Source organism: Delftia sp. WY8 (genome assembly GCF_018437695.1).
Lineage (GTDB): Bacteria > Pseudomonadota > Gammaproteobacteria > Burkholderiales > Burkholderiaceae_C > Comamonas > Comamonas tsuruhatensis.
The window spans coordinates 2,051,862-2,162,506 of sequence record NZ_CP049795.1; the positions used below are offsets into that span (position 1 = coordinate 2,051,862).

Annotated in this window: 107 protein-coding genes and 1 pseudogene (1 of these 108 only partly in view); 61 read left to right on the plus strand and 47 right to left on the minus strand. The window is 68.1% G+C overall.

Going from position 1 to position 110,645, the window contains the following annotated elements; all coding sequences use genetic code 11:
* Positions 1-83, plus strand: the 3' portion of a protein-coding gene (gene radC / locus G4D77_RS09395) for a RadC family protein (RefSeq protein ID WP_154835330.1). 598 nt of this gene lie to the left of the window's left edge; 83 of the gene's 681 nt are visible here — the last part of the coding sequence; its start codon lies off the left edge, out of view; its stop codon occupies positions 81-83.
* A 62-nt stretch (positions 84-145) separates the two neighbouring features.
* Positions 146-805, plus strand: coding sequence for a Smr/MutS family protein (locus tag G4D77_RS09400; protein WP_154835332.1), 660 nt, complete (start codon positions 146-148; stop codon positions 803-805).
* 30 nt (positions 806-835) lie between these two features.
* Here the strand turns inward: G4D77_RS09400 and G4D77_RS09405 are convergent, their stop codons facing one another.
* Entirely contained in the window at positions 836-2,119 is a 1,284-nt protein-coding gene (locus G4D77_RS09405) for an MFS transporter (protein ID WP_017406746.1), read from the minus strand.
* A 36-nt stretch (positions 2,120-2,155) separates the two neighbouring features.
* The gene (locus G4D77_RS09410) at positions 2,156-2,641 is read right to left on the minus strand and encodes a MarR family winged helix-turn-helix transcriptional regulator (RefSeq protein WP_154835333.1); all 486 of its coding nucleotides are present in this window, start codon (positions 2,639-2,641) and stop codon (positions 2,156-2,158) included.
* 105 nt (positions 2,642-2,746) lie between these two features.
* Between G4D77_RS09410 and G4D77_RS09415 the strand changes: the two genes are divergently transcribed.
* Positions 2,747-3,355 carry a PaaI family thioesterase gene (locus G4D77_RS09415; RefSeq protein ID WP_017406748.1) on the plus strand — a complete coding sequence of 203 codons (609 nt, stop codon included), beginning with the start codon at positions 2,747-2,749 and terminating at the stop codon, positions 3,353-3,355.
* Between the two features lie 72 nt (positions 3,356-3,427).
* On the opposite strand, the gene G4D77_RS09420 is transcribed toward G4D77_RS09415, so the two are convergent.
* Positions 3,428-5,506 (minus strand): bifunctional 2',3'-cyclic-nucleotide 2'-phosphodiesterase/3'-nucleotidase, encoded by a 2,079-nt coding sequence (locus tag G4D77_RS09420; RefSeq protein ID WP_213757948.1) that lies wholly within the window; start codon positions 5,504-5,506, stop codon positions 3,428-3,430.
* Between the two features lie 310 nt (positions 5,507-5,816).
* Between G4D77_RS09420 and G4D77_RS09425 the strand changes: the two genes are divergently transcribed.
* Positions 5,817-6,077 carry a hypothetical protein gene (locus tag G4D77_RS09425; protein ID WP_154835335.1) on the plus strand — a complete coding sequence of 87 codons (261 nt, stop codon included), beginning with the start codon at positions 5,817-5,819 and terminating at the stop codon, positions 6,075-6,077.
* Between the two features lie 60 nt (positions 6,078-6,137).
* Here G4D77_RS09425 and G4D77_RS09430 read toward each other — a convergent pair whose 3' ends face one another.
* The 5 genes from G4D77_RS09430 to G4D77_RS09450 all read right to left on the minus strand — a co-directional run bounded on the left by G4D77_RS09430 (position 6,138) and on the right by G4D77_RS09450 (position 11,466).
* Positions 6,138-6,515: a hypothetical protein gene (locus G4D77_RS09430; RefSeq protein ID WP_012203822.1), complete on the minus strand. Its 378-nt coding sequence runs from the start codon at positions 6,513-6,515 to the stop codon at positions 6,138-6,140.
* 244 nt (positions 6,516-6,759) lie between these two features.
* Positions 6,760-7,650 (minus strand): LysR substrate-binding domain-containing protein, encoded by an 891-nt coding sequence (locus G4D77_RS09435; protein WP_154835337.1) that lies wholly within the window; start codon positions 7,648-7,650, stop codon positions 6,760-6,762.
* Between the two features lie 64 nt (positions 7,651-7,714).
* Complete coding sequence (locus G4D77_RS09440; RefSeq protein WP_227740831.1) at positions 7,715-8,044, minus strand: hypothetical protein; 330 nt, start codon at positions 8,042-8,044, stop codon at positions 7,715-7,717.
* Between the two features lie 614 nt (positions 8,045-8,658).
* Positions 8,659-9,846 carry an IS481 family transposase gene (locus G4D77_RS09445; RefSeq protein ID WP_198129293.1) on the minus strand — a complete coding sequence of 396 codons (1,188 nt, stop codon included), beginning with the start codon at positions 9,844-9,846 and terminating at the stop codon, positions 8,659-8,661.
* 231 nt (positions 9,847-10,077) lie between these two features.
* Positions 10,078-11,466, minus strand: coding sequence for a hypothetical protein (locus tag G4D77_RS09450; protein ID WP_154835341.1), 1,389 nt, complete (start codon positions 11,464-11,466; stop codon positions 10,078-10,080).
* 145 nt (positions 11,467-11,611) lie between these two features.
* Here G4D77_RS09450 and G4D77_RS09455 point away from each other — a divergent pair, with 145 nt between their 5' ends.
* Together G4D77_RS09455 and G4D77_RS09460 are read left to right on the plus strand one after the other, a co-directional pair.
* Positions 11,612-12,541 carry a LysR family transcriptional regulator gene (locus G4D77_RS09455; protein ID WP_154835343.1) on the plus strand — a complete coding sequence of 310 codons (930 nt, stop codon included), beginning with the start codon at positions 11,612-11,614 and terminating at the stop codon, positions 12,539-12,541.
* A gap of 3 nt (positions 12,542-12,544) precedes the next feature.
* The gene (locus G4D77_RS09460; RefSeq protein ID WP_070080619.1) at positions 12,545-13,474 is read left to right on the plus strand and encodes a tripartite tricarboxylate transporter substrate binding protein; all 930 of its coding nucleotides are present in this window, start codon (positions 12,545-12,547) and stop codon (positions 13,472-13,474) included.
* Positions 13,475-13,521: 47 nt separating this feature from the next.
* Here G4D77_RS09460 and G4D77_RS09465 read toward each other — a convergent pair whose 3' ends face one another.
* Positions 13,522-14,385 (minus strand): DMT family transporter, encoded by an 864-nt coding sequence (locus G4D77_RS09465; RefSeq protein ID WP_154835345.1) that lies wholly within the window; start codon positions 14,383-14,385, stop codon positions 13,522-13,524.
* Positions 14,386-14,508: 123 nt separating this feature from the next.
* On the opposite strand from G4D77_RS09465, the gene G4D77_RS09470 reads away from it, so the two are divergent.
* A complete protein-coding gene (locus G4D77_RS09470; protein ID WP_016450111.1) occupies positions 14,509-15,888 on the plus strand; it encodes an aminotransferase-like domain-containing protein in 1,380 nt (459 codons plus the stop codon).
* On the opposite strand, the gene G4D77_RS09475 is transcribed toward G4D77_RS09470, so the two are convergent.
* On the minus strand, positions 15,885-16,472 hold the full coding sequence (locus G4D77_RS09475) for a TetR/AcrR family transcriptional regulator (RefSeq protein ID WP_012203814.1): 588 nt from the start codon (positions 16,470-16,472) through the stop codon (positions 15,885-15,887). The two genes, G4D77_RS09470 and G4D77_RS09475, sit on opposite strands and share 4 nt — an antisense overlap.
* A 95-nt stretch (positions 16,473-16,567) precedes the next feature.
* Between G4D77_RS09475 and G4D77_RS09480 the strand changes: the two genes are divergently transcribed.
* The 5 genes from G4D77_RS09480 (at position 16,568) to G4D77_RS09500 (ending at position 24,157) form a co-directional block, all read left to right on the plus strand.
* Positions 16,568-17,764 carry an MFS transporter gene (locus tag G4D77_RS09480; protein WP_213757949.1) on the plus strand — a complete coding sequence of 399 codons (1,197 nt, stop codon included), beginning with the start codon at positions 16,568-16,570 and terminating at the stop codon, positions 17,762-17,764.
* Positions 17,765-17,932: 168 nt separating this feature from the next.
* The gene (locus tag G4D77_RS09485; protein WP_154835349.1) at positions 17,933-20,467 is read left to right on the plus strand and encodes a TonB-dependent siderophore receptor; all 2,535 of its coding nucleotides are present in this window, start codon (positions 17,933-17,935) and stop codon (positions 20,465-20,467) included.
* 85 nt (positions 20,468-20,552) lie between these two features.
* Positions 20,553-22,721, plus strand: coding sequence for a TonB-dependent receptor (locus G4D77_RS09490; RefSeq protein WP_154835351.1), 2,169 nt, complete (start codon positions 20,553-20,555; stop codon positions 22,719-22,721).
* A 99-nt stretch (positions 22,722-22,820) separates the two neighbouring features.
* Positions 22,821-23,963, plus strand: a complete 1,143-nt coding sequence (locus G4D77_RS09495; protein ID WP_154835352.1) for a PepSY-associated TM helix domain-containing protein — start codon at positions 22,821-22,823, stop codon at positions 23,961-23,963.
* The gene (locus G4D77_RS09500; protein ID WP_016450117.1) at positions 23,960-24,157 is read left to right on the plus strand and encodes a hypothetical protein; all 198 of its coding nucleotides are present in this window, start codon (positions 23,960-23,962) and stop codon (positions 24,155-24,157) included. Before G4D77_RS09495 ends, G4D77_RS09500 begins: the two co-directional genes overlap by 4 nt.
* A 24-nt stretch (positions 24,158-24,181) precedes the next feature.
* Here the strand turns inward: G4D77_RS09500 and G4D77_RS09505 are convergent, their stop codons facing one another.
* Complete coding sequence (locus G4D77_RS09505) at positions 24,182-25,006, minus strand: Hpt domain-containing response regulator (protein ID WP_154835354.1); 825 nt, start codon at positions 25,004-25,006, stop codon at positions 24,182-24,184.
* The gene (locus tag G4D77_RS09510) at positions 25,003-25,653 is read right to left on the minus strand and encodes a response regulator (protein WP_047326000.1); all 651 of its coding nucleotides are present in this window, start codon (positions 25,651-25,653) and stop codon (positions 25,003-25,005) included. Before G4D77_RS09510 ends, G4D77_RS09505 begins: the two co-directional genes overlap by 4 nt.
* Before the next feature lie 114 nt (positions 25,654-25,767).
* On the opposite strand from G4D77_RS09510, the gene G4D77_RS09515 reads away from it, so the two are divergent.
* The 11 genes from G4D77_RS09515 (at position 25,768) to G4D77_RS09565 (ending at position 37,888) form a co-directional block, all read left to right on the plus strand.
* Complete coding sequence (locus G4D77_RS09515; protein WP_017407052.1) at positions 25,768-26,139, plus strand: response regulator transcription factor; 372 nt, start codon at positions 25,768-25,770, stop codon at positions 26,137-26,139.
* Positions 26,139-26,309, plus strand: coding sequence for a hypothetical protein (locus G4D77_RS09520; RefSeq protein WP_016450121.1), 171 nt, complete (start codon positions 26,139-26,141; stop codon positions 26,307-26,309). The genes G4D77_RS09515 and G4D77_RS09520 overlap by 1 nt, the downstream gene beginning before the upstream one ends.
* Before the next feature lie 15 nt (positions 26,310-26,324).
* Complete coding sequence (locus G4D77_RS09525; protein WP_154835356.1) at positions 26,325-28,850, plus strand: sensor histidine kinase; 2,526 nt, start codon at positions 26,325-26,327, stop codon at positions 28,848-28,850.
* 146 nt (positions 28,851-28,996) lie between these two features.
* Positions 28,997-29,560, plus strand: coding sequence for an RNA polymerase sigma factor (locus G4D77_RS09530; RefSeq protein ID WP_016449015.1), 564 nt, complete (start codon positions 28,997-28,999; stop codon positions 29,558-29,560).
* Positions 29,557-30,633: a FecR family protein gene (locus G4D77_RS09535; protein ID WP_154835358.1), complete on the plus strand. Its 1,077-nt coding sequence runs from the start codon at positions 29,557-29,559 to the stop codon at positions 30,631-30,633. Before G4D77_RS09530 ends, G4D77_RS09535 begins: the two co-directional genes overlap by 4 nt.
* Positions 30,634-30,721: 88 nt before the next feature.
* On the plus strand, positions 30,722-33,103 hold the full coding sequence (locus G4D77_RS09540) for a TonB-dependent siderophore receptor (protein WP_154835360.1): 2,382 nt from the start codon (positions 30,722-30,724) through the stop codon (positions 33,101-33,103).
* Between the two features lie 184 nt (positions 33,104-33,287).
* On the plus strand, positions 33,288-34,475 hold the full coding sequence (locus G4D77_RS09545) for a muconate cycloisomerase family protein (RefSeq protein WP_126312541.1): 1,188 nt from the start codon (positions 33,288-33,290) through the stop codon (positions 34,473-34,475).
* 28 nt (positions 34,476-34,503) lie between these two features.
* Entirely contained in the window at positions 34,504-34,782 is a 279-nt protein-coding gene (catC, locus tag G4D77_RS09550; RefSeq protein ID WP_012203794.1) for a muconolactone Delta-isomerase, read from the plus strand.
* Positions 34,783-34,824: 42 nt separating this feature from the next.
* Positions 34,825-35,817 carry a tripartite tricarboxylate transporter substrate binding protein gene (locus tag G4D77_RS09555; RefSeq protein ID WP_154835362.1) on the plus strand — a complete coding sequence of 331 codons (993 nt, stop codon included), beginning with the start codon at positions 34,825-34,827 and terminating at the stop codon, positions 35,815-35,817.
* Between the two features lie 47 nt (positions 35,818-35,864).
* Entirely contained in the window at positions 35,865-36,779 is a 915-nt protein-coding gene (locus G4D77_RS09560; protein ID WP_154835364.1) for a dioxygenase family protein, read from the plus strand.
* Positions 36,780-36,892: 113 nt separating this feature from the next.
* On the plus strand, positions 36,893-37,888 hold the full coding sequence (locus G4D77_RS09565) for a Bug family tripartite tricarboxylate transporter substrate binding protein (protein ID WP_016449021.1): 996 nt from the start codon (positions 36,893-36,895) through the stop codon (positions 37,886-37,888).
* Positions 37,889-37,904: 16 nt separating this feature from the next.
* Here G4D77_RS09565 and G4D77_RS09570 read toward each other — a convergent pair whose 3' ends face one another.
* The gene (locus tag G4D77_RS09570; protein ID WP_016454176.1) at positions 37,905-38,861 is read right to left on the minus strand and encodes a DMT family transporter; all 957 of its coding nucleotides are present in this window, start codon (positions 38,859-38,861) and stop codon (positions 37,905-37,907) included.
* A 72-nt stretch (positions 38,862-38,933) separates the two neighbouring features.
* Here G4D77_RS09570 and G4D77_RS09575 point away from each other — a divergent pair, with 72 nt between their 5' ends.
* Positions 38,934-39,818 (plus strand): LysR family transcriptional regulator, encoded by an 885-nt coding sequence (locus tag G4D77_RS09575; RefSeq protein WP_213757950.1) that lies wholly within the window; start codon positions 38,934-38,936, stop codon positions 39,816-39,818.
* Here the strand turns inward: G4D77_RS09575 and G4D77_RS09580 are convergent.
* The 3 genes and pseudogenes from G4D77_RS09580 to G4D77_RS09590 all read right to left on the minus strand — a co-directional run bounded on the left by G4D77_RS09580 (position 39,815) and on the right by G4D77_RS09590 (position 45,204).
* Positions 39,815-40,057 carry a formate dehydrogenase subunit delta gene (locus G4D77_RS09580; protein ID WP_047217946.1) on the minus strand — a complete coding sequence of 81 codons (243 nt, stop codon included), beginning with the start codon at positions 40,055-40,057 and terminating at the stop codon, positions 39,815-39,817. The two genes, G4D77_RS09575 and G4D77_RS09580, sit on opposite strands and share 4 nt — an antisense overlap.
* A pseudogene (gene fdhF / locus G4D77_RS09585) lies at positions 40,057-42,993 on the minus strand (formate dehydrogenase subunit alpha). Before fdhF ends, G4D77_RS09580 begins: the two are co-directional and overlap by 1 nt.
* 12 nt (positions 42,994-43,005) lie before the next feature.
* On the minus strand, positions 43,006-45,204 hold the full coding sequence (locus G4D77_RS09590; protein WP_154835368.1) for a formate dehydrogenase subunit gamma: 2,199 nt from the start codon (positions 45,202-45,204) through the stop codon (positions 43,006-43,008).
* A 299-nt stretch (positions 45,205-45,503) separates the two neighbouring features.
* Here G4D77_RS09590 and G4D77_RS09595 point away from each other — a divergent pair, with 299 nt between their 5' ends.
* Entirely contained in the window at positions 45,504-45,947 is a 444-nt protein-coding gene (locus tag G4D77_RS09595) for a MarR family winged helix-turn-helix transcriptional regulator (RefSeq protein WP_016449026.1), read from the plus strand.
* 93 nt (positions 45,948-46,040) lie between these two features.
* On the opposite strand, the gene G4D77_RS09600 is transcribed toward G4D77_RS09595, so the two are convergent.
* From G4D77_RS09600 to G4D77_RS09615, 4 genes are all read right to left on the minus strand, one after another.
* Positions 46,041-47,357: an MFS transporter gene (locus tag G4D77_RS09600; protein ID WP_016454172.1), complete on the minus strand. Its 1,317-nt coding sequence runs from the start codon at positions 47,355-47,357 to the stop codon at positions 46,041-46,043.
* A gap of 353 nt (positions 47,358-47,710) precedes the next feature.
* Positions 47,711-50,710, minus strand: coding sequence for a cytochrome c (locus tag G4D77_RS09605; RefSeq protein WP_154835370.1), 3,000 nt, complete (start codon positions 50,708-50,710; stop codon positions 47,711-47,713).
* Positions 50,707-51,264 carry a (2Fe-2S)-binding protein gene (locus G4D77_RS09610; protein ID WP_046985986.1) on the minus strand — a complete coding sequence of 186 codons (558 nt, stop codon included), beginning with the start codon at positions 51,262-51,264 and terminating at the stop codon, positions 50,707-50,709. Before G4D77_RS09610 ends, G4D77_RS09605 begins: the two co-directional genes overlap by 4 nt.
* A 108-nt stretch (positions 51,265-51,372) precedes the next feature.
* A complete protein-coding gene (locus G4D77_RS09615) occupies positions 51,373-52,530 on the minus strand; it encodes an FAD-dependent monooxygenase (RefSeq protein ID WP_016449030.1) in 1,158 nt (385 codons plus the stop codon).
* Between the two features lie 323 nt (positions 52,531-52,853).
* Here G4D77_RS09615 and G4D77_RS09620 point away from each other — a divergent pair, with 323 nt between their 5' ends.
* From G4D77_RS09620 to G4D77_RS09640, 5 genes are all read left to right on the plus strand, one after another.
* A complete protein-coding gene (locus G4D77_RS09620; RefSeq protein ID WP_043824574.1) occupies positions 52,854-53,642 on the plus strand; it encodes a maleate cis-trans isomerase family protein in 789 nt (262 codons plus the stop codon).
* An 11-nt stretch (positions 53,643-53,653) separates the two neighbouring features.
* Positions 53,654-54,499, plus strand: a complete 846-nt coding sequence (locus G4D77_RS09625) for an alpha/beta fold hydrolase (RefSeq protein ID WP_074923075.1) — start codon at positions 53,654-53,656, stop codon at positions 54,497-54,499.
* Positions 54,500-54,549: 50 nt separating this feature from the next.
* Positions 54,550-55,635, plus strand: coding sequence for a 2,5-dihydroxypyridine 5,6-dioxygenase NicX family protein (locus G4D77_RS09630; protein WP_012203775.1), 1,086 nt, complete (start codon positions 54,550-54,552; stop codon positions 55,633-55,635).
* Positions 55,632-56,327 (plus strand): N-carbamoylsarcosine amidohydrolase, encoded by a 696-nt coding sequence (locus G4D77_RS09635; protein ID WP_012203774.1) that lies wholly within the window; start codon positions 55,632-55,634, stop codon positions 56,325-56,327. The genes G4D77_RS09630 and G4D77_RS09635 overlap by 4 nt, the downstream gene beginning before the upstream one ends.
* Before the next feature lie 107 nt (positions 56,328-56,434).
* Positions 56,435-58,759: a xanthine dehydrogenase family protein molybdopterin-binding subunit gene (locus G4D77_RS09640; RefSeq protein ID WP_154835374.1), complete on the plus strand. Its 2,325-nt coding sequence runs from the start codon at positions 56,435-56,437 to the stop codon at positions 58,757-58,759.
* Here the strand turns inward: G4D77_RS09640 and G4D77_RS09645 are convergent.
* Entirely contained in the window at positions 58,756-59,724 is a 969-nt protein-coding gene (locus G4D77_RS09645) for a LysR family transcriptional regulator (RefSeq protein WP_154835376.1), read from the minus strand. The two genes, G4D77_RS09640 and G4D77_RS09645, sit on opposite strands and share 4 nt — an antisense overlap.
* Before the next feature lie 19 nt (positions 59,725-59,743).
* Complete coding sequence (gene apbC, locus G4D77_RS09650; RefSeq protein WP_154835378.1) at positions 59,744-60,835, minus strand: iron-sulfur cluster carrier protein ApbC; 1,092 nt, start codon at positions 60,833-60,835, stop codon at positions 59,744-59,746.
* Positions 60,836-60,973: 138 nt separating this feature from the next.
* On the opposite strand from apbC, the gene G4D77_RS09655 reads away from it, so the two are divergent.
* The 4 genes from G4D77_RS09655 to G4D77_RS09670 all read left to right on the plus strand — a co-directional run bounded on the left by G4D77_RS09655 (position 60,974) and on the right by G4D77_RS09670 (position 65,331).
* A complete protein-coding gene (locus G4D77_RS09655) occupies positions 60,974-61,534 on the plus strand; it encodes a restriction endonuclease (RefSeq protein ID WP_034398227.1) in 561 nt (186 codons plus the stop codon).
* A 56-nt stretch (positions 61,535-61,590) separates the two neighbouring features.
* Positions 61,591-62,829 (plus strand): patatin-like phospholipase family protein, encoded by a 1,239-nt coding sequence (locus tag G4D77_RS09660; protein ID WP_016454164.1) that lies wholly within the window; start codon positions 61,591-61,593, stop codon positions 62,827-62,829.
* A gap of 138 nt (positions 62,830-62,967) precedes the next feature.
* The gene (gene metG / locus G4D77_RS09665) at positions 62,968-65,034 is read left to right on the plus strand and encodes a methionine--tRNA ligase (RefSeq protein WP_017404253.1); all 2,067 of its coding nucleotides are present in this window, start codon (positions 62,968-62,970) and stop codon (positions 65,032-65,034) included.
* Positions 65,035-65,046: 12 nt separating this feature from the next.
* Positions 65,047-65,331 carry a hypothetical protein gene (locus tag G4D77_RS09670; RefSeq protein WP_154835382.1) on the plus strand — a complete coding sequence of 95 codons (285 nt, stop codon included), beginning with the start codon at positions 65,047-65,049 and terminating at the stop codon, positions 65,329-65,331.
* Positions 65,332-65,333: 2 nt separating this feature from the next.
* On the opposite strand, the gene G4D77_RS09675 is transcribed toward G4D77_RS09670, so the two are convergent.
* The gene (locus G4D77_RS09675; RefSeq protein ID WP_016449041.1) at positions 65,334-65,984 is read right to left on the minus strand and encodes a YitT family protein; all 651 of its coding nucleotides are present in this window, start codon (positions 65,982-65,984) and stop codon (positions 65,334-65,336) included.
* 173 nt (positions 65,985-66,157) lie between these two features.
* A complete protein-coding gene (bamE, locus tag G4D77_RS09680; protein ID WP_154835384.1) occupies positions 66,158-66,655 on the minus strand; it encodes an outer membrane protein assembly factor BamE domain-containing protein in 498 nt (165 codons plus the stop codon).
* Positions 66,656-66,701: 46 nt separating this feature from the next.
* Between bamE and G4D77_RS09685 the strand changes: the two genes are divergently transcribed.
* The 10 genes from G4D77_RS09685 to G4D77_RS09730 all read left to right on the plus strand — a co-directional run bounded on the left by G4D77_RS09685 (position 66,702) and on the right by G4D77_RS09730 (position 73,758).
* Positions 66,702-66,905: a DUF3460 family protein gene (locus G4D77_RS09685; RefSeq protein WP_016449043.1), complete on the plus strand. Its 204-nt coding sequence runs from the start codon at positions 66,702-66,704 to the stop codon at positions 66,903-66,905.
* Positions 66,906-66,980: 75 nt separating this feature from the next.
* The gene (locus G4D77_RS09690) at positions 66,981-67,847 is read left to right on the plus strand and encodes a segregation and condensation protein A (protein WP_026062089.1); all 867 of its coding nucleotides are present in this window, start codon (positions 66,981-66,983) and stop codon (positions 67,845-67,847) included.
* Between the two features lie 59 nt (positions 67,848-67,906).
* The gene (gene queE, locus G4D77_RS09695) at positions 67,907-68,545 is read left to right on the plus strand and encodes a 7-carboxy-7-deazaguanine synthase (RefSeq protein ID WP_126312551.1); all 639 of its coding nucleotides are present in this window, start codon (positions 67,907-67,909) and stop codon (positions 68,543-68,545) included.
* Positions 68,546-68,553: 8 nt separating this feature from the next.
* Positions 68,554-68,919 (plus strand): 6-pyruvoyl trahydropterin synthase family protein, encoded by a 366-nt coding sequence (locus G4D77_RS09700; protein WP_016449046.1) that lies wholly within the window; start codon positions 68,554-68,556, stop codon positions 68,917-68,919.
* A 151-nt stretch (positions 68,920-69,070) separates the two neighbouring features.
* Positions 69,071-69,451 (plus strand): aspartate 1-decarboxylase, encoded by a 381-nt coding sequence (gene panD, locus G4D77_RS09705; RefSeq protein ID WP_016449047.1) that lies wholly within the window; start codon positions 69,071-69,073, stop codon positions 69,449-69,451.
* Positions 69,452-69,478: 27 nt separating this feature from the next.
* Positions 69,479-70,801 carry an adenosylmethionine--8-amino-7-oxononanoate transaminase gene (gene bioA, locus G4D77_RS09710; RefSeq protein ID WP_154835386.1) on the plus strand — a complete coding sequence of 441 codons (1,323 nt, stop codon included), beginning with the start codon at positions 69,479-69,481 and terminating at the stop codon, positions 70,799-70,801.
* Entirely contained in the window at positions 70,798-71,499 is a 702-nt protein-coding gene (gene bioD / locus G4D77_RS09715; RefSeq protein WP_043790591.1) for a dethiobiotin synthase, read from the plus strand. Before bioA ends, bioD begins: the two co-directional genes overlap by 4 nt.
* On the plus strand, positions 71,496-72,713 hold the full coding sequence (gene bioF, locus G4D77_RS09720) for an 8-amino-7-oxononanoate synthase (protein WP_154835388.1): 1,218 nt from the start codon (positions 71,496-71,498) through the stop codon (positions 72,711-72,713). Before bioD ends, bioF begins: the two co-directional genes overlap by 4 nt.
* 31 nt (positions 72,714-72,744) lie before the next feature.
* Positions 72,745-73,104 carry a 5-carboxymethyl-2-hydroxymuconate Delta-isomerase gene (locus G4D77_RS09725; protein WP_012203756.1) on the plus strand — a complete coding sequence of 120 codons (360 nt, stop codon included), beginning with the start codon at positions 72,745-72,747 and terminating at the stop codon, positions 73,102-73,104.
* Between the two features lie 15 nt (positions 73,105-73,119).
* Positions 73,120-73,758, plus strand: a complete 639-nt coding sequence (locus G4D77_RS09730) for a tRNA-uridine aminocarboxypropyltransferase (RefSeq protein ID WP_154835390.1) — start codon at positions 73,120-73,122, stop codon at positions 73,756-73,758.
* A gap of 48 nt (positions 73,759-73,806) precedes the next feature.
* On the opposite strand, the gene G4D77_RS09735 is transcribed toward G4D77_RS09730, so the two are convergent.
* From G4D77_RS09735 to G4D77_RS09755, 5 genes are all read right to left on the minus strand, one after another.
* Positions 73,807-74,790, minus strand: coding sequence for a Bug family tripartite tricarboxylate transporter substrate binding protein (locus tag G4D77_RS09735; protein WP_154835391.1), 984 nt, complete (start codon positions 74,788-74,790; stop codon positions 73,807-73,809).
* A gap of 138 nt (positions 74,791-74,928) precedes the next feature.
* The gene (locus G4D77_RS09740) at positions 74,929-75,564 is read right to left on the minus strand and encodes an aminotransferase class IV (RefSeq protein ID WP_154835393.1); all 636 of its coding nucleotides are present in this window, start codon (positions 75,562-75,564) and stop codon (positions 74,929-74,931) included.
* 14 nt (positions 75,565-75,578) lie between these two features.
* Positions 75,579-76,748, minus strand: a complete 1,170-nt coding sequence (pabB, locus tag G4D77_RS09745) for an aminodeoxychorismate synthase component I (protein ID WP_154835395.1) — start codon at positions 76,746-76,748, stop codon at positions 75,579-75,581.
* A gap of 189 nt (positions 76,749-76,937) precedes the next feature.
* Positions 76,938-77,249, minus strand: coding sequence for a DUF4148 domain-containing protein (locus G4D77_RS09750; protein ID WP_016449055.1), 312 nt, complete (start codon positions 77,247-77,249; stop codon positions 76,938-76,940).
* A 221-nt stretch (positions 77,250-77,470) separates the two neighbouring features.
* Positions 77,471-78,196 (minus strand): Crp/Fnr family transcriptional regulator, encoded by a 726-nt coding sequence (locus tag G4D77_RS09755; protein WP_046239504.1) that lies wholly within the window; start codon positions 78,194-78,196, stop codon positions 77,471-77,473.
* A gap of 165 nt (positions 78,197-78,361) precedes the next feature.
* On the opposite strand from G4D77_RS09755, the gene G4D77_RS09760 reads away from it, so the two are divergent.
* The 5 genes from G4D77_RS09760 (at position 78,362) to G4D77_RS09780 (ending at position 83,318) form a co-directional block, all read left to right on the plus strand.
* On the plus strand, positions 78,362-79,591 hold the full coding sequence (locus G4D77_RS09760) for an ATP-binding cassette domain-containing protein (RefSeq protein WP_154835397.1): 1,230 nt from the start codon (positions 78,362-78,364) through the stop codon (positions 79,589-79,591).
* 3 nt (positions 79,592-79,594) lie between these two features.
* Positions 79,595-81,157, plus strand: a complete 1,563-nt coding sequence (locus G4D77_RS09765) for a hypothetical protein (protein ID WP_154835399.1) — start codon at positions 79,595-79,597, stop codon at positions 81,155-81,157.
* A gap of 87 nt (positions 81,158-81,244) precedes the next feature.
* Positions 81,245-82,126 carry a 3-methyl-2-oxobutanoate hydroxymethyltransferase gene (gene panB, locus G4D77_RS09770; protein ID WP_012203749.1) on the plus strand — a complete coding sequence of 294 codons (882 nt, stop codon included), beginning with the start codon at positions 81,245-81,247 and terminating at the stop codon, positions 82,124-82,126.
* 82 nt (positions 82,127-82,208) lie between these two features.
* Positions 82,209-83,060 carry a pantoate--beta-alanine ligase gene (gene panC, locus G4D77_RS09775; protein WP_154835401.1) on the plus strand — a complete coding sequence of 284 codons (852 nt, stop codon included), beginning with the start codon at positions 82,209-82,211 and terminating at the stop codon, positions 83,058-83,060.
* Between the two features lie 45 nt (positions 83,061-83,105).
* Positions 83,106-83,318: a DUF3079 domain-containing protein gene (locus G4D77_RS09780; RefSeq protein ID WP_016454156.1), complete on the plus strand. Its 213-nt coding sequence runs from the start codon at positions 83,106-83,108 to the stop codon at positions 83,316-83,318.
* Positions 83,319-83,334: 16 nt separating this feature from the next.
* Here G4D77_RS09780 and G4D77_RS09785 read toward each other — a convergent pair whose 3' ends face one another.
* The gene (locus tag G4D77_RS09785; protein ID WP_213757951.1) at positions 83,335-84,264 is read right to left on the minus strand and encodes a LysR family transcriptional regulator; all 930 of its coding nucleotides are present in this window, start codon (positions 84,262-84,264) and stop codon (positions 83,335-83,337) included.
* Between the two features lie 102 nt (positions 84,265-84,366).
* Here G4D77_RS09785 and lysA point away from each other — a divergent pair, with 102 nt between their 5' ends.
* Positions 84,367-85,620: a diaminopimelate decarboxylase gene (lysA, locus tag G4D77_RS09790; protein ID WP_154835405.1), complete on the plus strand. Its 1,254-nt coding sequence runs from the start codon at positions 84,367-84,369 to the stop codon at positions 85,618-85,620.
* A 179-nt stretch (positions 85,621-85,799) separates the two neighbouring features.
* On the opposite strand, the gene G4D77_RS09795 is transcribed toward lysA, so the two are convergent.
* The 4 genes from G4D77_RS09795 to G4D77_RS09810 form a co-directional block, all read right to left on the minus strand.
* Complete coding sequence (locus tag G4D77_RS09795) at positions 85,800-86,810, minus strand: NAD(P)H-dependent glycerol-3-phosphate dehydrogenase (protein ID WP_016449063.1); 1,011 nt, start codon at positions 86,808-86,810, stop codon at positions 85,800-85,802.
* Between the two features lie 120 nt (positions 86,811-86,930).
* Positions 86,931-87,386: a protein-export chaperone SecB gene (secB, locus tag G4D77_RS09800; RefSeq protein ID WP_013803924.1), complete on the minus strand. Its 456-nt coding sequence runs from the start codon at positions 87,384-87,386 to the stop codon at positions 86,931-86,933.
* Between the two features lie 129 nt (positions 87,387-87,515).
* Entirely contained in the window at positions 87,516-87,773 is a 258-nt protein-coding gene (gene grxC / locus G4D77_RS09805) for a glutaredoxin 3 (protein WP_016449064.1), read from the minus strand.
* Between the two features lie 88 nt (positions 87,774-87,861).
* The gene (locus G4D77_RS09810; protein ID WP_016449065.1) at positions 87,862-88,269 is read right to left on the minus strand and encodes a rhodanese-like domain-containing protein; all 408 of its coding nucleotides are present in this window, start codon (positions 88,267-88,269) and stop codon (positions 87,862-87,864) included.
* Between the two features lie 98 nt (positions 88,270-88,367).
* Here G4D77_RS09810 and gpmA point away from each other — a divergent pair, with 98 nt between their 5' ends.
* From gpmA to G4D77_RS09830, 4 genes are all read left to right on the plus strand, one after another.
* Positions 88,368-89,111, plus strand: a complete 744-nt coding sequence (gene gpmA, locus G4D77_RS09815) for a 2,3-diphosphoglycerate-dependent phosphoglycerate mutase (RefSeq protein ID WP_016449066.1) — start codon at positions 88,368-88,370, stop codon at positions 89,109-89,111.
* A 121-nt stretch (positions 89,112-89,232) separates the two neighbouring features.
* A complete protein-coding gene (locus G4D77_RS09820) occupies positions 89,233-90,669 on the plus strand; it encodes a S41 family peptidase (RefSeq protein WP_016449067.1) in 1,437 nt (478 codons plus the stop codon).
* Positions 90,670-90,740: 71 nt separating this feature from the next.
* Positions 90,741-91,493: a HesA/MoeB/ThiF family protein gene (locus G4D77_RS09825; protein ID WP_043791138.1), complete on the plus strand. Its 753-nt coding sequence runs from the start codon at positions 90,741-90,743 to the stop codon at positions 91,491-91,493.
* Between the two features lie 119 nt (positions 91,494-91,612).
* Complete coding sequence (locus tag G4D77_RS09830) at positions 91,613-92,011, plus strand: response regulator (RefSeq protein WP_013803928.1); 399 nt, start codon at positions 91,613-91,615, stop codon at positions 92,009-92,011.
* Between the two features lie 89 nt (positions 92,012-92,100).
* On the opposite strand, the gene G4D77_RS09835 is transcribed toward G4D77_RS09830, so the two are convergent.
* On the minus strand, positions 92,101-92,733 hold the full coding sequence (locus G4D77_RS09835) for a response regulator (RefSeq protein ID WP_012203736.1): 633 nt from the start codon (positions 92,731-92,733) through the stop codon (positions 92,101-92,103).
* Between the two features lie 143 nt (positions 92,734-92,876).
* Here G4D77_RS09835 and G4D77_RS09840 point away from each other — a divergent pair, with 143 nt between their 5' ends.
* The 5 genes from G4D77_RS09840 to G4D77_RS09860 all read left to right on the plus strand — a co-directional run bounded on the left by G4D77_RS09840 (position 92,877) and on the right by G4D77_RS09860 (position 96,809).
* Positions 92,877-94,226, plus strand: coding sequence for a sensor histidine kinase (locus G4D77_RS09840; RefSeq protein WP_016449069.1), 1,350 nt, complete (start codon positions 92,877-92,879; stop codon positions 94,224-94,226).
* A 244-nt stretch (positions 94,227-94,470) separates the two neighbouring features.
* Positions 94,471-94,632 carry a DUF1328 domain-containing protein gene (locus G4D77_RS09845; protein WP_013803930.1) on the plus strand — a complete coding sequence of 54 codons (162 nt, stop codon included), beginning with the start codon at positions 94,471-94,473 and terminating at the stop codon, positions 94,630-94,632.
* 111 nt (positions 94,633-94,743) lie between these two features.
* Positions 94,744-95,133 carry a hypothetical protein gene (locus G4D77_RS09850; RefSeq protein WP_016449070.1) on the plus strand — a complete coding sequence of 130 codons (390 nt, stop codon included), beginning with the start codon at positions 94,744-94,746 and terminating at the stop codon, positions 95,131-95,133.
* 71 nt (positions 95,134-95,204) lie between these two features.
* On the plus strand, positions 95,205-95,525 hold the full coding sequence (locus G4D77_RS09855; protein ID WP_012203732.1) for a BON domain-containing protein: 321 nt from the start codon (positions 95,205-95,207) through the stop codon (positions 95,523-95,525).
* A 165-nt stretch (positions 95,526-95,690) separates the two neighbouring features.
* Positions 95,691-96,809: a zinc-binding metallopeptidase family protein gene (locus G4D77_RS09860; RefSeq protein WP_047217964.1), complete on the plus strand. Its 1,119-nt coding sequence runs from the start codon at positions 95,691-95,693 to the stop codon at positions 96,807-96,809.
* A 53-nt stretch (positions 96,810-96,862) separates the two neighbouring features.
* On the opposite strand, the gene coaD is transcribed toward G4D77_RS09860, so the two are convergent.
* The 4 genes from coaD to G4D77_RS09880 all read right to left on the minus strand — a co-directional run bounded on the left by coaD (position 96,863) and on the right by G4D77_RS09880 (position 101,064).
* Positions 96,863-97,363, minus strand: a complete 501-nt coding sequence (coaD, locus tag G4D77_RS09865; protein WP_016449072.1) for a pantetheine-phosphate adenylyltransferase — start codon at positions 97,361-97,363, stop codon at positions 96,863-96,865.
* Positions 97,364-97,493: 130 nt separating this feature from the next.
* Positions 97,494-98,201, minus strand: coding sequence for a 16S rRNA (guanine(966)-N(2))-methyltransferase RsmD (rsmD, locus tag G4D77_RS09870; protein ID WP_016449073.1), 708 nt, complete (start codon positions 98,199-98,201; stop codon positions 97,494-97,496).
* Positions 98,198-99,559 (minus strand): M16 family metallopeptidase, encoded by a 1,362-nt coding sequence (locus G4D77_RS09875; protein ID WP_046985885.1) that lies wholly within the window; start codon positions 99,557-99,559, stop codon positions 98,198-98,200. The genes rsmD and G4D77_RS09875 overlap by 4 nt, the downstream gene beginning before the upstream one ends.
* Positions 99,560-99,585: 26 nt before the next feature.
* Positions 99,586-101,064 (minus strand): M16 family metallopeptidase, encoded by a 1,479-nt coding sequence (locus G4D77_RS09880; protein WP_026062084.1) that lies wholly within the window; start codon positions 101,062-101,064, stop codon positions 99,586-99,588.
* Between the two features lie 28 nt (positions 101,065-101,092).
* On the opposite strand from G4D77_RS09880, the gene ftsY reads away from it, so the two are divergent.
* A complete protein-coding gene (gene ftsY / locus G4D77_RS09885; RefSeq protein ID WP_016449076.1) occupies positions 101,093-102,313 on the plus strand; it encodes a signal recognition particle-docking protein FtsY in 1,221 nt (406 codons plus the stop codon).
* Positions 102,314-102,567: 254 nt separating this feature from the next.
* Positions 102,568-103,557, plus strand: a complete 990-nt coding sequence (locus G4D77_RS09890; protein WP_154835407.1) for a Bug family tripartite tricarboxylate transporter substrate binding protein — start codon at positions 102,568-102,570, stop codon at positions 103,555-103,557.
* On the opposite strand, the gene cutA is transcribed toward G4D77_RS09890, so the two are convergent.
* The 8 genes from cutA to G4D77_RS09930 all read right to left on the minus strand — a co-directional run bounded on the left by cutA (position 103,544) and on the right by G4D77_RS09930 (position 110,532).
* Complete coding sequence (cutA, locus tag G4D77_RS09895; protein WP_154835409.1) at positions 103,544-103,942, minus strand: divalent-cation tolerance protein CutA; 399 nt, start codon at positions 103,940-103,942, stop codon at positions 103,544-103,546. The two genes, G4D77_RS09890 and cutA, sit on opposite strands and share 14 nt — an antisense overlap.
* Positions 103,943-103,994: 52 nt before the next feature.
* Positions 103,995-105,020, minus strand: coding sequence for a 2-dehydropantoate 2-reductase (locus tag G4D77_RS09900; protein ID WP_017404218.1), 1,026 nt, complete (start codon positions 105,018-105,020; stop codon positions 103,995-103,997).
* An 18-nt stretch (positions 105,021-105,038) separates the two neighbouring features.
* Positions 105,039-105,797: a class II aldolase/adducin family protein gene (locus tag G4D77_RS09905; RefSeq protein WP_016449082.1), complete on the minus strand. Its 759-nt coding sequence runs from the start codon at positions 105,795-105,797 to the stop codon at positions 105,039-105,041.
* A 67-nt stretch (positions 105,798-105,864) separates the two neighbouring features.
* The gene (locus G4D77_RS09910) at positions 105,865-106,410 is read right to left on the minus strand and encodes a MarR family winged helix-turn-helix transcriptional regulator (protein ID WP_016454136.1); all 546 of its coding nucleotides are present in this window, start codon (positions 106,408-106,410) and stop codon (positions 105,865-105,867) included.
* 150 nt (positions 106,411-106,560) lie between these two features.
* A complete protein-coding gene (locus tag G4D77_RS09915) occupies positions 106,561-107,796 on the minus strand; it encodes a dienelactone hydrolase family protein (RefSeq protein ID WP_016449084.1) in 1,236 nt (411 codons plus the stop codon).
* Positions 107,797-107,854: 58 nt separating this feature from the next.
* Complete coding sequence (locus G4D77_RS09920) at positions 107,855-108,382, minus strand: flavin reductase family protein (protein ID WP_154835411.1); 528 nt, start codon at positions 108,380-108,382, stop codon at positions 107,855-107,857.
* A 14-nt stretch (positions 108,383-108,396) separates the two neighbouring features.
* The gene (locus G4D77_RS09925; protein WP_154835413.1) at positions 108,397-109,704 is read right to left on the minus strand and encodes a styrene monooxygenase/indole monooxygenase family protein; all 1,308 of its coding nucleotides are present in this window, start codon (positions 109,702-109,704) and stop codon (positions 108,397-108,399) included.
* A 36-nt stretch (positions 109,705-109,740) separates the two neighbouring features.
* Positions 109,741-110,532 carry an SDR family oxidoreductase gene (locus tag G4D77_RS09930; RefSeq protein ID WP_012203717.1) on the minus strand — a complete coding sequence of 264 codons (792 nt, stop codon included), beginning with the start codon at positions 110,530-110,532 and terminating at the stop codon, positions 109,741-109,743.
* Positions 110,533-110,645 lie beyond the last annotated feature (113 nt).

Here is a 110,645-nt window from a genome sequence, read left to right on the forward strand (position 1 = left end):
GCCTGGTGGACATCCAGGTGCTGGACCATGTGATTGTCGCGCCGGGCGCCGCGCTGTCCATGGCGGGCCAGGGGATGCTGTAGGACCCCGGCTGGGCCCGCCATGGCCGCCGGGGTGCCGAAATTGCGGTACAACCGGCGTCACCATGACTTTGAAAGCCACCAGCCTGCAGGACCTCGCGCCAGTGCGCCGCGCACTGGCCGAAGCCGCCGCCCAAGAGGCCCTGCTCCAGCAGCAGCGCGCCGATGCGGCGCGCCGCCTCCTGGCCGAGCAAAAGCTGTTCGAAAACACCGTGGGCCCGGTGCATGCGCTCAAGTCCGCGCACGCCCGCCACCTCCATGCCCCCGAGCCCCCCGAGCCGCTGCCCCTGCAGCTGGAGCTGGACGAGCAGCGCGTGCTGCAGGAGGCCATGAGCGACGAGTTCGACGTCAGCACCCTGCTGGACACCGACGACCAGCTCAGCTTCCGGCGCCCCGGCATCGGCCTGGACGTGACGCACAAGCTGCGCGCCGGCCAGTGGAGCATCCAGCGCCAGCTGGACCTGCACGGCCTGCGCGTGGACGAGGCGCGCGAGGCGCTGGGCCAGTTCATCCGCCTGTCCCACCGCACCGGCATACGCTGCGTGCGCGTGGTGCACGGCAAGGGCCTGGGCTCGCCGGGCAAGACCCCCGTGCTCAAGGGCCGCGTGCTGCGCTGGCTGGTGCAGAAAAAGGAAGTGCTGGCCTTTGTGCAGGCCCGCCCGGCCGAAGGTGGCGCGGGCGCCCTGGTCGTCCTGCTGCAGCCGGGCAAGCGCCAGCTGTACTGAGGGCGTGGATGGCGTGAGCGGTGATGGGGCTCAGGCCGCGGCCACCGCCGCCGCCTTGCGCGCCCGCCCTATGACCAGCGCCATCACCGCAGCCACCAGGCAGGCCAGGCCGGCCGCATACAGCGCGGGCGTATAGGTCAGCAGCAGGGTGCGCGTCAGGCCTGCGCCCCAGGCAGCGGCGGCCGCGCCCAGCTGGTGGGCCGCGAAGATCCAGCCGAACACCAGCCCCACCTTCTGCGGCCCGAAATGCTGGGCCGTGAGCTTGACCGTGGGCGGCACCGTGGCGATCCAGTCCAGCCCGTAGAACATGGCGAACAGGCCCAGGCCGTAGAAGGTGAACTCCGAATGCGGCAGCCAGAACAGCGACAGGCCGCGCAGCCCGTAGTACCAGAACAGCAGCTTGCGGTTGTCGTAGCGGTCCGACAGCCAGCCCGACAGCACGGTGCCCACGAAGTCGAAGGCCCCCATCATGGCCAGCACCGACGCAGCGGGCACGGCGCCCATGCCGTTGTCGCCGCACAGCGAGATGAAGTGCGTCTGCACCAGGCCGTTGGTGGACAGGCCGCAGATGAAGAAGGTGCCCGCCAGCAGCCAGAAGGTGCGGTTGCGCGCGGCCTCGGCCAGCACCTTGAAGGGCGTGCCGAAGTTCATGGCCATGGCCGGTGGCGGCGGGGCCGAGGCATCGCCGCCAAAGGGCGCCAGGCCCAGGTCCGAAGGCCGGTCCCGCACGAACAGCAAAGCCAGCACGGCAATCAAGGCGCTGGCCACGAACACCGGCACCGTGGCCGAGCGCCAGCCCCAGTGCTCGATCATCCAGGCGGCCAGCGGCAGGAAGGCCAGCTGCCCCGTGGCCGCACTGGCCGTGAGCACGCCGATGACCAGGCCCCGCCGCGCCGCAAACCAGCGGTTGGCCACCACGGCGCCCAGCACCAGCGCCGTCAGGCCCGTGCCCATGCCCAGCAGCAGGCTCCACAGCAAAAACAGATGCCACAGCTGCGTGGCCTGCGTCACCATCGCCATGGCGCCGCCCACCAGGGCCAGGCCCATGCACATCACGGCACGCAGGCCGAAGCGCTCCATCATCACGGCCGCAAACGGCCCCAGCAGGCCGAACAGCGCAAAGCGCAGCGCCAGGCTGCTCGATATCTGCTCCGTACTCCAGCCGAACTCGCGCGACAGCGGCTGCAGCATGGCGCCCGGCAGACCCAGCGCCGCCGACATGGTCAGCATGGTGAGGAAAGTGATGGCCGCGACCAGCCAGCCGTAGTGGATGCCGCGCCGCTGCAGCCAGCGCGCCGTGGAGTTGGAGAGCATGGGAATCTCTTCGGGGGGTTGGGAATTCGGTAGGGCCTACGCCTGCGGGCCGTCTGCAGCGTTGCCATCGCCGCCATTGCCGCCATCGAGCAGCACCAGGCATTCGTCGATCAGCGCATGCAGGGCCGCCACGCGCTCAAGGCCCAGGCGGGCGTTGAGCTCGTTCTGTGCGGTCTTCCAGCTTTGCTTGGCCTCTTCGCGCTTGGCCTGGCCCGCGTCGGTGATGTGCACCAGGCGGCTGCGCTGGTCCTCGCCCTGGCCCATGGACACCCAGCCGGCGTCGATCAGCGGCTTGAGGTTGCGCGTCAGCGTCGAGGCGTCCATGCGCATGCGCCGCGCCAGGTCCGAGGGCCGCACCGGACTGGCGGCCAGCACATGGCTGAGCAGCGAGTACTGGGTGATGCGCAGCCCCGTCTCGTTCAGATGGGCGTCGTACACCTGGCCCACGCTGCGCATGAGCTGGCGCACGCGGTGGTTGGTGCAGCCCTGGGGCACGGCGAGGATGTCTGGATTCACTGGCATGGCGCAGATTATTGCATATACAACTGTTGTAGATACAATAATATCCACGCCGCCATCCCAAACAGCCTGGCGCCCGCATTTTTCCCAATGAAAGAGAGACATTCCATGGACACCCGCACCCACTCCCCGGAGCAGGCCGCCCACAGCCTCACCTCCAGCGCCACCACCGGTGCCATCTCCCCTGCCCTGCAAGCCTGGCTGGACGAGGAACAGGCGGTCACCCTCCGGCTGGACGCCGGCCCCGGCGCAGGCGTGTCGCGCCCCGACCAGGTCGCAGGCCGCAGCGGGCTGGAGCTGATGCAGGCCATGCTGCGCGGCGAACTGCCCTACCCGCCCATTGCACGCACGCTGGACTTCATGCTGATTTCCGTGGGCGAAGGCAGCGCCGTCTTCCAGGGCCGCCCCGGCGCCAACCACCTCAACCCCATGGGCACGGTGCACGGCGGCTGGTTCGCCACCTTGCTGGACTCGGCGCTGGGCTGCGCCGTCCACACCTGCATGCCGCCGGGCCGGGGCTACACCACGGCCGAGCTGGGCGTGAACCTGGTCAAGGCCCTGACCCCGCGCGTGCCGCGCGTGCGCGCCGAAGGCCGCGTGCTGCACTGCGGCCGCCAGCTGGCCACGGCCGAGGCGCGCCTGGTTGGCCCCGATGGCACGCTCTACGCCCACGCCACTACCACCTGCCTGGTCTTCGAGCTGCCGCCTGCGCGCTGAAGCCCGTTCGGCACAAGCAAAAAAGCCCCGTGCCAGATGCACGGGGCTTTTTTGTTGCTTGCCTGCCGGAACTTACTTCGACAGATCCAGGCGGTACTTGGACGTGCCCTTGCCTGAGCCGTCATCGGCGGCCACCAGCGAGATGTTGGCCAGGCCCGCCGCCTGCGCCACCGGCAGCGCGTTGGCGCCGGAGCTGAACACCACGTTGGCCGAGGTGGCCACCTTGGTGAAGCGCCAGCTCTTGGCCGCGCCATTGGCAACACGCGTGATGCTGCCGTTCTTGCGCACGTAGCCGATCACCACGTCGCGGTTGGCGTCCGGCGAGGCCCAGATGGCGCTGGAGCCGTCGAGCTTGGCGATGAAGCTCTTGCCGCTGGTGGCGCGGTAGTTGTTCGTGGCGATCACGAACTCCTGCGCCGGGTCGATGGCCTTGCCCAGGTACTGCAGGTTCCTGATGCGGCTGCCCACGGGCTGGGTCACGTCGATCTCGTACTGCACATCGGCCGTGGTGAACATGTCGAAGTTGTAGCCCGGGAAGGTGCTGATCAGTTGCTGCTCACCCGTCTTGGCCGGATCGATCTGGTTGAAGCGCTTGGCAGCGGCCTCCAGCCAGTCCTTGATGTCGGCGCCATTCACCTTCACCGCATACACGGTGTTGGGGTACAGGTACAGGTCGGCCGCGTTGTAGATGGCCAGCGGGCCCACGGCCACGTCGGTGTAGTCGGCGCCGCCCTGGAAGCCCGACTTGAACGGCGCGCTCACCGACAGCACGGGCAGCTGCGCGTACTGCGGCAGGCTGGCTTTCACATAGTCGGCCACATAGTCGCGCTGCGCCTGGTTGACGATCTGGATGGCGCCCGGGTCGCCCACATCGGCGAACAGCGTGCTCATGCGGAAATCCGTGCTGCCGATGGGCGTCTTCACGTACTGGATGGCGGCCTGGTGCTGGCTCTCGATCAGCGGCGCCACTGTCGGGTCCACGGCCACGTAGGTGGCCTTGCCTGCGGCGTCCTTGCCGGTCTGGATATTGCGCAGCTCGCTCTTGCCCGCGCTCTTGTCCACGCTCCACTGCTTGCCGTCCCACTTCAGCGCCAGCTGGATCACACCCAGCGCCTTGCCCCAGGAACTGGCCATCACCGACTGCACGCCGTTGATGGTGCCCGCCTTGTTGTCCACGCCCGCCTGCGTGAACGCCGGCGTGGCCGCCGCATCGGGGAACACGCTGTGCTGGTGGCCCATGACCATGGCGTCGATGCCGGCCACCTTGCTCAGGTGCAGGCCGGGGTTCTCCATCGTCGGCGAGTAGGCCGCGCCGTCCAGGCCGCCGTGCAGCATGGCCACCACCACATCGGCGCCCTTGGCGCGCATCTCGGGCAGGTACTTCTGGGCGGACTCCACGGCGCCTTCGGTGTAGAGCTTGCCCTCCAGATAGCGCTTGTCCCAGTTCATGATGCCCGGCGTGGTGAAGCCGATCACGCCGATCTTGATGGGCAGCTCCACCGCCTTGCCATCCTTGTCCTTGGCCGCGATCTTGCGCTCCAGAATCACGTAGGGCTGCACCAGCGGCTGCTTGGTCTTGCTGCTGTAGACGTTGGACAGCGCCATGGGAAAGCCATTGCCCGCGCACTTGAGCGCCTTGTCCACGCCGTCCACGTCCAGGCCGCCGCCCAGCACCTGGTTCAGGAAGGGCAGGCCGTAGTTGAACTCATGGTTGCCCAGCGTGCCCGCATCGAAGCCCAGCGCGCCCATGGCCTTGTACATGGACAGCTGCTGCGTGCAGGGGATCTTGGCCACCTCGGCCTCGTAGTCGGCCAGGGCCGTGCCCTGGATGGTGTCGCCGTTGTCCACCAGCAGCGTATTGGCAAACTCCTTGCGCGCCGCACGCACCAGCGTGGCCGTGCGCTCGAAGCCGTAGGAGGCATCCTCGGCCAACTTGAAATAGTCATAGCTGCGCACATTGAAGTGCAGATCCGTGGTCTCCAGCACGGCCAGCGTGGCCGTCGCGGGCTGGCTGGCCACCGGGGGCGTCGTGCTGTCGTTGCTGTCGCTGCCACCGCAGGCGGCCACCAGCGCGGCGCTGGCCAGGACGCTCAGCGCCAGGCGGCGGGACAGGAGCAGGGATTGCAATGTGGGGAGGTTGCTCAGCGGCATGTGGTTTTTGTGGGGGTGGTGAAGGGGGGGAGTTTGTTGGTGGGGGTTTACAGGGGTGTGACAGGTGGCGACCCGGCCTTCCCTTGCCATGCCAGGGTGCAGGCCCCAGGAAGCCAGACGAAGCCATGCGACCCGCAACGCGTGCGACGAACTTCCTGCCAAGGCCGGTGTTCGGCGGTGATGCCTGCACGGACAGGGCTGCTACATTTCTCCCATGCGTGTCCATCTCTTTGCCCTCGCTCTGATCGCAACCACCATGCAGGCCTGTGCGCTCCGTGCCGAGCCGCTGCCCCCTGAATGCGTGGATGCCATGCAGAAGATGGAAAAGCTGGGCGGCACTCTCAAAGCCAACGGCTCCATACCGGACGACTACATCAAGGCCCAGGAAAAGGACTACGCCACGCTCAAGGCCAACGCGCTCAAGGTGGATGCCACACAGCGGCCGGGCTTTTGCCGCTTCTATGGCAGAGGAGCCGAAAGGGTTCAGCAAATTCTGGATCGGGATAGCCGAGGGATGGACCAGGAAATCCGGGAGATGAAGGACAAGGGCTTTTTGAAGGGGCCCATGTAAAAAAAGCGGGCTCCACGATGGAGCCCGCTCGATCCGGCACGGCGATCTACCGCCAAGCCTTTACATCATCGATGCTTCGATCAGCGCGTTCTGGACATGCGTGCGATTGGCGGCCTTGGCCGTATTGACGCAGATCTTGTAGCGCGAAGAGCCGAGCAGGACGTCAATCCAGTCGGCCCCCGTCTTGGACACTTCCTCGCGGGCGGCGGCCAGCAGGGCCTTCCACGAACTGTACGTCGTGCCGTAGAAGATCGAGAACACCGCATCGATGCCAATCATCGCCTTGGAGCATTCACGGATCGATGTAAGCGCCACATCGACTTTTTCGATCACATCGTCATTGATGTTGTCGATGGTGTTCTGTGGGATGACGCCAACGCCCCAGATGGCGTTGATGACATTGACATAGTCTTGCTTTTCTTGAGTGGTTGCAGGCATGGACTTCCTTGAAATCGGAGGGTTGAGGGAGGCCACTGCGCAATGGACAATTTCCATTCTTCAGGAAACGGGCGACTTCCGAAATCGATGCTGGAAGTGCATGGCAATCACACAGAAACCACCGGTTCAAACCGCCCAAATGACAGTCGGCCCACACACTGAGCGACGGTGTTACGGCTCTGTTGCCGGGCGTTCACTCCGGTCCAAAGAGCCGGTGCCGCGCTCGACCCTCTGAGTTCTTGTTTCAGCGGCCCAGGCTGGTTCGCGTGGCGGGTGCCAGCTGCGCCGCGAACTCGCGTGCCGCTGCGCTGTAGCTCGCACCGCGACGCCACAGCAGGCCTGCCGTGCGGATGAGCTGGGGGGCGACCAGGTGGATGGCCACCATGTCCGTGGCCTGCTGGGCGGCGCGTTCGGGGACGATGGTGGCCATGTCGCCCCAGCGGCACAGCGCGATCAGCGATTCCACCGAGCCCATTTCCGCGCGCAGCAAGGGCGTGACGCCTGCGGTGCGCAGCCCGTCCTCGATCAGGCTGCGCGTGTAGAACGTGCGCGGCAGCAGGGCCAGGGGCACGCCGGCCAGCGACTTGACGGACAGCGTGCGGCGCCCGGCCAGCGGATGCGAGGGGTTGACCAGCAGCATCATGCGTTCGTCGAACAACGGCAGCGCGTCCAGCTCGGCGCGCTGGGGCGGGTGAAAGCTCACGCCCAGGTCCAGGCTGCCGTCCAGCAATCCCTGCTCCACGGGCGGGGCCAGCAGCTCGATCACCACCACGTTGACCTTGGGATAGGCACGCATGAAAGCCGCCACGGCCGGGGCGACCAGGGTGTTGAGGAAGGTGGGAATCACGCCGATGGTCAGCGTACCGGTCTGCAGCTCGCTGAGGTCGGCCAGCGCCATGCGCCCGGCCTCCACCTCATGCAGCGCGCGCTCCGCATAGTTGCGGAACACCACGCCGGCCTGCGACAGCTTCAGCCCCCGGCCAATGCGCTCGAACAGCGCCATGCCCAACTCCTCTTCCAGCTGGCGCAGCCCATGCGAGAGCGTGGACTGCGTGACATAGAGGTTCCTGGCCGACGTCGTCAGGTGCTCGGTCTTGGCGATATCGACAAAGTAGCGCAGCTGGCGCAGTTCCATGGGTGAAGGCAAGGGGGTGTTCGGCGGGCCAGTTTCTCACAGAGATACGGGCACGCTGCACAGTTCACTCGCCGTCGTCCTGGTCCACGAACTCCACCAGCTCCGGCAGCATCTCCAGCTGCTGGATGGCATCCTTGAGCCGCAGGCCGAAGCGTGATTCCGGCCGCCCGAAAGCGCCCTGCGCCAGCCGCAGCGCCGCCGTTGCCTTGATCCACTCCACCTCGAAGGCATAGCGGTCTGCGTGCTGCTGGACACTCATGCGCTTGATGTGCTCCAGCGCCAGCTCCACGGCGCAGTCCACATCGACTTCGCTGTCGTCCCTTTCGGGATCGTCGACCATCAGTTCAATCAACTGCTGCAGCGTGCTCTGCACCAGGCCCAGCGAGGCGTGCATTGCCTGCCGCCAAGTGGGAAGAAAAGGTGGTTGGGGAGAAGACGCCTGTGCGGCGGTGAGAGGGTGCATGTCTTGGTTCCTGTATGAATCAAGAGAACCACACGCCACCGTACGACGGGCAACGGGTGGACGGGATGTTCGTAACACGTATACAGACGTGCGGCCATCCTTGCGGGTAAGCCCATCCCGTCCAAAACCGTTGGAGACGGACGCGCGATGACGCATCTGCCCCATGAATCTGGACATGACAAAGCCCCCTTCAAGGTGGGGGCCGCACCTCTGTATTGGTGTTACGACACACCAAGCCTTTCGGCCTGCCGCAAGTTTAACGGCTGCGTATCAAAAAACCTGGCCGAGCGCAGCGAAGGCCCGAGCAAACTCCCCGTATGTCAGCGCCTGCGTCGGGCCGCCTGCGGGGTTGCAGTCCTGCCGAAGGACAGGACTGCTTCGTGATCTGACTCGCTGCGGTTGTCTGAGCGGAGTTCACGCAGTGAACGCAGCGAGTTCCGCAGCGAACCCCGCAGGTGGCCCGACGCAGGTTGCCCCGCAGCGAAGCGAAGGGGTCGCGGACATCCGGGTCGTGTACGTGTCAAGGACATGGGTAACAACTCAGCTCACAGACATGGGTAACACTTCAAGCTCACATAGTCGTTCTGGGGTCCTCGCACATCCTCTTCGTTGAAGCAGCCCAGTCGCACCGGCCCCAGATACACATCCCACTGGCCAGCGGCCACCTCCTGCATCCCGATCCACTGCCCCGCCAGCAGGTAGCCGATGTAGACCCGCAGCGCTCGCCAGTAAATCAAGCCGTTGTGGCTGACCCGAACTCTTTCCCAATGCTTCGGATACTCCAGCTCCGGTAGCTTTGAGAGGTATGGCCTGACCGAGTCGCTGTAGTGCTGGGCCGGCATGCTTTGCTGCAAGGCCTCATGCGGGCGCTGCTGGTTGTAGTGCTCCACAAAGGCATCGAGCTGCATCTGCAATGCCGCTTTGTCCGCCGCAGGCTCTTTGCCCAGGGCATGCTTGAGCGTGCGGTGCATCCGCTCGTGGCGACCGTTTTGCTGTGGCTTGCCCCTCTCGATGCGCTCCGGCCTGATGCCCAGCCTTATCCACCATATCGCCAGGCGTGACAGGCCCGCCACGCCAGTAGTCGCGAACGGCGGACCGTTGTCACTGCGTATGCGCTCGGGCAGTCCGTATTGCCGAAACACCTGTTCGAAGCTGCGTTTGGCATCCTCGTAGTTGGGGCTGTCGTAGACATGCACGGCCAGCAAATAACGGCTGGCGTGGTCCATGATGGTCAATGGATAGCACCAGTGACCATCGGCTGTCTTGAACTGGCCTTTGTAGTCTGCACTCCACACCCCATTGGGCTGCTTGCTCGTTCGCAAGGGCTGGGCCGTAGGCACCGAGCGTCTGCGTACACGCCTGCTGCAAACAAGCCCCTCAGCCTTCAGCACGTTGTAGATGGTGGTTTTGCTGGGTGTCTCCTGTGGGCCCCAACGCTGCAGGAGCAAAGCGTGCAGCTTCTTGGGCCCCATCTGTGACCTTTGCTGCGTGCGCAGCTCAATGATGGCCCGGCGCTGTGCATAGCTGATCGCCTGATTGTTCCCGTGGGGCCTGCGACTGCGTTCTTGCAATCCATCCATGCCCAGTTGGCGGTAACGCTCAACCCACTTGTAGGCCGTCTTGCGGCTGATGCCGTAGCGCCTGCACAGCTCGCTCAGCGGCACGCCACTGCGCAGGTGGTCGGCTATGAAGAGCAGTTTCTCGTCCATGGGTGCGCACTCCTTCCAGGGCATGGTGATCGCTCCTTGGCTGCTGTTGGCTCCAGCTGCCAAGCTTGGATCTGTTACCCATGTCCTTGTACTGATGTGTCACCTATGAGTGTGAGTCGTACCGTCGTCTTTCTTTGGCCTACGTTTCTTTGACGAATCAAAGAAAGGTAGGTCGGCTGCCGGGCCGAGACCCGGCCTCGAAAAACAACCACCCGGCAGGGTCAAAAACTAACCCGTTGCAGGGAAAAAACCAGCTCACTGCAAAGAAGGCCGCGCCCTCTCAGGCACCCGAGCCCCCAACGCAGCCGGCACATAAGCCGCATCAAAACTACACCCCACCCCAAACTTGGCCTCATTAGCAGAACAAGCAGCAGCAATCCCCGCCGCAGTCGGCTTCACCCCCGCCTCCACCCACTGCATCAACGCAGTCATCAAGGTGGGATAGGTCGCATCGCTGATATAGCTGTGCGTCCCCTGCCGCGTAAAGGTCTGCACCAGCCGGTCTCCACTGCCCCCTTGCTGCATCACCGCACGAAACCGCGCATCCAGCTCCACGAAGGCCGTGGGGTCGCTGATCCACTTGGCCGAGAGGACCGGCACGCCAATCTTGCCCACGGGGTCGGTGTCATCGGCGAACTTGCGGTAGGCCGCAGGGTCGGCGCGGTAGCGCAGCACGCCGGCATTGAGCGCGGCATCGTCGGCCGAGCCGGCATAGACCGCACCCTCGTTGCCGAAGGGGCTGGCGCCGCCCGTGCGCTTGGCCGAGATGTCCTGGAAGTGCATGGTGCCCCAGTTCATGTGCGACTGGATGGCGCTTTCGGGGATCTTGATGACCTTGGTGATGGTGTCGATCTTCGCCTGCTGCGCGGCCGTGCGCTGGGCCGCGGGCTTGTCCAGCGCCAGGCATTCGTTCACGCGCAGGGCCACGTCGGCCTGGCGCATCTTGGCGTCTGCGGGCAGGCCCAGGTTGAGCGCGTACTGCGGCTCATTGGGGCGCGGGTGGTTGGCGCACAGGTACTGGTAGACCACGCGCAGGTCGGTGCGGAAGTCATAGGCATGGGTGCCGCCGCCCAGCACGCCGCTGGTCAGCAGCACGCCGTCGTAGGGGCGCTCGCCCACGGTCTGCTCGTTGAACATTTCCGCGCCCTTGGCCGCCACGCCCGCACCCCAGGACTGGCCGTGCAGGATGGTCCGCTGCGGCTTGGCCACATGCTGGCGGAAGATGCCGCGCAGGCGCTCGGTGTCCTCGGCGGCGGCGCGCACTTCCACGCCGCCCTGGCGGTAGGTGGAGCCGGCCCAGGCGTAGCCTGCGCGCACCATGATGGACCAGCGCACCAGGTCTTCGGCCGCACGGTCGGCGGTGGGCGCGGCCAGGTCCGGGCCGCCGTGGGCGTGCAGCACCAGGGTGCCGTTCCACTGCGCGGGCTTGGCGATCAGGTAGTAGGCGCCCTTGGAGTCCTGCCCGGCCCAGCAGCTGACGCCTGCAGGAATCTCGGCAGGGCAGGCCGTGCTCTTGGGCGCGGTCTCGATGGAGGTGACCGGCCCGTGCAGCACGGCCGAGCCGCCGCCGCAGCCGGCCAGGGCGAGCGCGGCCAGCAGCGAGGCGCTGGCGGGACGCAGGGGGAAATACGCGGATGCTTGCATGTCTTGTCTCCTGTCTTGGCTTCTTGTTGGAAGTCACCTGCCGCGCCGCGGCAAGCGGTCGCATCAGTGACTGGATGGGATTCTGTAGAGGCTTGTCCAATATTTCAAAGATTTTTAGGATATCGGCTGGATACTTTTCACATATATGGAACTGCGCCATCTCCGTTACTTCCTGGCCGTGGCCGATACCGGCCACATCACGCGCGCGGCCGAGCTGCTGGGCATGCAGCAGCCGCCGCTGTCGCAGCAGATCCGCGCGCTGGAGGAGGAGCTGGGCATTGCCCTGTTCCGGCGCCACCCCAAGGGCGTGGACCTGACCGACGCGGGCCTGGAGCTGCAGGGCGAGGCCACGCGGCTGCTGGCCGACTTCACCGCCATGCGCGACCGCATGCAGGCCTTTGCGCGCGGCGAGCGCGGGCGCATCCATGTGGGCTTCACCAGCTCGGCGGCGGCCCATGCCTTTACGCCCGAGGTGCTGCGCCTGTGCCGTGGCCGCCATCCCGACATTGCGCTGGATGTGAGCGAGAACAATGCCGCCGAGATCACCGAGGCCGTGCAGGCCGGGCGCATGCACTGCGGCTTTCTGCGCGTGCCGGTGGCCCGGCCCGAAGGCCTGGTGTTCGAGACGCTGCTGCAGGAGCCCGCGCTGCTGGCCATTCCCGTGGACCACCGGCTGGCGCGCGATGCATCGCGGCCCGTGGCGCTCAGGCAGCTCGATGGCGAGCGCCTGATCCTTGTGCGGCGCACGGGCGCGCCGGGGCTGTACGCGAACCTGCTGGCGCTGTGCGCCCGGCACAGGGTGCAGGTGGAGGTGGCCGCCGAGGTGGAACGCATGATGACCAATGTGAACCTGGTGGCGGCAGGCGTGGGCCTGTCCATCGTGCCGGCCTCGGTGCGCGGCGCCCATCCCGAGGCCGTGGTCTACCGTGCCTTCGAGCCCGCCGTGCGGCTGAGCGCCCCGCTCACCCTGGTGCACCGCGAGGCCGGCACGGAAACCGGCGGCGCAGGACCTGCGGCCACCTTCATCGCCCTGGCGCGCGAGCTGGCGCAGCGCCACCAGGCGCCGGGCGGCTGAGGCATGCGGGCACCGCAAGGCACCGATACCGGCCGGCGCGCCCTGCTGGCGGCGGGCGCCTGCGCGCTGGCCTGGCCCGCCCAGGCATGGCCGGCCCGGCCCGCCTGGCCGGGCGCCAGCGTGCGGATCGTGGTGGCCTACCCCGCAGGCGGTGTCAGCGACATGGTGGCCCGCGCCCTGGCCGAGCAACTGGCGCAGCAATGGGGCACGGCCGTGATCGTGGACAACCGCCCCGGCGCCAGCGGCACCGTGGCGCTGGAGCTGCTGGCGCGCAGCGCGCCCGACGGCCGCACCCTGGTCTTTGCCGCCGCCACCGCCGTGGGCCTGGCCGCAGCCTCCGTGACCCCCGTGGCCGGCGTGATGCGCACGCCCATGCTGCTGGTGGGCACGCCGGCGCTGAAGGCCGCAGATTTCGAGGGCATGCTGGCCGAGGCGCGCGGCATGCCCGGCGGCATACGCTGGGCCACCACGGGCGAGGGCACGACGGGCCACGCCGTGCTGCAGCGCATAGAGCAGGCCACGCGCATTCCCATCGTGCATGTGCCCTACAAGGGCGGGGGCCAGCAGCTCAACGATGCGCTGGCCGGGCATTTCGAGCTGCTGTCCACCAATGTGGCGCCGCTGCAGCTGCAGGCGCTGCGCGCGGGCCGCCTCAAAGCCCTGGCCGTGGGCGCGCCGCAGCGGCTGGCAGCCCTGCCCGATGTGCCCACGCTGGCGCAGCTGGGCCATGCGCAGGCCAACCTGGATTCGCTGTTCGGCCTGTTCGCGCCGCCGCAGATGGCGCCAGCGCTGGCCCAGCGCATCAACGCCGCGGTGGCCCAGGCGCTGCGCGCGCCGGCCATCCGCAGCCGGCTGGAGGCGGCCAGCAACCAGCCGTTCGAGGGTTCGGCCGCAGAGTTCGCGCAGCAGGTGATGCGCGAGGCCGGGCGCTGACCGCCCCTCCGCCCTGCCCCGCCCCCCCCGCACCACGCCCGCCGGGCTCAGCGCGCGTACTTCTTGGCCCCGGCCACACAGACCACGGCGGCCATGGTGACCAGCACCATGCCCCAGCTCACCTGCTCGTGCAGCAGCATGGCCGCCAGGCCCAGGCCCATGAAGGGCTGCAGCAGCTGGATCTGGCCCACGGCCGCAATGCCGCCCTGGGCCAGGCCCCGGTACCAGAACACGAAGCCGATGAGCATGCTGAACAGCGAGACATAGGCCAGGCCCAGCCATGCGGGCCGGCCCACATCGGCCAGCGATGCCGGCATGCTGATCAGGGCGGCCGGCAGCATGACGGGCAGGGCCAGCACCAGCGACCAGCTGATGACCTGCCAGCCGCCCAGCGTGCGCGACAGGCGCGCGCCCTCGGCATAGCCCAGGCCGCAGACGATGATGGCAGCCAGCATGAGCAGGTCGCCGCGCAGCGAGCCCCCGGCCCCGCCCACGGCCGCATAGCCGGCCACGAAGGCCGCGCCCGCCAGCGAGAACAGCCAGAACGCCGGGCGCGGGCGCTCGCCGCCGCGCAGCACGGCGAACACGGCCGTGGACAGGGGCAGCAGGCCCACGAAGACGATGGAATGCGCCGAGGTGACGTACTGCAGCGCCAGCGCGGTCAGCAGCGGAAAGCCCACCACGCCGCCCAGCGCGCTCAGCGCCAGCGAAGGCATGTCGGCACGCGCGGGCCGGGGCTGGCGCAGCGCCAGCAGCATGGCCAGGGCCAGCAATGCCGCGATGCTGGCGCGCGCACAGGTCAGAAAGGTGGGGTCCAGGTCGGCGACCGCCACGCGGGTGGCCGGCAGCGATCCCGCAAAGATCGCCACGCCGATGAATCCGTTGATCCACCCGCTGCTTGTCTTGTCCATCAAAAAGCTCCTTGGTTTGCAGCAGGCAGTGGGCCATTGCACGGCCGGATCTTCCATAGACAGTCCAATACAATTCAAAAGAACTGTTATGCACACAAATCCACTACAGAAGAGAGAGCAGCCATGCGCAGCGGCACACGCATCCAGGCGGTGATGGAGGACATCCAGTCGCGCATTGCCGCGCGCACCTATCTGCCCGGCACGCGCCTGCCCTCGGTGCGCGCGCAGGCGCAGGCCATGCAGGTGTCGGTGTCCACGGTGGTGGAGGCCTATGAGCGGCTGGCGGCCGAGGGGGTGATCGCCTCGCGCCCGGGCTCGGGCTTTTATGTGGCGGGGCCGGTGGCGCCGCTGGCGCTGGGCGGTATCGGGCCGCGCGTGGACAGGGAGGTCGACCCCCTGTGGCTGGCCCGCCAGTCGCTGCAGGCAGATGCCCACGCGCTCAAGCCGGGCTGCGGCTGGCTGCCGCCTTCATGGCTGTACGAGGAAGGCGTGCGCCGCGCGCTGCGCTCCCTGGCGCGCTCGGGCACGCTGGAGCTGACGGAGTACGCAACGCCGCTGGGCCACCCGGCACTGCGCCGCCTGCTGGCGCGGCGCATGGCCGCCATGGGGCTGGAGACCTCGCCCGAGCAGATCCTGCTGACGGAGTCGGGCACGCACTCCATCGACCTGGTCTGCCGTTTCCTGCTGGAGCCCGGCGATACGGTGCTGATCGACGACCCCTGCTATTTCAATTTCCATGCGCTGCTCAAGGCGCACCGCGTGCAGGCCGTGAGCGTGCCCTACACGCCGCAGGGGCCCGACGTGGCACGGTTCGCCGACGCGCTGCAGGCGCATTCGCCACGCCTGTACATCACCAATTCGGCCATCCACAACCCGACGGGCGCCACGCTGTCGCCACTGGTGGCGCACCGCATCCTGAAGCTGGCCGACAGCTCGGACCTGGTGATCGTGGAGGACGACATCTTCTGCGACCTGGAGACCCATGCGGCGCCCCGGCTGGCGGCCTTCGACGGCCTGTCGCGCGTGATCCAGATCGGCAGCTTCTCCAAGACCGTGTCGGCCTCGCTGCGCTGCGGCTTCATCGCGGCGCGGCCCGACTGGACGCAGGACCTGGCGGACCTGAAGATCGCCACCAACTTCGGCGGCGGGCGCATGGCCGCCGACATCGTGCTGCGCACGCTGACCGACAGCGGCTACCGCAGGCACATGGAGTCCGTGCGGCTGCGGCTGGCGCAGGAGATGGAACGCACGGCCGCGCGGCTGCAGGCCCTGGGCATGAAGCCCTGGCTGGTGCCGCAGGCCGGCATGTTCCTGTGGTGCCAGTTGCCCGGGGGCATGGATGCCACGGCGCTTGCGCGCACCTGCCTGGAAGACGGCGTGGTGCTGGCGCCCGGCAATGCCTTCAGCCAGTCGCAGAGCGCGGGCGACTTCCTGCGCTTCAATGTGGCGCAGTGCTCGGATGCGCGGATCTTCGAGGTGCTGGCGCGGGCGCTGAAGGGCTAGGCCGTTTCAGCCTGCAGCAGGCCGCGCACCCGTGCCTGCACGTGTTCCAGGGACGGCGGCAGGTCGAACAGCACGCGGTAGACGATGGGTGCGGCCAGCGCGTCGATCAGGGTGTCCGCAGCTGGCATCGCCTCGCCACGCCGCGCTGCGCGCTCGCCGATCTGCGCCAGTTGCCCGCGCAGGATTTCCACGCAGGCGCAGGGCGTGTGCTCGTTGCCCGCTGCGGCGGCCATGTCGCGCAGCATGGTTCGGCCCAGGGGCGAGGCCGATTCCTCCAGGAACTGCTCGGCCCAGGCCAGCAGGTCGCCCTCCAGCGTGCCCGTGTCCAGCGGCGGCGCCGTGGGCCGGATGATTTCCACGGCCACATCGGCCAGCAACTGCTGTATGTCGCCCCAGCGCCGGTAGAGGGTGGACGGCGTCACGCCCGCCTGGGCGGCGATGAGCGGAAAGCTCAATTCCTCGCGCGGCATGGTTTCCAGCAGGCCCTTGACGGTCTGGTAGACCGTGGCCTGGATGCGCGCGCTACGTCCGCCGGGACGGGCGGGACCGCCTGTTTTGGAAAGGGATGGGACTTGCGTGCTCATGGTTATTAAAGCTAAAAATTTGCGTTAGCAGCGCACAAGCGCAGAATTCGCTAACGCAAAAACTTTGCATTAATTGTGCAGCAGGGCTCTTAACCATGTCGGTACTGCAACCATCCAACTCCACTCCCGCTGCCCGGCCCGGCCGCAGCCTGGCCGTCCTGGCCTTCGGCCTGGGCAGCTTCTTCGCCGCCTCCAGCGCGCCCACGCCGCTGTACCGGCTCTACCAGCAGGACTGGGGCTTTTCCTCCGGCATGCTGACCCTGGTCTTCGCGGTCTATGCGCTGAGCCTGCTGCTGGCCCTGCTCACCACGGGCGCGCTGTCGGACCACCTGGGCCGCAAGCCCGTGATCCTGGCGGCGCTGGTGCTGGAGATCGTCTCGCTGGCGGTGTTCGCCCGCGCGGGCGACGTGCAGACCCTGGTGCTGGCGCGCGTGCTGCAGGGCTTTGCCACCGGCATGGCCAGTGCGGCCATGGGTGCGGCGCTGCTGGACCTGCACCGCGAGCGCGGCACGCTGGTGAGCACCATGGCGCCCATGGTCGGCATGGCGGCGGGCATTGTCGTGGCGGGCGAGTTCGCGCAGCTGTGGCGCCAGCAACTGGGCCTGGTGTTCTGGCTCATGGCGCTGATCTTCGTGGCCGTGGCCGCCGCCATGGCCGTGCTGCCCGAGACGGGCGCGCGCCGCCCCGGCGCACTGGCCGCCATGCGCCCGCGCGTGCGTATTCCGGGCCAGGCCCGTGCCGACTTCATGCGCGTGCTGCCCATGAGCATCACGGTGTGGGCGCTGGGGGGCTTTTACCTGTCGCTGGGCCCGTCGATGATCCGCTCGGTCACGGGCTCGGAGGTCGCCGCCAGCTTTGCCGTGTGCATCAACACGCTGAGCGCCGCCGCCGCCATCTGGACGCTGCGCAGCCGCGCGCCGCGCGCCATGCTGCAGTTCGGCGGCAGCGGCCTGCTGGCCGGGGTGGCCCTGCTGCTGGTCGGCGCCCATCTGCAAAGCCTGCCCCTGGTGCTGGGCGCCTCGATGGTGGCGGGCGCGGGCTTCGGCGTGGGCTTCCAGGGCGCGCTGCGCAGCGTGATCCCGCTGGCCGAGCCGCACGAGCGCGGCGCCCTGATCTCGGCCATCTACATCGCAAGCTACCTGGCGTTCAGCGTGCCGGCCATCGCGGCGGGCATGGCCGCCGCGCGCTTCGGCCTGTTGCCGGTCACCTATGCCTATGGCCTGATGCTGATGCTGTTCGCGGGCCTGGCGCTGGCGGGGACGCGCCAGCCCAGGCCGGTGGTGGTGTCCTGAGGCATTGATCAAAAATAAAACCATAGTAACCCAGCCTTATTCCACCTGGTGATCAACGGAAAGTAACGGAGAAAATCTCAGCGGCGGCGCAAAAAAAGTCCAGCCGAACTTGCAGGATCGGCAGGGCTTGTTCGGCATACGGGGAGTCACACCACTTTTCCCAGCCCCATGCCCCGCACCCACCTCCACCAGCCCCAGGACGGCCTTGCAGCCGAACGGGGCTGGCCTGCGTCCATGGGGATGGCTGGGGTGGCAGCGGTGCTGGGCGTGGCGATGCTGGTTGCCACGGCAACGGACTGCGTCCATGCGGCGCCGTCCGCCCAGGCCGCCCAAGCCGCCCAAGCCGGCCAGCGCAGCTTTTCGATTGCGGCCGGCCCGCTCACGCATGTGATCGCGCAGTACGCCAACCAGGCTGGCGTTGCGCTGTCGTTTGATGCCGCGCAGCTGGGCCGGCTGCAGTCCCCGGGGCTGCAGGGCAGCTATGGCGTGGAAGACGGTTTTGCCAGGCTGCTGCAGGGCACGGCGCTGCAGGCCGTGCGCGAGTCCAGCGGCGTCTATACGCTGCGGCCGCTGCCAGCGGCGGTCTCGGGCACGGGCGGGCAGACGCTGGGCACGGTCACGGTCCGGGCCACGGCGCCGGCCAGTGCCACGACCGAGGCATCGGACAGCTACGCGGCCAGCCTGGTCACGGGCTACAAGGGGCTTCAGTCGGTGCGCGATATCCCGCAGCCCGTGACCGTGCTCACGCGCCAGTGGCTGGACGAGCAGGCCCTGCCCGACCTGCATGCCGTGCTGCAGCACACGCCGGGCGTGACGGTGGAGTACATCGACAGCGAGCGCATCGCCTATTACTCGCGCGGCTACCAGATCGATTCGCTTCAGGTGGACGGGCTCAATGTGAACCAGGTGGCCTCGGCCTCCACCTTCATCCAGCCCGATACGGCCATGCTGGACCGCGTGGAGGTGCTGCGCGGCGCCACGGGCCTGCTGCGTGGCGCGGGCTCGCCCTCGGCCATGGTGAACATGGTGCGCAAGCGGCCCACGGCGCAATGGCAGGGATCGGCGGCGCTGACGCTGGGTTCCTGGGACCGCCAGCGCATGGAGGCCGACCTGTCCGGCCCTCTGAACGCAGCCGGCACGCTGCGCGGCCGGCTGGTGGCGCTGGCGGACGACAAGGCATCGTTCCAGACCGCGCGCAAGGAAAAGCGCCTGGGCCTGTACGGCGTGCTGGAGGCGGACCTGGGGCCGCGCACCACGCTCACGGCCGGCCTGCAGCACACGGACCTGCAAGCCACGGGCTCCTGGGGCGGCCTGCCCGCCGCCGCCGACGGCAGCCAGCTCGGCCTGCCGCGCAGCACCTACCTGGGCACGCCCTGGAATACCTGGGACCGCCACAACCAGCAGGCCTTTGCCGAGCTGGAGCACCGGCTGGACAGCGGCTGGCAACTGAAGGCCCAGGCGGCGCACACGCGCTTTCGGTCGGACGGGTTCAAGCAGACTTCGTTTTCCAGGGCCAGCGACAGCAATCCCTACCTGTTCGACGTGAGCACCTCCATCTATGGCGGCGACGGCAGCACGCAGAACGCGCTGAGCCTGCTGGCCAGCGGCCCCTTCGAGGCCCTGGGCCGCAGGCACGAGCTGTCGCTGGGCGCCGACCTGCAGCGCATCCGCAGCACGGGCGCCACGGGCTACTGGGGCGTGAGCCCGCTGCGCAATGTGGACATCCGCGGCTGGAATCCGTACACCAGCTACCCCGAGCCCTTCTACAGCGAGGGCAACGGCAACGCCTATTCATCGCCCGTGTCCCACATCCACCAGTACGGCGGATTCGCGCGGGCCCGGCTGTCGCTGACCGACTCGCTCACCGCCATTGCCGGTGCGCGCCTGAGCTGGTGGAGCTATCTCGAACCCGGCAATGCCCAAAGCGGCTACAGCGTGCGCCGCGAGCTGACGCCCTATGCGGGCCTGGTGCATGCGCTGTCGGACACGCTCGACGCCTATGCCAGCTACAGCGAGATCTTCAGCCCTCAGGACAAGAAGGCCGCCGACGGCAGCATCCTGGCGCCCGCCCGGGGCGAGGACCTGGAGGCCGGGCTCAAGGGCAGTTTCATGGACGGCCGGCTGCAGGGCAGCGTGTCGGTGTTCCGCATCCAGCGCGTGGGCAGCGCCATGCAGGACACGGCATCGGCCATGCCCTGCCTGCCGTACTACCCGACCAGCCACTGCTTCATGGCCGGCGGCAAGAGCCGCAGCCAGGGCTGGGAGCTGGAGCTGTCCGGCGAGCCCGCGCCAGGCTGGCAGGTGCTGGCCGGCTACACCTACACCCAGGCCAGGTACCTGCGCGACGCCTCCGAGGCCAACGTAGGCCAGCCGCTGCGGCCCGTGGACCCGCGCCATGCGCTGCGCCTGTTTGCCAGCCACCGCTTCAAGGGGCCCTTGCAGGGATGGACCGCAGGCGCCGGCGTGCGGCTGCAAAGCGATGCCTACGCCAGCGTGGGCGATGTCACCACCCGCCAGGGTGGTTATGCGCTTTTTGACGCGCTGCTGGCCTACCGCCTGGACGACACCTACTCGCTGCAGCTGAACGTGAGCAACCTGCTGGACAAGCGCTACTACGCCAAGTTCTCGCCCAACAGCACCTACTTCAACAACTACTACGGCGATCCGCGCAACGTCACGGTGTCGCTGCGCGCGCGCTTCTAGGGCCACGGCCGGCCTGCCCTCCTTTCCCGGTTTTTTTCCGGTCTTTCTTCACGGTTTTTCCTCCCGCTTTTTCCAACCTTTGCACATGACTGCCATGACGCACCACAGCACTCCTGCGGACTTCCGCTTCGCTCCCCATCCCCTCACGCGCCTGATCCGCCAATGCCTGAGCGCCGGCCTGGCCCTGGCCGCCGTGGGCGTGGCGGCCCAGACGGCCGAGGGCCCGGCCCTCAAGGAAGTGACGGTGAGCGACCAGGCCGAGGCCATTGGCGGACTGCAAAAGACCTATGCCGGCGGCCAGATCGCGCGCGGCGGCGACCTGGGCATCCTGGGCAAGACCGACCAGATGAACGTGCCCTTCAGCACGACCAACTACACCTCGGAGCTGATCGAGAACCAGCAGGCGCTGACCATCGCCGACGTGGTGATGAACGACGCCTCGGTGCGCACCCTGCAGGCGCGCGGCGGCTATGGCGATGACTTCCAGGTGCGGGGCTTTTCCCTGTCCATGCGCGATGTGTCGGTGAACGGCCTGTACGGCCTGTCGCCCTCCACGCGCCTGCCGCTGGAGGTGATCGAGCGCGTGGAAGTGCTCAAGGGCCCCGGCTCGCTGACCAATGGCGTGGGCCCCAACGGCAGCATCGGCGGCAGCATCAACGTGGTGACCAAGCGCGCGGGCGACGTGCCGCTGAACCGCCTGACCGCCACCTACATGGGCAAGGCCCAGTTCGGCACCCACCTGGACGTGGGCCGCCGCTTTGGCGAAGACAACCAGTGGGGCGTGCGCGTGAACGGCGTGTGGCGCAACGGCGAAGGCAATATCGACGGCGGCCGCCAGCGCCTGGGCCTGGCATCGGTGGGCCTGGACTACGAAGGCCAGGGCCTGCGCTGGTCGCTGGACGCGCTGACCACCAGCGGCAAGACCACGGAATTCCGCCCGCAAAGCGCCTTCCTGGCCGGCATCACCCAGGTGCCCGCCGTGCCCGACAGCCGCACCAACTTCAACCCGGGCACGGAGCTGCTGGACAAGGCCAAGACCGTGATCTCGCGCGTGGAATACGACATCAACGCCAACACCTCCGTCTACGGCGGCGTGGGCTACAGCGATGTGTCCAGTGACCAGAGCTTTCCCACGGCCGTGCAGCGCATCGACTCGCTGGGCAACTTCACGGTGCGCAACGGCTTCTACGACGAGTTCAACAAGACCACCTCGGCCGACGTGGGCCTGCGCACGCGCTTCAAGACCGGCGCCATCGGCCACACCGTGGTGGCCGCAGCCAACTACATGGACCGCGAAAGCGGCTACTTCTACCAGCTGACCACCAAAGCCGTCCCCTCCAACATCTACAACCCGTCGCCCCTGCCTGCCATCGACTTCGTGCGCGGCGCGCCCACCAAGAACGCCGAGCTGACGCAGCACAGCCTGGCGCTGGCCGACACCATGGCGCTGTTCAGCGACCGCGTGCTGGTGACCGTGGGCCTGCGCGACCAGACCATCGACCAGAAGAACGCCAGCGGCACCACGCTGTACAAGGCCAGCGCCGTGACGCCGCTGGCCGGCGTGGTGTTCAAGCCGCAGAACAATGTCTCGGTCTACGCCAACTACACGGCTGGCCTGTCGGCAGGCGGCACGGCCGGGCCCAACACGGCCAATGCCGGCCAGGTGTTCGCGCCGCAGAAGTCCAAGCAGTACGAAGTGGGCGTGAAGGTGGACTGGGGCCGCATGACCACGCAGGCCGCGCTCTACCAGATCCAGCGCCCGGGCTCCATGACAGACCCGGTGACCAATGTCTACAGCTTCGGCGGCGAGACGCGCAACCGCGGCCTGGAGCTGACCGCCTACGGCGAGATCCAGAAAGGCCTGCGCCTGCTGGCCAGCGCGGCCTTCAACAACGCCAAGCTCTCGCGCACGGCAGGCGGCGTGAACCAGGGCAACGATGCCAACGGCGTGCCCGAGCGCACCTTCAACCTGGGCCTGGACTGGGATACGCCCTGGGTGGAGGGCCTGAGCCTGAATGGCCGCGTGATCCACACCTCGTCCATGTACTACGACGCGGCCAACATCCTGCGCATGCCCGGCTGGACACGCCTGGACCTGGGCGCACGCCTGCGCACCCATGTGGCCGGCAAGCCGGTGGTGCTGCGCGCCAGCCTGGAGAACGTCAGCAACAAGAGCTACTGGGTGACTGCCGCCGGCTACACCACCACGGGCGCGCCGCGCACGCTGATGCTGTCCGCACAAGTGGACTTCTAAGCCACCGGCCACCGGCAACCGCCCCGCCCCCGGCATGGCGCCGGGGGCGCGGTGATGGCGGGGGCCCCAGGCCCCCTTCTGTCAGAGAAAAAACATCCCATGCAAAGCCACACGATCAAGACCTGGGCCTGGTTGCACAAATGGAGCAGCCTGGTCTGCACCGTCTTCATGCTGCTGCTGTGCCTGACCGGCCTTCCGCTGATCTTCCACCACGAAATCGGCCACCTGCTGGGCACCGAGGTGGAGGCCCCGCCCATGCCCCAGGGCACGCCCCATGCCAGCCTGGACAAGGTGCTGGAGGTGGCCCGCGCCCAGCACCCGGACCGCGTGGTGCAGTTCGTCTCCAAGTCCGACGACACCGACGACCTCTGGTTCGTCACCATGACGCCCACGCCGGCGCCCACGGACGATTTCCGCTCCGTGGTCATCGATGCGCGCACGGCCGAGCTGCTGGCCCAGCCGCGCTTCGACCAGGGCTTCATGTGGGTCATGTTCAAGCTGCACGTGGACCTGTTCGCGGGGCTGCCGGGCAAGCTGTTCCTCGGCCTCATGGGGCTGCTGCTGCTGATCGCCATCGTCAGCGGCGTGGTGCTGTACGCGCCCTTCATGCGCAAGCTCGATTTCGGCACCGTGCGCCGCACGCGCCAGCCGCGCCTGAAGTGGCTGGACCTGCACAACCTGCTGGGCATCGTCACCCTGGTGTGGCTGTTCGTGGTGGGCGCCACCGGCATGATCAATACCTGGGCCGACCTGCTGATCAAGTACTGGCAGCATGACCAGCTCAGCAGCGTGCTGGCGCCCTACCAGGGCCAGGACACGGTCCCGGTGGCGGAGCGCGCCTCGCTGCAGCAATCGCTGCAGGCCGCCCAGCAACAGGTGCCAGGCACCAAGCTGTACTTCATCGCCTTCCCCGGCACCACGTTCTCCAGCCCGCACCACCACACCTTCTTCCTGCGCGGCAACGAGCCCCTGACCTCGCGCCTGTTCCTGCCCGTGCTGGTGGACGCCAAGACCGCCCAGGTCACGGCCGCGCCCGCCCTGCCCTGGTATCTGACGGCGCTGCTGGTGTCCCAGCCGCTGCACTTCGGCGACTACGGCGGGCGGGCCATGCAGATCCTCTGGGCGTTGCTGGACATCGCCAGCATCATCGTGCTGGGCACGGGCCTGTACCTGTGGGTCAACAAGGGCAAGAGCCTGCCGGCCCCGCAGCCCGCGCCGCGCGGCAAGGAGGTCTCGGCATGAGCGGCGCGCGACACCGGGGCTTTCTCGCCCTCTGGGGCTGGCCCATCGCGCTGGGCGTGCTGACGGCCATCGGCCTGGTCTCGGCCCTGTTCAGCGACGGCGGCCTTGGCGACATGCTGGCCGGCGTCTGCCTGGCCGTTCCCACGGCGGCAGGGATCTGGCATGGATGGCTGCGGCGCAGGCCGCCGGGCTGAAGCCGGGGCAGGCCGGCACGGCGCTCAGTCGCGCAGGTCGCGCTGGCCTGCGCTTTCCAGCAGCTGCTGCAAGGCTGCGCCCAGTGGCCGCCAGACATCGGTGACACCGGCCCAGTCGCCAGCCAGGCAGGCCTGCTCCAGGCTCCTGGTCAGTCCGCTGGCCCGCTCCTGTCCCAGCAGGCGCAACACGCTCTGCAGGCTGTGCGCCTGCCTGCGCAGGGCCATGGCGTTCTGCTCCGCGATAAGGACCTCCATCCGGGCGATATCGTCGGGCAAGTGTGCAAGGCAGATGTCACGGTAGCTGTGGAACAGGCCTGCGTCGCCACCAAAGAAATTGGCGATGGCGAGCGCGTCCGACGGCGCATCCGGTTGCACATCCGGTTGCACATCCGGTTGCACATCCGGTCGCACATCCGGCTGCGCATCGGCGCCCTCGCCCGTCCCGGCCTCCTGCCTGGGAGGGGGAGGCGGCGCATGCTGCTGGAGCACCGACTCCACGCAGTCCACCAGTTGCGCCACCGACACCGGCTTGAGCAGCACGCGCCACACCTTCAACTGCTCCAGCTGCAGCGCAACATCGGCCCGCACGCCGGCACTGAAGACCACGGCGCAGCAGCCCGCCTGCGGCGAGCGGCGCAGCCACTCGATCAGCTCCACGCCGGAGGCGCCGGGCAGCATCAGATCGGTGATCAGCAGGGCAAAGGGCTGGGTTTGCAGCAGTTGCTGGGCCTGCTCCGCACTCGTGCAGGACACCAGCGTGAGCGGCAGGCCCTCCAGCGCCAGCGCAACGAACCGCGCAATCGAGGCATCGTCCTCGACCAGCAGGACCGCGGGAAGGGGCGCGTTCACGCCGCCGGCCCGCCCAGCAGCCCGCCCAGCGCTTCGGGCAGTTCCTGCACCAGCTGGGGCTTGTGGATCACGCGCACGCCGCCCAATGCGAAGGCATAGGCCTCGCGCTCTGACGCCTCCAGCGAGGTGACCACCAGCAGCTTGCAGCGCGCGAACTGCTCATGGGTGCGCAAGGTGGTGATCAGGGCGGCTCCATCGATGTCGGGCAGCAGGATGTCCACCAGCAGCACATCGGGCTGGATCTGGCCGTACAGCGCCATGCCCGTGATCCCGTCGTTCGCCACATGCAGCTGGACGTCGGGAAAGTGACGCTGCACCAGCATGCGCACCAGATTCTGGAAGTGCACGGAGTCCTCGATCAGCAGCACGCGCTGCCCGGTGCCCGAACCCGCCTGGGCAGGGGCCGGCGCCTTTGCCACCGCTGGTGCGCCGGGCACCCCGGGCGCTGCGCGCTCGCCCTGCCTGCTGCGCCAGCGCTCCACGGAAGCGCGCGTAATGCGGCGATGGCCTCCGGGCGTCTTCCAGGCCTCCAGCTCGCCGCGATCGACCATGAGCTGGACCGATCGCACGGCCATGCCCAGCAGCTTTGCCACCTCGGCAGTCGTGTAGTGCGGAATTTGGCCTGATGGGGTGCTGTTCTCGGACATGGCAGCAATTTTGCATCAAATACGATTGAAAAATTCAATATAAATTTGATGAATTTGATATTTATGATTTAACCTCACGCAGCCCCCCTTCAACTGCGTTGTGAAAGGTCCGCCATGAAGAAGATACTGATCGTCGAAGACCAGGCCGACATCCGCAAACTGCTGCGCATGACGCTGGAGTCCGGCGCCTACGAGGTCATGGAGGTGCCCACCGCCGACGAAGCCTGGGCCGTGGCCCAGCGCAACAAGCCCGATATCGTGCTGCTGGACATGATGATGCCCGGCACGCTGGACGGCCTGGAGGTGTGCTGTCGCATCAAGACCTCCTACGATCTGCGGCATACCCTGGTGGTGCTGCTCACCGCCCGGGACAGCGCAGAGGACCGCGAGGCGGGCTTCAATGCGGGCGCCGACGAATACCTGGTCAAGCCCTTCAGCCCGACCCGGCTGCTGCAGATCCTGGCAAGCCTTGAAAGGAGCGACTGATGATGATGCGCGCACGGGAGACCGGCCGCGTGGACCTGTCCATGGCAGACGGCCCGTCCAGCCGCAGGCTGGCGGACGGCTGGCACTGGATGCAGGCGTTCGCGCCGGCCCGGCCCGTTCCTGTGTCGCACGACGGGTTGACCGCCATCGTCGCGCCCCGGAATTTCTGATGGAGCATCTTCATCATGTCTGATCGAGCTACCGCGCATCATTTCCTGGGTGCCGGACGCAGCGCCCACATCAAGGCACTGGTGCTGACCTTTGCCCTGTGCGTGCTTGCCGGGCTGGTGCTCTTCGTCTGGAGCCAGCTGCACGCCGAGGCCGACCAGAGCAAGTCCCAGGCCGCATTGCTGGCGCGCGTGCTGGAGGACCAGACGGCCAAGACCTTCGAGAACACCGAAATGGCCCTGTCCAGCCTGGCGCACCACCCCGCCATCCTGGCCGCCGGCAGCACGCGCAGCACGCGCGAGGCCGCCATGGCCCAGCTGATCGCCCAGCTGCCCTACCTGCGCAGCATGGCCCTGCTCGACGACAAGGGACTCATCCTGGCCAGCACCCAGGCCGGCGAGGCCGGCCAGCAGATCGACATGCAGGAGCTGCTGCACGACAAGAGCGCCGTCGTCGTGCCCGGCAAGCCCCTGCTGGGCCGGCTGGTGCCCGGCCGTGGCCTGTCGGCCCTGGCGCCCCGCGCGCACCCGTCGCCGCGCGGCGTGTCGTTTCTGCCGCAGCTGCTGGGCTTTCACCAGGACAACGGCATGCCCGCCGTGCTGGTGGCCCTGATCAACCCCGACGCCGTGGCCAACTTCTACCAGGCCACGCTGGAGATCCTCAGCTACGAGGCCGTGCTGCTGACCTACGACGGCCGGCCGCTGGCCAGCACCAATGCGGGCACGGGCGTGCAGGCGACCGCCGTGCTGCAGACACCGCTGTTCCGGCAGTGGCTGCCGCACAGCGAATTCGGCTCCTACATCGGCGCGGGCATGCTCGGCTCCCATGAGATCGTGTCGTTTCGCACCGTGCGCAACTGGCCCCTGCTGCTGGTGGTGGAGGAGCCCTACGCAGCCCTGGTGGCGCGCTGGAGGGATGACGCCTTCGCCTTCTTCGTGGCCGGCGTGGCCCTGCTGGCCCTGGTGCTGGGCCTGAGCTGGTCGGTGCTCAAGACGCGCAGGGAGCAGAAGACGGCACAGCAGGCCATGGAGCAGGCCCAGGCACGCCTGGCGCGCAGCGAGCACGAGATGGCCGTGCTCATGCGCAGCGTGCAGGAGCTGATCTTTCGCACCGACAGCGAGGGTCTGCTGACCTTCGTGAACGCACGCTGGGAACAGCTGACCGGCCAGCCCAGCTCCGAGGCCGTAGGGCAGCCGCTGGAGAACATCGTGGACGGCCCGTACCGCGCGCAGATCCAGGCCCTGCTCGATCCCCTGGCCCGGCTGGCGCCGCGCAACTGCCAGGCCATGTTCCAGCTGCCGGGCCACCGGGAAATACTCTGCGACATCGCCGTCGTCCCCCTGCTGCGCGACGGCCGGCTCGTGGGCTTCGCGGGCAGCGCCGTGGACGTGACGGCCCGCTGGAAGGCGCAGCAGGAACTGCAGACCCAGCTGGCCTTCCAGCACCTGCTGTTCGAGACCACGCCCCTGCCCATGCTGGTCACCGACGCGGACCACCGCGTGGTACTGGTCAACAAGGCCTGGGAGGACTTCTTCGGCCGCGGCCGCTATGCCGTGCTCGGCCACGAGATCAAGGGACTGCACTCGCGCGACGATGCCCTGCTGCAGATACGCAGCAACCAGGTCGTGATGCGCTCGGGCCAGCGCATGGTGCTGGAGGCCAGGCTGCCCCACGTGGACGGCAGCTACCGCGACGTGCAGATCTCCAAGGCGGCGGTCAAGGATGCCCAGGGGCAGACCACCGGCGTGCTCAGCATCTTTGTGGATGTGAGCGAATTCCGCGCGGCCGAGCATGCCACGCGCGAGGCCCGCGACGCGGCCGAGGAGGCCTTCCGCGTGAAGTCGGAATTCGTCGCCAACATGAGCCATGAGCTGCGCACCCCGCTGCAGTCCATCATGGGCTTTGCCGAGCTGGGAAGCCTGCGCTCGCGCGGCAATCCCGCCATGGCCGACATGTTCAACGACATCCATGCGGCGGGCCAGCGCATGCTGGCCCTGGTCAATGACCTGCTCGATGTGGCCAAGCTGGACAGCGCCGTGGGAACCATCCACCTGGAGCGCACGGATCTGCGCAGCCTGATCCGGCCGGTCGTGCGCGAGCTGGAGCCGCAGCAGCAGCACAAGCTCATCGACCTGCGGCTCGAACTCGACGACGCCCCGCTGATCGCCAAGGCCGACCCCGTGCGCTTCCAGCAGGTGGTGCGCAATGTGCTGGCCAATGCCATCAAGTTCTCGCCCATCGGCGGGCGCATCGATGTGCAGGGCCGCATCGACGGACAGGGCGACATCTGCATCGCCTTCTCCGACCAGGGCCCGGGCATTCCGCCGCAGGAGCTGGACAAGATCTTCCAGCCCTTCGTGCAGTCCAGCAAGACCCGCAACGGCTCGGGCGGCACGGGCCTGGGGCTGGCCATCTGCCGCAAGATCATCGACGCCATGGACGGCACCATCGTGGCCAGCAACCGGCCCGAGGGCGGCTCGCTGTTTCGCATCACCCTTCCCTGCCGCAGCGCATCGGAGACGCGCCCGGCGGAGCTGCTGTAGCGGCACCGCCGGCCGGCGCGCCTGCGGCCGGCAAACGGGTGGTGAACAAGTGGCAAACGGGCGGCAACAAATGAGAAAAAGTCTCATTTAGAATGCCAGCACTTCGTCCCGCCCTGCCCGCCTGCCTTCCCTCCCCGCTTGCTTGTATGACACGCCATCCGACTCCTGCAGCCTGGCTGGGCCTGGACCTGCACTGGGCCTATGGCAGCCTGCTGCCCGCCATCTGGCGCAGCACGCGCTGCATCCACCGCGCGCAGGATGTGCTGCATGACGCCTTCGTGCGCTACGCCCTCAGCGGCCGGCACGAAGGCATCGCCCAGCCGCATGCCTACCTGCGCGTGGTGGCGCGCACCGTGCTGGCCGACCAGATGGCGCATGAGCGTCGCTTCGTGCCCCTGCCCGAGCTGGCAGGCGAGGCCGGCGCCGCGCAGCACCCGGTGGCACGCGCGGACGAAATCGCCTTGCAGGAAGCCTTCACGGCGCCTTCGGCCGAGATGCTGGCCGACCTGCAGCAGCGCCTGGGCGCCGTGCAGCGTGTCATCCAGGGATTGCCTGCGCGCTGCCGCGAGGTGTTCTGGCTGTGCAAGGTGGAAGGCCACTCCCAGCCCCAGATTGCCGCCATGCTGGGCATCAGCCTGAACATGGTGGAGCGCCACCTGATGCGCGCCCTGCTGGACCTGCGCGCCGCACGCGAGCTGCTCGCGCCATGAGCACGCCGCGCGAGGAGGCCGCGCGCTGGTTCATACGCATGCACCGGGATGCGGGAGCGCGGCCGGGCGCCGCCGATGCCGCTGCCTGGCGCCGCTGGATGGACGCCGACCCGCGCCACGCCGCCGAATACGCCGCCTTCGAGGCGCTGTGGCAGGACTTCGACTCCACGCCCCGCACCGAGGCCCTGGCCACGGCGGTGGACACCGCCGCACGCCAGCGCCGCGACACACGCAGCAACGCGCGCCGCGCGATCATCACCCGCGGCGTGCTGGGCGTTGCCGGCCTGGGCACGGCGGGCCTGCTGGCATGGCGCGGCTGGCTTGAATGGCAGGACACCACCGTGTTCGCCCTGGCCCGCGACAGTGCGATTGGCGAACGCATCGTGCTGAACCTGCCCGACGCCAGCGTGCTGACCCTGGGACCGGCCAGCCGCATCGCCACGCGCTACACGCGCCGCCAGCGCGCCGTGGTGCTGGAGCAGGGAGAGGCCCTGTTCGACGTGGCCAGGGATGCAGGCCGCCCCTTCACCATCGCCGCCGGCCAGGCCCGCATCACCGTGCTGGGCACGCGCTTCACCGTCAACCGCCTGCCGGGACTGGTGCGGGTGAGCGTGGAGCATGGAACGGTGCGTTTGGCGGTGAAAGGTGCCGAAGGAGCACCGTTCTTGCTGCTGCAGGCGGGCGAAGTGGGGGAACTGCCGGACGAAAGCGCCGGTGCCGCCCCCGGTGCCGCACCCGGAGCCGATGGCGCCCACGCCAGCCCCCTCCCCCGCCGCGTGCAGCGCGATGCGCGCGACAGCTTCTCGTCCATCGAACGCGGCCTCATCGTCTTCGACAGCGCCGGGTTGGGCGAGATCGCGGCCACGCTGTCGCGCTGGCGCCGCCAGCCCGTGCGTGCGGCCGTCGCCGACGGCACGGGCGGGCCGCACATCACGGCCGCCGTGCAGCGCGCCGATGTGGAGAGCTTCCTGGACGCGCTGCCGCGCATCGCCGCCGTGCGCGTGCAGGAGCGCGACGGCGCCACCTGGCTGGCCCCGCGCAGCACGGCGCCGGAAAAAATCCGGAAAAACTGAAAAAAAGCGGCCAACGCACATCAGGGATCCGGCGGGCTGCCCCGTCATACAGGCGAGCACAACCGATACCCAGGAGAACGTTCCCGCCATGCCCGCCCGCCCTCTTTCCTCCCGCCCGGCACGCGCCTGCCTGTCCCTGCTCGCCTGCGCGGCGGCACTGGCCTGCACGCCAGCCCTGGCCGCTCCTGCCGACATCGACCTGCCGGCCCAGCCGCTGTCCGACGCCATCAAGGCCCTGGCGCGCGCCACCGGCACCAGCATCGCGGCCGACAGCTCCCTGCTGGCAGGCAAGACCGCGCCCGCCGTCCAGGGCCGCCTGGAGCCGGCCGAGGCACTGCAGCGCCTGCTGGCCGGCAGCGGCCTGCAAGCCTCTGCCCAGCCCCAGGGCGGCTGGCTGCTGCGCCCCGCCCCGGCGCGCCCGCAGACCGCGCTGGACGAAGTGCGGGTGACAGCCACGGCCCTGCGCGACGGCCGCACGGAAGGCACGGGCAGCTACCGGGCGCCCTATGCCAGCGCGGCCACCAAGATCGAGCTGACGGCCCGGGAGACGCCGCAGTCCGTATCCGTGATCTCGCGCGCACGGCTCGATGACCAGAACTTCGTGGAGCTCACCGAAGCCGCCAAGGTGGTGCCCGGCATCGTCGTGCGCCGGCAAAGCAGCACGGGCGGGCGCAGCGACATCCTCTCGCGCGGCTACCAGTCCTCCACCTACCAGTTGGACGGTCTCACCGTCAGCGGCAATCCGGCCACCCAGGAAACGCTGGACCTGGCCCTGTTCGACCGGGTCGAGGCCCTGCGCGGGCCGGCCGGGCTGTTCTCGGGCGCGGGCGAGCCCAGCGTCATGCTCAACCTGGTGCGCAAGCGCGCCCTGCCGGACTACCAGGGCCAGGGCGCCATCGGCCTGGGCTCGCGGGGCCGCAAGCGGGCCGAGGTGGATGTCACCGGAGCGCTGTCCGAAGATGGCCGCCTGCGTGGCCGGGTGGTGGCGCTGCACGAGAACTTCGGCAGCCCCGTGATGGCCATGGACGGCCACAAGCAGGCCCTGTACGGCACGGTGGAGCTGGACGTCACTTCCCAGAGCACGGTCTCGGTGGGCGCCACCTGGCAGCGCGGCCGGGGCAACTACGACACCGGCCTGCCCGCCCACGCCGACGGCAGGCTGGCCCCCATTCCGCGCGACGTGGCCATTGCCGCCGACTGGGGCCGCGCCGCGCCTGAATCGCTGGCCGGCTTCATCGAGTCGGAGACGCGGCTCGACGGCGGCGGCCTGTTCAAGCTGGCCGCCCGCCGTGTGCTGCGCCAGCAGCGCGACAAGTACATCAACGGCTACTCGGCCGTATCGGACACCGGCATCAGCCGCTTCACCCAGGCCCAGACCGTGGACCGCGACTACGCCGACACCACGGCCGACATCTACTACAGCACGCCCTGGCAATGGGCCGGGCAGACGCACCATTTCATCGCGGGCGCGGACTACCGCAGCTCCAACATGCACCTGCGCATGCTGCGCGGCGCCATGAACACGCCGGCCGACCTGTTCCACTACGACCCCTCCTCCATCCCCGAGCCCAGCTTCAAGCCCTTTGCCGACGACCTCACGCGCACCAGCCTGCGCGGCGTCTACGGCCAGTTGCGCATCAAGCCCACGCAGGCCCTCACCCTGGTGGCGGGCGCGCGCAAGAGCTGGTGGAAGACAGAAACCTCGGACCGGCTGCAGAACACGCGCTCGGGCTACGAGGTCGATGGCCAGTTCACGCCCTTCGCCGCCGTGCTCTTCGATCTGAACGACAGCTGGACGCTCTACGCCAGCCAGTCGCGCATCTTCCAGCCGCAAGGCGGGCGCCTGGCCGGTGGCGGCCAGATCGCCCCGCGCGAGGGCCGGCAGGTGGAAGCCGGCATCAAGGGCAGCCTGCTGGACGGACGCCTGAATGCCACCGCCGCCGTCTACCGCATGCAGGACACCAACCGCGCGCTGGCCGACCCCGCCGATGCCGCCTTCGTCATCCCCGCAGGCAAGGTGCGCTCCGAAGGCTTCGAGGCCGAAGTGGTCGGATCGCTGTCGCCGCGCTGGGACGTGGCGGCCAGCTACGCCTACATGCGCTCCAAATACCTGCAGGGCACCGTCACGCAGACGGGCACCGACTTCAGCACCATGTCGCCGCGCCACAGCGTGAACCTGTGGGCGCGCTACCGCGTGGCCGGCCCCGTGGCCCAGGGGCTGGAGCTGGGCGCGGGCGTGCGCGCCGTCAGCGAGTTCTACGACACCCTGGGCACCGTGCGCTGGCGAGCGGGCGGCTACGGCGTCTGGTCCGTCTATGCCGCCTACCCGCTCACCCCCCAGGTCAAGCTGGCCGTGAACATCGACAACCTGTTCGACCGCGTCTACTGGGAGCGCGTGGGCACGGCCACGCGCAGCAACTACTACGGCCTGCCGCGCAGCATCATGGTCACGCTGCGCAGCAGTTTCTGATCCCGTCGCCACAGGGCGTGCGCAGCACAAGGCTGCCGCGCCCCCTGCCTGCCGCGCAGGCATTCAACACATCGACACCATCGAATGATTTCTCACAAATAATTCAATAGATCCACACAATGCATGGATTTACGCTTGTGTCCATTGCCGGCAGCCGCCGCCAGCCAGGACACCAGCCATTGCCATGCAAGACCGTTTTCTGATCGAGCGCATCGAGGCGCGGATCCTCGACATTCCCACCATCCGCCCGCACAAGCTGTCGTTCGGCTCCATCAGCCGGCAAAGCCCGGTGATCGTGCAGCTGTGGCTGCGCAACGGGGCCACGGGCTTTGGCGAGGCCGCCACCATTGGCGGCCCGTCGTGGAACGAGGAATCGCCCGAGAGCATCCACCATGCCATCGCCAACCACCTGGCGCCCAGCCTGATCGGCCAGGACGGCGCGCGCTTCGAGGCCTGCCTCTCGCGCATGGACCTGGCCTGCAAGGGCAATGCCTTTGCCAAGAGCGCCGTGGAAATCGCGCTGCTGGACGCCGTGGCGCGCAGCCTGCAGTTGCCCGTGTGGCAGTTGCTGGGCGGCAAGCAGCGCGACAGCCTGCCCCTGGCCTGGACGCTGGCCAGCGGCGACATCGAGCGCGACCTGGCCGAGGCCCAGCTGCGCCTGGAGCAAAAGCGCCACCGCATCTTCAAGATGAAGATCGGCGCGCGCACGCCCGAGGCCGATGTGGCCCATGTGAGCGAGATCGCACGCGGCCTGCAGGGACGCGCCACGCTGACCGTGGACGTCAACCAGGCCTGGGACGGCGCCACGGCGCGGCGCTTTCTGCCGCAATTGATCGATGCCGGCGTGACCCTGATCGAGCAGCCCGTGGCCGGCTGGAACGTGCCCGCGCTGCGCGAGCTGACCGCCACGCTGCAGGGCGCCCTGGTCATGGCCGACGAGAGCGTGTGCACGCCCTACGACGCCATGCGCCTGGCGCGCGAGCAGGCCAGCCATGTGTTCTCGCTCAAGGTGGCCAAGCACGGCGGCCTGCTGCGCACGCGCAAGGTGGCGGCCATTGCCCAGGCGGCCGATATCGGCTGGTACGGCGGCACCATGCTGGAGACCTCGATCGGCTCGGCCGCCTCGGCCCATGTCTTTGCCACGCTGGGCGGGCAGCACTACAACTGCGAGCTGTTCGGCCCCCAGCTGCTGGTGGACGACATCGTCACCGAGCGCATGGCCGTCCGCGACTTCGAGCTGCAACTGCCCGACGGGCCCGGCCTGGGCTTGGAGATCGACCTGCAGCAGTTGGCGCGCTTCGACCGCGCGCTGGCCGGCAGCCAGCCGCAGCACTTCGACATGGGGCAGGCCCGGACCGGGGCTGCGACCTGAATTCCTTTCATTCCTCCTGGAGACAAACATGCTTTACCTGGTCCGCATGGACGTGAAGATCCCCCACGACCTGCCCGCCGACGTGGCAGCCGAGATCAAGGCCCGCGAGAAGGCCTATTCCCAGCAGCTGCAGCACGACGGACGCTGGCCCCACATCTGGCGCGTGGTGGGCGAGTACGCCAACTACAGCGTGTTCGACGTGGCCTCCAACGACGAGCTGCACGAGCTGCTGCAGGGCCTGCCGCTGTTCCCCTACATGGACATCCAGGTCACGCCGCTGGCCCGCCATCCCTCGGCCATCGCCTGAGCACAGCCCAAACCAAGACCAAATTGTTCGGAGACAACTGAAGTGAATGTGAAACGCCGTTTTCTGACCGCCGCAGCCGCAAGCCTGTGCCTGTCCGCCGTGATGCCCGCCGCCCATGCGCAGGCCCCCGAGGCCAACTGGCCCAGCAAGCCCATCCGCTGGATCGTGCCCTTCCCGCCGGGCGGCGCCATGGACGCCATCGCGCGCACCCTGGGCGAGAAGGCCGGCCGCACGCTGGGCCAGCCCTTCGTGATCGAGAACCGTCCCGGCGCCGGCGGCAACATCGGCGCCGACTTCGTGGCCAAGCAGCCCGGCGACGGCTACACGCTGATGATCACCTCCATCGGCATGGCCACCAACAAGCCGCTGTACCGCAAGCTCAGCTACGACCCGATCAAGGACTTCGCCCCCGTGGGCGTGCTGGCCGTGGTGCCCAACATCCTGGTCACCAACTCCACCCAGCCCAACGTCAAGAGCGTGGCCGACGTGGTGGCCGCCGCCAAGGCCTCGCCCGGCAAGCTGACCTATGCCTCGGCCGGCAACGGCACCTCCATCCACCTGGCGGGCGAAGTGTTCAACTCGCTGGCCGGCGTGGACATCCTGCACATCCCCTACAAGGGATCGGGCCCGGCCGTGTCCGACCTGCTGGGCGGACAGGTCAACTACATGTTCGACTCCATCACCTCGGCGCGCCCGCACATCCAGTCGGGCAAGCTGCGCGCCCTGGCCGTGACCACGGCCAAGCGTTCGTCCAGCATGCCCGACGTGCCCACCATGGAAGAGGCCGGCATCAAGGGCTACGAGGTCTCGCCCTGGTTCGCCGTCTTCATGCCCGCCAGCACGCCGCCAGCCATCGTCAAGAAGCTCAACCAGGTCTTCGTGGCCGAGATGAAGCAGCCCGACGTGCTCGAACGCTTCAAGGCCATCGGCGCCGAAGTCGTGGGCTCCACGCCCGAGGAAGCGGCCAGGCACCTGCAGGCCGAGTCCGTGCGCTGGACCAAGGTGATCACGGAGCGCAACATCAGCATGGACTGAGCGCTTCTCTTTTCCAGGACATCCCATAAAACCACGAGGAGACAAACATGTCCGAACTGTCCCAGGACCAGCTGCTGAATCTGGTCAACAGCAAGCAGATCGCCCCTGGCAGCGACCGCGTGCGGGCGCTGACCCAGCGCATCGTCAGCGATCTGTTCCACACCATCGACGAGATGGATGTCACGCCCGATGAGTTCTGGGCCACCGTGGACTGGCTGGGCCGCCTGGGGAGCAGCGGCCAGCTGGGCCTGATCACGGCAGGCCTGGGCTTCGACCGGCTGCTGGACATCCGCAGCGACGAGGCCGATGCGCGTGCCGGCCGTGCGGGCGGCACGCCGCGCGCCATCGAAGGCCCGCTGTTCGTGGCCGGTGCACCGCTGTCGCAAGCGGAAGCGCGCCTGGACGAGGGCGAACCCCAGGGCGAGGTCTTCGTGATGGAAGGACGGGTGCTGGATCTTGACGGCCAGCCTCTGCCGCATGCGCTCATCGATGTCTGGCATGCCAATGTCCAGGGCGGCTACTCGCACTTCTTCCCGGGCATGAAGCCCTACGAGCTGCGCCGCCGCATAGAAGCCGACGACCAGGGCCGCTACCGCTTTCGCAGCTATGTGCCGCCCGGCTACTCCATACCGCCGAACAGCCCCACCTCGGAACTGTTCGACGCGCTGGGACGCCACGGCCATCGTCCCGCCCACATCCACTTCCTCGTGGTTGCACCCGGCATGCGCACGCTGACCACCCAGGTCAACCTGCCCGGAGATACCTACCTGGACGACGACTTCGCCTTCGCCACGCGCGACGGCCTGATCGTCGAGCTGGAGCGCGGCGTGGCGCCGGCCGGCTATGAGTCGCTGGGCGTGAACGCGCCTTTCGTCCGCACGCGCTTCGACTTCGTGCTGCAGCCCGCAGTCAGCGAAGGCGAGTCCTTGCCGCTGACACGCATGGAGCGTGTGCGCGCCTGAGGCTCCGCCACCTTCCGGGGCCTTCCGGCCTGCCATTTTTTTTCGGTTCGTCCGTTCCACAGCAGGCCGCCCCTTGGAGTGCGGCCTGCTTCACCGTATCCGCTTCCCACACCATGTCCAGCCTGCATCGCATCGCCGCAACCCTGCTGACCGCCACCGTGGCCCTCGTGCCCGCCCTGGGACACGCCCAGGCTCCGGCAGCCTTTCCTTCCAAGCCGGTGAACATCGTCGTGCCCTACGCGGCCGGCGGCCCCGTGGACAACCTGGCACGCGCGCTGGCCACGCGCCTGAACAAGGTCTGGTCGCAACCCGTGGTCATCCTCAACCGCACAGGCGCCAACGAGATCATCGGGGCCGAGTACGTGGCCAAGAGCGCACCCGACGGCTACACGCTGTTCGCCGCGACCGAAGCGTCGCTGACCATGAACCCGCACCTGTACCGGAAGCTGCCCTACAACCCGCAAAAGGACTTCGCCCCCATCTCCCGCCTGATCAGCGTGCCCATGGTCTTCTTCGTGCCCCAGAGCTCCAAGGCCGGCACGCTGCAGGAGTTCATCGCTCAGGCACGCCAGGCAGGCAAGACCAAACCGCTGACCTATGGCTCATCGGGCGCGGGCGGCATCGTGCACCTGCCGCTGGCCATGTTCGCCAAGCAGGAAGGGCTGGAGATGGTGCACGTGCCCTACAAGGGCGCCGCACCGCTGATCCCCGAAGTCATCGCCGGCCAGATCGACGCAGCGGTGCTGGGCGTGTCGGTGATCGAGCAGCACATCAAGTCGGGCAAGCTCAAGGCCCTGGCCGTGTCCTCGGAGACACGCAGCATCGCCCTGCCGGATGTGCCCACCTTCAAGGAAGCCGGCGTGCGCGACATCCAGGCTGTCTTCAACATCGGTCTGCTGGCACCGGCTGGAACGCCGGCGCCCCTGGTGGAGAAGATCGCCGCCGATGTGCGCCGCGTGCTGCTGGAGCCCGAATTCCGCAAGACCCAGGTGGACGCGTTCTCCTACGTGGCCGTGGCCTCCAGCCCCGCCGAATACCGCGACTTCCTGGTGCGCGACTACCAGGTGCAGGGCGAGCGCGTGCGCACCTCGGGCGCCTCGCTGGATTGATCCGGACGGGGTCCGTTCAGCTCTGGACTGCGGTGCGCTTGGCAACCACGTGCACCGCAGCCGCAGGCCTGCGCCCCCAGTTCATCAGCGCCGTGCCGGCCACGGCCATGCCGCCGCCCAGCACGATACTGGCATCGATGCTCTCGCCCAGCCACAGCGCCGACAGCGCCACGCCGATCACGGGCACCAGCGTGATGTAGCCCGAGGCCGCGCCCGCGCCCAGCGCCTTGACGCCGTCGAAGTACCAGGCATAGGCAAGCGCCGTGGCGCCGAAGGCCAGGAAGGCCAGCGCGCCCCAGGCAGTGCCGTTGCCAAGCACGGCAGCCTGCAGGCCGGCCGGCCCCTCGACCACCAGGCTGGCCACCAGCAGCATGGCCGCGCCCATGGTCGAGGTCACGGCCGTGGCCGACAGCGCATCCACGCCCGTGAGCAGCCAGCGACCGATCAGGGTGTAGCTCACCCAGCACACCACGCAGCCCAGGATCAGCAGCTCGCCCGCGCCCACCGATCCCTGCAGCAGCGCCAGCGGCTGGCCATGCGAGATCACCACCACGGCGCCGCAGGCCGCCAGCGCCATGCCCAGGGCAATGGTGCGGTTGAGCCGCTCGCCGAACAGCCAGACCGCCAGCGCCAGCGTGAGCACGGGGTTGAGCGTGATCACCAGGGCCGCCTTGCCGGCCGGCACATGCTGCAGCCCCATGAGGAAAAAGGCCGCATAGCCGAACACGCCCGTGGCGCCGGCGGCCGCCATGCCCAGCCAGCGTTTGGCACTCCATTGCCGCAGGCCCGCCATGCCACCGGCCCAGTACAGCCACGGCAGCAGCACGGCGGCGGCCAGCAGGAAGCGCAGGCTGGCGGCTGCCAGCGGCGGCATGTTCTGTGCCACCACGCGGCCCGCAGGCCAGGAAGCGCCCCACAGCAGGGCCATGCCGACAAGCCGCAGGTGGGGACCGAAGAAGCGTTGAAAATTCATGGCGCGTACTATGTGCTCATATCGATTCATAGACAAATGAGCGAATGCTCATGACCTGGACAACGTGATCCCATGACCTTCACCCAGCTCGAAGTGTTCGCGGCACTGGCCCGCGCCGGCAGTTTCTCGCGCGCAGCCGCGCTGCTGGGCATTACCCAGAGCGCCGTCAGCCATGCCCTGCGCGCGCTGGAAGGCGAGCTGCAGGTGCAGTTGGTGCGGCGCGAAGGCCCCCACTCCCCGCTGACCGACGCAGGCACGCGGCTGCTGCAGCGCGCCAACGACATCCTCCAGCAAAAGGAGGCCTTGCGGCAGGAGGCCGATGCCGAGCGCGGCATGGCGCGCGGCACGCTGCGCGTGGCCTCGTTCGGCGCCACCTCTTCGCTGCGGCTGCTGCCCCCGCTGATCACCGAATACCGCCGCCGCCAGCCCGCCGTGCTGGTGCAGATCGACGAGCAAAACGACGACACCGTGGTCAAGTGGCTGCTGGAGCGGCGCGTGGAGATCGGCTTCGTCGTGCTGCCCGACGAGCGCTTCGAGACCGTGCCCCTGGTGGAAGACGAACTGGTGGCGCTGCTGCCCGCATCGCACCGGCTGGCGGCCCAGCGCAGCATCCGCGCAGCCGATCTGCAGGGCGAGGCCTTTGTGCGCACCTCGGCCGGGTCGGGCGCGCACATCGACCGCTTCCTGGCCGAGGCCGGCGCCCAGCCTGCGGCCATCTACCACTTCGAGCAGATGTCCTCCATGCAGGGCTTCGTGGCCCAGGGCCACGCCATTGCCATTGCCGCACGCCTGGCCGTGCCCGAGCAGGCGCCCGAAGGCATGGTCTACCGCAGCCTCTCGCCCCGCCAGCGCCGCGTCACCGGCCTGGCCGTGCGCAGCATGGAACGGCTGTCGCCGGCCGCTGCCGGCTTTGTGGAGCTGGCGCGGGAGATGGCCAGGAAGAAGCAGTTTGGCTAAGCCTGCGCCGCCGACGGCAAGGTCAGCGGATGCAGCACCAGCGCCTCGCGCACGATGGGCTTGAGCGCCTGCGCCTTGTCGGGACTGGCCAGCACGCGGGCCAGTTCGGCGCGCATGCGGGGCTCCCAGAATTTGCGGATGTGTTCGGCGATGCCCTGCAGGGCCTCGTCGCGCTCGGGCATGGCCTCGAAGAACTCGCCGATGCGGTTGGCCATGCGGACCAGGTTCGCGCTGTCCATCACTTGCCTCCCGCCACGGCCATGCTGCCTGCCTGCGCGGCATGCAGCAGGCCGATCTGCTCTTCATGCATGCGCGCAAAGCCGCGCTGCCAGTCGGACGGCTGGGCGTGCTGAGGGACGGGCAGCACCTGCACGGCCGTGACCTTGTATTCGGGACAGTTGGTGGCCCAGTCCGAGCTGTCGGTGGTGATGACGTTGGCGCCAGATTCGGGAAAGTGGAAGGTGGTGTAGACCACGCCGGGCTGTATGCGCTCGGTGACGGTGGCACGCAGCACGGTCTCGCCCGCGCGGCTGGCGATGCCGACCCAGTCGCCGTCGCGTATGCCGCGGTCCTCGGCGTCATGCGGATGGATTTCCAGCCGGTCCTCGCTGTGCCAGTGGCTGTTGTGCGTGCGCCGGGTCTGGGCGCCCACGTTGTACTGCGACAGGATGCGGCCCGTGGTCAGCAGCAGCGGAAAGCGCTGGGTGACCTTCTCGTCGGTGGCCACGTACTGGGTGATGATGAAGCGGCCCTTGCCGCGCACGAAGCGGTCCCTGTGCATGATGGAAGTGCCGGCCTCTTCGGTGCTGTCATTGCAGGGCCATTGCACGCTGCCCAGCCGGTCGATCTTGTCGTAGTTCACGCCCGCGAAGCTGGGCGTGAGCGCGGCGATCTCGGCCATGATTTCGCTCGGGTGCGTGTAGTGCATGGCATAGCCCAGCGCATTGGCCAGCAGCTGGGTGACTTCCCAGTCGGCATGCCCGGCCAGCGGCGCCATGACCTTGCGCACGCGCGAGATGCGGCGCTCGGCATTGGTGAAGGTGCCGTCCTTTTCGAGGAAAGAGGCGCCCGGCAGGAAGACATGGGCGTACTTGGCGGTTTCGTTGAGGAAGATGTCCTGCACCACCACGCATTCCATGGCCGAGAGCGCGGCCGTCACATGCTGGGTGTTGGGGTCGGACTGCACGATGTCCTCGCCCTCGCAGTACAGGCCCATGAAGCTGCCGGCCAGGGCCGCCTCGAACATGTTGGGAATGCGCAGCCCGGGCTCGGGGCTGAGCGCCACGCCCCAGGCCCCCTCGAACTCGGCGCGCACCGTGCTGTCCGAGATGTGGCGGTAGCCGGGCAGCTCGTGCGGGAAGGAACCCATGTCGCAGGAGCCCTGCACATTGTTCTGGCCGCGCAGCGGGTTCACGCCCACGCCTTCGCGGCCCACGTTGCCCGTGGCCATGGCCAGGTTGGCAATGCCCATGACCATGGTCGAGCCCTGCGCATGCTCGGTCACGCCCAGGCCGTAGTAGATGGCCGCGTTGACGGGGCGGCCCGCTGGGTGGTCCTCGGCGCCCAGCGCATACAGGCGCGCGGCGCCGCGCACGAGTTCGGGAGCGACCCCGGTGACCTCGGCCATGGCCTCGGGCGAGTTCTCGGGCCGGGCCACGAATTCCTTTCACTGCGCGAAGGACTTGGCATCGCAGCGCTCGGCGATGTAGTCCTCGGCCAGCCAGCCTTCGGTGACGATGACATGGGCCAGCGAGGTGATCATGGCCACGTTGGTGCCGGGCCGCAGTTGCAGGTGGTAGTCGGCGCGGATGTGGGGCGACTTGACGAGCTCGATCTCGCGCGGGTCGATGACGATGAGCTTGGCGCCCGCACGCCGGCCGTCGCCGCGCAGGCGCTTTTTCATGCGCGAGCCGAACACCGGGTGCGCGGCCGTGGGGTTGGCGCCGATGACCATGACCACGTCCGTGTGCTCGATGGACTTGAAGGTCTGCGTGCCGGCCGAGGTGCCATAGGTCTGGCCCAGGCCATAGCCCGTGGGCGAGTGGCACACGCGCGCGCAGGTATCGACGTTGTTGTTGCCGAAGGCCGTGCGCACCAGCTTTTGCACCAGGTAGGCCTCTTCGTTGGTGCAGCGCGAGGAGGTGATGCCGCCAATGGAATCCTTGCCGTGCTTCGCCTGGATGCGGCGGAACTCGCTTGCCGTGTGGGCAATGGCCTCTTCCCAGCTCACTTCGCGCCAGGGGTCGGTGATCTTCGCGCGGACCATGGGCCGGGTGATGCGGTCCTTGTGCGTGGCATAGCCCCAGGCAAAGCGGCCCTTGACGCAGGCATGGCCCTCGTTGGCCTGGCCGTCCTTCCAGGGCACCATGCGCACGACCTGCTCGCCCTTCATCTCGGCCTTGAAGCCGCAGCCCACGCCGCAGTAGGCACAGGTGGTGATGGCGCTGTGACCGGCCTGGCCCAGCTCGGTCACGGTCTTTTCCTGCAGCGTGGCCGTGGGGCAGGCCTGCACGCAGGCGCCGCAGCTGACGCAGTCGCTGTCCATGAAGCTGCCGCCCTGCCCCGCCGTGACGCGCGATTCGAACCCCCGGCCCGAGATGGTCAGTGCAAAGGTGCCCTGCGTCTCCTCGCAGGCGCGCACGCAGCGGTTGCAGACGATGCACTTGCTGGGGTCGTAGCTGAAGTACGGGTTGGAGACATCGACCTCGGCGCGCGCCTGGCCCTTGAAATGGTTGGCGCCGTCGAAGCCGTAGCGCACCTCGCGCAGGCCCACCGTGCCGGCCATGTCCTGCAGTTCGCAGTCGCCGTTGGCGCTGCAGGTCAGGCAGTCCAGCGGATGGTCGGAGATGTACAGCTCCATCACGCCGCGGCGCAGCTCCTGCAGTTGCGGGCTTTGCGTGCGCACCTTCATGCCCGGCTCGGCCGGCGTGGTGCACGAGGCCGGAAAGCCCTTGCGCCCCTCGATCTGCACCAGGCACAGGCGGCAGGAGCCGAAGGGCTCCAGGCTGTCGGTGGCGCACAGCTTGGGCACGCTGACGCCGCCTTCCATGGCAGCGCGCATCAGCGAGGTGCCCTCGGGAACGCAGACCTCGCGGCCGTCGATCTGCAGGGTGATCAGGCGGTCGGACGGGCTGGCGGGCGTGCCCCAGTCGGCTTGCTTCAAATGGTCGAGCATTGTGTTCTCCGGTCAGGCAGCCGCTGCGGCCGTGGTGGACTCGATGCCGAAGTCCTGGGGGTAGTGGTTCAGCGCCGAGCGCACGGGATACGGCGTCATCCCGCCCATGGCGCACATGGAGCCGTGCTGCATGGTGTCGCACAGGCTTTCCAGCAGGGCCACCTGACCGGCGTGGGCGGCAGGGTCGGCGCCAGCGCGCACGATGCGGTCGATGACCTCCACGCCGCGCGTGGAGCCGATGCGGCAGGGCGTGCACTTGCCGCAGGACTCGATGGCGCAGAACTCCATGGCGTAGCGCGCCAGCTGCGCCATGTCGGCCGTGTCGTCATGCACGACGATGCCGCCGTGCCCCACCACGTTGCCCTTGGCGGCATAGGCCTCGTAGTCCAGCGGCGCATCCCAGTCGGCGGGTGCCACATAGCTGCCCAGCGGGCCGCCCACCTGCACGGCCTTGATGGCGCGGCCGGTGGCCGTGCCGCCGCCGAAGTCTTCCACCAGCTCGCGCAGGCTCAGGCCGAAGGCCTTTTCCACCAGGCCGCCGCGCGCAATGTTGCCGGCCAGCTGGAACGGCAGGGTGCCGCGCGAGCGGCCCATGCCGAAGCCCTGGTAGAAGGCCGCGCCGCGCGCCAGGATCAGCGGCACCGTGGCCAGCGTGATCACGTTGTTGATCACCGTGGGCCGGCTCCACAGCCCCTCGATGGCCGGCAGCGGCGGCTTGGCGCGCACAACGCCGCGCCGCCCCTCGATGCTCTCCAGCATGGCCGTTTCCTCGCCGCAGACATAGCTGCCCGCGCCCTTGCGCACCTCCATGTGGAAGGCCCGTCCGCTGCCGGCCACGTCGCGGCCCAGCCAGCCTGCGGCCTCGGCGCGCGCAATGGCTTCGCGCAGGGTGGCAATGGCATGCGGATACTCGCTGCGCACATAGACCAGGCCCTGCGTGGCGCCCACGGCCAGGCCAGCGATGGCCATGCCTTCGATCAGCGTGTAGGGATCGCCCTCCATCAGCAGCCGGTCGGCAAAGGTGCCCGAGTCACCCTCGTCGGCGTTGCAGGCAATGTACTTTTGCGGCCCCGCTGCGGCGGCCACGGTCTTCCACTTGATGCCGGCCGGGAACGCCGCACCGCCACGGCCGCGCAGGCCCGAATCCAGCACCTCCTGCACGATGGCTGCGGGCTCCATGCGCGCCGCGCGCTCCAGCCCCTGCCAGCCGCCATGGGCCGCATAGTCGGCCAGGTTCAGCGGGTCGATGACGCCCACGCGCGCAAAGGTCAGGCGCTCCTGGCGCGCCAGGTAGGCAATGGCCTCGGTCAGTCCATGGCACAGCGCATGGCTGCCGCCCTGCAGCATTCCGGCATCGATCAGGCCCGGCACCGCATCGGCCGTGACCGGGCCGTAGGCCATGCGGCCTTCGGGCGTCTCGACTTCCACCAGGGTTTCCAGCCACAGCAGGCCGCGCGAGCCGTTGCGCACGATCTGCACCTGAAGGCCGCGCGCCGCGCACTCGCGCTGCAGGGCGCCGGCCACGGCGTCAGCGCCCACGGCCAGCGCGGCGGCATCGCGGGGCACATAGACGCGCACGCCGGGGCCTGCCCCTGCCCCTGCCCCTGCCCCTGCATGCGCAGGCTGGGCCACCGGCTCGCCGGCCTGCTCCGGCTGGCGGCATTGCGCGATGAGTGCATCCAGGCCGTTGGCCGTGACATGCGCATGGGGCCGGCCATCGAGCATCACGGCAGGCGATGACGCGCACAGGCCCAGGCAGTAGACCGGCTCCAGCGTGACGGCGCCATCGGCACTGGTTGGATGCCCATGCCCATGCCCATGCCCATGCCCACTCGATCCGCAGCCCAGCGCCTGGCCTGCGTGGGCCAGCAGCGCGTCGGCACCGCGCGACTGGCAGGCCTCGGCGCGGCAGACCTGCAGCACATGGCGACCCGCTGGCGTGCTGCGGAAATGGGGGTAGTAGGAGATGACGCCATGCACCTCGGCACGCGAGAGGTTCAGCGCATCGGCGATGCGCGGCACGGCGGCTTCGGGGATATGGCCCAGCATGTCCTGCACGGCGTGCAGCAACTCGATCAGGGGGCCGGGGCGCAGGGCGTGGACGGCAATGGCGTGCTCGACGGCCTCGCGCTCATGGGCGCCGAGTGCGCTGCCGGCAACAGCGGCATTGAGGACGGCAATGGGAATGATCTTCCCTTGTGTGGCTGGCATGGGTGTCCCTGCTGGCTTTCGTTGTGGGGAGCGGCGCGGTCCGGTCCGCTGGCGCTTTGTCTCTGATGCCCATTTCAAGCCTTGCCGGGCAAGCCGTCAAATTCAAACGGATGATTGCGCCATTCAATCGGCAAATGAGCCGCCGGGCAGTGCTGCGCCTGCTGCCCGGGCCTTGCGGATGCCGCAGCCAGCGCGGGTTTGCGCCACTTGGCAAATGCGCCCGGCTTGTCGCAAATCACACGGTATTTGGTGTGAATTTTGATAAGCTCACGCGCACCATGAACCACCCGCCATCAGCCATGACGCCACAGGATGGCTATCATTTTTCAGACCAGATCGGCCACCTGCTGCGGCGTGTCTATCAGCGCCACACTGCGCTCTTCCAGCAATACATTCCCGACTCGCAGCTCACCGCCGCGCAATTCGTGGTGCTGTGCTCCGTGCGCGACAACAGCGGCAGCTCGCTGGCCGACATCGTCAAGGCCACCGTGATCGACCAGGCCACCATCCGCGGCGTGGTGGACCGGCTCAAGCAGCGCGAACTGGTGCAGGTGGACCATGACCGCATCGACCGCCGCAAGGTCGTCATCAACCTCACCGAGGCCGGCCAGGACCTGGTGCGCGACATGGAGCCCTTCGCCAAGCAGATCACCGAAAGCACCTACGGCAAGCTCAATCCGGCCGAGCGCCTGGCGCTGGATTTTTTGCTCAAGAAGATGCTGGAAGGTGGCGAGGCCGACTGAGCCGTTGCAGCCTCCCCAAAAAAACAAAGGCCAGAAGGACAAATCCTTCTGGCCTTTTTGCTGAGCCGACCTTTCAGTCAGCTCAGGCCGTCATCAATCCAGCGCCCGGTTGCGCGATTCCACATCCACGGCCCAGATCGACAGGGCGCCGCCCACCAGCATGGCGGACAGCACGGCCAGCGCCAGGGTGAAGTGGGTGGCCATGATGGGCGCAATGATGGCCGGGGCGAACAGGCCGCCGAAGCGCGCCACGGCGCCGGCCATGCCCATGCCGCTGGCACGCAGGTCGGTGGGGTAGACCTCGGGGGTGAAGGCGTACAGCGCGCCCCAGGTGCCCAGCAGCGAGAAGCTCATCAGCAGGGTGGAGCCGATGACCACGAAGGGCGACGAGCCCAGGCTGTAGAACATGCAGCCGACGGCGCTGAGCAGCAAAAAGCCGATCAGCGTGGGCTTGCGGCCCCAGCGCTCCACGCCATAGGCCGACAGCGCAAAGCCGGGCAGTTGCACCAGGGCCAGCACCACCAGGAAGACTTGGCCGCGCATGAAGGCGAAGCCCTCGCTGCTGAGCTTGACGGGCAGGTAGACGAAGACACCGTAGTAGGCGATGGAGATCAGCGCCCAGGCCAGGAACAGCGAGAGGCTGCGGCGGCGCAGGCCGCCGTTGAACAGCGCGAGGATGGATTTGCGTTCCTGCTTTTCAGGCTGCAGGGCGGGGATTTCCGCGGTGGTGCCGTTGACCTTGGCCACCCGCTGCAGCACTTTGCGCGCCTCCTCGGACTTGCCGTTGCGGTTGAGGAACATGGGCGACTCTGGGATGTAGAAGCGCAGCACCACGCCGATCAGCGCCGGCAGTCCGGTCACGAAGAAGATCACGCGCCAGGCATCGTCACCCCAGGACACGGCCACCAGCGCCAGGATGGCCAGGAAGATGGTGCCCACGGCCCAGAACGATTCCAGCAGCACCAGCCAGCGGCCGCGGCGGTCGCTGGGCAGGAACTCGGCCATCATGGTGTAGTCCACGGGCAGCGTGCCGCCCACGCCGATGCCGGTGATGAAGCGCAGCACCAGCAGCCAGGCGAACTCGGGCGCAAAGGCCGAGGCCACGCCCGCAAAGGCATCGATCACCACGGCCATCATCAGCACCGGGCGGCGCCCGATGCGGTCGGCCAGGCGGCCGAAGACGAAGGCGCCGATCAGCATGCCGATGAAGAAGAAGGTGCCGGTCTGCAGCGCCTCGGGCACGGTCTTGCCGAAGGTCTTGGCAATGGACGGCGCGCTGAAGCCGATGGACAGCACCTGCATGGCGTCGGCCAGCCAGACCAGCCCGAAGATGACGAACAGCCGATATTGGAACTTGCCGACACCCGCTGTCTGGATGCCTTTTTCCACCGAAATGTATGTAGATGACATGCAGGGACTCCTTTTCTAGCCATCGCAATTGTTGAATCTGTCTTTTCCCAGGCAAGGCCGTTCAGCTTGTGTTGCCGTCTCCTGCCGTGCCTTCCACCCTTCACACATCCGGAGCGAACCGCTCCCTCGGCGCCATCTCCATGGCCCGATGAAAAAATTCAGGATGTCGGTCTCTGCATCCGGGCGATGGGCGCATTGCGGACAGGCTGCACATCGACAGCGCCGTCCGTTGTTGCCCATCACCCGTCCCCAGCATCAGATGTCAGGACCCAGGCCCTGGAGAGATTCCAGGGCAAGGTGTCCATATCCGCGGCATCGCCCATGCCGCCGCCCATTGCTGCCCATTGCCGCCCTCAGTGCGCATGCGCCTGTGCCTGCATGCGCAGCCGGTTAATCGTCTTCATGTCGTCTGGCCAAGCTTTTTCCTCCGGTGCAAATCGTTCGCGCAAATATCCGAGCAGGTCCGCGATCTGCCTGTCGTCCAGGCTGTCCCCGAAGCCGGGCATGTAGCCCAGCGCATCGTCGGCCGGCGCCTGTATGCCGTTCAGGATCACCTGGACCAGGTTGTCGGGGCTGGCCGCATGCAGGTTGGTGTTCAGGGCCAGCTGCGGCTTGACGCCGAACAATGTGGGACCGCTGCCCGCCTCATGGCAGACGGCGCAGGCGTTCTGGTAGATGCGCTCGCCATTGGCGTGGCGGTCCAGGGCCATGGCAGGTGGCGCCGCAGGCGCCGCCGCCTGCACGGCGGCCGGCGCCGGTGCCGGCATGGCCGGGGCGGCCTGGGCGGCCTGTGGTGCCTGTGGGGCCTGGCCCGGCAGTTCCATCAGGTAGGTGGCCATGGCGCGCACATCGGCTTCGGGCAACTGGGCCAGGCCGTGGATGACGGGCGCCATGGGGCCGGCCGCCACGCCGTGGCGGGCCGAGAAGCCGGTGCGCAGGTACTGGTACAGCTCCTCGCGGCTCCAGGGCAGCTTGCCGCCGGCCAGTTGATTGAGCGCGGGCGCCGTCCAGCCTTCGGCCTCGCCGCCGCCAAGGTAGTGGATGCCGGTCTTTTCGGCACCCAGCGCATTGCGCGGCGAGTGGCAGGCCGCGCAGTGGCCCGCGCCTTCGACCAGGTAGGCGCCCCGGTTCCATTCGGCGCTGCGCGCGGGGTCGGCCTTGAAGGGCGTGGCGTCGTGGAACAGCAGGTTCCAGCCCGCCATGGCCGGGCGCAGGTTGTAGGGGAAGGCCAGCTGCGTCTCGGGCGCCTTGGCCTTCACGGCGGGCTGGGACATCAGGTAGCCGTAGAGGGCCTGCAGGTCGCCATCGCTGAGCTTGGCGAAAGCCGTGTACGGGAAGGCCGGGTACAGCTGCCTGCCATCCTGGTGGATGCCGTGGCGCATGGCGCGCTCGAAGGCCGCGTAGGACCAGCGGCCGATGCCGGTTTCGTTGTCGGGTGTGATGTTGGTGGAGTAGATGGTGCCGAACGGCGTCTCCAGCCCGAAGCCGCCGGCATTGGCCGCGCCGCCCGGGGCCGTGTGGCAGACCACGCAGTCGCCCGCAGCCGCCACCAGGCGGCCGCGCTCCAGGGCCTGCGGCGAGTACAGGGAAACGTCGGGCCCGTCGGTCAGCGGCAGGGCCGGCTTCAGCGGCCAGGCCATGGCGGCCATGCCGGCAAGGCCTGCGGCGCCTGCGGCCAGCCAGCCCCAACCACGGCCGGGCCGCGCCGCACCGGGCTCGCCGGCGCCCTCGCCCGCCAGCGCCAGGCGCAGCTGCTCGGGCTGGAAGGGCACTTCGCGCAGGCGCACGCCTGTCGCATGGTGAATGGCGTTGGCAATGGCGGCGGCGGCGGGCAGCGTGGCCACGCCATCCAGCGCCAGATTGCCCTGGCGGATGACCGCGACATCGCCGGGCACATGTTGCGCCAGGCCGGAGCCGGGCTTGGCGATCACATCGAAAGAAGCAGCGGAGGCTGTGGCCTCTGCCCAGTCGTCAAAAGCGGGCGCCGTGCCCAGCAGCCGGCGCGCATCGGCCAGCAGTTGCGGGTCCTGCTGGACGATCTCGGGCCGCGTGCTGGCGGCCTGCGCCGCTTGCAGGCTGCGGCTGTCATGGCCGGCCACGACGCGGGTCACTTCGATCTCGCCCGTTTGCGGGTGCACGGCCACCTCGGCCACCCAGGCGCTCCAGGCATGGAGGTCGGCGCCCTGCGCATCCAGGGTCTGCAGCTGGGCGGTGGCAAAGCCCCGGCCCAGCAGGCGGCCGTCGGCGCCCTGGTGGGATGGTGCCTGCTGCGATGCCTGCGCACGCTCGGCCACCTGCCGGGCCAGATCGCGCACCGGGCCTTCGGGCAGGTGCTGCAGCCGCCATTGCAGCGGATCACGGCCCTGGTCCAGCGCCTGCACATGCCAGTGGCTTTCGCGGGCAAAGACCTGGGCGGCATTCAGATCATCGACGCCGGCATGCCGCAGGCTGGCGGCCAGCCTGCGTTCATGCACTTCGCCGGCATCGAGCACGGTGGCCAGGGCCGCGGCGCGCGCCAGCTCGGGCTGGCTCAACAGGCGCGCCATGCTGGGGCGCACGGCCCAGGGCGTGTCGGACAGCAGCAGGTCTGGCTGCGGCGATGCATTGCCCGGCTGAGGCTGCACCACCGTGTCGGCTTCAAGCCCTTGCGAAGGCTGCGCGTCCACGCGCAGCACCAGCTCCCGGCTGTCTGCGCTGCCCGCAGCAGTCCAGGCCTCGCAGGCCACGCTGACGGGCCGGCCCACGGCCTGGGACAGCAGGGCCGCATCGGCCGCTGCGTCCATGAGATCCAGCACATGCGGGGTGCCGGCCGCCGTGGCCGGCAGGCTGAACAGCCGCAGCGCGGACTCGGGGCATTGCAGCAATGCGGCCAGTTCGCGGCCGATCATCTGCCGCGCATCCGCGTCACAGGGCGGCAGCCAGACGCTGGCATGGCCGTCCAGGCACCACACGGCTGCGCGTGCGGCACCCTCGCAAGACACGGGCGCCGCCATGCGCCAGACATAGCGGCCGGCATCGGGCAGGTCGGCCTTGCCAGCCTTGCCAGCCTTGTCGGCTCTGTCGGCAGCACGGGGCGCGCTGGCGGCCCTGGCTTCCTGCCGGTCATCCCAGGCAGGGGCCAGGCCGGCAGCGGCCTGCCGGGCATGGACAGGCGCCACGGCCACCACACCCAGAAAATGCCCGCGCTGCACCGCGGCCACCACGCCAGCCATGGCCTGGGCGTCCTGCAACCGTGCATGCAGGGGCACGCTGCCCCGGTAGCGCAGACCGTCCCAGGCCGCGACGGGCGGGCGCAGCGCCAGGCCGTGCAGCAGGTCGGAAGGCAGGGCGGGTGTGTTGCCGGCCGGGCTCATGGCTGGACCTCGCCCGCGCTGGAAGATGGAAAACCGGGGGGCGCCTGCAGCGCGGCGCGTTGCGCACGCAGCTGCACGGCGCGCAGGGCGGCCTGCATGATTTCCACATGCGTGCCGCAGCGGCACAGGTTGTGGTGCAGCTCGTTGCGCAGCTCCTGCTCGGTGGGATTGGGGTTGCGGCGCAGCAGGGCCTCCACCGTCATGATCATGCCGTTGAGGCAGTAGCCGCACTGGGCCGCCTGGCAGTCGATGAAGGCCTGCTGCGTGGGGCCGGGGCACTGGCGCGAGCCCAGGCCTTCCAGCGTGGTGACCTCGCGGCCCACGGCCGCCCGCACGGGGATCACGCAGGAACGCGCGGCCACGCCATCGATCAGCACCGTGCAGGCGCCGCATTCGCCCAGGCCGCAGCCGTACTTGGGCCCGTTCAGCTCCAGGTCATTGCGCAGCACATGCAGCAGCGCCGTCCCGGGCGCTGCCGGCACCTCGCATGCGCGTGCATTGACCTGCAGGCGGATGGGGTGGGGGGTACTGCTTGGATGGACTGGGGTTCCCATGGGACGAGGCTCTTGCAACTTGGCTGCGGTTCAGGATGTCGGCGTTCTGCGGCCGGACAGGAGTGGGGGGATTCCCTCCCCTCCCCTCGTCCGGCAAGGCAGCGAGTATCAGGCCGCTGCCTTGACCTTGGGCTCGACCAGGGGCACGTTGAACACGTCGTAGCCGAAGCACCAGGACGGATCTTCGTTGGTGCGCAGCCAGGTGTTGTCGTGCGAGATGCGCTGCACCTTGCTGGCGCGCTCGGCACGGTTGGCTTCGTACAGGGCGAAGGCCAGCTCATGGTTGTGCGCGCCGACTTCCTTGAGGCAGCGCGCCAGCATGGCGCCGTCCTCGATGGCCATGGCGGCGCCCTGGGCCATGTGGGGCTTCATGGGGTGGCAGGCATCGCCCAGCAGCACCAGGCGGCCACGGCTCCACAGCGGCAGCGGATCGCGCTCGAGCAGCGACCACTTGGTCACTTCCACGGTGGCGTCGATCAGTGCCTGCACGGTGGGATGCCAGCCCGAGAAGGCCTCGCGCATCTCTTCCTTGCTGCTGGGCAGCCAGCGGTCGTTGAGGTCCCACTTCTCGACGGGCACGCCGGTCACGTAGTACAGCTCGTCGGCCTTGCCGGTGACGAAGTAGGTCATCATGTGGCGGTCATCGCTCCACCACTTCACGCAGGCGTCAAAGGGCAGCATGCCGGCCTTGACTTCGGGCGTGGGGAACACGGCGCGGTGGGCCAGGTAGCCCGCGTACTTGGGCAGCTCCGGGCCCAGGAGTTCCTCGCGGATGCGGGAGTTCACGCCATCGGCGCCGATGACGATGTCGGCCTCCTCGGTCGTGCCGTCGGCAAAGTGCATGACGACCACATTGCCGCGGTCCTCCACCTTGGTCAGGAACTTGCCGTAGGCCATCACGCTGTCGGGCAGGGCCTCGACCAGCAGCGCATGGAAGTCGCCACGGTGCACGGTCAGGTAGCTGGCGCCGTATTCCTTGACGGCGTAGTCGCCCAGCGGAATCTGGGCCAGCACGTCGCCCGTCTGCCAGTGGCGGCTGTACCAGTAGTCGGGATGCGAGCCCTGCTCGTTGAGCGCGTCCTCGATGCCGATGCGGCGCAGGATCTTCATCACATTGGGCCCGACGTGGATGCCGGCTCCCAGGCGCGAGAAGCTGGGCGCCTGCTCATAGACGCGGACATTGAAGCCTTCCTGGAGCAGCAGCTTGGCAGCTGCAGCCCCGCCGAGACCGGCGCCGACAACGGCGATTCGAGGGGATTGAGACACAGTTTTCTCCTTGCAGGAATGTTGAAAGCCAGACGGGGCAACCGTTGCTTCGGCGCGTCCTTGCAGGGTGTAGAGCAGGAAGCGTGCCAGGCAACAAAACACTTAATTCAGGTGTATGCACTTGAATTTTTCAAATCAACGCATGCACCATAGGGCGGCAGAATAAATTGAAGTTCGCCATTTTTGGTGCAATTTCTGCACCAAATAAGTACAAACCCCGAGAAAATTCTCATTTGCAAGGCGGCACGTCTTTTGCAAGAATAAAGCGTACACACTCAGTTGATTCTGATCAGAAACCCTCGAAACTTCGCAAAGGCAAGTCCATGACCAAAACGTTCCGCATCGGCCAGATCGTCCCCAGCTCCAACACCACCATGGAGACCGAGGTGCCGGCCATGCTGCAGGCCCACTCCACGCTGCGCCCGCAGGACCGCTTCACCTTCCACTCCAGCCGCATGCGCATGAAGAAGGTCCAGAAGGAGGAACTGGCCGCCATGGACGCCGAAAGCGACCGCTGCGCGCTGGAGCTGAGCGACGCGCGCGTGGACGTGCTGGGCTATGCCTGCCTGGTGGCCATCATGGCCATGGGCAAGGGCTACCACCGCGTCTCGCAGCAGCGCCTGACCGAGCGCACGGCCAGCAATGGCGCCACCGCCCCGGTGATCACCAGCGCCGGCGCGCTGGTGGAAGCGCTCAAGGTCATGGGCGCCAAGAAGATCGCCCTGGTGGCGCCCTACATGATTCCGCTGACCCAGCTGGTCATGGACTACGTGGCCGCCGAAGGCTTCGAGATCGTGGACTGGCGTGCGCTGGAGATCCCCGACAACCTGGACGTGGGCCGCCACGACCCCGCCAAGCTGCCCGGCATCGTGGCCGGCATGAACTACGCCGACGCCGACGTGATCGTGCTGTCGGCCTGCGTGCAGATGCCCTCGCTGCCGGCCGTGGCCCAGGTCGAGGCCCAGACCGGCAAGCCCGTGCTGACCGCCTCCATCGCCACCACCTATGCCATCCTCAAGGAACTGGGGCTGGACCCCGTGGTGCCGGGCGCGGGTGCGCTGCTGTCGGGCGCCTACCCCTACGACACCGGCAACAGCGCAGCCAAGGCCTGAGGAACACACGCATGACCAGCACCTCCAGCACCCCCAGCACATTCCGCTACGGCGGCAACGTCCATGCCAACGGCATCCGCCAGCACTACCTGCGCTACGGCGGCGCCGAGGGCGAACGCGCGCAGCGCGACGCCGTCATCCTGATCCCCGGCATCACCAGCCCGGCCGTGACCTGGGGCTTCGTGGCCGAGCACCTGGGCCGCCAGTTCGACACCTATGTGCTGGATGTGCGCGGGCGCGGCCTGTCGTCCTCCGGCCCGGGCCTGGACTACAGCCTCGATGCCCAGGCCGCCGACGTGGCCGCCTTCGCCCAGGCCCTGGGCCTGCAGCGCTGGGCGCTGGTCGGCCACTCCATGGGCGGGCGCATCGCCGTGCGCGCCGCGCGCAGCCAGCCGGTGGGGCTCACGCGCCTGGTCATCGTCGATCCGCCGGTCTCCGGCCCCGGCCGCCGCGCCTACCCGGCCGCCCTGCCCTGGTATGTGGACTCCATCCGCCAGGCCACGCTGGGCATGGATGCCGAGGCCATGCGCGCCTTCTGCCCCACCTGGACCGAAGAGCAGCGCCAGCTGCGCGCCCAGTGGCTGCACACCTGCCACGAGCCGGCCATCGTGCAGAGCTTCGAGGACTTCGGCCGTGACGACATCCATGCCGACCTGCCCCGCATCCAGCACCCGCTGCTGCTGGTCACGGCCGAGCGCGGCGACGTGGTGCGCAGCGAGGACGTGGCCGAGTGGCAAGGCCTGGCACCCCAGACCGAGCATGTGCGCGTGCCCAACGCCGGCCACATGATCCCCTGGGACAACGAGGCCGGGTTCTACGTGGCCTTGGGCGATTTCCTCGGCGCGCGGGTGGACTGAATGTCCAACCGCAGCCCACTCCCATCCATCGCGACACCAAGGAGCCGACCATGTCCGTCAGCGATATCGATCTGATCCACGCCTGGAAGCAGGTGCTCACGCTGTCCCGGCTCGAAGCCGGCCAGACCGTCACCGTGCTCACGGGCGCCGACACGCACCCGCAGACGCTGCGCTGCGCCATCGCCGCCTCCAGCGAAATGGGGGCGCGCGTCAACCGCCTGGACCTGCCGCCCGTCAATGCCGAAAAATCACTGAGCCGCGACTCGCTGGCCTACCTGGGCACGACGCCGCTGACCGGCAACCCCGCCGCCATCGCCGCGCTCAAGGCCAGCGACCTGGTGCTGGACCTGATGACGCTGCTGTTCTCGCCCGAGCAGCACGAGATCCTGCAGACCGGCACCAAGATCCTGCTGGCCGTGGAGCCACCCGAGGTGCTGTGCCGCCTGGTGCCCACCGAGGGCGACCGCGCGCGCGTGCAGGCCGCATCCAAGCTGATCGAGGCGGCCGGGCAGATGCACATCACCTCGGCCGCGGGCACCGACCTGCGCTGCCGCCTGGGCAGCTTCCCGGCCATCTGCGAATACGGCTTCGTGGACCAGCCCGGCCGCTGGGACCACTGGCCCAGCGGCTTCGTGCTGACCTGGCCCGACGAGGGCGAGAGCAACGGCCGCGTGGTGCTGGACCGGGGCGACATCCTGCTGCCCATGAAGGACTACGTGACCGAGCCCATCGAACTCGTCATCGAAAAGGGCTACGTCACGCGCATCAGCGGCGGCCTGCAGGCCGACATCCTCAAGGAGTACATGGCCTCCTACGAGGACCCCGAGGCCTACGCCGTCTCCCACATCGGCTGGGGGCTGCAGCCGCGCGCCCACTGGTCCATGCTGGCCCACTACAACAAGGAAACCCACATCGGCATGGACGCCCGCGCCTTCGAGGGCAACTTCCTGTGGTCCATGGGCCCCAACAACGAGGCCGGGGGCAGCCGCACCACGGCCTGCCACATCGACATCCCCATGCGCCACTGCTCGGTGGCGCTGGACGGCAAGCCCACGGTCATCGACGGCGTGGTGCAGGACGAGGAAGGACTGGCGCGCGCCGCCAAAAGGTCCAAGCAAGGAAAGGACATCGCATGACAACCGCCACCGCCACCACCAGCACGCAGAGCGTTCCCACCGAGGGCGTGCAGGGCGACATCTCTGCTGACATCTCGGTTTATGCACGCCAGGGCTTCGGCACGCCGCTGCCGCTCAAGGCCCCGTTCGGCCTGCTCATCATCGACTTCGTCAACGGCTTTGCCGACCCGGCCGTCTTCGGCGGCGGCAACATCCCCGAAGCCATCGCGCAGACGCAGCACTTGCTGGCCCATGCACGCGAGCGCGGCTGGCCCGTGGCGCACAGCCGCATCGTGTTCTCGGACGACGATGCCGACCACAACATCTTCTGCCTGAAGGTGCCCGGCATGCTGACCCTGAAGGAAGACAGCCCCAACAGCGCCATCGTGCCCCAGCTGGCCCCGGCCGCTGGCGAATACGTGGTGCGCAAGAGCACGCCTTCGGCCTTCTTCGGCACCATGCTCGCACCCTGGCTGGCCCAGCGCGGCGTGCAGACCCTGCTGGTGGCCGGCTGCGTGACCAGCGGCTGCGTACGCGCCAGCGTGGTCGATGCCATGCAGTCGGGCTTTCGCCCGCTGGTGGTGGCCGACTGCTGCGGCGACCGCGCCCTGGGCCCGCACGAAGCCAATCTGTTCGACATGGCCCAGAAGTACGCGGCCGTGATGCCGCTGAGCCAGGCCATCGCCGACACCGACGCCCTCGCCGCAGGTTGATCCCACCGCGCCAACGCGCCTATGGGGCCGGCCCTGCGCAGCCGGCCCCGGAGTGCATAACATGCACAGGGCACGCCTGAAAGCGCGCCCGCGAAGAACACCGCCCCATGAACCTGCCCCAGCCCCAAGCCCTGCACGCACAGCTGCTCACGCGCGCCGACACCCTGCTCGTGGTGCGCCAGCCCGTGGCGCCGCCGCGCCCTGCGCCCGGCCAGCCCGGCACGGCCACCGACTATGTGCAGTCCACGCCCGAGGTCTTCGTGGCCGTGCTGGCCGACGAAGCCGCGCCCCAGGGCTGGCGCGCCCTGGCCTTCAACGGCCATGTGGACCTGGGCACGGGCATACGCACGGCGCTGGCGCAGATCGTGGCGGAAGAGCTCGAAGTGCCTTTGGCGCGCCTGGACATGGTGCTGGGCCACACGGCCGCCGCGCCCAACCAGGGCCCGACCATTGCCAGCGCCAGCATCCAGATCTCGGCCGTGCCGCTGCGCCGCGCCGCCGCCCAGGCGCGCGAGCAGCTGCTGGCGCTGGCCGCGCAGCAATGGAGCGTGGCGGCAGACCGGCTCCAGGCGCGCGAAGGCGCGGTGCGCTTTGCCGATGGCAGCGATGCCCGTGAACTCGGCTATGGCGATCTGCTGCGCGGCCAGCAATTGCAGCTGACGCTGGCCCCGCCCGATCAGGAAGTGAAGCTCAAGCCCGCCAGCGAATACCGGCTCGTCGGCCGTGGCGCGGCGCGCGTGGACATCCCTGCCAAGGCCACGGGCGAGCTGAGCTTTGTGCACGATGTGCGCGTGCCCGGCATGCGCCATGGCCGCGTCATCCGCCCTCCGCACCCGGGCCGCGACGGCGGCGATTTCATTGGCCGCTGCCTGGTGGCCGTGGAGCGCGACTCCGTGGCCCACCTGCCCGGCAACGTGCAGGTGGTCACCGAAGGCGACTTCGTCGGCGTGGTCGCCGACCGCGAGGAACAGGCCATTGCCGCCATGCGCGCGCTGCGCGTGCAATGGCAGGCCGTGCCGCCAGCGCCTGACTTATCCGATCTGGCTGCGGCGATACGCGCCAATCCCGCCCAGCAACGCTCGCTGGTGGACCAGGGGTCTGTGGACGACGCCTTCGCCGGCGTCGGCACGGGTACGGCCACCGAACTGCGCCGCAGCTACGTCTGGCCCTACCAGATGCATGCCTCCATCGGCCCGTCCTGCGCCGTGGCCGATTTCAGCGGGGGCCGTCTCAAGCTCTGGGCCGGCACGCAGAACCCCCACATGCTGCGCACCGACCTGGACCGCCTGCTGCAACTGGGCGAGGACCGCATCGAGATCGTGCGCCTGGAGGCGGCCGGCTGCTACGGCCGCAACTGCGCCGACGATGTCTGCGCCGACGCCGCCCTGCTGTCCATGGCCGTGGGTGCGCCCGTGCGCGTGCAGCTCACGCGCGAGCAGGAACACCAGTGGGAGCCCAAGGGCACGGCCCAGCTCATGGACGTGAGCGCGGCCATCGATGCCCAGGGAGAACTGCTGGCCTACGACTTTGCCGTGCGCTACCCCTCCAACGACGCGCCGCTGCTGGCCCTGCTGCTCACGGGCCGCATCCCGGGCGAGCCGCGTACGCTGGAGATGGGCGACCGCACCGCCGTGCCGCCCTACCGCTACGCCAGCCAGCGCATCACCTGCCATGACATGGCGCCCATCGTGCGCTCGTCCTGGCTGCGCGGCGTCTCGGCCCTGCCCAATTCCTTTGCCCACGATTGCATGATCGACGAGCTGGCCCATGCCGCCGGTGCCGATCCCGTGGACTACCGTGTTCGCCACCTCGATGACCCGCGCGCCGTCGAGCTGATCGAGGCCACGGCACGCCACGCAGGCTGGCAGCAAAACCAGCCGGGAAGCCGGGGCCGCCCCGGCGCCGACGGCCTGCTGCACGGGCGCGGCGTGGCCTATGCGCGCTATATCCACAGCCGCTTTCCCGGCTTCGGCGCGGCCTGGGCCGCCTGGGTCATCGACATCGACGTGGACCCCGTCAGCGGCCGCATCGCCGTGCGGCGCCTGGTCGTGGGCCAGGACACGGGAATGATGGTCAACCCCGACGGCGTGCGCCACCAGATCCACGGCAATGTCATCCAGACCCTAAGCCGCAGCCTGATGGAGAAGGTCGCCTTCAATGCGCAAGGCGTGGCCAGCCGCGAATGGGGCAGCTACCCCATCATCGGCTTCCGCGACCTGCCCCCCATCGAAGTGGTGCTGATGCCGCGCCAGGACGAGCCCCCCATGGGCGCAGGCGAATCGGCCTCGGTGCCCGGCCCGGCCGCGCTGGCCAATGCGCTGTTCGACGCCACCGGCAGGCGCTTCTACGCCGCGCCCTTCACGCCCGACGTGGTGCGCGCCGCATTGAATGCCGCGCCGAACGCCACGCCAGAGACTGCACAGCCCGCCTAGTCTTTCAGCGCCCCCGCATGCCGCAGGCACTGCGCACGCCAACCGGCGTCGTCCTGCAGTTGCAGCGCCGCCTGCAGCGCGCGCGTGGGCGCCACGCCCTGCTGAGCCATGAAGCCTATGGGGGTGACCAATTCGGGCGAGCGCAGCGGCCGGGCCACCAGGCCCGGCATGTGGCGCACCGTGGCCACCATGGCGCCGGGCAGCACGGTGGTCATGCCATCCGTTCCTTGCGCCACGGCCATCACCAGGGTCAGCACCGAGTTGGTTTCCATGGCGGGCTGCACGGCCATGTCCACGGCGGCGAAGGTCTCGTCGATCACCGTGCGGTTGTGCATGTCGGGCGTGAGCAGGCACAGCGGCATGCCGGCCACTTCGCGCCAGGCGATGTCGGCGCCAAAGGCAAAGGGCCGGCCCTCGCCCTGCACATCGCGGTACTCGCGACACTCGCGGCACAGCAGGTAGTAATGCTCCTCGTACTGCGGCCAGGACTGCAGGCGCGGTCCGCGCGGCGGCATGCGCGCGCTGTAGCCCAGGGCCAGGTCCAGCGACAGGTCTTCGAGCCCGCTCTCGATCTCGGCCGAGCTCATGGACAGCACCACGGGCGTGATGCCCGGATGGTGCTCGCGCAGCAGGGCCGCAAAGCGCGTGAGCATGGGCATGGCCGTGGGCACGGCCGCCATGCGCAGCTGCCCGCGCAGCGCGCCGGCGGCGGCGCTCAGTTCCTGGCGCAGGCCTTCCTCGGCCCGCAGCATGGCCAGGGCCGTGGCCAGCACCTGATCGCCCTCGGGCGTGAAGCCCGCGAACGAGCGGCCCCGGCGCACGATGACCGTGCCGAACTCCTCCTCCAGCGCGCGCAGCGCATTGGACAGCGCCGGCTGGGTGATGTGGCATGCCAGCGCCGCGCGGCCGAAATGGCGGTGCTCGTTGAGCGCCGCCAGATACCGCATCGAGGTCAGCAGGTTCATGCCGGCAGCGCCAGAAGGGTCAGGTTCCCTGGCTCACCGTGATGGTGGGGAACTTGCTCGTGAAATCGCGTGCCTTGAGCGCCACCTTCACGGCCAGATCGCGCGCCACCTTCTTGTAGATCTGCGCGGCTTCGCTGTCGGGCTCGGCCACCACGGTGGGCTTGCCGCTGTCGGCCTGCAGGCGGATCTGCAGCGACAGGGGCAGGGCGCCCAGGTAGTCGATGCCGTACTCGGCCGCCATCTGCTTGCCGCCCTCGACGCCGAAGATGTGCTCCACATGGCCGCAGTTGGTGCAGACGTGGGCCGCCATGTTCTCGACCAGGCCCAGGATGGGCACGCCCACCTTCTCGAACATCTTCACGCCCTTCTTGGCGTCGATCAGCGCGATGTCCTGGGGCGTGGTGACGACCACGGCGCCCGTCATGGGCACGCGCTGGGCCAGCGTCAGCTGGATGTCGCCGGTGCCGGGCGGCATGTCCACCAGCAGGTAGTCCAGATCCTTCCAGTTGGTCTGGCGCAGCATCTGCTCCAGCGCCTGCGTGGCCATGGGGCCGCGCCAGATCATGGCCTGGTCGTTGTTGACCAGGAAGCCGATGGACATGACCTGCACGCCATGGCTTTCCATGGGCTCCATGGTCTTGCCGTCGGGGCTTTCGGGACGGCCCGAGATGCCCATCATCATGGGCTGGCTGGGGCCGTAGATGTCGGCATCCAGGATGCCCACGCGCGCGCCCTCGGCGGCCAGCGCCAGCGCCAGATTGGCCGTGGTCGTGCTCTTGCCCACGCCGCCCTTGCCGGACGAGATGGCGATGATGTTCTTGACGCCCGGCAGCAATTGCACGCCGCGCTGCACCGCATGCGCGGCGACCTTGGACGTGATGTTGACCGAGACATTGCCCACGCCCTCGACGGTCTTGGCCGCCGCGACGAACTGGCCGCGCAGCGCCGGCACCAGGCTTTGCGCCGGATAGCCCATCTCCACGTCGAAGGCCACGTCGGCCCCCGTGACCTGCAGGTTGCGCAGGGCGCGGGTGCTCACATAGTCCTTGCCGGTGTGGGGGTCGAGCACGCTGGAGAGCGCGGCCAAGAGCGCTTGTTCTGTGACTGCCATTGCTTTGATTACTCCTAGAGCCGGATAGTCTATCCAAGGCACCATCCCCTCGCTCACGCGAGACAATGCGGGCCTTGCTGCCTTTGCGGCCCCTGTTACCGCCTTTTTCCGCGAAAGATCCGCCCCGTGAAATTCAAGATGGCCCACAACTCCCTGTTCGCGATCCTGCTGCGCTCGCGCTGGTGGATCAGCATCGCGCTGGCCGCGCTGGTGACCCTGGTGTCCACGGCGCTGCTGCCCAAGGACATCGCGCCATTCGCCGCCATCACCGCCCTGCCCTTCTTCGGCATAGGCTGCGTTGCCGCCTGGCGCCAGCTGCGCGCGCCCAGCCCCGCCAAGGTGGAGCAGGCCCTGGAGATCGCCGCCCAGCAAAGCTGGCGCGAGTTCGCCGATCGGCTCGATCGCGCCTGGCAGGCCGAGGGCTACACCGTGACCCGCCTGTCCGATAAGGACGGCGCCGACTTCGTGCTGGAACGCGAAGGCCGCACCACCGTGGCCAGCGCCAAGCGCTGGAAGGCCGGCGTGCACGGCATGGAGCCGCTGCGCGCCCTGCTGGCCGCAGGCCAGGCGCGCGATGCGGCCACGGTCTGCTACCTGTCGCTGCAGCCGCCGGCCGAGAATGCAGCCGCCTGGGCCAAGCAGCAGGGCATCGCCCTGATCTCCGGCAAGGACCTGGGCTCCCTGCTGGCCAAGGCCTGATCCCTTCGGGGTCATCCCCTGATCTGATGACGGCCGGCGCGCGGCACACTCCAGGCATGCCCGATGCCGCGCCCTCACCCGACTCCAGCCTCCCTCCCCCCAGCACCGGACTGCTGCTCAGCGGCGGCGGCGCCCGCGCCGCCTACCAGGCCGGCGTGCTGGAGGCCATTGCCGAGATACGCCGCGCCTGCGGCCAGCAGCATGGCCCCAATCCCTTCCCCATCCTGGTCGGCACTTCTGCCGGCGCCATCAACGCGGCCGCCCTGGCCTGCGGCAGCGACCATTTCGACCGGGCCGTGCGCCGCATGTCGCGCATCTGGCGCAACCTGCGGCCCGAGGACATCTACCTGTCCGACTCGCTGAGCGTGCTGCGCAGCGGCGCGCGCTGGCTGACCCTGCTGTCCCTGGGCTGGGCCCTGGCGCGCTGGGGCCGCATGCGCCCGCGCTCGCTGCTGGACAACCAGCCGCTGGGCCGCCTGCTGTCGTGTGGCCTGGTTCCGCTGGAACGCCTGCCGCAATTGATCGCGGACGGCCACCTGCGTGCGCTGGCGGTCTCGGCCTCCAGCTACACCACCAGCGAGCATGTGACCTTCTGCCAGGCGCAGGACCAGCTCCAGCCCTGGGTGCGCAACCAGCGCAAGGCCGCCGCCGCCCAGATCACGCACGCGCACCTGCTGGCCTCCTCGGCCATTCCCTTCATCTTTCCGGCCACGCCGCTGCCGCTGGACGGCGCCACCGAATACTTCGGCGACGGCTCCATGCGCCAGACCGCGCCGCTGGCGCCCGCCATCCACCTGGGCGCAGAGCGCATCCTCGTCGTGGGCGCGGGCCGGCGCACCGAGCCGCCGGCCAGGCCGCCGCCAGAAGGCGCAAGCTACCCGTCGCTGGCCCACATCGCGGGCCACACGCTGTCGAGCATCTTCCTGGACGCCCTGTCCCTGGACGTGGAGCGCGCCGAGCGCATCAACCAGACCCTGGCCCTGATCCCGCCCGCCGACCGCGAACGCAGCCGGCTGCGCCCGCTGCAGCTGCTGGTCATCTCGCCGTCCGAGCGCATAGACGCGATCGCCGCGCGCCACGTGGGCCAGCTGCCGCTGCCCATGCGCACCCTGCTGGGTGCCCTGGGCGTGCGCCAGGACGCCAGCGACCCGCGCGGCGCCGCCCTGGCCAGCTACCTGTTGTTCGAGCGCAGCTTCACCCGCGAACTCATGGCCCTGGGCCGGCGCGACGCGCTGGCGCGGCGCAGCGATATCGAGCAGTTCCTGGGCTGGCAGCGCCCGCTGGTCGCCAGCTGACGCCTGCAGCCAACAGGCCTGGCGCAGCGAAGGCCCGCAACAACTCCCCGTATGTCCGCCTGCACGGAAAAGCCATCGCCGCCCCACAACCGCCCAGCCCTTCTAGAATGTCAGGTTCCCCCGAGAAAGCCGCCATCCATGACCGCACGCAAACTCTTCGTCACCACCGCCCTGCCGTACGCCAACGGCAACTTCCACATCGGCCACATCATGGAATACATCCAGGCCGACACCTGGGTGCGTGCGCAGCGAATGCAGGGCAACGCGGTCAACTTCGTGGGTGCCGATGACGCCCACGGCGCGCCCATCATGATTGCGGCCGAGAAGGCCGGCAAGACGCCCCAGCAGTTCGTGGCCGACATCGCCGCAGGCCGCAAGCAGTACCTGGACGGCTTCCACATCGCCTTCGACAACTGGCACAACACCGATGCGCCCGAGAACCACGCGCTGGCCCAGCAGATCTACAGGGACCTGAAGGCTGCCGGCTTTATCGAGACGCGCACCATCGAGCAGTTCTTCGACCCCGAGAAGAACATGTTCCTGCCCGACCGCTTCATCAAGGGCGAATGCCCGCGCTGCCACGCCAAGGACCAGTACGGCGACAACTGCGAGGTCTGCAGCGCCGTCTACGCGCCCACCGACCTGATCAACCCCTACTCGGCGCTGTCCGGCGCCAAGCCCGTGCTCAAGAGCTCGGAGCATTTCTTCTTCAAGCTGTCGGACCCGCGCTGCGTGGAATTCCTGACCGAATGGACCCAGGACGGCCAGCATGTGCAGCCCGAGGTGGCCAACAAGATCAAGGAATGGTTCAGCGTGCGCACCAACCCGGACGGCACGACCAGCGAGGGCCTGGGCGACTGGGACATCTCGCGCGACGCGCCCTACTTCGGCATCGAGATCCCCGATGCGCCGGGCAAGTACTTCTACGTCTGGCTGGACGCGCCCGTGGGCTACCTGGCCTCGCTCAAGAACCTGCTGGACCGCCGTGGCGAGGACTACGAGGCCTACATGGCCGACCCCGCGCTGGAGCAGTACCACTTCATCGGCAAGGACATCATCACCTTCCACACGCTGTTCTGGCCCGCCATGCTCAAGTTCAGCGGCCGCAAGACGCCCACCAAGATCTGCGTGCACGGCTTCATGACTGTGAACAACGGCGAGAAGATGAGCAAGAGCCGCGGCACCGGCCTGGACCCGCTCAAGTACCTGGGCCTGCAGATGAACCCCGAGTGGCTGCGCTACTACCTGGGCGCCAAGCTCAACGGCAAGAATGAAGACATCGACTTCAACCCCGATGACTTCATGGCCCGCGTCAACTCCGACCTGATCGGCAAGTACGTGAACATCGCCTCGCGCGCGGCCGGCTTCATCGCCAAGCGCTTCGACGGCAAGCTGGGCACGGTCAGCGAAGACGGCCAGGCCCTGCTGGCCCAGCTGCGCGGCCAGAGCGAGGCCGTTGTCCAGGCCTTCGAGAACCGCGACACGGCCCGCGCCGTGCGCGAGATCATGCAGCTGTGCGACCGCGTCAACGAATACGTGGATGCCAACAAGCCCTGGGAGCTGGCCAAGCAGGAAGGCATGGACGCCCGCCTGCAGGACGTGTGCACCACCTGCATCGAGGCCTTCCGCCTGCTGACCATCTACCTGAAGCCCATCCTGCCGGCCGTGGCCGAACAGGTGGAAGGCTTCCTGAACGTGGCGCCGCTGCAGTTCGCCGACGCACAGAACCTGCTGGGCGCCGGCCATGCCATCGGCCTGTACAAGCACCTGATGCAGCGCGTGGACGTCAAGCAGCTGGAGGCCCTGTTCGAGGCCCCCGAGCCCGTGGTCGAGAAGGTCCTGCCCGGCGGCGAGGAAATTGCCGAAACCATCAGCATCGACGACTTCGCCAAGGTGGACCTGCGCATCGCCAAGATCGTGGAATGCAAGCCCGTGGAAGGCTCGACCAAGCTGCTGCAGCTCACGCTGGACGTGGGCGAAGGCAAGACACGCAACGTGTTCTCCGGCATCTCCAGCATGTACCAGCCCGAGCAGCTGCAGGGCAAGCTCACCGTGATGGTGGCCAACCTGGCGCCGCGCAAGATGAAGTTCGGCATCTCCGAAGGCATGGTGCTGGCCGCCAGCCACGCCGATGAGAAAAGCAATCCCGGCATCTATGTGCTGGAGCCTTTCCCAGGCGCCACCCCCGGCATGCGTATCCACTGAAGCAAGCCATCCATGTCCCGCAAGCCCTCACGGTCCCCGGCCCTGGGGGCTTTTCTTTGCCTGTGCGCCAGCGCCCTGCTGTCCGGCTGCACCGTGGTGGCCGTGACGGCCACGGCGGTCAGCGTCACGGCCTCAGCCGTGGGGCTGGCCACGGATGCGGCCGTGGGCACGGCAAAAATCGTCGGCAAGGGAGTGGGCAAGGCCGTCGATGCGATGAGCGATGACGGGGCAACCGCAGACAACAGCGGCATCACGGTCCGCTACCGCACGCCCGATGGGCAGCCCCTGACGCCCTGAGGCTACTGCCCGGCGTAGCGCCCGGGCCGGTGGCTCACGGCCAGGAACACGCCCATGATCACGGCCGCCAGCACCGACCAGGCCACGCGCTCGAAGGGCACGACCCACAGCGCCAGCAGCACCACGCAGCAGTCGATGGCCATCTGCACCTTGCCGGCGCGGATGCCGTACCGGTCCTGCAGGTAGAGCGAGGCGATGGTGGCGCCGCCCAGGCTGGAGCGGTGGCGCGCCAGGAACAGCAGGCCCGAGCCCATGAGCAGGCCGCCCGCAATGGCGGCAAAGGCCGGGTGCAGGTAGTCGATGTGGATGAGGCGCGGCCCCATTTCGGTGATCAGCGACAGCGCGCCCACGCAGATGAAGGTCTTGACCGTGAAGGTGCGGCCCACGCGCGTCCAGGCAAACCAGTAGAACGGGATGTTGATCGCGAAGAAGATGAGGCCGAACGGCCAGCCCGTGGCGTAGTGCAGCACGAAGGCCAGGCCCGCCGTGCTGCCCGTCAAAAGCCCCGCCTGGGCGAACATCATCATGGCGATGCCCACGAACAGGGTTCCGGTGAAGAGGGCCTGGACATCCTCGAAGAGGCCATGGCGCAGCGAAGCGGTGGCCGAAACAGGCGCAGCGGGCGCGGCAGCGGGTAGGGAGGGCGTGGACATTGTCGGGGTGATGACAGATCTATCGTCGCAAAGACCCCGGTTCGGGGCCTTCACCGTACCCATGGGGTGTCATAGGTACAAACCCGGATTTTAGAGACTGTTGCCCCGGCGCGCTGTGGCGTGCAGGGTACAGCGCGCCGCAGGGGCTTGCAGGAGCTTGCAAGGGCCTGTTGTCAGGCTCCGCCGTGCAGTTTCTCGCGGCCGGCGCTGCGCAGCACGCGGCCGTCGGGGCCGAAGGTCACGGTGAACTCCATGTCGCGCGTGGGGGGATCGATGTAGTTCCAGTCCCAGTCGGTTTCCTGCTTGAGCTGGTAGGTGGTGACCTTGGCAGGCTTGCCCAGCATGCGGCGCACCTGCTCCTCGTCCATGCCGGGGCGGATTTTTTCGAAGTTGTGCGGCGCCAGCACCTGGCGCAGCGCGCTCATGCGGCCATCGGTGCCGATGGTGATCATGTAGTTGCGGCTGCCGGCGGGCTGGCGGTTGTACTCGAAGGTGCGCGAGCCGTCGGGCTCGGTCCAGATGCGTTCGGGCTCGCCAAAGCGGGCGCGGACGTCGGCCTCGGTGGACAGGCCTTCTTCGAGTTCCTTGATGTTTTGGGGATCGCAGCCGGGCAGCCCAAACATGCCCATCACGGCCACGGCAACGCCCAGAAGACGGGAGACTAGGTTCATCGGCGGTGTCCCGGTAAAATCACGCGATTCAAGAGGTTATCAGTCTATGTCATTCTTTCGCCGCCCCGATTACCGTTCCGACGCCACGAACTTCATCAACGAGCTGAAGAAGCAAAAGCCCGAGCTGCCCAGCCAGCAGCTGGCCGGCCGCTCGCTGCTGTGGGACAAGGACGTGAACCACGAAGTCTGGGAAGACCTGCGCGCCGGCCGCGTGGACCAGAAACCCTACGTCTACCAGACGAACTCCTGATTTCGGCTGCAATGACACATCAGCCTGTTTCGCTGTGGCACCGTGCGCATGCAGCTGATGCCTGCGCAGCAAGGCATGGCCGAGGCTGAGTCCGCACTGGCGCCTGCGGGCGCCGGCGCCGCATCCCCCGCTCCTGGCGACGATTCACCGGTCGTGATCGACCAGGTGGCTTTGGCGCGCCTGTACGGCGAGCCGCTGTTCGCCCTGCCGCAGGACCTGTACATCCCGCCCGATGCGCTGGAGGTCTTCCTCGAAGCCTTCGAAGGGCCGCTGGACCTGTTGCTGTACCTGATCCGCAAGCAGAACTTCAACATCCTCGACATTCCCATGCTGGACGTGACGCGCCAGTACATGCGCTATGTCGACGAAATCCGCAGCCGCAACCTCGAGCTGGCGGCCGAGTACCTGCTGATGGCGGCCATGCTCATCGAGATCAAGTCGCGCATGCTGCTGCCGCCCAAGAAGCAGGACGATGGCGAGGAAGCCGAGGACCCGCGCGCCGAACTGGTGCGCCGCCTGCTGGAGTACGAGCAGATCAAGCTGGCCGCCCAACAGCTGGGCCAGGTGCCGCACTACGGGCGCGACTTCCTCCGGGCCCAGGTCCATATCGAGCAGAACCTGCAGCCGCGTTTCCCCGATGTGGACGTGGCCGAGCTGCAATCGGCCTGGCGCGACATTCTCAAGCGTGCCAAGCTTGTGCAAAGCCACAAGATCACGCGCGAGGAACTCTCGGTGCGCGAGTACATGAGCCAGGTGCTCAAGGCCCTGCAGGGCCGGCGCTTTGTCGAGTTCGAGACCCTGTTCCAGCCCGAGAAAGGCTCGACCGTGCTGGTCGTGACCTTCATCGCCCTGCTGGAGCTGGCCAAGGAAACGCTGATCGAGATCACCCAGGCCGAAGCCTTTGCGCCCATCTACGTGCGCCTGGCCTATACGCCCGTCTAGCGGGCACGGATACAGGCACGCGCACACCGACAGGCCGGCACCACCGGCCTCCATGCACCATGACTTACAGCGTCAAAGAAATCTTCTACACCCTGCAGGGCGAGGGCGGCCAGGCCGGCACGCCGGCCGTGTTCTGCCGCTTTACAGGCTGCAACCTCTGGACCGGCCGCGAGCAGGACCGCGCCAGCGCCATCTGCCAGTTCTGCGACACCGACTTCGTGGGCACCGACGGCACGCTGGGCGGCAAGTTCGCCACGGCCGACGCCCTGGCAGAACGCATCCTGTCCCAGTGGCCGGCCGGCGACAGCCGGCACCGCATGGTGGTGCTGACCGGGGGGGAGCCCCTGCTGCAGGTGGACGAGCCCCTGATCGCGGCCCTGCATGCGCGCGGCTTTCGCATTTCCGTGGAAAGCAATGGCACCGTGGCCGCGCCCGAGGGCATCGACTGGCTGTGCATCAGCCCCAAGGCGGGCGCCGACTGGGTGCAGCGCAGCGGCCAGGAGCTCAAGCTGGTCTGGCCGCAGCCCGGCTTCGATCTGCAGGCCATCGAGGCCGGCACCCGTTTCGACCACTATTTCCTGCAGCCCATGGACAACGTCCTGCAGGCCGACAACACGGCCGCCTGCATAGCGCAATGCCTGCAGCACCCGGCCTGGCGCCTGAGCCTGCAGACCCACAAGCTCACCGGCATCCGCTGATTTTTGCCATGCAGTTCACCGTTCACCAGCGCTTTTTCTTCGACGCCGCCCACACGCTGGAGCGCGCCATCGAGACCGAGAGCAGCCGCCGCATCCACGGCCACACCTACTACGCCGAAGTCAGCGTCACCGGCCCGCGCAACCCGGACAACGGCATGGTGATCGACCTGGGCTACCTGCGCTCGCGCCTGAAGACCCTGGGCGACGCGCTGGACCACCGCTTCCTCGACGAAATCCCCGGCCTGGGCAAGCCCACGCTGGAAAACCTGTGCCTGTTCATTGCCGATTCCCTGGCCGACCTGCAGCCCGCTCCCAGCCGCATCCGCGTATGGCGCGACAGCATCGGCGATGGCTGCGTGCTGGATCTGGGCTGACCTCAAGCCAGGCCTGCCAGAGAGCCGCCCCCCGAAGAGCAACTCCACGGCCATCATGGGTTTGGCGGTTCGCAGATAGACTTGGTGGCTTTTTTTGCCAGTCCCCGCCACCGTCAAGATCGCGCCCAAGCGCCCCCTCGAGAGACAAAACATGTTCCGCACCCTGCTCAAATCCAAGATCCACCGCGTCAAGACCACGCAATGCGAGCTGCACTATGAAGGCTCCTGCGCGATCGACGAGGACCTGCTGGACGCCGCCAACATCGTCGAGAACGAGCAGGTGCACATCTGGAACATCGACAACGGCGAGCGCTTCGTCACCTATGCCATCAAGGGCCAGCGCGGCAGCGGCATGATCTCGGTCAACGGCTCGGCCGCGCGCCGTGCTGCCGTGGGTGATCTGCTGATCATTGCGTCCTTTGCCCAGGTGCATGAGACCGACGTGGCCGAGCACCGGCCCCAGCTGGTCTTCGTGGACGATGCCAACCGCCAGGTCGAGCTGCGCCACCACGTGCCCACGCAGCAGCTGTGAGCTGCGCTGCGGTGTGACAATCGCGCGATGACTCAATCGCTTGCCGCCCGCAGCCTTGCGGCTGTGTGGCACCCCTGCACCCAGATGAAGCGGCACGAGGCCGCGCCCCCCATCGCCATCGCGCGTGCCCAGGGCCCCTGGCTCCACGACACCGAAGGACGCCGCTACCTGGATGGCGTCAGCTCCTGGTGGGTCAACCTCTTCGGCCACAGCCATCCGCACATCCAGGCCGCGCTCACCGAGCAGCTCGCCCGGCTGGACCATGTGATGCTGGCCGGCTTCACGCACGCGCCCGTGGTGGAGCTGTCCGAACGACTGGCCACGCTCACCGGCCTGGGCCATGCCTTCTACGGCAGCGACGGCGCATCGGCCACCGAGATCGCCCTCAAGATGAGCGCGCACTACTGGCGCAACCTGGGCCGCCCCGCCAAGAGCCGCTTTGCCGGCTTGGCCGGCGGCTACCACGGCGAAACCGTGGGCGCGCTGGCCGTGACCGATATTCCCATCTTCCGCGAAGCCTATGCCCCCCTGGTGCGCCTGGCCGACACCGTGCCCAGCCCCGATGCACGCGGCGCGCAAGGCGGCGAAAGCCCGGTCGATGTGGCACGGCGCGCCGCCGAAGGCCTGCGCCAGTGGCTGGAGCAGCACCACGAGACCACGGCCGCACTCATCGTCGAGCCGCTGGTGCAGTGCGCGGCCGGCATGGCCATGCACGACCCCGAATACCTGCGCCTGGCGCGCGCCCTGTGCGACCGCTACGAGGTGCACCTGGTGGTGGACGAGATCGCCGTGGGCTTCGGCCGCACGGGCAGCATGTTCGCCCACCAGCAGGCCGGCATACGGCCGGACTTCATCTGCCTGTCCAAGGGCCTGACGGGCGGCACGCTGGCCCTGTCGGCCGTGCTGACCACCGAGGCCGTCTACGCCGCCTTCTACGACGATTCCGTGGCGCGCGGCTTTCTGCACTCGCACTCGTACACCGGCAACCCGCTGGCCTGCCGTGCGGCCCTGGCCACGCTGGAGCTGTTCGAGCAGACCGATGCCATCAACGCCAACCTCGCGCTGGCGCAAACGCTGGACGGCGCCTTCGCCCCTTTGAACCAGCACGCCCGCGTGCGCCACGCACGGCGCCAGGGAATGATCTGGGCCTGGGATGTGCAGACCTCGCTGCCCGACTTCTCGCGCCGCTACAGCGCAGCCGCGCTGGAGCGCGGGCTGCTGCTGCGCCCGATCAGCAACACCTTCTACGCCATGCCTCCCTATTTGCTGGACGAAGAAGCCGTGCAGCACCTGACCGCCAGCGCGCTGGCCGCCCTTGAAGACACCCTGGCCCAGGAGAACCATTCGTGAACGCCCACCGCACCATTGGCTGCTTTGTCACCGGCACCGACACGGGCGTGGGCAAGACCCTGGCCTCCTGCGGGCTGCTGCATGCGCTGGCCCGCCACCATGCCCGCGTGGTGGGCATGAAGGCCGTGGCCGCAGGCGCCGAGCCCGACGGCCACGGCGGCTGGGCCAACGAGGACACGCTGGCGCTGCGCGCCGCCTCCACCCTGGCCGTGCCGCCCGAACTCGACAACCCCGTGCTGCTGCCCGATCCCATGTCGCCGCACATCGCCGCGCAGCGCGCGGGCCGCTCCATAGAGATCGCACACATCGTGGACAGCTACCGGCGCCTGGCCGAACAGGCCGACGCCGTGGTGGTGGAAGGCGCGGGCGGCTTTCTCGTGCCGCTGTCCGACCAGCTCTCGGGCGCCGACCTGGCCTGCGCGCTGGACCTGCCCGTGGTCATGGTCGTGGGCCTGCGGCTGGGCTGCCTGAACCACGCCGCCCTCACGGCCGAGGCCATCCGCGCACGCGGCCTGCGCCTGGCCGGCTGGATTGCCAGCCGCGTGGACCCCGCCATGCTGGTGCCCGAGGAAAACATGGCCTGGCTGCGCCAGCACCTGGACCGGCAACTGCAGGCGCCGCTGCTGGCCGACATCCCCTTCCAGCAGCACCCCGACCCGCGCGCCACCACCTACACCCTGCCGGAGCAATGGCAATGAGCGGCTCCTGGCTGGACGACATCCCCGCGCGCATCGCCGAGCTCGACGCGGCCCACCTGCGCCGCCGCCGCCGCGCCACGGCGCCGCTGCAGGGCGCCGCCAGCGGCGCCCACATGGAGGTGGACGGCCGCCCCATGCTGGCCTTTTGCAGCAACGACTACCTGGGCCTGGCCGGCCACCCCACCCTGGTGCGCGCCGCCTGCGCGGGCGCCCAGGCCTTTGGCGTGGGCTCGGGCGGCTCGCCCCTGGTCAGCGGGCACAGCACGGCCAACGCCGCGCTGGAGGAACAGCTGGCGCACTTCGTGCAGCTGCCGCGCGCGCTCTACTTCTATGCGGGCTACGCCACCAATGCCGGCATCGTGCCGGCCTTGGTGGGTGCTGGCGATGCCCTGTTCTCCGATGCGCTCAACCACGCCTGCCTGATCGACGGCGCACGCCTGTCGCGCGCCCAGGTCCACCGCTATGCCCATGCCGACCTGGGCGACCTGGCCGCGCAACTGGCCGCCAGCACGGCCCGGCGCAAGCTGGTCATCAGCGATGCCGTGTTCAGCATGGACGGCAACGTGGCCGACATCCGCGGCCTGCTGGCGCTGTGCGAGCAGTACGACGCGCTGCTGCTGCTTGACGACGCGCATGGCTTCGGCGTGCTCGGCCCACAAGGCCGGGGCAGCCTGGCCGAGGCGGGACTGACGGGCGCAAATGCCTCGCCGCGCGTGCTCTACATGGCCACGCTGGGCAAGGCCGCTGGCGTGGCCGGTGCCTTTGTCGCGGGCAGCGACATGCTGGTCGAATGGCTGCTGCAAAAGACGCGCAGCTACATCTTCGCCACGGCCGCGCCGCCCATGCTGGCCAGCGCGCTGCAGGCCAGCGTGGCCCTGATCGAGGCCGAGGACGAGCGCCGCGAGGCCCTGGCCGAACGCATTGCCGAGCTGCGCGCCGGCCTCACGCCGCTGCTGGCGCGCACGGGCTGGCAGCTGCTGCCTTCGCGCACCGCCGTGCAGGCCCTGGTCATAGGCTCCAACGCCACGGCCCTGGCCGTGATGGAGGGCCTGCGCGAGCGCGGCCTGTGGGTGCCCGCCATCCGCCCGCCCACCGTGCCCGAAGGCACGGCGCGGCTGCGCATCGCGCTGTCGGCCTCCCACACGCGCATCGACGTGCAGCTGCTGCTGACGGCGCTGGACGAGGTCTCGCGCCTGGCCCCACCCCTGCCCTGAATCCCTCTTCACCACCGGAACGGAGACATCCATGCCCCATCTCTACGTCGAATACACCGACAACCTCGCCGGCCTGCCCGGCCAGCAACTGCTGACCGAACTCAACGCCTTCGTCTGCGGCCACCCCAGCATCCTGGACGAGGCCGACGTCAAGGCCCGCCTGCTGCCGGTCAGCCAGTTCGAGATCGGCTCGGCACCGGCCAACCGCGGCTTCGTCCACGTGCAGCTGCGCCTGCTGGCGGGCCGTACCGACACGGCCAAGAAGGAACTGTCCGAAGGCATTGCCGCGGTGCTGCGCCGCCTCACGCCCCAGCCGGCCGGCATGATGGTCCAGCTCAGCGTGGAAATCGCCGACATGGACAAGCCCAGCTACTACAAGGGTCGCCTGTAAGGCAGGCGCCGGGCCTTGTCCGCCGTGAGCACCCGCGCACGCTGCGCGCAATGCCTGCGCCCTGAGCGCACCTGCCTGTGCCCCCTGGTGCAGCCGGTGCCGCATGCGGTGCAGCTGCTGGTGCTCCAGCATCCCGAGGAAGAACTGCAGGCCAAGGGCACGGGCCGGCTGCTGCACCTGTGCCTGCCCGCCAGCCGCCTGGCAGTGGGCGAGGCCTTCGAGCCAGCGCAGTTGCAGGCACTGCTGCACGCGCCCTGGCAGGCCGGCGACGCCCCGCGGCAGGCCGTACTGCTCTATCCGGATACGCCGCACGGCGATCAGCTGGGCCTGGCCAGGCAAGCGCCCTGGCCGCAGCCCGCGCCATGCCCCGAGGACCTGCGCCTGGTGGTGCTGGACGCCACCTGGCGCAAGAGCCGCAAGATGCTCTACCTCAACCCCGGCCTGCAGGCCCTGCCGCGCCTGGCACTGCAGGGCGACCTGCCCGCCTCGCGCTACGGCGCCCTGCGCAAGGCCCATGCGCCGGGCCAGCTGTCCACGCTGGAGGCAGCGGCCTGCGCGCTGCAACGGCTGGCGCCTGCCGGCCCGTCGCTGCAGCCGCTGCGCGATGCGTTCGAGGGGCTGCTGTCCCTGCATGCCCGGCACAGGCCCGAATGAAAAAACGCCTCGGGGAACGAGGCGTTTTTCATGGCGGCAGGCCGTGCTTCAGTTTTCCGGCGTGATCCTGGCGAACTTGACCAGTTCGGCGTACTTGCCCATGTCGGTACGGATGATCTGGGCCAGGTTTTCGTCGCCCGTGGGGGCAATGATGCCCGCCCCTTCCAGGCGCGCGCGCATCGCCGGATCGGCCAGGCCCGCCTTCAAGGCCTTCTGCAGACTGGCCACCACATCGGCAGGCAGGTCCTTGGGACCCGCCAGCCCGAACCAGCCGCTCAGCGCGTAGCCCTTGAGCGCTGCGTTCTCGCCCAGTGCGGGCACGTCCTTCATCATGGCGATGCGGTGGGCCGTGGTCACGCCCAGGGCCTTGATCTTGCCGCTCTGGATGAACGGAGCCGCCACCGAGGGAGAGACGATGGCGAAATCCAGGTTGCCGCCGGCCAGGTCGCTGGTCATCGCGGCCGATCCCTTGTAGGGCACATGGACGATGTCCACCCCGGCAATCTTCTTGATCAGCTCGCCCGAGAAATGCGGCGTGGACCCGATGCCCGGGCTGCCGTAGCTGTACTTGCCGGGATGGGCCTTGGCCAGGGCGATGAACTCGTCGATGGTCTTGGCCGGCATCTTGGTGCCAGCCACCCACAGGTTGGGCAGCACGCCGGTCAGCGCGATGCCGGTCAGGTCCGTGGCCGGGTCGTACTTCTGCGCGGCGTTGACGAACTTCGTGCCCGCCAATTCGTTGCTGGAGCCTGCGAGCAGGGTATAGCCGTCGGCCTTGGCACCGACCACGCGCTGCGCGGCCACCACGCCGGCGGCACCGGGCACGTTGTCGACCACGACGGTCGCATTGAGGTGCTTGGCCAGGATGTCACCCACCACGCGCCCCACCAGGTCGACCGAGCCGCCTGCCGCGTAGCCGACGACGACGCGAATGGGCTTGTTGGGATAGGTGGTCTGGGCGCACAGCGGCCCTGCCGCCAGGACAGCCGCGGCGCTGATCAGCGCGCGGCGGGAAATACGGAATTCATGCATGGATCGATCTCAGGAGAGGCAGGTATCAGCCAACAATCAAAATGATATTGCTCAACAATGTTCACCGATTGTCTGACATTACCTTGTGGAATCCATCCCTGAAAACCATGAGTTCCGCCCGTGGCCCTGGCCTGCAATTCAGCGCAGAACCGCCGGCAGCCAGCCGCGCAGGCTGTTGACGAAGGCCCAGCCCTGCACGCGCGGCAGATCGTCCAGCCGCACCAGGTGCTCCACCACGCGGCCCTCGTCCAGCGCCACCGCGCGGCCCACGCCGGGCAGCAGGCCGCTGGACAGCGGCGGGGTCACCCAGCGGCCCGCCAGCAGCACGGCGATGTTGCCGCGCGTGCCCTCGGTGATCTCGCCGTCCTCGTTGTGGAGCACGGTGTCGAACACCGAGGCATCGGTGGGCTGCAGGCTGTCGTAGTGCGCGCGGCGCGAGGTCTTGAAACGCACCCAGTCGCCACGCGCCACCGCATTGGCGATGGGCCGGTCGGCCAGCGCCAGCCGAACAGGCGTGGCCGAAGGCGGCAGCGGCGCCGCCTGGGTCTGTATCCGCCCCGTGGCCTCCAGCGCCAGGCGCACGCGCCAGTGGCCGCTGGCGTGCGCCTGGCGCAGTTGCTGCAATGCCTGCTCCAGCACGGCATCCGTGCAGGGCCGGCCGAAATGCCGCGCCGCGTCCTGCATGCGCGTCACATGGCGCTGCAGGTGGATGAAACCGCCATCCCGCAGGGCCAGGGTTTCCAGAATTTCGAAATCGAAGTCCGTATCCGCCATGGCTGCACGCCCTTTCACACCTTGTCCAGAAAAGCCCTCTTGTGCCGCCATTCCTGCCATTCGGCAGGCGCCTCGGCGCCCGAGGTGATGCCGCTGCCGATGCCGCAGCGCAGTTGCGTGCCACGCGCCACCACCGTGCGTATGGGCACATTGAAGATGGCGTGCACGCGCCCTGCAGTGGTGCCGGGCCGCACCACGCCCACGGCGCCGCAGTAGACGCCGCGCGGACCCGATTCCAGCTCGTGGATGAGCCGCATGGCCTGGCGCTTGGGCGCGCCCGTGATGGAGCCGCAGGGAAACAGCGCCGCAAACACGTCCGCCAGGCCGGTGCCGGGCCGCGTGCGCGCCTGCACGTCGGACGTCATCTGCCACACGGTGGGCAGGGGTTCGGCATGGAACAGGCGCGGCACCTGGACGCTGAAAGGCTCGGCAATGCGCGAGACATCGTTGCGCAGCAGGTCCACGATCATCACGTTCTCGGCCCGCTCCTTGGGCGAGGAACGCATGGCCTGGACATTCGCCTCGTCCTGTGCAGGCGTGGCGCCACGGGGCGCCGTGCCCTTCATGGGGCGCGTGAGGATGCGCTCGCCATCCCAGTCGAAGAACAGCTCGGGCGAGACGGACAGCACCTGCTCGTCGCCGCTGTCCATGCAGGCCACGTAGCCGCCGGGCTGGGCGCGTCGCAGCGCGGCGAACAGCGATGGGATGTCGCCCAGCAGCCGGCCCATGAACTGGGCCGTGTAATTGATCTGATAGCAGTCACCGGCCGCAATCGCCTCGTGGATGCGCGCAACGGCGGCATCGAAATCGGCACGCTCCAGGCCGGGCTGCCATTGCGCCTGAGATTGCGCCTGAGATTGCACCTGAGGGCCGGTCTCGACTGCATCCGCGTCTTCAGGCCAGGGCCGGGGGCCGTCGAAGACGGCAAACCAGGCCAGCGGCTCGCCTGGCGGCGTGGCATGCAGGGCGCCGGCGTAGGCCGCGTCAAAGGCCGCCGCCGCCTCGTAGCGCACCCAGCCCAGGCACCACAGGCCGGCCTGGGCGGCCTGCTGCACGGCGTCAAGCACGCCGCGCACCTGCTCGGGCGCATGGGCTGCCAGGCTGCGCAGCGGCGGCCCGAAGCCATGGCGCAGCCGGGCGGCCGAACCGTCATGGGGGTTGGGAAAATCGATCAGAAACTTCACAAAACGGCCGTCAACGCATGCTGTACTTGCATCAGCAGCTTCGCTATCGATAGCAGCCACTGACACGGGGCCGCCCAGTGTAGAGCGAGGGAAACAAAAAAGCGCCCCGAAGGGCGCCAAACCAAGCGTACCGAAAGGACGCTTTCCACCAACAGGCCCGGCACCATGCCGGACCCATATCCATTCACATCACTTCTGCGTGACGGTGTGCTGGCCTTCCAGGCGGGCCACGGCCTCGCGGTAGGCGGGGCCGCTGCGCAGTTGCTGGTAACGGGCCAGGCCGCGCTGGTATTCGGCCGAGTTGTAGCCGATTTCGCGGTCAGCCGAGGGCGAGGGCAGGTAGGTCATGCCTGCCTGGTGCCACATCTCGAGGTCGGCCAGCACTTCGGCGCGGCTCAGGCCTGCGGTGGCGGAGGACGAGGGGGAAACGGCTTCTTGGGCCATTGCAGTGCCGGCGAGGCCCAGGGTCAGGGCGGCCAGTGCAGCGGAGAGGGTACGCATGTCAGATCCTTTCAAAAGGCCGCTCGGCATTCATTTCCTCACGGCATGAACGTACTATGCGGCGCTGCAGCATTCTTCGTCTGTGCGTTTTCTCACGTGTTTTGGCATCCGGCCCGGGCGGCCCGCTGCCTTTTCACCCGTGCACCCCTCGACAGAAGGCCGATTCACGCGTTCTAGAAACAGTGTTTTTCGCGGCTTGAAACAGCCGCGGCAGACAAGACTCAGCGCGCTTCCTCGAGCAGCACGCGCAGGCCTTCGACATGGCAGATGCGCAGGTTGCGGCCTTCGCGCCGCAGCAGGCCCAGGCGCACCAGGCGCGACATCTCGCGCGCCACTTCCTCGCGGCTGGAGCCCAGCATCAGCGCCAGATCGGTCTGCCGGGGTGCGGGCGCCAGCAGGGCCTGCCCCTGGTCGATGCCCGCGCGCTCGGCACGTTCCAGCAACTGGGTATGCAGGCGGCTGCGCACCGACAGCGTTCCCAGATCCACCATGCGGCGCGCCAGCGCCACGGCCAGATCGCTGAGCCGGCCGATGAAGGCGCGCAGGACCTGGGGCTCGTTCATGAGCAGGGCTTCCACATCCTCATGGGCCAGCGAGGCAATCAGGCTGGGGACGCCTGCCTCCACCACCAGGGGCATGGCCGTGCAGCCCGCCTGCTGCTGCGGCAGACCGCCGAAGAACACGCCCTGGGCAATCTCGCCCAGCGTGAGCCCGCGCCCGTTGGGGGCATAGCTGCTGACGCGCAAGCCGCCCTGCACGAGCATGTAGAGACGCTGATCGGTGTACGCGCCCTCCAGCGTCTGGTGCAGCGCCAGATGCTGCCAGCGGCATTGCGCGGCCAGTTCGGCCAGGCGCTCGTCGGACAGGCTTTGCAGCACATGGACCTGGCGCAGGCCCTGCCAGGCCACGGCGGGAAGAAGTGGAGATGTCTGTAAGGAACCGGACATGGTGCAACACCGTTGAAGCGCATCCGCAGGGCCTGTGCGGGCCCTGTCGTCCGTCGCGGGAAGTACAGCATAGCGGGATCGCATAGACTCGTCGCGCGCCGGGAATCGCACTGTCCGGCTCCCCGGATGGCCGCACCGCGCAGCACAGAAAAAAGGGAGGGCTTCATGGAAGCGAGCATCGAATCGGCACGACCACCCGCGCGCCCGCAGGCCACCGTGGCGGCCTGGGCGCAATCCGTGGAACAGGCGATCGCCAGCCAGCAATGGCATGGGGCCTGGCGTGCACTCATAGACGCCGCCCTGCCCGCCGAAACCGCCGTGCAGCAGAGCCTGCTGACTGCGCTGGACGCCTGGGATGGCCTCGCGGCCGATTCCGGCGCAGAGCCCCGCCACGCGCTGGTGCAGCAGGTTTTCGACGCCCTGCATGCCGCCCATGCCCCGGGCCAGGCGCTGCAGGCCGATTCCGCACCTCCCAGCGCGCACCGTGCATACCGTGCGCACCGCATACTGGGACGGCAACTGGTCAAGCGCTACCGGCGCGGCGGCTTTGCGCTGGGGCCGGTGGATGTGGCCGTGGAGCCCGGCACCATCCTGGGACTGGTGGGCGAGAACGGCAACGGCAAGACCACCTTGCTGCGCCTGCTGGCCGCCGATCTGGCGCCCGACGCGGGGCAGCTGGACTGGGGCGTTCCTGCCGCCGATGCCTACCTGCTGCGCACCCAGCTCGCCTATATCCCCCAGCGCCCGGCCGTCTGGAGCGGGCGCCTGATGGACCATCTGCAATTCGCCGCGCGCAGCCATGGCGCCGTGGGCCCACGCAACATCTGCCTGGTACAGCTGGTCATCGCGCAGCTGGGGCTGCGCGCCTTCCGGGGCCACCAGTGGAAACAGCTGTCCTCGGGCTACAAGATGCGCTTCGAGCTGGCGCGCGCCCTGCTCTGCCGGCCGCGCGTGCTGCTGCTGGACGAGCCGCTGGCCAACCTGGACATCAACGCCCAGCAGACCCTGCTGACCGATCTGCAGTCGCTGGCGCGCTCGCCCTGGCAACCCATGGCCCTGGTGCTGAGTTCACAGCAGCTGTACGAGGTGGAAAAGGTAGCCGACCAGGTGCTGTTCCTGGAGCAAGGCCAGCCGCGCAGCGTCCAGCAGAGCTTTGCCGCCATGCAAGGCTGCGCCATCGAGTTCGAGACCGGCTGGGCCATGGCGCAACTGAAACCCTGGCTGGACCGGCTGCCATCCCATACGCACCAGCTCAGCGGCCAAACCCACATCGTGAGCTTTCACGAGCCCTTCACGGCAGCGCAGTTCCTGGCGCAGGCCGTGCAGGCACAGATGCCCGTGCGCTATTTCCGCGACATCACCGCATCCACCCGCCGCCTGTTCGTGAGGGACTGAGCCATGCCACGTTTTTCCGATATGACGAACCGCTGGGACCAATGGGTGCTGATGCGCTGCCCCCTGCTGTGGCAGTTGCGGCTGCACTGGTATCTGCCGCTGGCGCTGCTGTGGTGCGTGCTGGTGCTGGGCATCTGGATGCAGTGGATGGCCGAACCCGCGCGCTGGATGGGGTCCCTGCCCGGCGTTGCGTCCACGGCACAGCAAACGCCCGAGCAATTGGCGCTGGACATCGGCTCCGTCGTGGCCTGCATCGTGGCGATCGGCCTGGCGCTGTGGTGGTTGCTGCGCGTGCGCATCCACAACCGCTGGCGCGAACACGCCCCCGTGGGCCGCTGGGGCCTGTGCTGGGAGTACCTGTGGGGAGCCTTGTTCCTATCGCTATTGTTCGCGCCTGCGATCGCCTTTTCGCCCATCTATGAAATGCGGATGCAGCGCCAATGGTCGGACACGGATGTCAGTGCACAGATCCAGACTGTCGAGCAAGTCGCAGCCCTGGAGGCGCTTGTCACGCCACGCCAGGCGGCCATGCTCGTGGAATGGATACGTGTGCTGCGCGAGGAAGAGGTCGATCCGGCGAAGTACCCGAGCATCCAGGCCCTGGTCTGGTTGATGCGCGGAGACCAGGCCGCGATTGCCGCGACGCTGGAGCGCTACGGCCAGCCATTGCAGGCCAGAGGCTATGTGCGCCAGTCTGCCAGCTCCGCCCAGGACCAGGCGGAGCACCTGCTGGCCAGCTACCGCAGCGCGCTGCAATCCCCCCTGGCCCAGGAATGGCGCGCCTACCTGGCCGCGAACCCGCAACCAGGGAATGGCGAGAAGGCATCCAGGGCACAGGATTCCAACTGCAAACCAACCCTGGGTCGCAGCAGGCCTTCGGATCTGGAGCCGGATCCGCGCAAATGCTTTGATGTCTATCTGGCCCAGAACAACCGCAAGTGGCTCATCCCGCTGGAGAGGTTCGACATCCGGTGGAGCCCGCTGCAGCATGTGCAATGGAAGCACGCGCGCTACGGCCTCGCCCTGCCGGCCTACCAGGAAAGCCATCTGCGGCGCGCTGACAGGTCCCGCGACGACGAATGGCCAAGGATGTCCCAGTTGCTTGCGGCCGCCAGCGTTGGCTTTTTCCTTGCCTTGGCCCTGGTGCTGGTGCGCCTGATGCCTGTCATGCAGCTGGTGGCCTGGGGCGCATGCCTGGTCCTGACCTTGCTTGGCAGCGTGCTGGCCGGGATGCTGGGAATCACCAACCTCTATGTGCTGGGGCTGTTTCCAGCCGCGCTGATATCGGTCGCCTGGCTGCGCATCCGTGTGCTCAAGCGCCCCTGGGCCGGCGCGGTCCTGCTGGCCCTGGGCATGTCGCTGGCCCTGATATGGCTCGCCGCCGCCTGGTCTGAGTGGTCCAGACTGCTGTTGCCACACCCCACCGGCAGCGCAGGCCCCTGGACGGATACCCAGCACTGGCTGGACCTGCTGACGGGCGCGCCTGCCGTGGCAGCCAGCACGGCCATGCTCGTGGCCCTGCTGTCTCCGCTGTGGCGCCGATGGCGTGGCCTGCCCGAAAGGTGACGGAAAAGCAAAGGACAGCTCAGGGACAGGTGCCCCCCGCGCGCATCGCATAGACTCGCGGCAATTCCATCCCCCTCCGAGCGCCCCATGACCCAAGCCCCCGTCACCGCCGGCACGCCCTACGGCACCATCCCTCCCGCCTCGCCGCTGCCCCAGCGCCGCCCCGTGAGCCTTCCGCGCCTGGCGCAGATGCGCGAGGCCGGCGAGAAGATCACCATGGTCACCGCCTATGACGCCACCTTCGCGGCCGTGGCCGATGCAGCCGGCGTGGAGTGCATTTTGGTGGGCGATTCGCTGGGCATGGTCTGCCAGGGCCTGCACAGCACCGTGGGCGTGTCGCTGCAGGACATGTGCTACCACACCGCCAGCGTGGCGCGCGGCCTGCACCGCGTGCAGGGCACGGCCTGGCTGATCGCCGACATGCCCTATGGCAGCTACGCAGAAAGCCGCGAGCAGGCCATGCGCAGCGCCTGCGAGCTGATGCAGGCCGGCGCCCATATGGTCAAGCTCGAAGGCGGCGGCTGGACCGCGCCCACCGTGCAATTCCTGGTCGAGCGCGGCGTGCCCGTCTGCGCCCACCTGGGCCTGACGCCGCAGACCGTGCATGCGCTGGGCGGCTACCGCGTCCAGGGCAAGAGCGACGAGGGCGCGGCCACGCTGCGCCGCCATGCGCTGGAGCTGCAGGATGCAGGCGCCTCCATGCTGGTGCTGGAGATGGTGCCGGCACAGCTGTCGCGCGAACTCACGGCCGAGCTGCCGCACTGCCACACCATCGGCATCGGCGCGGGCAGCGGCACGGCCGGCCAGGTCCTGGTGCTGCACGACATGCTGGGCGTGAACCTGGGCAAGATGGCCCGCTTCGTGCACAACTTCATGGCCGATGCGGGCAGCGTCAAGGGCGCCTTCGAGGCCTATGTGCATGCCGTGAAGAACGGCAGCTTCCCCGACGACAGCAAGCACGCTTGGTAGTCCGGCAGGTTGCACGGTCCGTTTTTCCGCTTCCCGCTTCCCGTTCCCCCGCTTTCCCGCTTCCCCGCTTCCCCGCTTTCCCATGCAAATCGTCCACTCCATCGCCGACCTGCGCGCCATCCTGGCCAGCAAGGGCCGCCCCGCCTTCGTGCCCACCATGGGCAATCTGCACGACGGCCACCTGTCCCTGGTGCGCGCCGCGCGCCAGCACGGCGACATTGCCGTGGCCAGCATCTTCGTGAACCGCCTGCAGTTCCTGCCGCACGAGGATTTCGACAGCTATCCGCGCACCTGGGAGGCCGACTGCGCCAAGCTGGAGGCCGAAGGCTGCGACCTGCTGTTCGCCCCGCGCGAAGCCGATCTCTACCCCGAGCCGCAGACCTTCAAGATCCAGCCCGATGCGCAGCTGGCCGACATCCTCGAAGGCCATTTCCGCCCCGGCTTTTTCACGGGCGTGTGCACCGTGGTGATGAAGCTGTTCTCGGCCGTGTTCTTCGCCAGCGGCGGCGGCACGGCCGTGTTCGGCAAAAAGGACTACCAGCAGTTGATGGTGATCCGCCGCATGGTCGAGCAGTTCGCCCTGCCCGTGAACATCGTGGCCGGCGACACGGCGCGCGCCGACGACGGCCTGGCGCTGAGTTCGCGCAACGGCTACCTGAGCGACGACGAGCGGCAGCAGGCCATGGCGCTGTCGCTGGCGCTCAAGCAACTGGCCGATGCCGCGCGTGCGGGCCAGGCGCCGCTGGCCGAACTGGAAGCCTGGGCCATGCAATCCCTGGCCGCCCAGGGCTGGGAGCCCGACTACCTGACCGTGCGCCTGCGCCGTGACCTGCAGCCCCCCGCCGAGGGCGCGCAACTGGCCGGTGCACCACTGGTGGCCCTGGGCGCCGCGCGCCTGGGCAAGACGCGCCTGATCGACAACCTGGAATTCTGATCCAGCGCAAAACCCTGGCGGCCATGGCAGTCCAAGCTGGATGCCATGGCCAGGAAATTCCCCATCCACCCCGCCCATCCCGAGCGCACCTGCTGGGGTTGCGACCGCTACTGCGCCCGCGACGAGCTGGCCTGCGGCAATGGATCGGACCGCACACAGCACCCGGTGGAAATCTTTGGCGACGACTGGATGGAGTGGGGCCTGCCGCCCGAGCCGGCGGCAGACAACGCAGCCAGCCTGAAGGACGCGGCGCGCTGAAGTCGCCCACCCCACTTCAAGCGACCGCGGCCACCTCGGCGGCGAGTGCGTCCACCAGCCACTGCACCTCGGCCACGGCCGGCCGGTGCAGCGGCAGCAGCGCATGGACCTGGAAGGGAATGGAAAACGCCAGCGGCCGCACCACCAGCTGCGGCCCGGCGCAGACTCGCGCCGTCAGCGGATTGACGATGGCCACGCCCAGGCCATGCTGGACCATGGCGCAGACCGCCACGGCGCTGTGGGTCTCCAGGTGCAGCTGGCGCTGCACGCCGGCCTGCTCGAACACGGCATCGATCTGCTGGCGATAGGGGTCGTCTCGCGCCAGGCTGATGAAGCCCTCCCCCGCAAAGTCGCCCGCCTCCAGCACCGGGCGGGCCGCCAGCGCATGCCCTGCCGGCAGCACGGCCACCTCGTCCATGGCGGGCAAAGCCAGAGCACGCGTGCCGGGCGGCGCCTCGGCCAGTTCGGCCAGGCCCAGGTCGTAGCGCTGGGCGGCCATCCACTCCTGCAGCAGCGGCGCCTCCTGCGTGGCCACGCTGACGGCCACTGGGCCATGCTCCGCATGCAGCCGCGCCAGCGCTGCAGGCAACAGCGCATGGCTGAGGGCGGGCAGGCACAGCACGTTGATGCGCGCCTGGTGCGGACGCCCCAGGGCCAGCGCATGCTCCACCACCCGATCCAGCCCCTGCCAGCTGCGCTGCACCTCGGCCCACAGCGACAGGGCGCGTGCCGTGGGCCGCAGCCGGCCCTGGGCACGCTCGAACAGCGCATAGCCCAGCAGGCTTTCCAGGCGCGCCAGTTCGCGGCTGACGGTGGGCTGGGAGCTGTACAGCATCTGCGCCGCCGCCGTGGCGCTGCCGCTGAGCATGAGCGCGCGAAACACCTCCAGGTGGCGATGGGAGATGCGGGGTTCGGGGGACGTGTGCGGCAGCTCGGGGTCTTGCATGGCCAAAGCATATCCAAATCAAATAGACACCATAAGAACAAGCATTGGACTGAATGACTGACATCCACCATCATGCGCAGCAGTTCCCCTGAAAGAGACACCATGTCCAATCCCTTCTCGCCCGCCCAGCTCTGGGCCCTGGCCGACCAGCACGGCACGCCGCTGTGGGTCTATGACGCCGCCACCATCCGCGCGCGCATCGCCCAGCTCAAGGCCTTCGACACCATCCGCTTTGCGCAGAAGGCCTGCTCCAACATCCACATCCTGCGGCTGATGCGCGAGCAGGGCGTGAAGGTGGATGCGGTATCGCGCGGCGAAATCCTGCGTGCGCTGGCCGCCGGCTACGCGGCCGGCCATGGCGACGACCTGCACAGCGACATCGTGTTCACCGCCGACGTGATGGACGAGGCCACGCTGGCCTGCGTGGCCGAGCACAAGGTGCCCGTGAACGCCGGCTCCATCGACATGCTGCACCAGCTGGCCCAGGCCTCGCCCGGCCATCCCGTGTGGCTGCGCATCAACCCCGGCTTCGGCCACGGCCACAGCAACAAGACCAACACGGGCGGCGAGCACAGCAAGCACGGCATCTGGCACAGCGACCTGCTGGCGGCGCTGCAGGCCATCCGCGACGGCGGCCTGAAGCTGGCCGGCCTGCACATGCACATCGGCTCGGGCGTGGACTACGGCCACCTGCAGCAGGTCTGCGGCGCCATGGTCGAGCTGGTGCGCGCCACCCGCCAGGCAGGCCATGACCTGCAGGCCATCTCGGCCGGCGGCGGCCTGTCCATTCCCTACCGCGATGGCGACGCCACCATCGACACCGCCCACTACCACGGCCTGTGGGATGCGGCACGCAAGGACGCCGAGGCCATCTTGGGCCACGCGCTGGGCCTGGAGATCGAACCCGGCCGCTTCCTGGTGGCCGAGTCGGGCGTGCTGCTGGGACAGGTGCGCGCCACCAAGAACGCGGGCAGCAACCATTTCGTGCTGGTCGACACGGGCTTCAACGAGCTGATGCGCCCCTCCATGTACGGCAGCTGGCACGGCATGGAAGTGCTGCGCCGCGACGGCCAGGCCATGCCCCTGCGCGATGCCGTGGTCGCCGGCCCGCTGTGCGAATCGGGCGACGTTTTCACCCAGGGCGACGGCGGCGTGGTGCTGCCGCGCGCGCTGGCAGGCGCAGCGGTCGGCGATCTGCTGGTCATCCATGACACGGGCGCCTATGGCAGCTCCATGTCCAGCAACTACAACACGCGCCCGCTGGCCGCCGAGGTGCTGGTCGATGGCGACAGCACCCGCCTCATCCGCCGCCGCCAGACGGTGGAGGAACTGCTGGGTCTGGAGCTGGGCCTGTAACTGGGCATGTAGCGCGCCAGGCGCCAGGATTTCTGACGCAAAAAAAGCCCCGGGGCCTTCCAGCTCCGGGGCTTTTTCATCGCCGGGCCGCCCCAAGATGAAAAGCGGCCCCCTCGGGGGGCAGTGGACCTTGCGCAGCAAGGGGAGCGTGTGGGCCATTTTTCATGGACACCGAAGAATCACTCGCCGCGCGGATCGCGCGCCATCAGGTGCTGCACGGCCTCGGCCGCCTGCAGCCGGCCGTCCAGCAGCTCGACCACGGTTTCGGTGATGGGCATCTCCACATTCAGCAGCCGCGCGCGCGCCAGCACGGTGCGCGCGCTGTACACGCCCTCGGCTACATGGCCCAGCGAGGCCACGGCCTGCTCCAGCGTGCGGCCCTGGGCCAGCAGCAGGCCCACCTTGCGATTGCGCGACAGGTCGCCCGTGGCCGTCAGCACCAGATCGCCCAGGCCGGACAGGCCCATGAAGGTCTCCACCCGCGCGCCCAGGGCCAGGCCCAGTCGCGTCATCTCGGCCAGGCCGCGCGTGATCAGCGCGGCGCGGGCGTTCAGGCCCAGCTGCAGGCCGTCGCACAGGCCGGTGGCAATGGCCAGCACGTTCTTCACGGCGCCGCCCACTTCCACGCCCACGATGTCGGCGTTGGCGTAGACGCGCATGGCATCGCCATGGAAGGCCGCGACCAGGGCGTCATTGACCTCGGCATGCCGGCTGGCCGCCACCAGGGCCGTGGGCTGGTGGCGCGCCACCTCGGCCGCAAAGCTGGGGCCGCTGAGCACGCCGCACAGCAGATCGGGCGCCACCTCGGCGCAGACCTCGTGCGCCATCAGTCCATGGGCCGCGGCCGACGCGCCTGCGGGCACGGCCTCGAAGCCCTTGCACAGCCACACCACGGGCGCCCCCACATTGCGCAGGCGGCCCAGCCATTCGCGCAAGGCCGCCATGGGCGTGCCGATCACGATCAGGTCTGCCGCAGCCAGATGGCCGTCGATCTCGCCATGCACCACCTGCAGCGCGGCAGGCAGCGCCACGCCCGGCAGGTAGCGCGCGTTCTCGCCGCTGTCCCGCATGGCCTGCGCCTGGGCAGCGTCGCGCGCCCACAGCGTCACGACACGTCCGTCATCGCGCGAGGCCGCGCTCATTGCCAGCGCCGTGCCCCAGGCGCCTGCACCAATCACCACAATGTTCATATCTGCCCGACGTTGAAGAAGCGACGTTGATGAAAAAAAGAGGCCCTCGGGCCTCTTTTCTTCTACCACAGCGATGCGACGCGCCTGGGCGCAAATCTCATCGGCCGGGATGGGACCGGCTTACTGCGGCAGCGAGTTGCCGTCCGCCTGGGCGGCTGCCTGCTGCTGCTCGTACATGGCCTGGAAGTTGATTTCGGCCAGGTGCACGGGCGGGAAGCCGGCGCGTGTGACCACGTCGGCCACGTTGCCGCGCAGGTAGGGATAGATGATCTGGGGGCAGGCAATGCCGATCACGCCACCCATCTGGTCTTCGGGCACGTTGCGGATCTCGAAGATGCCGGCCTGCTTGGCCTCGACCAGGAACACGGTCTTGTCCTGGATCTTGGTCTGCACGGTGGCCGTCACGGCCACTTCGTAGATGCCTTCGGCCACGGGAGTCGCCTCGACGCCGAGCTGGATGTCCACGCTGGGCTGCTCCTGCTCCAGCAGGATGGCGGGCGAATTGGGCTGCTCCAGCGACAGGTCCTTGAGGTAGACGCGCTGGATCTGGAAGACGGGAGTGTCCTGTTCGGCCATGGAATCAGTCTTTCTGGGCAAAAAACCCTGGCACGGCGGCCAGGGCATCAAAAAAATCACCAACAAAATGCCCGCTGCCAATAGGTTGCGCAGCGGGCACCTGGGCCTGCATTATGCAGTGCCCGTGTTTCAGCTTTGCAGCATGGGCACCAGGCCACCGTCGGCGTCCAGCGCCATCAGGTCGTCGCAGCCGCCCACATGGTGGTCGCCGATGAAGATCTGGGGCACCGTACGGCGGCCCGTGCTCTGCATCATCACGTCACGCGCGGCAGGGTCGGTATCGATGCGGATCTCTTCGATCTGCTCCACGCCCTTGGACTTGAGGATCTGCTTGGCCCGAATGCAATAGGGGCAGACAGCGGTGGTGTACATCTTCACGGCTTGCATATGCGACTTTCTTCGAGTGGGCGGCTTGCCGGCTGCAGGCGCCGGGGACGCGGCGCAGCGGCTTCCATCGTGATCAACTGGAGGCGCTTCAGGCCTTTTCAACCGGCATGCCGGCATCGCGCCAGGCCTTCAGGCCACCGGCCAGGGCCTGGGCCTTTTCGTAGCCCAGCTTCTTCGCAATGCCTTCGGCACGCGAGGCGCGGTTGCCCTTGGTGCAGATCAGCACCAGCGGCAGGGCCTTGTTCTTCACGGTGGCAGGCAGCTTTTCCTCGAACTGGCCCAGCGGCACATTCTTGGCGCCATTGGCATGGGCGGCCGCGTACTCCTCGGGCTCGGAGACATCGATGACCACGGCCTTTTGGCGGTTGATCAGTTGCACGGCCTGCGCCGCCGTCAGCGAGCCGCCGCCTGCGCCGCGCACCAGGGGCAGCAGCAGCATCACGCCGGAAGCCAGCGCGATCAGGATCAAATACCAGTTATCGATGATGAATTTCACGTCATTCCTTGGGTTGGCAAACCTGTCAATTCTAGAATGCTGGCTTTTGCCCCCGCGACAGCCCAGCTTTGTCGCATCGAGAGACTTAGAAAGCCGCCATGTACAAGCTCGTGCTGATCCGCCACGGTGAATCCACCTGGAACCTCGAAAACCGCTTCACCGGCTGGACCGATGTGGACCTGACCGCCACCGGCGTCGAACAGGCCAAGAACGCCGGCCGCCTGCTCAAGGCCGAAGGCTACGACTTCGACCTGGCCTTCACCAGCGTGCTCAAGCGCGCCACGCGCACGCTGTGGCACACGCTGGACGAAATGGACCGCACCTGGCTGCCCGTGCAGCACAGCTGGCGCCTGAACGAGCGCCACTACGGCGGCCTGCAGGGACTGAACAAGGCCGACATGGCCAAGCAATACGGCGACGCCCAGGTGCTGGTCTGGCGCCGCAGCTACGACACGCCCCCGCCGGCCCTGGAGCCCCAGGACCCGCGCAGCGAGCGCAGCGACGTACGCTACGCCCAGCTGGACCCCAGCCAGGTGCCGCTGACCGAATGCCTGAAGGACACGGTCGCCCGCGTGCTGCCGTTCTGGAACGAGTCCATCGCGCCCGCCATCCTGTCCGGCAAGCGCGTCGTGGTTGCCGCGCATGGCAACTCCATCCGCGCGCTGATCAAGTACCTGGACGGCATCTCGGATGACGCCATCGTCGGCGTCAACGTGCCCAATGGCATTCCGCTGGTCTATGAGCTGGATGCCGATCTCAAGCCCATTCGCCACTACTACCTGGGCGATGCCGAGGCTGCCGCCAAGGCGGCAGCCGCCGTGGCCGCACAGGGCAAGGCTTGAGCCTGACCCGCCTGAGGTGAGCGCCTGCTACGGAAATTGCGCTTGCTGCGCCGTTTTTAGGGAACCACGCGGGCGCTTGCCTTTCCAAGCGGGTGTATATTGACGCGGTTAAAGGGGTGATATGGGCCAGAAAATCAAAATTGCCGGCTGGGTTTCCGTAGGCGTAATCGCCGGAGCACTGACCACGGTTTCCTTGCAGACCGTGGCCCGCGGTGCCATGACCCCGCTGCCGCTGGAAGAGATCCAGCAGCTGTCCGCCGTCTTCGGCCTGATCAAGACCGACTATGTCGAGTCGGTCGACGACAAGAAGCTGATCACCGATGCCATCTCCGGCATGGTGTCCAGCCTCGATCCGCATTCGCAGTACTTCGACAAGAAGTCCTACAAGGAATTCCGCGAGGGCACCTCGGGCCGTTTCGTCGGCGTAGGCATCGAGATCACGCAGGAAGACGGCCTGATCAAGGTCGTCTCGCCCATCGAAGGCTCCCCCGCCTTCCGCGCCGGCCTCAAGACCGGCGACCTGATCACCAAGATCGACGACACGGCCGTCAAGGGGCTGTCGCTCAACGACGCCGTCAAGCGCATGCGCGGCGAGCCCAACACCAAGGTGCAGCTGACCATCCTGCGCAAGGATGAAAGCCGCAGCTTCCCCGTGACCATCACGCGCGAGGAAATCAAGACGCAATCCGTCAAGGGCAAGGTCATCGAGCCCGGCTACGGCTGGATCCGTCTGAGTCAGTTCCAGGAACGCACGGTGGACGACTTCGTGCGCAAGGTCGAAGAGCTGTACAAGCAGGAACCCAACATGAAGGGCCTGGTTCTGGACCTGCGCAACGACCCGGGCGGCCTGCTGGACGCGGCCGTCGCCATCTCGGCAGCCTTCCTGCCGCCCGATGTGACCGTGGTGTCCACCAACGGCCAGCTGGCCGAGAGCAAGGAAACCTACAAGGCCTCGCCCAGCTTCTATGCCCGCCGCGGCATGGGAGACCCGCTGCAGCGCCTGCCCGCCTCGCTCAAGAAGCTGCCACTGGTGGTGCTGGTCAACGAAGGCTCGGCCTCGGCCAGCGAAATCGTGGCCGGCGCCCTGCAGGACCACAAGCGTGCGGTCATCATGGGCAGCCAGACCTTCGGCAAGGGCTCGGTGCAGACCGTTCGCCCACTGGGTCCCGACACGGGGCTGAAGCTGACCACGGCCCGCTACTACACGCCCAGCGGCAAATCCATCCAGGCCAAGGGCATCGTTCCTGACGTGATGGTGGACGAGACCCCTGAAGGCGATCTGTTCGCTGCCCTGCGCATGCGCGAGGCCGACCTGGAAAAGCACCTGTCCAGCGGACAGGGCGCCGAAGTCAAGGACGAAGTACGCGAGAAGGCCCGCGAGGAAGCCCGCAAGCGCCTGGAGGAAGAGGCCAAGAAGCCCCTGGCCGAGCGTCGCCTGCCCGAGTTCGGCACCGAAAAGGACTTCCAGCTGCAGCAGGCGCTCAACCGCCTCAAGGGCCAGCCCGTCATGGTCAGCAAGACCCTGACCGAGCGCGAGCCCGAAAAGAAGGAAAACTGAAGAGCGCGGACCGGGTCCGCGCTCCCACCAAGCCGGGCCCGCGCCCGGCTTTTTCACGTCTGGAGACGCGAATGAACGACGATCAACTGCTGCGCTACTCGCGCCACATCCTGCTGGACGAGATCGGCATCGAAGGCCAGGAGCGCATCCTGGCAGCGCATGTGCTCATCATCGGCGCAGGCGGCCTGGGCGCGCCTGCCTCGCTGTACCTGGGCTCGGCCGGCATCGGCCGCATCACCCTGGTGGACGACGATGCCGTGGACATGACCAACCTGCAGCGCCAGATTGCCCACACCACCGATCGCGTGGGCCAGCCCAAGGTGCAATCCATACGCACGGCCGTGCATGCCATCAACCCCGGCATCCGCATTGATTGCCGCCAGCAGCGCGCAGACGATGCCCTGCTCGACGACCTCGTGCCCCAAGCCACGGTGGTGCTGGACTGCACGGACAACTACCGCACGCGCCACATGATCAACGCGGCCTGCGTGCGGCACAAGGTACCCCTGGTGGCGGGGGCGGCCATCCGCCTGGACGGCCAGCTCATGGTGATGGACCCACGCGACGAGAACTGCGCCTGCTATGCCTGCGTGTTCCCGCCGGAGGCGCAGTTCGAGGAAGTGCAGTGCTCGACCATGGGCGTCTTCGCCCCCGTGGTCGGCGTCATGGGCACGCTGCAGGCGGCCGAAGCCCTCAAGCTGATCGCGGGTTTTGGCACGCCTGCAACAAACCGCCTGACCATGTTCGACAGCCGCAGCCTCGATTGGAGTAGCATGCAAACCACCCGTGTGCCGGACTGTCCCGTTTGCGGCAACAAGGCGTAGGAATCGGCTGACTTCCAGGCCGATCCCCCACTGGCACAATCGCCCGCTGTCGCGCAGGACAATGAAGGTCGGGTTCCGCCGGACTCCGATTGCCATCCGCGTCCCTATTGGATACAGCCGTGAAATTGCGCACCTATCTTGTTGAAGACAACCCTACGATCCGCGAGAACCTGATCGCCACGCTCGAGGAACTCGCCGATGTCGAGGCCGTGGGCATCGCCGAGACGGAAAGCGCGGGGACGGACTGGCTTCAGCAGAACCCCGACGCATGGGATCTGGCCATCGTCGACCTGTTCCTGCGCCAGGGCAGCGGCCTGGGTGTGCTCACCGCCTGCCGCGAGCGCCAGCCGCACCAGAAGATCGTGGTGCTCAGCAACTACGCCACCCCTGACATCCGCAGCCGCTGCGCCCAGCTCGGCGTGGATGCGGTCTTCGACAAGTCCAATGAGATCGATGCACTCATGGACTATTGCATGAATATCGACGCCGCATCGCTCAATCAACTCAAAACAGCCTGAACCCAAAACACGGCATTTTTACTCTCCATCAAAGAAAAAGGCTGCACGACTTGATAATCGTGCAGCCCGTATTTTCTATTGACTGGAAATCAGTCGATCAGCCGGTTTTTCAGCGCGTAATACGTGAGATCGCTGTTGGATGACAATCCCATTTTCTCCATAAGCCGCGTGCGATAGGTACTGACCGTCTTCACGCTCAGCGAGAGCGATTTCGCAATATCACCTGCCGTTTCGCCGCGCGCGAGTTTGAGGAAGACCTGGAACTCACGCTCGGACAGCTGTTCATGGGCCGGGGCATCGTCCTTGCGGTTGAGCTGCTGGGCCAGCAGGTCGGCCACGGCGGGCGTCAGATAGCGGCGGCCCAGGGCCACGGTGCGGATGGCCTCGGCAATCTCCTGGGGATCGCATTCCTTGTTCAGGTAGCCGCTGGCGCCCTGGCGGATCAGGTTGATCGCGTAGTGCTCCTCGGGATATCCGCTCAGGATCAGGATGCCCATGTCCGGGGCCTTGGCCCGCAGCATGGCCAGCGCATCGATGCCGCTTTGCCCGGGCATGGACAGGTCCATCAGCAGCACGTCGATCTCGTGGGCTCGGACCAGGTCGATGGCCTCACGGCCATTGGCGGCCTCACCGACTACACGCAGGTCCACATGTTCCGAGAGAAACTGACGCAGACCCGAGCGCACAATTGCATGGTCGTCCACAATGCCGATTCTGATCATGAATACCTCTTTTTCGGGGGACCAGCAGGAACGCCGGTCGTGCAAACAATATATGGTAACGGCCGGGGCAGGAACTGCTCCGGCTGCCGATAACACGAATTATGCAGAATATCGGCGAAGATCTTGTAGGTGAGAGGATGCTTATGCGTTGGATAAATTTCCGAAGAATTGCGATCAGCCTGGCATTTGCCATCGTTGCGGCCGTGCTGCTTGTCAGCATTAACGAGGCCAGCTACAAGCGCTCGACCAAGGCGCTGGAGGCCATGACCCAGACCCAGGCGACCCGCTCGGAAATCAGCCAACTGCTGCGGTTGATGCTCGATGCCGAGACCGGCCTGCGCGGCTACCTGCTCACGGGGGAGGAGCGCTACCTGGAGCCCTACAGCAAGGCGATCACGGCCATCAACTACAACATGGACGAGTTGCGCCAGATCTTCATCTACGACCCCCAGGAACTGGCCATCTTCACGCCGCTGGCCCGCCAGGTCGAGCGCAAGATGAGCGAGATGGAGTTGAGCCTGCGCCTGTACCGCCAGGGCAACGAGGAAGCCTGGCGCTTCGTCATGTTCACGGACGTGGGCATGGAGAACATGGATGCCATCCGGGACTACACAGGCAAGCTGCTGTCAGGCATAGACGAGCGCTCGGCCAAGAACCTGCAGGATATCGAGCACACGCTGTCGCTGTCGCGCATAGGCATTGCCACGGTGACCGCGCTGGGCGTGCTGGGCTTTTTCATGTACCTGCGCCAGGCCCACGCGCTGCAGCAGGCCCATCAGCGCGAGCAGGAAATCCAGCGTGACGAGCGCAACCGCCTTGAAGCCCTGGTGCGCGAACGCACGGCCACGCTGACGGAGCTGGCCAACCACTTGCAGCAGGTGCGCGAGGATGAGCGCGGCCACCTGGCGCGCGAGCTGCACGATGAACTGGGCTCGCTGCTGACGGCGGCCAAGCTCGATGTGGCCCGGCTCAAATCCAAGATCGACCTCAGCGCCCCCGACGTGGGAGAGCGCGTCAGCCATCTGGTGGAGACGCTCAACAGCGGCATTGCCCTCAAGCGCCGCATCATCGAGGACCTGCGTCCTTCGTCACTGTCCAACCTGGGCCTGACCACGGCGCTGGAAATCCTGGCACGCGAATTCGGCGAACGCAGCGGCATCGAGGTCACAGCGAACCTGGAGCAGGTGGAGCTGCCGGAGTCGACCCAGCTCACGGTCTACCGCATCGTGCAGGAGTCGCTGACCAATATCGGCAAATACGCCAAGGCCAGCCACGTACTGGTCTCCGTGCACAACTACCCGACCTATGTGACGGTGCAGATCCAGGACGATGGCGAGGGCTTCGAGACCTCGGCCATGCGCCCCAACTCCCACGGGCTGGCCGGCATGCGCCATCGCGTGGAGGCGGCAGGCGGGCGGCTGACCGTCTCCTCCGAACTGGGCAAGGGCACGGCCATCTCCGCCGTCATTCCGCTGAGCCCGGCATCCGCCTGACCACGACGCCTCGCCTGCACGCACAACCCCTGCCCGGCACCGCCCTGGCAGGGGTTTTTCTTGATGCGCGCTGCGGGCCGGCGCTTTTCCTACACCCACCCCCTGCCTAACCCTGACGCCATGCCACGCCGGGCACCGTCAATCCGGCCTCGGGCGGCTCGGTACAGTCAATCGCATGGGAACAGCACTCGGCTCCTGACAGCCAGATGCCGTTTCTTGGCAACGAACAACCAAGGAGTTCTACATGCTGCACTACGCCATCGTGTTTTTCGTGATCGCTCTCGTCGCCGCCATCTTCGGCTTTGGCGGAATTGCGGCAGGTGCTGTAGGCATCGCCAAGATCCTGTTCTATATTTTCGTGATCATGGCTGTAGTCACCTTTGTGATGAGCCTGATCAAGAAGTAGCGGCGGCGCCGCCTTCAGCCACCTGCCAGCCCAAGCCCGCCTCCGGCGGGCAGCCAGCCCGGCAGCCCGACCGCCTTTCCCATTCATGCAAGTTTTGAGGAGATAGAACCAATGAGCCAAGCCGAGAAAGCCGTGAACAAAGCCGCCGATACCGCCAAGGACGTTGCCCAGGACGTAGCAGACACTGCCAAGGAAGCCGTCAACACCACGCGCCGCACTGCAGCAAATGCTCTGGACAAGGCCGAGGAAGGCGTGAAGTCCATCGAGCGTGAACTGAATCCCGTCATCGACGACCTCGCGGCACGTGCCCAGGAACTGGCCACGCGCGGAATCAACTTCTGCGCCGACAGCTCCGACCGCGCCCGCCGCCAGCTGCAATCTGCCACGGAAGCCACCACGCGCTACGTCATCGAGCAGCCTGGCCGCTCCATGCTGCTGGCAGCAGCCACGGGCGCAGCCCTGGCCACCGCGTTCTTCATGAGTTCCCGCTCGCGCAAGTGAGCTGCAGCCCAGCCCCCCGAGTTCCCTCGACTACCGTTTCCCTCAATTTCTTGTCCAAGAAAGAACTGACCATGCAAAAGTACACCCGTGCCATCGCTTTCGCTCTCGTCGCCGGCGCCACCGTGCTCGGCACCACCGCCTGCTCCGTGGCCCGCGACCAGCAGACCGTGGGTTCGTATGTGGATGACGCCGGCATCACCACTGCCGTGAAGGCCAAGATGGCAGAGGACAAGAGCGTCTCGGCCACCTCCATCAGTGTCGAGACCCTGAACGGCACGGTGCAACTGTCGGGCTTTGCCAAGTCGGAGTCGGAAAAGGCCCGCGCTGCCGAGATCGCACGCACCACCAAGAACGTGCGCGAAGTGCGCAACAGCATCGTGGTTCGCCCCTGATGCAGGCCCCCATGGGGCCATCGAAAGGCCGGTGTCATCCGGCCTTTTTTCATTGCAGGGCCACCCCGGTGAAAACCACCCTTGGGGGAATCTGACCTTGCAGCGCCAGGGCGACATGGGAATCATTTTTCATGGCGCCAGGGCATACGGCGTAAAGTGACCGACATGCGAGTTTTCAACTGCGATGCCTGCGGCCACCCGGTTTTCTTCGACAGCGTTCAATGCGTGCACTGCGGCGCCACCCTGGCCTTCCTGCCAGAGCGACTGCATGTGGCCTGCCTGCGACCGGTTTCCGGCGCGCGGGACAGCGCGCTGTGGGAGAGCCTGTCCTCCCTGGGCGCAGGCAAGCCGCCAGGCCGCCTCTACAAGATGTGCAGCCACCGGGGACCTGTGGGCCAGTGCAACTTCGCCCTGCCCGCCGACGACCCCCACGCGCTGTGCGAATCCTGCCGCCAGACACGCTGGCTGCCCGATCTGTCAGACCCGGCCAATGCCTTGCGCTGGACCAAGATCGAGGCGGCCAAGCGCCAGCTGTTCTATACGCTGGCCCGCCTGGGCCTGGGCCCCAGGCCTGGAGAGGACGGGCCGCGCTTCGAACTGCTGGCCGACCTGCCCGGGCAGGCGCCGGTGATGACCGGCCATGCCAACGGCACCATCACGCTGAACGTGGTGGAGGCCGACGATGCCGAGCGTGCCCGGCGCCGCCAGGCGCTGCACGAGCCCTACCGGACGCTGGTGGGCCACCTGCGCCATGAGTCCGGCCACTTCTTCTGGGACAGGCTGGTGGTGGGCGCGGGCCGTCTCGAGGAATTCCGCCGCCTGTTCGGCGACGAGCGCCAGGACTATGCCCAGGCCCTGCAGAACTACTACGCACGCAGCCCGCTGGATGGGCAGTGGCGCGACAACTTCGTCAGCGCCTATGCCACCTCCCACCCGTGGGAAGACTGGGCCGAAAGCTGGGCCCACTACCTGCACATGGTGGATCTGCTGGAGACTGCGGCCAGCTATGGCACCTGCATCACCTTGCCAGGAGGCGCAGGCACGGCGGCGGGCATGGGAACGCCGGCCGCGCTGTGCGTGCAGGACCCGTTCGCGGTCCCTGCCCGGCCGGACTTCGGCACCATGCTGGACCAGTGGGTGCCGCTGACGCTGCTGACCAACAGCCTCAACCGCAGCCTGGGCCACGGGGATGCCTATCCGTTCGCTCTTTCAATGGGCGCGCGGCGCAAGCTGGAATTCGTGCATGCGGCCGTGAATGCAAGTGCCGCCACGCAGAGCGCCTGATATCGTGAACTCGTCATGGGGGCGGGCCAAGGCACCTGGCCGGCCTCCCTCTCTCAAGGAGCGCGATTGGCCTGCACCTTCTCAAGCAGTCGCGTGCGCACGTTGGGCGAGACGAACTTGTCGATCTCGCCATCCAGCGTGGCGATCTCGCGCACGAAGGTGCTGCTGATGAACTGGTAGCGGTCGCTGGGCGTGAGGAAGACGGTTTCCACCTCGGGCATCAGCGTGCGGTTCATGCCGGCAAGCTGAAACTCGTAGTCGAAGTCGGTGACCGCACGCAGGCCGCGCACCATGGCCTTGCCGCCGCGCTCGACCACGAAGTCGCGCAGCAGGCCATGAAAGCTCTCGACCTGGACATGGGGATAGATGGACACGGCCTCGCGCACCATCTCCATGCGTTCCTCGAGATTGAACATGGTCTTCTTGTGGTGGCCGGCCGCCACGGCCACGATGACGTGGCTGAACAGCTGGGTCGCACGGCGCACCACGTCTTCGTGGCCCAGCGTGATCGGATCGAAGGTTCCGGGGTAGACGGCAATCACGTCGTGGCTCATGGCGTTCACTTTCCTTGGCTGCGCGTGCCCTGGTCCGGCACGGATGGCGCATTATGCATTGCACTGCAGCATGGCCCGTCGGCTGCGCGACAGCCGCATTCCTGCGCTGGAACACGGCTGCGGCGCCAGCCTACTCGTCCTGCGCGGCCTTGCGCAGCAGATGGGCGTGGACGGCACCCGCCTTGAGATGGCGGAACAGCTGCAGGCCGCCAGCCTCGGCCAGTTGCTCCTCGGTCCAGGCCTGGGGCGCCTCCAGATAGACATAGCCCTGGGCGGAGACGGCCAGCGCAGCGGCCTTCAGCGCAGGCTCGAACAGCTCGGCATGGTCGAACGGCGGATCGATCAGCACCAGGTCCAGCGTGCCCGGCGCCACCTGGCGCAGGCAGCCGATGCCATCGCCGCGCAGCACGCGCACGGACTGGGCGTCCAGGCGCTCGCGCAGGCGCTGCAGCTGCAGCACCAGGGCGGCGTCCTGCTCGTTCATCAGCACGCTGGTCGCGCCGCGCGATGCGGCCTCGAAGCCCAGCGCACCCGTGCCCGCGAAGGCGTCCAGGCAGTGCCAGCCCGTCAGGTCCTGGCCCAGCCAGTTGAACAGGGTCTCGCGCACGCGGTCCGGCGTGGGGCGCAGGCCCGGGCGCTGCGCCACGGGCAGACGCGTGCGGCGCCACTGGCCGCCGATGATGCGGACCTCGCCCGCACCCGAGGGTGCCGGCTTGCCCGCCTTTGCCTTTGCGGCCGGTGCTGCGGCAGGCGCCTTGGGCGCCGCGGCCTCGGCCGTGGCCTTTTCCAGCCAGCGCTTGCCGGCAGGGGTATGCAGTTTGATGCTGTTGCGGCTCATTGCTTGCCTCCCACGACGACGGTCACCATGCGATCGGGCTGCAGCATGCGCTGCATGGCCTCGCGCACATCACGCACGGTCAGCGCCTGCACGCGCTCGGTCCAGTGCTCCAGATAGTCCAGCGGCAGGCCGTTCCAGGCGATGTTGGCCACATTGCCCAGCAGCTTGCGGTTGCTGTCTATGCGCAGCGCAAAGCCGCCGATCAGATTGTCCTTGGCAGCCTTGAGCTCCTTCTCGGTCGGGCCGTCGGCGACAAAGCGGCGCAGCGTGTCCTGCGACACCTTCAAGGCCTCGGCCGCCTGGTCGGGGCGTGTCTGCAGGGCGATCGTGAAGGCCCCCGCGTCCAGGCCTGGCGAGAAGTCGCTGTAGACGCTGTAGCTCAGGCCGCGCTTTTCGCGCACTTCCTCGGTCAGCCGCGAGGTGAAGCCGCCGCCGCCCAGGATGTGGTTGCCCACGAGCACGGCCATGAAGTCCGGGCTGTTGCGTGCAATGCCGGGCTGGGCGATCAGCACCTGCGCCTGGGCCGAGGCGAAGGGGATGTTCTCGTTGACCGGCGCCTTGAGCGCCTGCACCTTGGGCACGTCGGGCAGCGGAGCGCAGGCACTGGCGTCCTGGCCCTGGGCCGCCTGCAGCGGAGCCAGCAATTGCTGCACCAGCTGGTCGGCCTGCTCGCGGCTGACGGCGCCGACGATGCTGACCTTGGCACGGCAGGCGGCGATCAGCCGGCGGTGGAAGGACTGCATGTCCGACAGGTCGATGCGCGACAGGCTCTCGGCCGTGGCACGCGCACCGTAGGGGTGGGTGCCGAACACGCCCTGGCTCAGGGCCTTGCCGGCCACCGTTCCGGGGCGCGTGTCCGATTCCTTGATGGCCGCAGTCCAGCGCTCGCGCTCGCGCAGCCACACATCCTGCGGCCAGCTGGGGCTGGCGATCTGGCGCGCGGCCAGGGCCACGGCGCGCTGCAGCAGCGCAGGCTCGGTCAGGGAGCGCAGCCCATAGCTGAAGCTGTCGCGGCCCGCCTGGGCGCCAAAGCTGGCACCCAGATCGGCCCAGGCCTGGCCCAGGCCGTTTTCATCGAGAGCAGGCGCGCTGCCCTGGGCCGTGACGCCCTTGGACGCCATCAGCGCCACGGCGCTGGCCAGGCCGACCTGGTTGGCGGGATCGCGCCGGCTGCCGGCGTCGAAATCCATCTGCACATCGACCATGGGAATGCCCGGGCTGTCCACCAGCCAGACCTGCGCCCCGCTGGGCTGGGTCCAGTGCTGGATGGGCAGCAAGGCCCATGCGGACGTGGCGCCAAAGCCCAGGCCCACGCTTGCCAGCACGGAGCTGGCCACCATCTTTTTCATGTTCTTCATCTTCACTCCAGCGTGCTTCGGGGGCATCAATGCAGGGGTCCGCCAATGCCTGCACCCGCGTCGGTGCGGCGGGGCTTGCCGCCTTCAGGCAGGGGCTGCGGCACCAGGGTGCCCACCGTGAGCTGGTCATCGCCAAAGTACTTGGCCGCCACGCGCTTGACGTCATCGGGCGTGATGGTGCGAAGCTGGGCCAGCAACTGGTCTTCCGCATCCAGCGGCATGCCCTGTATCCAGTAATTGCCCAGGCTCTGGGCCTGGCCCATGACCGAGTCGCGCTCATAGACATTGGAGGCCATCCATTGCGTCTTCACGCGCTCCAGTTCGGCAGGCTCGACGCCGTCCCTGGCGACCTTGGCCACTTCGGCGCGCAGCGCGGCCTCGACCTCGGCCGCAGTCTTGCCGGTGGCGGGCACGCCCGTCAGCATGAACAGGCCGGGGCCGCGGCTCATGAGCGACATGGAGCTGCCCGCGCCGTCGGCCACGCGGCCTTCGCCCTGGACCAGGGCCCGCTCCAGGCGGGCGCCGTCATAGCCGTCGAGCACGGCCGAGAGCACCAGCAGCGCCAGCGCATCGCGGTCATCGGCCTGCAGATCGCTGACGCGCGTCAGCGAGGGCGCACGGAAGGCCAGGGCCACCAGGGCCTGCTCGGCCGGCTGCTTGACCTCGATGCGGCGGATGCCGATCTGCGCAGGCTCGGTGCGCGGCTTGCGCACCGGCACGGCGCGTGCGGGAATGCTGCCGTAGTACTTCTCGGCCCAGGCGCGGACCTTGGCAACGTCCACATCACCGGCAATGACGACGGTGGCATTGCCGGGCACATACCAGCGGCTGTGGAAATCGCGCACGTCGCCGGGCGTCAGGGCGTCCAGATCGCTCATCCAGCCGATCACGGGCCGGTGGTAGGGCGAGGCCATGAAGGTCGCCGCCATCAGTTGCTCCATGAGCACGGCGCGCGGCTGGTCCTCGGTGCGCATGCGGCGCTCTTCCTTGATGACCTCGATCTCCTTCTTGAACTCGCTGTCGGGCCAGTGGTTGTTGGCGAAGCGGTCGGATTCGAGCTTCATCACGTCTTCCAGCCGGCTGGACGGAATCTGCTGGTAGTAGCCCGTGTAGTCGCGGCTGGTGAAAGCGTTCTCCTGGCCGCCCAGGGCCGCCACCCGGCGCGAGAACTCGCCGGGCGCCACCTTGCGCGAGCCCTTGAACATCATGTGCTCAAGCGCATGGGCCACGCCCGAGGTGCCGTCCACCTCGTCGATGGCGCCCACGCGCACCCAGACCATGTGCACGGCCGTGGGCGCGCGCCGGTCGGGCTGCACGATGAGCTGCATGCCGTTCTTCAGGGTGAATTGCTGCGCTGCTGTGGCGGACCGCTGGCCGCCTGCGGCCTGGCTGGCCACCGTCTGCAGCAGTGACGAAGGGGAGGAAGAGGATGCATCCGGGGCTGCCAAAGCAGCCCCGGTGCCCATGCAGGCCATTAAGCCCAGGAGGGTGAGTGCATGTTTCATAGAATGCTGTGATTCTAAGAACCTGCCGATGTTCAGTTTTTTCAAGAAAAAGCCCACCCCCTCCTCCGCCGAGATTTCCCCGGCGGACAGCAGCGCCGCGCCTGAAGAGGCCGGCATTCCCGCAACCCCGCCGCAGGACCGCGCCCCAGACCTGCCCCCTGGCACGCCTGCCCCACCGGCCGCAGCCGACACCGGCAGCGCCTGGTGGCGCAAGCCCTTCGGCGGCGGCAAGGGCGATGCCGCCCCGCCTGCCGCACCCGCTGCACCCACTGCTGCTGCTTCCACGCTCGCGCCTGCCGACTTCATTGCCGCACCCGAGCCCACGGCCAAGCCCGAAGCCGAAGGCGCCAGCCGCCAGAACTGGATGCAGCGCCTCAAGGCCGGACTGCGCAAGACCGGCAGCAGCATCGCCACGGTCTTCACCGGCACGCAGATCAACGATGCGCTGTACGAAGAGCTGGAAGACGCCCTGCTGATGGCCGACACCGGCGTCAAGGCCACCGAGCACCTGCTCACCGACCTGCGCCGCCGCGTCAAGGAAGCCAAGGCCACCGACCCCGCCGCCGTCAAGGCGTTGCTGGCCGATGCACTGGCCGACCTGCTGCGCCCGCTGGAAAAGCCGCTGATCATCGGCGAGCACCAGCCTACCGTGGTCATGGTCGCTGGCGTCAACGGCGCAGGCAAGACCACCTCCATCGGCAAGCTGACCAAGCATCTGGCCGACGAAGGCCAGAGCGTGCTGCTGGCTGCCGCCGACACCTTCCGCGCCGCCGCGCGCGAGCAGCTCGGCGTCTGGGCCAACCGCAACACGGTGGAGATCGTCAGCCAGGAAGGCGGTGATCCTGCAGCCGTGAGCTTTGATGCCGTCACCGCCGGCCGCGCCCGCAAGAAGGATGTGGTGCTGGTGGACACGGCGGGCCGCCTGCCCACCCAGCTGCACCTGATGGAAGAGCTGCGCAAGATCCGCCGCGTGGTCACCAAGGCCGATGCCACGGCACCGCACGAGGTGCTGCTGGTCATCGACGGCAACACCGGCCAGAACGCGCTGGCCCAGGTGCGCGCCTTTGACGATGCACTGCAGCTCACGGGCCTGATCGTCACCAAGCTCGACGGCACGGCCAAGGGCGGCGTGCTGGCCGCCATTGCCCAGGAACGACCGATCCCCGTGTACTTCATCGGCGTGGGCGAAAAGGTCGAAGACCTGGAGACCTTCAACGCCCGGGAATTCGCGCAGGCGCTGCTGTCCTGAGGCCACCCGGCACACCACCACCCAAAGGAGCGCGCTGCGCTCCTTTTTTCATGGGCATGCGAGCGCAGCGAAGGCCCAGGCACGCAGGCACGCAGGCATGCAGGCAAGGGTTTTCCCTTGATTCGAATCAAGCCGCAGGTTTTATGCTTTGCATTGATTTATAAGAAGAACGTTGTTTTATACAAGAAACAATCGATAGCCCTCAGGCATTTCTTTTGCTTGTACCTGCCTTGCCTTGTTCCCCGGAGTTCCCCATGAAAGCCCCCACCTTGCTCGGCGCTGCCGCCCTGCTGGCAGCAGCCGCATGCCAGAGCGCCCTGGCCCAGGATGCCGCCGCCCAGCAGCAGCTGGCTGCCAAGCCTTTCACCATCGTCGCGCCCTTTCCGCCCGGCGGCCCGGTCGATGCGCTGGCCCGCCTGCTGTCCACGGGATTGGCCGAGCGCTACAGGCAGACTTCGGTGGTGGAGAACAAGCCCGGGGCCAACGGCAATATCGGCATCGACATGGTCAAGCGTGCCGCGGCGGACGGCCATACGCTGCTGGTCGTGCCCCAGGGCAACCTGACCATCAATCCCACGCTGCTGGCCAGGCCCGGCTACAGCGTGGAGACGGACTTCGCGCCCGTGGCCTCGCTGGCCAAGGCGGCCAATGTGATCGCCGTGCACCCCGGCGTGCCCGCCAAAACGGTGCAGGAGCTGGTAGCCCTGTCCAAGGCCAGGCCGGCCACCATCAGCTATGCCTCGCCCGGCGTGGGCTCCAGCCTGCATCTGGCCGGTGAGCTGTTCAAGCAGCAGACCGGCGCCGACATCCTGCACGTGGCCTACAAGGGCACGGCGCCCGGCCTCAACGATGTGCTGGGCGGCACGGTGCCGATGATCGTGGGCAATGTGCCCGCGCTGCTGCCGCATGTGCAGTCGGGCAAGCTGCGCGCGCTGGCCGTGACCGACCCGGCGCGCAGCAAGTACCTGCCTGATGTGCCCACGCTGGCCCAGGCGGGCGTGCCGGGCATTGCCATCTCGTCCTGGTACGGCGTGATGGCGCCAAAGAAGACGCCACCGGCCGTGCTCAAGCAGCTGGAGAAGGATATTCAGGAGATCTTCAGCACGCCGGCCGTGGTCAGGCAACTGGACCTGCAGGGGATCGAGCCCTGGGTGGTCACGGGCAGCGCCTTCGGCGAGCTGATCCGCAAGGAGACAGCGACCTGGGTGCCCGTGATCAAGGCCGCCAACGTCACGCCGCAGTGATGCGGGGCGCGGGGGCCCTTTCTGCAGCGTCCACCACGTCCCGGGTCGAGACCTGGGAGCGCAGCCACTGCGCATAGTCGGCCATGCAGCGCTCGGTGCGCATGGTGATCTGCGGCACGCTGTAGCTGTGCCCGGCGCGCAGCAGCCGGGCCAGGCGCTCCAGCACGTCGGGCAGGGTCTTGCAGACCAGCCGCCACTCGGGCGTGGCGTGCATCTCGCCGTCCCACACGTAGTGCGAGGTGATGGCCTCCACCTGCACGCAGGCCGCGGCCTGCTGCTGCACCAGGCTGCGCGCCAGATGGGCGGCCTCCTCGGCACTGGGGACGGTGGTGGCCACCACGCACAGCGTGGACCAGGGCGAGGCGGGGTTCTTGGCGGAAGTCATGGAGGCGTAGTCTACGGTTGCGTGCTGCAGGCCGGTACTGGCCCTTGCGGCGTCAGGCCATCAGCCCCTTTTGCCGCGCCTGCAGCCGCGCCAGGCCCAGCAGCGCATCGGTGAACGGGGTGTCCACGCCGCACAGCTGGCCCATTTCGCGCACCGCGCCCACCAGGGCATCGAGTTCCACGGGCTTGCCCGCTTCCACGTCCTGCAGCATGGAGGTCTTGAAGGCGCCCAGCTTGAGCGTGACCGCATGGCGGTCTTCGGGCGATTCGTTGATGGGCAGGCCGATGCGCGCGCCGATCTCCTTGGCCTCCAGCATCACGCGCGTGATCAGGCCGCGCACCAGGTCGTCGCCCAGGATGCGGTCCGAGGTGGCGCCCGTCAGCGCGCTGACGGGGTTGACGGTCATGTTGCCCCAGAGCTTGTACCAGGCGTCGCGCTGGATGTTGTCGGAGACCTTGGCCTCGATGCCGCCGCGCTGCAGCAGTTGGGCCAGTGCCGCCAGGCGCGGCGTGGGCGGCTGGCCGGGCCCTGTGGCCAGGGGCTCGCCCAGGATCAGGCTGTTGCCGAAGTGCCGGCGCACCACGCCGGGCGCATCGTTGGAGCAGCTGGCATGGACCACCGAACCCAGCACCTGGCCCAGCGGGATGGCTTGCGCAATGCGGCCTTCAGGGTCCACGGCTTTCAGCTGCTTGCCGCGCACGCTGGCATCGACACCGCCGTGCAGGAACCACCAGGGCACGCCGTTCATGGCCGTGAGCACCACGGTCTGCGGGCCGATCAGCGGGGCGATGCGCTCGGCCACATCGGGCATGCCCGGCGCCTTGACGGAGATGATGACCAGGTCCTGCACGCCCAGGGCGGCCGGGTCCTGTTCGGCACGCAGCGCGAAGTGCTCGCGCTGCTCGCCGTGCACCAGGGTCAGGCCCTGGGTGCGCAGGGCCTGCAGTGCAGCGCCGCGCGCCACGGCGCTGAGCTGGCAGCCGGCGCGGGCCAGGGCCGCGCCCATCCAGCCGCCGATGGCACCGGCGCCGAAGATGCAGGCCTTGTCGAATGAAATGCTTGTCTGTTCCATGGTCATGCGCGGGAAGCTCCGGGTTCAAAGATCGAGATAGCTGCTGTCGCGCCGGTTCACGCGGCGCACCAGGTGGTCGAACACATCGCGGGCACCGCCGTGGCTGGCGTTGAAGGTCAGCGAGTCCTCGTTGCAGCGCTGGGCCATGGCGTCGGAGACCATGCGCGGCGCGCCCATGGACAGGGTGGCCATCTGCACGTCGCAGGCGCGCTGCAGCGTCCACAGCACCACGAAGGCCTGGGGCAGGTCGCTGCCCCAGCTGAGCAGGCCATGGTTGCGCAGGATCACGGCCTTGCGGTGGCCGATGCTGGCCAGCAGGCGCGGCCCTTCGTCGGCATGGATGGTGATGCCCTCGAAGTCATGGTAGGCCACCATGCCGTGCAGCTGGGCGCTGTAGAAGTTGCTTTGCGACAGGCCCTGCTCCAGGCAGGCCACGCCCATGCCCGAGGTGGTGTGCGTGTGCATCACGCAGTGCGCGCCCGGCAGCCCGTCGTGGATGGCCGCATGCACCACGAAGCCGGCCGGATTCACCGGATGCCGCGAGCCGTCCAGCACCTCGCCGCGCACATTGATGCGTACCAGGTTGCTGGCCGTGACCTCTTCGTAATGCAGGCCGAAGGGGTTGATCAGGAACTGCTTTTCACCGCCCGTCACGCTGTCGGGCAGGCGCACCGTGATGTGGTTGTAGATCAGTTCGTCCCAGCCCAGCATGGCGAAGACGCGGTAGCAGGCGGCCAGTTCGATGCGGGCGGCCCGCTCTTCAGGGTGCATGGAGCAATTCATGGTGTGGCTCGTGGGGTGGGTTCTGAGGTGGGTCTTGAGGTGGGTTGTGCAGTGGCTTGTGGGGAAATCAGGCATCCAGCCCCTGGTCCAGCCCTTGGTCCAGCGCTTGGGAGGCACGGCCCAGCTTGTCCAGGATGCGGTCCAGCATGGCGCGCTCATCGGCCGTCAGGGCATTGAGCAGGGCCGCCTGGTAGGGGCGTGCGCGGGACAGCACCTCGTCGAAGAGCGCCTGCCCAGCTTCGCTCAGCTGCAGCAGGTGGCGCCGCGCGTGCTGCGGATCGGCGCGGCGCAGCACCCAGCCCCGGTCGATCAGCGGCTGCAGCGCGCGGCTGATCTGGGCCTTGTCCATCAGGCTCAGGCGCGACAGCGCGCTGGCATGCAGCTCGCCATGGCGCTGGATCTGGCCCATGAGCCGCCACTCGGTCAGCCCCACGGGCGATGCCGGCGCGATGTAGTGGCGCGTCACCTGGGTCTGCAGCGCATTGGACAGCGCGCCCAGGCGGAAGGTGATGAAGTCCTCCAGCGCCAGCGTCTGGCTGCAGACCTGCGTGTCCGGTGCAGGGCCGGTGGCGGCATCGGCGGCAGGGATCGTGGATGTGCGTGGGCGGGGCATTGGGCGGAGGGAACCGGGCGGCGACGGCGATTGCGATGGCCGCATGATCCACCAATGTTGACATATCAACATTGGTGACAACCCTGAGAGCCCTGGCGGCCTGCAGGCCGCCAGCGGGCGCAGGGTGAAACCCATGCGCCCGCGCCGCGCTCAACGCTTGAGCAGTTCGTTGGAAGGCAGGGTCTCGTCCAGCAGCTTGCGGGCCGTCTCCACGCCCGCCACGGGCAGCAGCGCCGGGTCCAGCAGGCCCACCTGCACCAGCACGCTGGCCTGGTCCCAGTAGATGTGCTCGTGGTAGAGCTTGTCTCCCCGGAACTTGACCACGGCCAGCAGCGGGATCTCCACGCGCCGCCCCGTGGGCCGCACGCCGGGCAGCATCCACGGGATCTCGGTGGTGTGCGTGAAGCAGAACAGCATCTCGTCCACCACCTGCGAGGCCCCCACCGTGCGTGAAATCGGCGTCAGCGACGTGTCGGGCGGATTGCTGTTGACGAAGTGGTTCGTATAGAACGCGTGCAGGTTGCTGAAGCCCACGCCGCCGGTCATGGTGGGGATGTGGTTCACATAGGGCTCGGCCACCATGGTGGCCATGGTGTCGTCCACGTTGCGCGTGGCGAACTCGTACTCGCAGTGCTTGTCCCACAGCGCGGCCAGGTCGAAATGCGGGCCGATGGCGGACTTGAGCGTGGCAATGCTGCGCTCGTGCGCCATCAGCGCCGAGGCCCGGTGGAAATGGTCGCCGCCCTTGCGCGCGAAGGCATGGTCCACGCCCGGATAGACATGCACGGCCACGCCGGGACGCCCGCCCAGCGCCTGGACGATGCGCTGGCGCGCCTCGGGCGGGCAGAAGGCGTCGAGCTCGGCCACATGCAGGGTGAGCGGGCAGCGGATGCGCTCGGCCTCGTCCAGCGCCGCCTCGATGCCCACGCCGTAGTAGCCGACCACCGCATCGGCATCGGTGCGGCAGGCGGCCAGGTAGGCCAGCTTGCCGCCCAGGCAAAAGCCCAGCACGCCGGCCTTGCCGTCCGTGACCTCGGGGCGCTGGCGCAAGGCGTTCAGGCAGGCCTGGATGTCCTGCACGCCCAGGGCCTCGTCGAATCCCTTGTAGAAACCGAAAGCGCGCTCCCAGTCCGCCGGCGTGTAGCCCAGCTCCACATCGGGCTGCTGGCGCCAGAACAGGTCGGGCACCAGCACCACGTAACCTTCTTCGGCGTAGTAGTCGGCCACCTCGCGCATGGTGGCGTTGACGCCGAAGATCTCCTGCGCCAGCACCAGGCCGGGGCCGCTGCCCGAGGCCGGCACGGCCAGGTAGGCGTTGAAGCTGCCGCTGCCGTCCAGCGCGTTGATGCGCACATGGCGGCTTGCCGGGGGTTCTTTCTGCTGCATGGGTTGTCTCCGTTTCAAAGGGTGGGGAAAGCTGCGGTGCCGCTTTTTTCATGACCCGTCATACGCACTCGGGGTGCCGCACCGTCACCTGATAGTAGCCCGCGTGAAAGGCCAGGGGCTCGCCGTCGAAGCGTTCGCAGCGCTCGACCTGGCCGATGAAGATGAGGTGGTCGCCGCCATCGTATTGCCGGACGTTGCGGCAGACGAAGCGGGCCAGCACGCCATCGATCAGGGGCACGCCGGCCGGGCCTTCCGCGCAGTCCAGGCCGACGAACTTGTCCTGCTGCGGCGTGGAAAAGCGCCGCGACAGAAGGTGCTGGTCCGCAGCCAGCACGTGGATGGCGAAGTGGCTGGCGCCCTGGAAATCGCAGACGCTGGGCGCCTGGCGCGCCAGGCTCCACAGCACCAGCGGCGGGTCCAGCGAGACCGAGGAGAACGAGTTGGCCGTCATGCCCACGCGCCGCCCGTCCGGCGCGCGCGTGGTGATGACGGTCACGCCCGTGGTGAACTGGCCGAAGGCCTTGCGCAGCTCGCGCGGATCGAAGGAGCAGGCCGTGGCGGCGGCCGGGGTTTCGCATGTGCTCATGGCGGCCTCTGCGGCTAGGCGGGGACGGCTGCCATGGCGGCGATGGCCGCGCAGCTGTCGATGTAGTGGTCTGCCTCGCCCGCGTCCGCGAACCAGGGGAAGAAGGTGCGCGGGTCATCGAAGCCGTTGGCAAAGGCGCTGGCCAGCGGTGCCAGCGTGCCCGCGCTGGCCAGCAGCTTGAGCACATGGGGTGGCGGTGGCGCCAGCAGCATGTTGGTCCACTGCGTGACCCATTGCGCATAGCCGAACCAGTAGCGGTCGAAGGTCTGCTGCATCCAGGCGGCGTCGAATGCGCCATTGCCGTCACGATTTCCGTCGCCATTGCCGCCGCCATTGCCGCGCGCCAGGATGCTGCGCAGATAGGTGTCGGCGCACTTGGCCGCGTTGTTGGAGCCCTGGCCCGTGATGGGGTCGTTGAGCACCACCACGTCGCCCATGCCCAGCACCTTGCGCCCCGACGGCAGCGTGGCCACGGGCTTGCGCACCGTGGGGGCGAAGCGGCCCGCGAGGATGCCGTTGTCATCGGTCAGCGCAATGTCGCGGCAGCGCTCGGCCTCCCAGGGCACGAAGGTGTCGAGGATCCAGCGGCTGCGCTCCAGGTGCTGCTCCGGTGTCTTCACATCGCCCCAGCAGTCCATGGGGCCGCCGGGCACGCCCTCGAACACCATGATCTCGCAGGGTCCCGTGGTCGTCAGCGCCGGGAACACGAAATACTCGCCCACGCCCGGCACAAGGTTGAAGGACACGGCGGAGAACGGCTCGCGCGGCTTCATGCCCGTCACATAGGTCAGCGCCAGCGCGCGCTGGGGCTGGTCGAAGCGCGAGCGGTGGGCATCGCGCTCGAACAGCCTCGATATCTCGCCCTTGCCGCTGGCGACCAGGGTCAGGTCATGGCTGCGCGTGCATTCCTCCAGCTCGGCGATGCCCGCGTCCTTGAGCACCAGCTCGCCGCCCTGGCGGCGGAAGTCGTCCATCCATGCGGGGATCTTCAGGCGCTGGTCCACGGACTGCGCGCCCGCGTTCAGCCGCGCCGCCCAGTCGATGGCCTTGTCGGCCGCTTTCTCGCCGTGTTGCCCAGGGTGCGGCACGCACAGGCCGATGCCCTCGACCACCGGGCATTCGCGCGACCAGTGGTCCAGGCTCAGGCCGCGCTCTATCTGCAGCGCGCTGTCGAACATGCACTGGCTGGACATGACCCGGCCCTGGGCGATGTCCTGCGCCGTGCGGTTGCTCAGTATCGTGACCTGATGGCCCGCGGCCAGCAGGCCCAGGCCCAGTTGCAGGCCCGACTGGCCGGCTCCGACGATGGCGATTTTCTTCATGGCTGTCTCCTTGCGGCTCCGTGTCCGTACTGCGTACTAGTCCATCAATTGGGGAATGGCGGCCACGGCGCGCTCGGGCCCCATGGCGCCGTAGCCGCCGTCCACCGCGTAGTCGGCCCCCGTCACGAAGCTGGCATGGTCCGAGCACAGGAACAGCACCACCTGGGCCACCTCGTGCGGATCGCCCACGCGGCCCAGCAGGTGAAAGGGCGCGGCCACGCGGTCGGTCTTGGCGCGGTCGCCGCCACTGAGCCGGTCCATCACCGCCGACCAGGTCCAGCCCGGGCAGACGCTGTTGACGCGGATGCCATCGGCCGCCAGGTCCATGGCCATGCTGCGCGTGAGCTGCTTCATGGCCGCCTTGCTGGCCGGATAGAGCCAGCGACCCGTCTGCGCCGCTTCCGAAGAGATGCTGGTGAAATTCACCACGGCCCCGCCACCGGCGGCCACCATGTGCGGGTGCACGGCCTGCAGCATGGCCACGGCGCTGGCCACGTTCACGTTGAACGAGGCCAGCCAGTCCGCGCGCGGCGACTGCAGGCCTTCGTCTACATACGAGCAGGCCAGGTTGACCAGGATGTGCACGCCGCCGTGCCGGCTGCATGCCTGCTGCACGCAGGCGGCGACCTGGGCGTCGTCGGTGATGTCGGTGCGCACGAAAAGCGCGCCCTCGCCCAGCGCATCGGCCAGCACCTGGCCGTTGTCGGCATCGATGTCGGCAATGACCACCTTCACGCCGGCCGCGTGCAGCGCACGCACCACGCCGGCGCCTATCAGGGTGGAGCCGCCGGTGACGATGGCGCTTTTGCCTTCGAGTCCCTTGAACATAACGCTTGTTCTCCCGTGTGGATGCCAGGCCGGGCTGGCCTGTGCAGCACACGTTACGGGGGCCCGGGCCGCGCAGGCATCCGGCAAGCGCAGGCACTGTCCCTGGCGCGCAG

What these genes read in the sequence shown, in the direction of transcription:
- G4D77_RS09400 (WP_154835332.1), top strand. Translation starts at nt 146, where the DNA reads ATGACTTTGAAAGCCACCAGCCTGCAGGACCTCGCGCCAGTGCGCCGC.
- G4D77_RS09405 (WP_017406746.1), bottom strand. Translation starts at nt 2,119, where the DNA reads ATGCTCTCCAACTCCACGGCGCGCTGGCTGCAGCGGCGCGGCATCCAC.
- G4D77_RS09410 (WP_154835333.1), bottom strand. Translation starts at nt 2,641, where the DNA reads ATGCCAGTGAATCCAGACATCCTCGCCGTGCCCCAGGGCTGCACCAAC.
- G4D77_RS09415 (WP_017406748.1), top strand. Translation starts at nt 2,747, where the DNA reads ATGGACACCCGCACCCACTCCCCGGAGCAGGCCGCCCACAGCCTCACC.
- G4D77_RS09420 (WP_213757948.1), bottom strand. Translation starts at nt 5,506, where the DNA reads ATGCCGCTGAGCAACCTCCCCACATTGCAATCCCTGCTCCTGTCCCGC.
- G4D77_RS09425 (WP_154835335.1), top strand. Translation starts at nt 5,817, where the DNA reads ATGCAGAAGATGGAAAAGCTGGGCGGCACTCTCAAAGCCAACGGCTCC.
- G4D77_RS09430 (WP_012203822.1), bottom strand. Translation starts at nt 6,515, where the DNA reads ATGCCTGCAACCACTCAAGAAAAGCAAGACTATGTCAATGTCATCAAC.
- G4D77_RS09435 (WP_154835337.1), bottom strand. Translation starts at nt 7,650, where the DNA reads ATGGAACTGCGCCAGCTGCGCTACTTTGTCGATATCGCCAAGACCGAG.
- G4D77_RS09440 (WP_227740831.1), bottom strand. Translation starts at nt 8,044, where the DNA reads ATGCACGCCTCGCTGGGCCTGGTGCAGAGCACGCTGCAGCAGTTGATT.
- G4D77_RS09445 (WP_198129293.1), bottom strand. Translation starts at nt 9,846, where the DNA reads ATGCCCTGGAAGGAGTGCGCACCCATGGACGAGAAACTGCTCTTCATA.
- G4D77_RS09450 (WP_154835341.1), bottom strand. Translation starts at nt 11,466, where the DNA reads ATGCAAGCATCCGCGTATTTCCCCCTGCGTCCCGCCAGCGCCTCGCTG.
- G4D77_RS09455 (WP_154835343.1), top strand. Translation starts at nt 11,612, where the DNA reads ATGGAACTGCGCCATCTCCGTTACTTCCTGGCCGTGGCCGATACCGGC.
- G4D77_RS09460 (WP_070080619.1), top strand. Translation starts at nt 12,545, where the DNA reads ATGCGGGCACCGCAAGGCACCGATACCGGCCGGCGCGCCCTGCTGGCG.
- G4D77_RS09465 (WP_154835345.1), bottom strand. Translation starts at nt 14,385, where the DNA reads ATGGACAAGACAAGCAGCGGGTGGATCAACGGATTCATCGGCGTGGCG.
- G4D77_RS09470 (WP_016450111.1), top strand. Translation starts at nt 14,509, where the DNA reads ATGCGCAGCGGCACACGCATCCAGGCGGTGATGGAGGACATCCAGTCG.
- G4D77_RS09475 (WP_012203814.1), bottom strand. Translation starts at nt 16,472, where the DNA reads ATGAGCACGCAAGTCCCATCCCTTTCCAAAACAGGCGGTCCCGCCCGT.
- G4D77_RS09480 (WP_213757949.1), top strand. Translation starts at nt 16,568, where the DNA reads ATGTCGGTACTGCAACCATCCAACTCCACTCCCGCTGCCCGGCCCGGC.
- G4D77_RS09485 (WP_154835349.1), top strand. Translation starts at nt 17,933, where the DNA reads ATGCCCCGCACCCACCTCCACCAGCCCCAGGACGGCCTTGCAGCCGAA.
- G4D77_RS09490 (WP_154835351.1), top strand. Translation starts at nt 20,553, where the DNA reads ATGACTGCCATGACGCACCACAGCACTCCTGCGGACTTCCGCTTCGCT.
- G4D77_RS09495 (WP_154835352.1), top strand. Translation starts at nt 22,821, where the DNA reads ATGCAAAGCCACACGATCAAGACCTGGGCCTGGTTGCACAAATGGAGC.
- G4D77_RS09500 (WP_016450117.1), top strand. Translation starts at nt 23,960, where the DNA reads ATGAGCGGCGCGCGACACCGGGGCTTTCTCGCCCTCTGGGGCTGGCCC.
- G4D77_RS09510 (WP_047326000.1), bottom strand. Translation starts at nt 25,653, where the DNA reads ATGTCCGAGAACAGCACCCCATCAGGCCAAATTCCGCACTACACGACT.
- G4D77_RS09515 (WP_017407052.1), top strand. Translation starts at nt 25,768, where the DNA reads ATGAAGAAGATACTGATCGTCGAAGACCAGGCCGACATCCGCAAACTG.
- G4D77_RS09520 (WP_016450121.1), top strand. Translation starts at nt 26,139, where the DNA reads ATGATGATGCGCGCACGGGAGACCGGCCGCGTGGACCTGTCCATGGCA.
- G4D77_RS09525 (WP_154835356.1), top strand. Translation starts at nt 26,325, where the DNA reads ATGTCTGATCGAGCTACCGCGCATCATTTCCTGGGTGCCGGACGCAGC.
- G4D77_RS09530 (WP_016449015.1), top strand. Translation starts at nt 28,997, where the DNA reads ATGACACGCCATCCGACTCCTGCAGCCTGGCTGGGCCTGGACCTGCAC.
- G4D77_RS09535 (WP_154835358.1), top strand. Translation starts at nt 29,557, where the DNA reads ATGAGCACGCCGCGCGAGGAGGCCGCGCGCTGGTTCATACGCATGCAC.
- G4D77_RS09540 (WP_154835360.1), top strand. Translation starts at nt 30,722, where the DNA reads ATGCCCGCCCGCCCTCTTTCCTCCCGCCCGGCACGCGCCTGCCTGTCC.
- G4D77_RS09545 (WP_126312541.1), top strand. Translation starts at nt 33,288, where the DNA reads ATGCAAGACCGTTTTCTGATCGAGCGCATCGAGGCGCGGATCCTCGAC.
- catC (WP_012203794.1), top strand. Translation starts at nt 34,504, where the DNA reads ATGCTTTACCTGGTCCGCATGGACGTGAAGATCCCCCACGACCTGCCC.
- G4D77_RS09560 (WP_154835364.1), top strand. Translation starts at nt 35,865, where the DNA reads ATGTCCGAACTGTCCCAGGACCAGCTGCTGAATCTGGTCAACAGCAAG.
- G4D77_RS09565 (WP_016449021.1), top strand. Translation starts at nt 36,893, where the DNA reads ATGTCCAGCCTGCATCGCATCGCCGCAACCCTGCTGACCGCCACCGTG.
- G4D77_RS09570 (WP_016454176.1), bottom strand. Translation starts at nt 38,861, where the DNA reads ATGAATTTTCAACGCTTCTTCGGTCCCCACCTGCGGCTTGTCGGCATG.
- G4D77_RS09575 (WP_213757950.1), top strand. Translation starts at nt 38,934, where the DNA reads ATGACCTTCACCCAGCTCGAAGTGTTCGCGGCACTGGCCCGCGCCGGC.
- G4D77_RS09580 (WP_047217946.1), bottom strand. Translation starts at nt 40,057, where the DNA reads ATGGACAGCGCGAACCTGGTCCGCATGGCCAACCGCATCGGCGAGTTC.
- G4D77_RS09590 (WP_154835368.1), bottom strand. Translation starts at nt 45,204, where the DNA reads ATGCCAGCCACACAAGGGAAGATCATTCCCATTGCCGTCCTCAATGCC.
- G4D77_RS09595 (WP_016449026.1), top strand. Translation starts at nt 45,504, where the DNA reads ATGACGCCACAGGATGGCTATCATTTTTCAGACCAGATCGGCCACCTG.
- G4D77_RS09600 (WP_016454172.1), bottom strand. Translation starts at nt 47,357, where the DNA reads ATGTCATCTACATACATTTCGGTGGAAAAAGGCATCCAGACAGCGGGT.
- G4D77_RS09605 (WP_154835370.1), bottom strand. Translation starts at nt 50,710, where the DNA reads ATGAGCCCGGCCGGCAACACACCCGCCCTGCCTTCCGACCTGCTGCAC.
- G4D77_RS09610 (WP_046985986.1), bottom strand. Translation starts at nt 51,264, where the DNA reads ATGGGAACCCCAGTCCATCCAAGCAGTACCCCCCACCCCATCCGCCTG.
- G4D77_RS09620 (WP_043824574.1), top strand. Translation starts at nt 52,854, where the DNA reads ATGACCAAAACGTTCCGCATCGGCCAGATCGTCCCCAGCTCCAACACC.
- G4D77_RS09625 (WP_074923075.1), top strand. Translation starts at nt 53,654, where the DNA reads ATGACCAGCACCTCCAGCACCCCCAGCACATTCCGCTACGGCGGCAAC.
- G4D77_RS09630 (WP_012203775.1), top strand. Translation starts at nt 54,550, where the DNA reads ATGTCCGTCAGCGATATCGATCTGATCCACGCCTGGAAGCAGGTGCTC.
- G4D77_RS09635 (WP_012203774.1), top strand. Translation starts at nt 55,632, where the DNA reads ATGACAACCGCCACCGCCACCACCAGCACGCAGAGCGTTCCCACCGAG.
- G4D77_RS09640 (WP_154835374.1), top strand. Translation starts at nt 56,435, where the DNA reads ATGAACCTGCCCCAGCCCCAAGCCCTGCACGCACAGCTGCTCACGCGC.
- G4D77_RS09645 (WP_154835376.1), bottom strand. Translation starts at nt 59,724, where the DNA reads ATGAACCTGCTGACCTCGATGCGGTATCTGGCGGCGCTCAACGAGCAC.
- apbC (WP_154835378.1), bottom strand. Translation starts at nt 60,835, where the DNA reads ATGGCAGTCACAGAACAAGCGCTCTTGGCCGCGCTCTCCAGCGTGCTC.
- G4D77_RS09655 (WP_034398227.1), top strand. Translation starts at nt 60,974, where the DNA reads ATGGCCCACAACTCCCTGTTCGCGATCCTGCTGCGCTCGCGCTGGTGG.
- G4D77_RS09660 (WP_016454164.1), top strand. Translation starts at nt 61,591, where the DNA reads ATGCCCGATGCCGCGCCCTCACCCGACTCCAGCCTCCCTCCCCCCAGC.
- metG (WP_017404253.1), top strand. Translation starts at nt 62,968, where the DNA reads ATGACCGCACGCAAACTCTTCGTCACCACCGCCCTGCCGTACGCCAAC.
- G4D77_RS09670 (WP_154835382.1), top strand. Translation starts at nt 65,047, where the DNA reads ATGTCCCGCAAGCCCTCACGGTCCCCGGCCCTGGGGGCTTTTCTTTGC.
- G4D77_RS09675 (WP_016449041.1), bottom strand. Translation starts at nt 65,984, where the DNA reads ATGTCCACGCCCTCCCTACCCGCTGCCGCGCCCGCTGCGCCTGTTTCG.
- bamE (WP_154835384.1), bottom strand. Translation starts at nt 66,655, where the DNA reads ATGAACCTAGTCTCCCGTCTTCTGGGCGTTGCCGTGGCCGTGATGGGC.
- G4D77_RS09685 (WP_016449043.1), top strand. Translation starts at nt 66,702, where the DNA reads ATGTCATTCTTTCGCCGCCCCGATTACCGTTCCGACGCCACGAACTTC.
- G4D77_RS09690 (WP_026062089.1), top strand. Translation starts at nt 66,981, where the DNA reads ATGGCCGAGGCTGAGTCCGCACTGGCGCCTGCGGGCGCCGGCGCCGCA.
- queE (WP_126312551.1), top strand. Translation starts at nt 67,907, where the DNA reads ATGACTTACAGCGTCAAAGAAATCTTCTACACCCTGCAGGGCGAGGGC.
- G4D77_RS09700 (WP_016449046.1), top strand. Translation starts at nt 68,554, where the DNA reads ATGCAGTTCACCGTTCACCAGCGCTTTTTCTTCGACGCCGCCCACACG.
- panD (WP_016449047.1), top strand. Translation starts at nt 69,071, where the DNA reads ATGTTCCGCACCCTGCTCAAATCCAAGATCCACCGCGTCAAGACCACG.
- bioA (WP_154835386.1), top strand. Translation starts at nt 69,479, where the DNA reads ATGACTCAATCGCTTGCCGCCCGCAGCCTTGCGGCTGTGTGGCACCCC.
- bioF (WP_154835388.1), top strand. Translation starts at nt 71,496, where the DNA reads ATGAGCGGCTCCTGGCTGGACGACATCCCCGCGCGCATCGCCGAGCTC.
- G4D77_RS09725 (WP_012203756.1), top strand. Translation starts at nt 72,745, where the DNA reads ATGCCCCATCTCTACGTCGAATACACCGACAACCTCGCCGGCCTGCCC.
- G4D77_RS09735 (WP_154835391.1), bottom strand. Translation starts at nt 74,790, where the DNA reads ATGCATGAATTCCGTATTTCCCGCCGCGCGCTGATCAGCGCCGCGGCT.
- G4D77_RS09740 (WP_154835393.1), bottom strand. Translation starts at nt 75,564, where the DNA reads ATGGCGGATACGGACTTCGATTTCGAAATTCTGGAAACCCTGGCCCTG.
- G4D77_RS09750 (WP_016449055.1), bottom strand. Translation starts at nt 77,249, where the DNA reads ATGCGTACCCTCTCCGCTGCACTGGCCGCCCTGACCCTGGGCCTCGCC.
- G4D77_RS09755 (WP_046239504.1), bottom strand. Translation starts at nt 78,196, where the DNA reads ATGTCCGGTTCCTTACAGACATCTCCACTTCTTCCCGCCGTGGCCTGG.
- G4D77_RS09760 (WP_154835397.1), top strand. Translation starts at nt 78,362, where the DNA reads ATGGAAGCGAGCATCGAATCGGCACGACCACCCGCGCGCCCGCAGGCC.
- G4D77_RS09765 (WP_154835399.1), top strand. Translation starts at nt 79,595, where the DNA reads ATGCCACGTTTTTCCGATATGACGAACCGCTGGGACCAATGGGTGCTG.
- panB (WP_012203749.1), top strand. Translation starts at nt 81,245, where the DNA reads ATGACCCAAGCCCCCGTCACCGCCGGCACGCCCTACGGCACCATCCCT.
- panC (WP_154835401.1), top strand. Translation starts at nt 82,209, where the DNA reads ATGCAAATCGTCCACTCCATCGCCGACCTGCGCGCCATCCTGGCCAGC.
- G4D77_RS09780 (WP_016454156.1), top strand. Translation starts at nt 83,106, where the DNA reads ATGGCCAGGAAATTCCCCATCCACCCCGCCCATCCCGAGCGCACCTGC.
- G4D77_RS09785 (WP_213757951.1), bottom strand. Translation starts at nt 84,264, where the DNA reads ATGCAAGACCCCGAGCTGCCGCACACGTCCCCCGAACCCCGCATCTCC.
- lysA (WP_154835405.1), top strand. Translation starts at nt 84,367, where the DNA reads ATGTCCAATCCCTTCTCGCCCGCCCAGCTCTGGGCCCTGGCCGACCAG.
- G4D77_RS09795 (WP_016449063.1), bottom strand. Translation starts at nt 86,810, where the DNA reads ATGAACATTGTGGTGATTGGTGCAGGCGCCTGGGGCACGGCGCTGGCA.
- secB (WP_013803924.1), bottom strand. Translation starts at nt 87,386, where the DNA reads ATGGCCGAACAGGACACTCCCGTCTTCCAGATCCAGCGCGTCTACCTC.
- grxC (WP_016449064.1), bottom strand. Translation starts at nt 87,773, where the DNA reads ATGCAAGCCGTGAAGATGTACACCACCGCTGTCTGCCCCTATTGCATT.
- gpmA (WP_016449066.1), top strand. Translation starts at nt 88,368, where the DNA reads ATGTACAAGCTCGTGCTGATCCGCCACGGTGAATCCACCTGGAACCTC.
- G4D77_RS09820 (WP_016449067.1), top strand. Translation starts at nt 89,233, where the DNA reads ATGGGCCAGAAAATCAAAATTGCCGGCTGGGTTTCCGTAGGCGTAATC.
- G4D77_RS09825 (WP_043791138.1), top strand. Translation starts at nt 90,741, where the DNA reads ATGAACGACGATCAACTGCTGCGCTACTCGCGCCACATCCTGCTGGAC.
- G4D77_RS09835 (WP_012203736.1), bottom strand. Translation starts at nt 92,733, where the DNA reads ATGATCAGAATCGGCATTGTGGACGACCATGCAATTGTGCGCTCGGGT.
- G4D77_RS09840 (WP_016449069.1), top strand. Translation starts at nt 92,877, where the DNA reads ATGCGTTGGATAAATTTCCGAAGAATTGCGATCAGCCTGGCATTTGCC.
- G4D77_RS09845 (WP_013803930.1), top strand. Translation starts at nt 94,471, where the DNA reads ATGCTGCACTACGCCATCGTGTTTTTCGTGATCGCTCTCGTCGCCGCC.
- G4D77_RS09850 (WP_016449070.1), top strand. Translation starts at nt 94,744, where the DNA reads ATGAGCCAAGCCGAGAAAGCCGTGAACAAAGCCGCCGATACCGCCAAG.
- G4D77_RS09855 (WP_012203732.1), top strand. Translation starts at nt 95,205, where the DNA reads ATGCAAAAGTACACCCGTGCCATCGCTTTCGCTCTCGTCGCCGGCGCC.
- G4D77_RS09860 (WP_047217964.1), top strand. Translation starts at nt 95,691, where the DNA reads ATGCGAGTTTTCAACTGCGATGCCTGCGGCCACCCGGTTTTCTTCGAC.
- coaD (WP_016449072.1), bottom strand. Translation starts at nt 97,363, where the DNA reads ATGAGCCACGACGTGATTGCCGTCTACCCCGGAACCTTCGATCCGATC.
- rsmD (WP_016449073.1), bottom strand. Translation starts at nt 98,201, where the DNA reads ATGAGCCGCAACAGCATCAAACTGCATACCCCTGCCGGCAAGCGCTGG.
- G4D77_RS09875 (WP_046985885.1), bottom strand. Translation starts at nt 99,559, where the DNA reads ATGAAGAACATGAAAAAGATGGTGGCCAGCTCCGTGCTGGCAAGCGTG.
- G4D77_RS09880 (WP_026062084.1), bottom strand. Translation starts at nt 101,064, where the DNA reads ATGAAACATGCACTCACCCTCCTGGGCTTAATGGCCTGCATGGGCACC.
- ftsY (WP_016449076.1), top strand. Translation starts at nt 101,093, where the DNA reads ATGTTCAGTTTTTTCAAGAAAAAGCCCACCCCCTCCTCCGCCGAGATT.
- G4D77_RS09890 (WP_154835407.1), top strand. Translation starts at nt 102,568, where the DNA reads ATGAAAGCCCCCACCTTGCTCGGCGCTGCCGCCCTGCTGGCAGCAGCC.
- cutA (WP_154835409.1), bottom strand. Translation starts at nt 103,942, where the DNA reads ATGACTTCCGCCAAGAACCCCGCCTCGCCCTGGTCCACGCTGTGCGTG.
- G4D77_RS09900 (WP_017404218.1), bottom strand. Translation starts at nt 105,020, where the DNA reads ATGACCATGGAACAGACAAGCATTTCATTCGACAAGGCCTGCATCTTC.
- G4D77_RS09905 (WP_016449082.1), bottom strand. Translation starts at nt 105,797, where the DNA reads ATGAATTGCTCCATGCACCCTGAAGAGCGGGCCGCCCGCATCGAACTG.
- G4D77_RS09910 (WP_016454136.1), bottom strand. Translation starts at nt 106,410, where the DNA reads ATGCCCCGCCCACGCACATCCACGATCCCTGCCGCCGATGCCGCCACC.
- G4D77_RS09915 (WP_016449084.1), bottom strand. Translation starts at nt 107,796, where the DNA reads ATGCAGCAGAAAGAACCCCCGGCAAGCCGCCATGTGCGCATCAACGCG.
- G4D77_RS09920 (WP_154835411.1), bottom strand. Translation starts at nt 108,382, where the DNA reads ATGAGCACATGCGAAACCCCGGCCGCCGCCACGGCCTGCTCCTTCGAT.
- G4D77_RS09925 (WP_154835413.1), bottom strand. Translation starts at nt 109,704, where the DNA reads ATGAAGAAAATCGCCATCGTCGGAGCCGGCCAGTCGGGCCTGCAACTG.
- G4D77_RS09930 (WP_012203717.1), bottom strand. Translation starts at nt 110,532, where the DNA reads ATGTTCAAGGGACTCGAAGGCAAAAGCGCCATCGTCACCGGCGGCTCC.